103 protein-coding genes, 1 tRNA gene, 1 pseudogene and 1 riboswitch (1 of these 106 running past the window's edge) are annotated in these 115,343 nt (G+C 42.8%); of the genes and pseudogenes, 61 read left to right on the forward strand and 44 right to left on the reverse strand.

Annotated features, from left to right (window positions below):
- Nucleotides 1-37 precede the first annotated feature (37 nt).
- A pseudogene (locus tag Q7U33_RS04205) lies at nucleotides 38-1,936 on the reverse strand (adenosylcobalamin-dependent ribonucleoside-diphosphate reductase); the annotation flags it as partial.
- 375 nt (nucleotides 1,937-2,311) lie between these two features.
- Here Q7U33_RS04205 and waaA point away from each other — a divergent pair.
- Nucleotides 2,312-3,571 carry a lipid IV(A) 3-deoxy-D-manno-octulosonic acid transferase gene (waaA, locus tag Q7U33_RS04210; protein WP_304858342.1) on the forward strand — a complete coding sequence of 420 codons (1,260 nt, stop codon included), beginning with the start codon at nucleotides 2,312-2,314 and terminating at the stop codon, nucleotides 3,569-3,571.
- Nucleotides 3,572-3,622: 51 nt separating this feature from the next.
- Here the strand turns inward: waaA and Q7U33_RS04215 are convergent, their stop codons facing one another.
- The 11 genes from Q7U33_RS04215 to Q7U33_RS04265 form a co-directional block, all read right to left on the reverse strand.
- Nucleotides 3,623-4,183: an isochorismatase family protein gene (locus Q7U33_RS04215; RefSeq protein WP_304858343.1), complete on the reverse strand. Its 561-nt coding sequence runs from the start codon at nucleotides 4,181-4,183 to the stop codon at nucleotides 3,623-3,625.
- A 1-nt stretch (nucleotide 4,184) separates the two neighbouring features.
- A complete protein-coding gene (locus tag Q7U33_RS04220) occupies nucleotides 4,185-5,549 on the reverse strand; it encodes a TolC family outer membrane protein (protein ID WP_304858443.1) in 1,365 nt (454 codons plus the stop codon).
- 23 nt (nucleotides 5,550-5,572) lie between these two features.
- Nucleotides 5,573-6,283 carry a protein-L-isoaspartate O-methyltransferase gene (locus Q7U33_RS04225; RefSeq protein ID WP_304858344.1) on the reverse strand — a complete coding sequence of 237 codons (711 nt, stop codon included), beginning with the start codon at nucleotides 6,281-6,283 and terminating at the stop codon, nucleotides 5,573-5,575.
- A 57-nt stretch (nucleotides 6,284-6,340) separates the two neighbouring features.
- On the reverse strand, nucleotides 6,341-9,436 hold the full coding sequence (locus tag Q7U33_RS04230; protein ID WP_370651983.1) for an efflux RND transporter permease subunit: 3,096 nt from the start codon (nucleotides 9,434-9,436) through the stop codon (nucleotides 6,341-6,343).
- Nucleotides 9,437-9,597: 161 nt separating this feature from the next.
- Complete coding sequence (locus tag Q7U33_RS04235) at nucleotides 9,598-10,668, reverse strand: efflux RND transporter periplasmic adaptor subunit (protein ID WP_304858346.1); 1,071 nt, start codon at nucleotides 10,666-10,668, stop codon at nucleotides 9,598-9,600.
- 10 nt (nucleotides 10,669-10,678) lie between these two features.
- Nucleotides 10,679-11,395 carry a TetR/AcrR family transcriptional regulator gene (locus tag Q7U33_RS04240; RefSeq protein WP_304858347.1) on the reverse strand — a complete coding sequence of 239 codons (717 nt, stop codon included), beginning with the start codon at nucleotides 11,393-11,395 and terminating at the stop codon, nucleotides 10,679-10,681.
- A gap of 297 nt (nucleotides 11,396-11,692) precedes the next feature.
- A complete protein-coding gene (locus Q7U33_RS04245; protein WP_304858348.1) occupies nucleotides 11,693-14,566 on the reverse strand; it encodes an EAL domain-containing protein in 2,874 nt (957 codons plus the stop codon).
- Nucleotides 14,567-14,570: 4 nt separating this feature from the next.
- Complete coding sequence (locus Q7U33_RS04250) at nucleotides 14,571-15,128, reverse strand: YfiR family protein (protein ID WP_304858349.1); 558 nt, start codon at nucleotides 15,126-15,128, stop codon at nucleotides 14,571-14,573.
- Entirely contained in the window at nucleotides 15,125-17,080 is a 1,956-nt protein-coding gene (locus Q7U33_RS04255) for a TonB-dependent siderophore receptor (RefSeq protein WP_304858350.1), read from the reverse strand. The genes Q7U33_RS04250 and Q7U33_RS04255 overlap by 4 nt, the downstream gene beginning before the upstream one ends.
- 96 nt (nucleotides 17,081-17,176) lie before the next feature.
- Entirely contained in the window at nucleotides 17,177-18,565 is a 1,389-nt protein-coding gene (locus tag Q7U33_RS04260; protein ID WP_304858351.1) for a sigma-54 dependent transcriptional regulator, read from the reverse strand.
- Between the two features lie 15 nt (nucleotides 18,566-18,580).
- Nucleotides 18,581-20,311 (reverse strand): PAS domain-containing sensor histidine kinase, encoded by a 1,731-nt coding sequence (locus tag Q7U33_RS04265; protein WP_304858352.1) that lies wholly within the window; start codon nucleotides 20,309-20,311, stop codon nucleotides 18,581-18,583.
- Between the two features lie 173 nt (nucleotides 20,312-20,484).
- Here Q7U33_RS04265 and Q7U33_RS04270 point away from each other — a divergent pair, with 173 nt between their 5' ends.
- Together Q7U33_RS04270 and Q7U33_RS04275 are read left to right on the forward strand one after the other, a co-directional pair.
- Nucleotides 20,485-21,495: a hypothetical protein gene (locus Q7U33_RS04270; RefSeq protein WP_304858353.1), complete on the forward strand. Its 1,011-nt coding sequence runs from the start codon at nucleotides 20,485-20,487 to the stop codon at nucleotides 21,493-21,495.
- Nucleotides 21,495-21,980 (forward strand): hypothetical protein, encoded by a 486-nt coding sequence (locus tag Q7U33_RS04275; RefSeq protein ID WP_304858354.1) that lies wholly within the window; start codon nucleotides 21,495-21,497, stop codon nucleotides 21,978-21,980. The genes Q7U33_RS04270 and Q7U33_RS04275 overlap by 1 nt, the downstream gene beginning before the upstream one ends.
- Here the strand turns inward: Q7U33_RS04275 and Q7U33_RS04280 are convergent.
- Nucleotides 21,977-23,944 (reverse strand): LTA synthase family protein, encoded by a 1,968-nt coding sequence (locus Q7U33_RS04280; RefSeq protein ID WP_304858355.1) that lies wholly within the window; start codon nucleotides 23,942-23,944, stop codon nucleotides 21,977-21,979. The two genes, Q7U33_RS04275 and Q7U33_RS04280, sit on opposite strands and share 4 nt — an antisense overlap.
- 388 nt (nucleotides 23,945-24,332) lie before the next feature.
- On the opposite strand from Q7U33_RS04280, the gene Q7U33_RS04285 reads away from it, so the two are divergent.
- The 4 genes from Q7U33_RS04285 to Q7U33_RS04300 are packed head-to-tail and all read left to right on the forward strand — an operon-like array spanning nucleotide 24,333 to nucleotide 28,006.
- On the forward strand, nucleotides 24,333-24,977 hold the full coding sequence (locus Q7U33_RS04285) for a thermostable hemolysin (protein ID WP_304858356.1): 645 nt from the start codon (nucleotides 24,333-24,335) through the stop codon (nucleotides 24,975-24,977).
- A 1-nt stretch (nucleotide 24,978) separates the two neighbouring features.
- Nucleotides 24,979-26,520, forward strand: a complete 1,542-nt coding sequence (locus Q7U33_RS04290) for an AMP-binding protein (protein WP_304858357.1) — start codon at nucleotides 24,979-24,981, stop codon at nucleotides 26,518-26,520.
- Entirely contained in the window at nucleotides 26,517-27,194 is a 678-nt protein-coding gene (locus tag Q7U33_RS04295; protein WP_304858358.1) for a TenA family transcriptional regulator, read from the forward strand. The genes Q7U33_RS04290 and Q7U33_RS04295 overlap by 4 nt, the downstream gene beginning before the upstream one ends.
- An 11-nt stretch (nucleotides 27,195-27,205) precedes the next feature.
- Complete coding sequence (locus Q7U33_RS04300; protein ID WP_304858359.1) at nucleotides 27,206-28,006, forward strand: SDR family oxidoreductase; 801 nt, start codon at nucleotides 27,206-27,208, stop codon at nucleotides 28,004-28,006.
- Between the two features lie 32 nt (nucleotides 28,007-28,038).
- On the opposite strand, the gene Q7U33_RS04305 is transcribed toward Q7U33_RS04300, so the two are convergent.
- Complete coding sequence (locus Q7U33_RS04305; RefSeq protein ID WP_304858360.1) at nucleotides 28,039-28,185, reverse strand: hypothetical protein; 147 nt, start codon at nucleotides 28,183-28,185, stop codon at nucleotides 28,039-28,041.
- Nucleotides 28,186-28,495: 310 nt separating this feature from the next.
- A riboswitch (TPP riboswitch) is annotated at nucleotides 28,496-28,595 on the forward strand.
- Nucleotides 28,596-28,660: 65 nt separating this feature from the next.
- Here Q7U33_RS04305 and thiC point away from each other — a divergent pair.
- Both thiC and Q7U33_RS04315 read left to right on the forward strand, forming a co-directional pair.
- The gene (gene thiC, locus Q7U33_RS04310; protein WP_304858361.1) at nucleotides 28,661-30,544 is read left to right on the forward strand and encodes a phosphomethylpyrimidine synthase ThiC; all 1,884 of its coding nucleotides are present in this window, start codon (nucleotides 28,661-28,663) and stop codon (nucleotides 30,542-30,544) included.
- Between the two features lie 81 nt (nucleotides 30,545-30,625).
- A complete protein-coding gene (locus Q7U33_RS04315; protein WP_304858362.1) occupies nucleotides 30,626-31,858 on the forward strand; it encodes a DNA cytosine methyltransferase in 1,233 nt (410 codons plus the stop codon).
- Here the strand turns inward: Q7U33_RS04315 and Q7U33_RS04320 are convergent.
- From Q7U33_RS04320 to Q7U33_RS04335, 4 genes are all read right to left on the reverse strand, one after another.
- Nucleotides 31,850-33,703: an ATP-binding protein gene (locus Q7U33_RS04320; protein WP_304858363.1), complete on the reverse strand. Its 1,854-nt coding sequence runs from the start codon at nucleotides 33,701-33,703 to the stop codon at nucleotides 31,850-31,852. The two genes, Q7U33_RS04315 and Q7U33_RS04320, sit on opposite strands and share 9 nt — an antisense overlap.
- Before the next feature lie 286 nt (nucleotides 33,704-33,989).
- The gene (locus Q7U33_RS04325) at nucleotides 33,990-34,376 is read right to left on the reverse strand and encodes a type II toxin-antitoxin system VapC family toxin (RefSeq protein WP_304858364.1); all 387 of its coding nucleotides are present in this window, start codon (nucleotides 34,374-34,376) and stop codon (nucleotides 33,990-33,992) included.
- Between the two features lies 1 nt (nucleotide 34,377).
- On the reverse strand, nucleotides 34,378-34,623 hold the full coding sequence (locus Q7U33_RS04330; RefSeq protein WP_304858365.1) for a type II toxin-antitoxin system Phd/YefM family antitoxin: 246 nt from the start codon (nucleotides 34,621-34,623) through the stop codon (nucleotides 34,378-34,380).
- A 137-nt stretch (nucleotides 34,624-34,760) separates the two neighbouring features.
- A complete protein-coding gene (locus Q7U33_RS04335; protein ID WP_304858366.1) occupies nucleotides 34,761-34,895 on the reverse strand; it encodes a hypothetical protein in 135 nt (44 codons plus the stop codon).
- A 334-nt stretch (nucleotides 34,896-35,229) separates the two neighbouring features.
- On the opposite strand from Q7U33_RS04335, the gene Q7U33_RS04340 reads away from it, so the two are divergent.
- From Q7U33_RS04340 to Q7U33_RS04375, 8 genes are all read left to right on the forward strand, one after another.
- Nucleotides 35,230-36,474: a pseudouridine synthase gene (locus Q7U33_RS04340; protein ID WP_304858367.1), complete on the forward strand. Its 1,245-nt coding sequence runs from the start codon at nucleotides 35,230-35,232 to the stop codon at nucleotides 36,472-36,474.
- A gap of 61 nt (nucleotides 36,475-36,535) precedes the next feature.
- Complete coding sequence (locus Q7U33_RS04345) at nucleotides 36,536-36,925, forward strand: YidB family protein (RefSeq protein ID WP_304858368.1); 390 nt, start codon at nucleotides 36,536-36,538, stop codon at nucleotides 36,923-36,925.
- 180 nt (nucleotides 36,926-37,105) lie between these two features.
- Entirely contained in the window at nucleotides 37,106-37,933 is an 828-nt protein-coding gene (locus Q7U33_RS04350; RefSeq protein WP_304858369.1) for an undecaprenyl-diphosphate phosphatase, read from the forward strand.
- 78 nt (nucleotides 37,934-38,011) lie between these two features.
- Nucleotides 38,012-40,723, forward strand: a complete 2,712-nt coding sequence (locus Q7U33_RS04355; protein ID WP_304858370.1) for an AsmA family protein — start codon at nucleotides 38,012-38,014, stop codon at nucleotides 40,721-40,723.
- Nucleotides 40,724-40,779: 56 nt separating this feature from the next.
- Nucleotides 40,780-41,838, forward strand: coding sequence for an A/G-specific adenine glycosylase (mutY, locus tag Q7U33_RS04360; RefSeq protein ID WP_304858371.1), 1,059 nt, complete (start codon nucleotides 40,780-40,782; stop codon nucleotides 41,836-41,838).
- Nucleotides 41,839-41,972: 134 nt separating this feature from the next.
- Nucleotides 41,973-42,299 (forward strand): YqjD family protein, encoded by a 327-nt coding sequence (locus Q7U33_RS04365; protein ID WP_304858372.1) that lies wholly within the window; start codon nucleotides 41,973-41,975, stop codon nucleotides 42,297-42,299.
- Between the two features lie 5 nt (nucleotides 42,300-42,304).
- On the forward strand, nucleotides 42,305-42,688 hold the full coding sequence (locus Q7U33_RS04370; protein WP_304858373.1) for a phage holin family protein: 384 nt from the start codon (nucleotides 42,305-42,307) through the stop codon (nucleotides 42,686-42,688).
- Nucleotides 42,689-42,697: 9 nt separating this feature from the next.
- Nucleotides 42,698-42,988 (forward strand): YqjK-like family protein, encoded by a 291-nt coding sequence (locus Q7U33_RS04375; RefSeq protein ID WP_304858374.1) that lies wholly within the window; start codon nucleotides 42,698-42,700, stop codon nucleotides 42,986-42,988.
- Between the two features lie 107 nt (nucleotides 42,989-43,095).
- On the opposite strand, the gene fae (Q7U33_RS04380) is transcribed toward Q7U33_RS04375, so the two are convergent.
- Entirely contained in the window at nucleotides 43,096-43,647 is a 552-nt protein-coding gene (fae, locus tag Q7U33_RS04380) for a formaldehyde-activating enzyme (RefSeq protein WP_304858375.1), read from the reverse strand.
- Between the two features lie 212 nt (nucleotides 43,648-43,859).
- Here fae (Q7U33_RS04380) and Q7U33_RS04385 point away from each other — a divergent pair, with 212 nt between their 5' ends.
- A complete protein-coding gene (locus Q7U33_RS04385; protein WP_304858376.1) occupies nucleotides 43,860-45,044 on the forward strand; it encodes an HPP family protein in 1,185 nt (394 codons plus the stop codon).
- Between the two features lies 1 nt (nucleotide 45,045).
- Here the strand turns inward: Q7U33_RS04385 and Q7U33_RS04390 are convergent, their stop codons facing one another.
- Nucleotides 45,046-46,233, reverse strand: a complete 1,188-nt coding sequence (locus Q7U33_RS04390) for a diguanylate cyclase (protein ID WP_304858377.1) — start codon at nucleotides 46,231-46,233, stop codon at nucleotides 45,046-45,048.
- A gap of 284 nt (nucleotides 46,234-46,517) precedes the next feature.
- Between Q7U33_RS04390 and pqqA the strand changes: the two genes are divergently transcribed.
- Entirely contained in the window at nucleotides 46,518-46,589 is a 72-nt protein-coding gene (gene pqqA / locus Q7U33_RS04395; protein WP_012777389.1) for a pyrroloquinoline quinone precursor peptide PqqA, read from the forward strand.
- Between the two features lie 125 nt (nucleotides 46,590-46,714).
- Here pqqA and Q7U33_RS04400 read toward each other — a convergent pair whose 3' ends face one another.
- The gene (locus tag Q7U33_RS04400) at nucleotides 46,715-47,194 is read right to left on the reverse strand and encodes a GNAT family N-acetyltransferase (RefSeq protein WP_304858378.1); all 480 of its coding nucleotides are present in this window, start codon (nucleotides 47,192-47,194) and stop codon (nucleotides 46,715-46,717) included.
- Nucleotides 47,195-47,233: 39 nt separating this feature from the next.
- Here Q7U33_RS04400 and Q7U33_RS04405 point away from each other — a divergent pair, with 39 nt between their 5' ends.
- Entirely contained in the window at nucleotides 47,234-47,608 is a 375-nt protein-coding gene (locus Q7U33_RS04405) for a DoxX family protein (RefSeq protein WP_304858379.1), read from the forward strand.
- A 68-nt stretch (nucleotides 47,609-47,676) separates the two neighbouring features.
- On the opposite strand, the gene Q7U33_RS04410 is transcribed toward Q7U33_RS04405, so the two are convergent.
- Nucleotides 47,677-48,615 (reverse strand): quinoprotein relay system zinc metallohydrolase 2, encoded by a 939-nt coding sequence (locus Q7U33_RS04410; RefSeq protein ID WP_304858380.1) that lies wholly within the window; start codon nucleotides 48,613-48,615, stop codon nucleotides 47,677-47,679.
- A gap of 129 nt (nucleotides 48,616-48,744) precedes the next feature.
- Between Q7U33_RS04410 and Q7U33_RS04415 the strand changes: the two genes are divergently transcribed.
- Nucleotides 48,745-49,344: a cytochrome b gene (locus Q7U33_RS04415; RefSeq protein WP_304858381.1), complete on the forward strand. Its 600-nt coding sequence runs from the start codon at nucleotides 48,745-48,747 to the stop codon at nucleotides 49,342-49,344.
- A gap of 61 nt (nucleotides 49,345-49,405) precedes the next feature.
- On the opposite strand, the gene Q7U33_RS04420 is transcribed toward Q7U33_RS04415, so the two are convergent.
- Together Q7U33_RS04420 and htpX are read right to left on the reverse strand one after the other, a co-directional pair.
- The gene (locus Q7U33_RS04420; RefSeq protein ID WP_304858382.1) at nucleotides 49,406-50,365 is read right to left on the reverse strand and encodes a TerC family protein; all 960 of its coding nucleotides are present in this window, start codon (nucleotides 50,363-50,365) and stop codon (nucleotides 49,406-49,408) included.
- A 146-nt stretch (nucleotides 50,366-50,511) separates the two neighbouring features.
- The gene (htpX, locus tag Q7U33_RS04425) at nucleotides 50,512-51,384 is read right to left on the reverse strand and encodes a protease HtpX (protein WP_304858383.1); all 873 of its coding nucleotides are present in this window, start codon (nucleotides 51,382-51,384) and stop codon (nucleotides 50,512-50,514) included.
- A 137-nt stretch (nucleotides 51,385-51,521) separates the two neighbouring features.
- On the opposite strand from htpX, the gene nhaR reads away from it, so the two are divergent.
- Together nhaR and Q7U33_RS04435 are read left to right on the forward strand one after the other, a co-directional pair.
- Nucleotides 51,522-52,409: a transcriptional activator NhaR gene (gene nhaR / locus Q7U33_RS04430; protein ID WP_304858384.1), complete on the forward strand. Its 888-nt coding sequence runs from the start codon at nucleotides 51,522-51,524 to the stop codon at nucleotides 52,407-52,409.
- Between the two features lie 77 nt (nucleotides 52,410-52,486).
- The gene (locus Q7U33_RS04435) at nucleotides 52,487-53,215 is read left to right on the forward strand and encodes a hypothetical protein (protein ID WP_304858385.1); all 729 of its coding nucleotides are present in this window, start codon (nucleotides 52,487-52,489) and stop codon (nucleotides 53,213-53,215) included.
- A gap of 246 nt (nucleotides 53,216-53,461) precedes the next feature.
- On the opposite strand, the gene Q7U33_RS04440 is transcribed toward Q7U33_RS04435, so the two are convergent.
- Both Q7U33_RS04440 and Q7U33_RS04445 read right to left on the reverse strand, forming a co-directional pair.
- Nucleotides 53,462-53,893 carry a UPF0158 family protein gene (locus Q7U33_RS04440; protein WP_304858386.1) on the reverse strand — a complete coding sequence of 144 codons (432 nt, stop codon included), beginning with the start codon at nucleotides 53,891-53,893 and terminating at the stop codon, nucleotides 53,462-53,464.
- A 31-nt stretch (nucleotides 53,894-53,924) separates the two neighbouring features.
- The gene (locus Q7U33_RS04445) at nucleotides 53,925-54,332 is read right to left on the reverse strand and encodes a helix-turn-helix domain-containing protein (protein WP_304858387.1); all 408 of its coding nucleotides are present in this window, start codon (nucleotides 54,330-54,332) and stop codon (nucleotides 53,925-53,927) included.
- Nucleotides 54,333-54,422: 90 nt separating this feature from the next.
- Between Q7U33_RS04445 and Q7U33_RS04450 the strand changes: the two genes are divergently transcribed.
- Complete coding sequence (locus Q7U33_RS04450; protein ID WP_304858388.1) at nucleotides 54,423-55,271, forward strand: SDR family oxidoreductase; 849 nt, start codon at nucleotides 54,423-54,425, stop codon at nucleotides 55,269-55,271.
- A 93-nt stretch (nucleotides 55,272-55,364) separates the two neighbouring features.
- On the opposite strand, the gene Q7U33_RS04455 is transcribed toward Q7U33_RS04450, so the two are convergent.
- From Q7U33_RS04455 to dnaA, 10 genes are all read right to left on the reverse strand, one after another.
- The gene (locus Q7U33_RS04455; RefSeq protein WP_304858389.1) at nucleotides 55,365-58,568 is read right to left on the reverse strand and encodes a type I restriction endonuclease subunit R; all 3,204 of its coding nucleotides are present in this window, start codon (nucleotides 58,566-58,568) and stop codon (nucleotides 55,365-55,367) included.
- Nucleotides 58,569-58,665: 97 nt separating this feature from the next.
- A complete protein-coding gene (locus Q7U33_RS04460) occupies nucleotides 58,666-59,070 on the reverse strand; it encodes a type II toxin-antitoxin system HicB family antitoxin (protein ID WP_304858390.1) in 405 nt (134 codons plus the stop codon).
- A 66-nt stretch (nucleotides 59,071-59,136) separates the two neighbouring features.
- A complete protein-coding gene (locus tag Q7U33_RS04465) occupies nucleotides 59,137-59,322 on the reverse strand; it encodes a type II toxin-antitoxin system HicA family toxin (RefSeq protein WP_304858391.1) in 186 nt (61 codons plus the stop codon).
- 74 nt (nucleotides 59,323-59,396) lie between these two features.
- Nucleotides 59,397-59,570 (reverse strand): hypothetical protein, encoded by a 174-nt coding sequence (locus tag Q7U33_RS04470; protein ID WP_304858392.1) that lies wholly within the window; start codon nucleotides 59,568-59,570, stop codon nucleotides 59,397-59,399.
- A 3-nt stretch (nucleotides 59,571-59,573) separates the two neighbouring features.
- Entirely contained in the window at nucleotides 59,574-60,116 is a 543-nt protein-coding gene (locus Q7U33_RS04475) for a transposase (RefSeq protein WP_304858393.1), read from the reverse strand.
- Nucleotides 60,117-60,475: 359 nt separating this feature from the next.
- Nucleotides 60,476-61,612 (reverse strand): restriction endonuclease subunit S, encoded by a 1,137-nt coding sequence (locus tag Q7U33_RS04480; protein WP_304858394.1) that lies wholly within the window; start codon nucleotides 61,610-61,612, stop codon nucleotides 60,476-60,478.
- Entirely contained in the window at nucleotides 61,609-63,150 is a 1,542-nt protein-coding gene (locus Q7U33_RS04485; RefSeq protein ID WP_304858395.1) for a class I SAM-dependent DNA methyltransferase, read from the reverse strand. The genes Q7U33_RS04480 and Q7U33_RS04485 overlap by 4 nt, the downstream gene beginning before the upstream one ends.
- Nucleotides 63,151-63,271: 121 nt before the next feature.
- On the reverse strand, nucleotides 63,272-65,689 hold the full coding sequence (gene gyrB, locus Q7U33_RS04490) for a DNA topoisomerase (ATP-hydrolyzing) subunit B (protein WP_304858396.1): 2,418 nt from the start codon (nucleotides 65,687-65,689) through the stop codon (nucleotides 63,272-63,274).
- Between the two features lie 90 nt (nucleotides 65,690-65,779).
- The gene (dnaN, locus tag Q7U33_RS04495) at nucleotides 65,780-66,880 is read right to left on the reverse strand and encodes a DNA polymerase III subunit beta (protein WP_304858397.1); all 1,101 of its coding nucleotides are present in this window, start codon (nucleotides 66,878-66,880) and stop codon (nucleotides 65,780-65,782) included.
- A gap of 248 nt (nucleotides 66,881-67,128) precedes the next feature.
- Nucleotides 67,129-68,538 (reverse strand): chromosomal replication initiator protein DnaA, encoded by a 1,410-nt coding sequence (gene dnaA / locus Q7U33_RS04500; RefSeq protein WP_304858398.1) that lies wholly within the window; start codon nucleotides 68,536-68,538, stop codon nucleotides 67,129-67,131.
- Between the two features lie 319 nt (nucleotides 68,539-68,857).
- Between dnaA and rpmH the strand changes: the two genes are divergently transcribed.
- The 5 genes from rpmH (at nucleotide 68,858) to mnmE (ending at nucleotide 72,770) form a co-directional block, all read left to right on the forward strand.
- Nucleotides 68,858-68,992, forward strand: coding sequence for a 50S ribosomal protein L34 (gene rpmH / locus Q7U33_RS04505; protein WP_015833284.1), 135 nt, complete (start codon nucleotides 68,858-68,860; stop codon nucleotides 68,990-68,992).
- Nucleotides 68,993-69,060: 68 nt separating this feature from the next.
- Nucleotides 69,061-69,450 carry a ribonuclease P protein component gene (gene rnpA, locus Q7U33_RS04510; RefSeq protein WP_304858399.1) on the forward strand — a complete coding sequence of 130 codons (390 nt, stop codon included), beginning with the start codon at nucleotides 69,061-69,063 and terminating at the stop codon, nucleotides 69,448-69,450.
- Nucleotides 69,451-69,520: 70 nt separating this feature from the next.
- A complete protein-coding gene (gene yidD, locus Q7U33_RS04515) occupies nucleotides 69,521-69,730 on the forward strand; it encodes a membrane protein insertion efficiency factor YidD (RefSeq protein WP_304858400.1) in 210 nt (69 codons plus the stop codon).
- Nucleotides 69,731-69,781: 51 nt separating this feature from the next.
- Nucleotides 69,782-71,434 (forward strand): membrane protein insertase YidC, encoded by a 1,653-nt coding sequence (gene yidC, locus Q7U33_RS04520; RefSeq protein ID WP_304858401.1) that lies wholly within the window; start codon nucleotides 69,782-69,784, stop codon nucleotides 71,432-71,434.
- Nucleotides 71,376-72,770, forward strand: a complete 1,395-nt coding sequence (gene mnmE / locus Q7U33_RS04525; protein WP_304858402.1) for a tRNA uridine-5-carboxymethylaminomethyl(34) synthesis GTPase MnmE — start codon at nucleotides 71,376-71,378, stop codon at nucleotides 72,768-72,770. Before yidC ends, mnmE begins: the two co-directional genes overlap by 59 nt.
- Before the next feature lie 198 nt (nucleotides 72,771-72,968).
- Here the strand turns inward: mnmE and Q7U33_RS04530 are convergent, their stop codons facing one another.
- Both Q7U33_RS04530 and Q7U33_RS04535 read right to left on the reverse strand, forming a co-directional pair.
- Nucleotides 72,969-73,304, reverse strand: a complete 336-nt coding sequence (locus Q7U33_RS04530) for a YegP family protein (protein WP_304858403.1) — start codon at nucleotides 73,302-73,304, stop codon at nucleotides 72,969-72,971.
- A 396-nt stretch (nucleotides 73,305-73,700) separates the two neighbouring features.
- Nucleotides 73,701-74,150, reverse strand: a complete 450-nt coding sequence (locus Q7U33_RS04535) for a DUF1924 domain-containing protein (protein ID WP_304858404.1) — start codon at nucleotides 74,148-74,150, stop codon at nucleotides 73,701-73,703.
- A gap of 280 nt (nucleotides 74,151-74,430) precedes the next feature.
- On the opposite strand from Q7U33_RS04535, the gene mnmG reads away from it, so the two are divergent.
- From mnmG to fae (Q7U33_RS04620), 17 genes are all read left to right on the forward strand, one after another.
- Entirely contained in the window at nucleotides 74,431-76,350 is a 1,920-nt protein-coding gene (gene mnmG / locus Q7U33_RS04540; RefSeq protein WP_304858405.1) for a tRNA uridine-5-carboxymethylaminomethyl(34) synthesis enzyme MnmG, read from the forward strand.
- Nucleotides 76,347-77,033 (forward strand): 16S rRNA (guanine(527)-N(7))-methyltransferase RsmG, encoded by a 687-nt coding sequence (rsmG, locus tag Q7U33_RS04545; protein WP_304858406.1) that lies wholly within the window; start codon nucleotides 76,347-76,349, stop codon nucleotides 77,031-77,033. The genes mnmG and rsmG overlap by 4 nt, the downstream gene beginning before the upstream one ends.
- A 67-nt stretch (nucleotides 77,034-77,100) precedes the next feature.
- Nucleotides 77,101-77,865, forward strand: coding sequence for a ParA family protein (locus Q7U33_RS04550; protein ID WP_304858407.1), 765 nt, complete (start codon nucleotides 77,101-77,103; stop codon nucleotides 77,863-77,865).
- 47 nt (nucleotides 77,866-77,912) lie between these two features.
- The gene (locus Q7U33_RS04555) at nucleotides 77,913-78,776 is read left to right on the forward strand and encodes a ParB/RepB/Spo0J family partition protein (RefSeq protein WP_304858408.1); all 864 of its coding nucleotides are present in this window, start codon (nucleotides 77,913-77,915) and stop codon (nucleotides 78,774-78,776) included.
- A 196-nt stretch (nucleotides 78,777-78,972) separates the two neighbouring features.
- Nucleotides 78,973-79,311 (forward strand): ATP synthase subunit I, encoded by a 339-nt coding sequence (locus Q7U33_RS04560; RefSeq protein WP_304858409.1) that lies wholly within the window; start codon nucleotides 78,973-78,975, stop codon nucleotides 79,309-79,311.
- Between the two features lie 34 nt (nucleotides 79,312-79,345).
- Nucleotides 79,346-80,179, forward strand: coding sequence for a F0F1 ATP synthase subunit A (gene atpB, locus Q7U33_RS04565; RefSeq protein WP_304858410.1), 834 nt, complete (start codon nucleotides 79,346-79,348; stop codon nucleotides 80,177-80,179).
- A 77-nt stretch (nucleotides 80,180-80,256) separates the two neighbouring features.
- Nucleotides 80,257-80,523 (forward strand): F0F1 ATP synthase subunit C, encoded by a 267-nt coding sequence (atpE, locus tag Q7U33_RS04570; protein WP_015833271.1) that lies wholly within the window; start codon nucleotides 80,257-80,259, stop codon nucleotides 80,521-80,523.
- 79 nt (nucleotides 80,524-80,602) lie between these two features.
- Nucleotides 80,603-81,073 (forward strand): F0F1 ATP synthase subunit B, encoded by a 471-nt coding sequence (locus Q7U33_RS04575; protein ID WP_019896779.1) that lies wholly within the window; start codon nucleotides 80,603-80,605, stop codon nucleotides 81,071-81,073.
- 23 nt (nucleotides 81,074-81,096) lie between these two features.
- On the forward strand, nucleotides 81,097-81,633 hold the full coding sequence (locus Q7U33_RS04580) for a F0F1 ATP synthase subunit delta (RefSeq protein ID WP_304858411.1): 537 nt from the start codon (nucleotides 81,097-81,099) through the stop codon (nucleotides 81,631-81,633).
- A 49-nt stretch (nucleotides 81,634-81,682) separates the two neighbouring features.
- Nucleotides 81,683-83,224, forward strand: a complete 1,542-nt coding sequence (gene atpA / locus Q7U33_RS04585; RefSeq protein WP_304858412.1) for a F0F1 ATP synthase subunit alpha — start codon at nucleotides 81,683-81,685, stop codon at nucleotides 83,222-83,224.
- Nucleotides 83,225-83,260: 36 nt separating this feature from the next.
- Complete coding sequence (gene atpG / locus Q7U33_RS04590; protein ID WP_304858413.1) at nucleotides 83,261-84,199, forward strand: F0F1 ATP synthase subunit gamma; 939 nt, start codon at nucleotides 83,261-83,263, stop codon at nucleotides 84,197-84,199.
- 158 nt (nucleotides 84,200-84,357) lie between these two features.
- Nucleotides 84,358-85,785, forward strand: coding sequence for a F0F1 ATP synthase subunit beta (atpD, locus tag Q7U33_RS04595; RefSeq protein ID WP_304858414.1), 1,428 nt, complete (start codon nucleotides 84,358-84,360; stop codon nucleotides 85,783-85,785).
- Nucleotides 85,786-85,840: 55 nt separating this feature from the next.
- Nucleotides 85,841-86,266, forward strand: coding sequence for a F0F1 ATP synthase subunit epsilon (locus tag Q7U33_RS04600; protein ID WP_304858415.1), 426 nt, complete (start codon nucleotides 85,841-85,843; stop codon nucleotides 86,264-86,266).
- Between the two features lie 88 nt (nucleotides 86,267-86,354).
- On the forward strand, nucleotides 86,355-87,725 hold the full coding sequence (gene glmU, locus Q7U33_RS04605) for a bifunctional UDP-N-acetylglucosamine diphosphorylase/glucosamine-1-phosphate N-acetyltransferase GlmU (RefSeq protein ID WP_304858416.1): 1,371 nt from the start codon (nucleotides 86,355-86,357) through the stop codon (nucleotides 87,723-87,725).
- 98 nt (nucleotides 87,726-87,823) lie between these two features.
- Nucleotides 87,824-89,665: a glutamine--fructose-6-phosphate transaminase (isomerizing) gene (gene glmS, locus Q7U33_RS04610; protein WP_304858417.1), complete on the forward strand. Its 1,842-nt coding sequence runs from the start codon at nucleotides 87,824-87,826 to the stop codon at nucleotides 89,663-89,665.
- 56 nt (nucleotides 89,666-89,721) lie between these two features.
- Complete coding sequence (locus tag Q7U33_RS04615) at nucleotides 89,722-89,952, forward strand: hypothetical protein (RefSeq protein WP_304858418.1); 231 nt, start codon at nucleotides 89,722-89,724, stop codon at nucleotides 89,950-89,952.
- A gap of 502 nt (nucleotides 89,953-90,454) precedes the next feature.
- The gene (gene fae / locus Q7U33_RS04620) at nucleotides 90,455-91,003 is read left to right on the forward strand and encodes a formaldehyde-activating enzyme (protein ID WP_304858419.1); all 549 of its coding nucleotides are present in this window, start codon (nucleotides 90,455-90,457) and stop codon (nucleotides 91,001-91,003) included.
- Between the two features lie 114 nt (nucleotides 91,004-91,117).
- Here fae (Q7U33_RS04620) and Q7U33_RS04625 read toward each other — a convergent pair whose 3' ends face one another.
- On the reverse strand, nucleotides 91,118-91,663 hold the full coding sequence (locus tag Q7U33_RS04625) for a YaeQ family protein (RefSeq protein WP_304858420.1): 546 nt from the start codon (nucleotides 91,661-91,663) through the stop codon (nucleotides 91,118-91,120).
- A 170-nt stretch (nucleotides 91,664-91,833) separates the two neighbouring features.
- Here Q7U33_RS04625 and ettA point away from each other — a divergent pair, with 170 nt between their 5' ends.
- On the forward strand, nucleotides 91,834-93,498 hold the full coding sequence (gene ettA, locus Q7U33_RS04630) for an energy-dependent translational throttle protein EttA (protein ID WP_304858421.1): 1,665 nt from the start codon (nucleotides 91,834-91,836) through the stop codon (nucleotides 93,496-93,498).
- 289 nt (nucleotides 93,499-93,787) lie between these two features.
- On the opposite strand, the gene Q7U33_RS04635 is transcribed toward ettA, so the two are convergent.
- From Q7U33_RS04635 to argS, 4 genes are all read right to left on the reverse strand, one after another.
- Nucleotides 93,788-94,585 (reverse strand): SDR family oxidoreductase, encoded by a 798-nt coding sequence (locus tag Q7U33_RS04635; RefSeq protein ID WP_304858422.1) that lies wholly within the window; start codon nucleotides 94,583-94,585, stop codon nucleotides 93,788-93,790.
- A 165-nt stretch (nucleotides 94,586-94,750) separates the two neighbouring features.
- Nucleotides 94,751-95,398, reverse strand: coding sequence for a thiol:disulfide interchange protein DsbA/DsbL (locus Q7U33_RS04640; RefSeq protein ID WP_304858423.1), 648 nt, complete (start codon nucleotides 95,396-95,398; stop codon nucleotides 94,751-94,753).
- Nucleotides 95,399-95,624: 226 nt separating this feature from the next.
- Nucleotides 95,625-96,248 (reverse strand): SPOR domain-containing protein, encoded by a 624-nt coding sequence (locus Q7U33_RS04645; protein ID WP_304858424.1) that lies wholly within the window; start codon nucleotides 96,246-96,248, stop codon nucleotides 95,625-95,627.
- A 9-nt stretch (nucleotides 96,249-96,257) separates the two neighbouring features.
- Complete coding sequence (gene argS, locus Q7U33_RS04650; protein ID WP_304858425.1) at nucleotides 96,258-97,916, reverse strand: arginine--tRNA ligase; 1,659 nt, start codon at nucleotides 97,914-97,916, stop codon at nucleotides 96,258-96,260.
- A 259-nt stretch (nucleotides 97,917-98,175) separates the two neighbouring features.
- On the opposite strand from argS, the gene Q7U33_RS04655 reads away from it, so the two are divergent.
- The 10 genes from Q7U33_RS04655 to Q7U33_RS04700 all read left to right on the forward strand — a co-directional run bounded on the left by Q7U33_RS04655 (nucleotide 98,176) and on the right by Q7U33_RS04700 (nucleotide 112,131).
- Nucleotides 98,176-100,482, forward strand: a complete 2,307-nt coding sequence (locus tag Q7U33_RS04655) for a primosomal protein N' (protein WP_304858426.1) — start codon at nucleotides 98,176-98,178, stop codon at nucleotides 100,480-100,482.
- A gap of 61 nt (nucleotides 100,483-100,543) precedes the next feature.
- A tRNA-Gly gene (locus Q7U33_RS04660) sits at nucleotides 100,544-100,617 on the forward strand.
- Nucleotides 100,618-100,641: 24 nt separating this feature from the next.
- Nucleotides 100,642-101,502: a bifunctional hydroxymethylpyrimidine kinase/phosphomethylpyrimidine kinase gene (thiD, locus tag Q7U33_RS04665; RefSeq protein ID WP_304858427.1), complete on the forward strand. Its 861-nt coding sequence runs from the start codon at nucleotides 100,642-100,644 to the stop codon at nucleotides 101,500-101,502.
- A 13-nt stretch (nucleotides 101,503-101,515) separates the two neighbouring features.
- Nucleotides 101,516-102,136: a thiamine phosphate synthase gene (gene thiE / locus Q7U33_RS04670; protein WP_304858428.1), complete on the forward strand. Its 621-nt coding sequence runs from the start codon at nucleotides 101,516-101,518 to the stop codon at nucleotides 102,134-102,136.
- Nucleotides 102,133-103,422 carry a glutamate-1-semialdehyde 2,1-aminomutase gene (gene hemL, locus Q7U33_RS04675; protein ID WP_304858429.1) on the forward strand — a complete coding sequence of 430 codons (1,290 nt, stop codon included), beginning with the start codon at nucleotides 102,133-102,135 and terminating at the stop codon, nucleotides 103,420-103,422. The genes thiE and hemL overlap by 4 nt, the downstream gene beginning before the upstream one ends.
- Before the next feature lie 148 nt (nucleotides 103,423-103,570).
- Nucleotides 103,571-108,262: a glutamate synthase-related protein gene (locus Q7U33_RS04680; protein WP_304858430.1), complete on the forward strand. Its 4,692-nt coding sequence runs from the start codon at nucleotides 103,571-103,573 to the stop codon at nucleotides 108,260-108,262.
- Nucleotides 108,263-108,318: 56 nt separating this feature from the next.
- Nucleotides 108,319-109,746 carry a glutamate synthase subunit beta gene (locus tag Q7U33_RS04685; protein ID WP_304858431.1) on the forward strand — a complete coding sequence of 476 codons (1,428 nt, stop codon included), beginning with the start codon at nucleotides 108,319-108,321 and terminating at the stop codon, nucleotides 109,744-109,746.
- Nucleotides 109,747-109,827: 81 nt separating this feature from the next.
- Nucleotides 109,828-110,892: a uroporphyrinogen decarboxylase gene (gene hemE, locus Q7U33_RS04690; protein ID WP_304858432.1), complete on the forward strand. Its 1,065-nt coding sequence runs from the start codon at nucleotides 109,828-109,830 to the stop codon at nucleotides 110,890-110,892.
- Between the two features lie 53 nt (nucleotides 110,893-110,945).
- On the forward strand, nucleotides 110,946-111,356 hold the full coding sequence (locus Q7U33_RS04695; protein ID WP_304858433.1) for a PH domain-containing protein: 411 nt from the start codon (nucleotides 110,946-110,948) through the stop codon (nucleotides 111,354-111,356).
- 19 nt (nucleotides 111,357-111,375) lie between these two features.
- Entirely contained in the window at nucleotides 111,376-112,131 is a 756-nt protein-coding gene (locus tag Q7U33_RS04700) for a DUF6602 domain-containing protein (RefSeq protein WP_304858434.1), read from the forward strand.
- A 141-nt stretch (nucleotides 112,132-112,272) separates the two neighbouring features.
- Here the strand turns inward: Q7U33_RS04700 and Q7U33_RS04705 are convergent, their stop codons facing one another.
- Nucleotides 112,273-113,013, reverse strand: coding sequence for a dienelactone hydrolase family protein (locus Q7U33_RS04705; protein ID WP_304858435.1), 741 nt, complete (start codon nucleotides 113,011-113,013; stop codon nucleotides 112,273-112,275).
- 323 nt (nucleotides 113,014-113,336) lie between these two features.
- Between Q7U33_RS04705 and thiS the strand changes: the two genes are divergently transcribed.
- The 4 genes from thiS to Q7U33_RS04725 form a co-directional block, all read left to right on the forward strand.
- Nucleotides 113,337-113,540 (forward strand): sulfur carrier protein ThiS, encoded by a 204-nt coding sequence (gene thiS, locus Q7U33_RS04710; protein WP_304858436.1) that lies wholly within the window; start codon nucleotides 113,337-113,339, stop codon nucleotides 113,538-113,540.
- A gap of 41 nt (nucleotides 113,541-113,581) precedes the next feature.
- Nucleotides 113,582-114,388, forward strand: a complete 807-nt coding sequence (locus Q7U33_RS04715) for a thiazole synthase (protein WP_370651982.1) — start codon at nucleotides 113,582-113,584, stop codon at nucleotides 114,386-114,388.
- 181 nt (nucleotides 114,389-114,569) lie between these two features.
- Nucleotides 114,570-114,953, forward strand: coding sequence for a Co2+/Mg2+ efflux protein ApaG (gene apaG, locus Q7U33_RS04720; protein WP_304858438.1), 384 nt, complete (start codon nucleotides 114,570-114,572; stop codon nucleotides 114,951-114,953).
- A gap of 75 nt (nucleotides 114,954-115,028) precedes the next feature.
- A protein-coding gene (locus tag Q7U33_RS04725; RefSeq protein WP_304858439.1) for a murein transglycosylase A crosses the window boundary here: on the forward strand, nucleotides 115,029-115,343 show its 5' end (the start). The gene runs 966 nt beyond the window's last position; the window shows 315 of its 1,281 coding nt (coding positions 1-315); the start codon lies at nucleotides 115,029-115,031; the stop codon falls past the right edge of the window.

Raw genomic sequence — 115,343 nt, forward strand, 5'->3', positions numbered from 1 at the left:
CATAAAGGTAGATGTATTTTAAATCCTCAAAGTCCTAATCTGTAGGCACGTTAATGGTTTTTGAAATTGAGCTATCAATCCAGTTTTGTGATGCCGCTTGAATATCCACGTGCGCTTTTGACATGATGATAGAAGAATCTAGGAAGTATTCTGGCAATTGTTCTTCTGGTTTGTCGCTAAATGGCATTGCATTTGGGTTAATCAACTCGCGGTAAGCTAATAACTCATAAGAGAACACATGGACTTTATCTTTTGATTTTTTACCTTCACGAATCACGTTACGTGCATAGTGGTGCGCGAATGATGGCTCGATACCGTTACTTGCGTTATTAGCCAATGACAGTGAGATCGTGCCTGTTGGTGCGATAGAGCTATGGTGCGTAAAGCGTACGCCTTTAGTGGCGATTTGGTTACGCAAGCCTTCTGGGAACTGTTGCATGTAGCGGCTGTATTTACCCAGCAATACTTTACCTGCGATTTTTTGGCCAACTTTAATGCCGTCCGCTGCCATTTCTGGGCGTTTTGCTAGCATATCTGCGGTGACTTCAAATTTCTCGTCCATGATCGGTGCTGGGCCTTTTTCTTCAGCCAACTGCACACCTACGCTCCAGCCTTCTTCAGCCATCACACGCGTTACTTCTTCTGTGAACTTGATAGACTCATCTTCACCGTATTTCATCTTCATCATAGTGAGGCTAGAACCTAAACCTAGGTAACCCATACCGTGACGGCGTTTGCGCATGATTTCATCGCGTTGTTGTTGTAATGGCAAGCCATTGATTTCCACCACGTTATCTAGCATACGGGTGAAAATAGCGACTACTTCGCGGTATTCTTTCCAATCAAAGTAGGCTTCATCGGTAAATGGTTTTTTCACAAAACGTGTGAGGTTGACTGAACCTAGCAAGCATGCGCCGTAAGGTGGCAATGGTTGCTCGCCACATGGGTTAGTTGCGCGGATGTTTTCACAGAACCAGTTGTTGTTCATTTCGTTAACGCGGTCGATCAAAATAAAACCTGGCTCAGCAAAGTCATAAGTGGAGGACATAATCACATCCCACAAGCGACGTGCTTTGATGGTTTTGTAAACGCGGCATGCTACCTTGCCGGCATCTACACCTTCAGTTTTAGTGAGGTATTTACCTTTCACTGGCCACTCGCGCCATACCACTTGGCTATCGTCGTTAGTGTTTAAAGCATCAACAATCGCTTCTTTTTCTGTCACAGGGAAGGCTAATTTCCACTCAGCGTCGGCTTTTACTGCCTCCATGAACTCTTTAGTGATGAGGCATGACAAGTTGAATTGGCGTAAACGGCCATTTTCACGTTTTGCTTTGATGAAGTCTGTTACATCTGGATGTGAAATATCAAACGTTGCCATTTGCGCACCGCGACGACCACCCGCAGAAGACACGGTGAAACACATTTTGTCGTAGATATCCATGAAAGATAATGGGCCACTAGTGTAAGCGCCAGCACCCGCCACAAATGCACCTTTTGGACGTAGTGTAGAGAACTCGTAACCAATACCGCAACCTGCTTTTAGGGTTAAGCCAGCCTCGTGTACTTTGCCTAAAATATCATCCATGCTGTCTGATATTACGCCAGAAACCGTACAGTTAATCGTAGAAGTCGCTGGTTTGTGCTCTAAAGCACCCGCGTTAGAAGTAATACGGCCTGCTGGGATTGCGCCACGGCGCAATGCCCATAAGAAGCGCTCATGCCATTCAGCACGTTTTTCTTCTGTGGTTTCTACATCCGCTAAAGCACGTGCCACGCGTAGATATGAAGCATCCATGTCTTGATCGACATTGTCGCCCTGCTTAGACTTCAAACGATATTTTTTATCCCAAATATCTAGTGAAACAGGTTGAATAGGAATTTCTCTTTCAACCTCTGTTTTTGAATTCTTAGCAGTATCTACAGCTTTTAGCATCATTTAACCCTCTTATTGGTAGACTTAAATCAACGATAAAACAATGAGATAAGTCTGTATTATTTAACGATAACGCAGTTAAAGATGGTAAGCGCACACTAACTTTTTAATACTGCCAGAACTATGCACCAACCACTATATATTGTGTTTTTTTGATAATTTAATCATTCTGTAGTGGTAGGTCAAGCTGTTTTTGCATAAATATTTTCATCAAAAAGTGCAAATTTCTCTTGCCAAATTTCAACACCGCACCAGTGCTGGCTTAGGGCAAATCAACAAATAAAATACTTGGCGACTCACCTTAAAAAAATTTATGAAATAAACTATGCGAAAATACAACAACTCTACATTGCCCAGACTAAACTGGTATATCACATGACGCGCAATCTTTACACATGCCTGCTTTATCTAATGTTGCCACTCACGCCGCTTAAGCTGCTTTGGCGCGGTAGAAAGCAAGCTGAATACTTAGCACACTGGCGCGAGCGCTATGGTTTTTACAATACACTCGTGCAAAAACCTGTGATTTGGCTGCATTGTGTTTCCGTAGGCGAAACACGGGCCGCAGAGCCTTTAGTCAGCGCGTTATTAAACCAATATCCAAATCATCAACTCTTACTGACACACACCACCCCAACTGGCCGCGCAACTAGCGAGCAATTGTTTGGGGACAAAGTGAGCAGAGTTTATTTACCTTACGACGTACCATTTGCCGTTGCCCGCTTTTTAAAACACTTTAAACCAACTATCGGCGTATTAATGGAAACCGAGCTTTGGTTTAACTTAATTGCAGCCTGTAAGCAACGCAATATTCCATTAGTGCTTGCCAACGCACGGCTCTCAGAAAAATCCGCCTTAGGCTATCACAAGCTGGGCAAAGTACTCACAGAAGGCTTACAAAGCTTAAGGAACATCGGCGCACAAACAGATGCCGATGCTAGCCGCCTGAAGCGTTTGGGCGCGACAGAGATCAGCATTACAGGCAATATCAAGTTTGATGTTGCTCCGCATGAACAGGCGCGCGATTTAGGTGAAAAGCTACGCAAACAACTAGGAGCAGCACGCCCTGTGTTTTTAGCCGCTAGCACGCGTGATGGTGAAGAGGCGTTGATCATTGAAGCAGTCAGCAAGGCGAATATCCCGAACTTACTCACCATGATTGTACCTAGGCACCCACAACGCTTTGATGAAGTAGCAGCGCTATTAACAAAAGCTAATCACCCATTTATACGCCGCACCAACCTTAGCCATGAAGCGGCTAACTTAAATAACGTTAATTATTTACTTGGTGACTCAATGGGGGAAATGTTCACCTACTACGCAAGCTGCGATGCGGCCTTTATCGGGGGTAGCTTACTGCCGTTCGGTGGGCAAAACCTGATTGAAGCATGTAGTATGGGAAAACCAGTCTTAGTAGGGCCACATACCTTTAACTTTGAAGAAGCTGCGCAAATGGCCGTGATTGCAGGAGCTGCCTGCCGCGTGCAAAATGTAGAGGACTTAAGCGCGAAATTACAGCAGCTATTTGCTAACGATGAACAAAGGCAAGCCATGAGTGATGCAAGCCTTCAATTTAGTGAACGTAATCGTGGTGCTACGGAAAGAACTTTAAACCTGCTTAAACCGTATATTTAAGGTAAATATAAACGCCAAGATATTCGTCACTTAAGACCCGCGTAATCAGTATTAGCGAATCAGCTTACTAATGGCCTTGAATGCATCGCCTGAAGCCACGCCTAGCCACTCAAACACTAAAGACTCTGTATTGGTAATCACACAACCTGCGTTACGCATTCTTTCAATGGCATTGGCCTTGTTTGCTGGATTGCGTGAAATGATGGCGTCTTCTACCACAAACACCTGTTTACCCTTGCTCAGTAAATCCAGCGCAGTTTGTAAAATACAAATGTGCGCCTCCATGCCAGCCAGTACCACTTGCGAATGATCGCGCGTTAATTGCCGATTAAACTTCGGTTCTGCTACACAAGAAAAAGCAATCTTTTCGACAGGTTGCATGTGCTGAACTAACGCAGACAGCTCAGGCACGGTATGACCTAAACCTTTTGGATATTGCTCAGTAAAAATACAAGCCACATTTAATAGATTGGACGCCTGTAACAAGATGCCGCAATTTTTAATCACCGCTTGCATATCACTCACAGGCATTGCGACCGTAAGCTTAGTCTGCACATCCACAATAGCCAGCTGGCTTAATGTAACGCTCGCTTTTTGAGTGGTATATTGCACGTTAGCGCCCCCCCACGATCACCAGCTGTTGATTAATATCTGCCAAATCAGGCTCTGCTACAACACCAGAAGTCGCTTTAAGGCGGATGATGTTCACTAAATAACTATAGCGCGCCTGTAATAAGTCACGCTTAGCACTAAATAGCTGTTGCTGTGCATTAAGTACGTCCACACTGGTACGCACACCAACTTCATAACCTAACTTGGTAGAATCTACTTGGCTTTGGCTAGAAATCAGCGCTTGCTCATAAGCCTTTACCTGCGCAATGCTGGAGCTTAAATTGAGATAAGCACGTTGCGTTTCTAGCTCAGCACTACGACGTGCGATTTGTATGTCATCTTGCGCTTTTTGTTGATTAAGCACCGCTTGACGCACGCGCGAATTAACAGCACCCCCTAGATACAACGGGATTTCTAACTGAAAACCTATCGCTGCAGTTTTCAACTCACTGCCGATGCCATTGGTCGGATTACCATTTGCATAGTTATTGGTATAACTTGCAACAGCATCTAATGTAGGCAAGTGCCCTGCCCTTAAGCGCTCTACTTCTTGAGTTGAAATGGCAAGCGCATCCTGCTGAATCTGAATATTCAAGTTATTTTGTGTAGCCACCTCTAGCCATCTATCCAACCCTTGCCCTAGACTATTGGTCGCCATGTCTGTTCTAACCGTTGCAAGTTTTTCTGGCATTTTCCCTGTGATTGCTTGCACTGCATGCTTAGCAATTTGGTACTGATTAACTGCGGCTATTTCCTGCGCAAATACTAGATCAAAACGCGCCTGTGCCTCATTCACGTCTGTAATCGTCGCTGTACCAACCTCAAAATTAGCATTAGCCTGCTCTAACTGGCTTAGAATGGCGGCTTTCTGCGCAATGATTAATTCTATTTGGTCTTGCGCCAAAAGCACATCAAAATAAGCCTGCGTCACTCGTAACATCAGCTCTTGCTTACTTAAATTCAATTGTTTATCGGCTCTGCTTACCTGCACTTTGCTTTGGTCGATTTGTACTAGGCTATCTTTACGATAAATCGGCTGACGTGCCTGCACACCATAATTATAACTCTCAAAATTTGAGCGTCCTTCAGGGACGAAAGGGTTGTTACCAGATAAGATTTCTAATCTAGTTTGCGTGGCAGTTGCACCCGCAGTTAAATTAAGCGTAGGGCGATACAGCGCTTTAGCCTGCTCTATTGCCTCTTGTGCGGCCTGATTAGCACTTAATGCAGATGCCAGCGTAGGGTCATTTGCTAGTGCCTGCTGATAGACCTCAATCAATGAGTACGGTTTATCATCAGCATTGGCATAAGAGGCAAATGCTGACAACAACGTCAGTTTGATTAAGAATTGAGCGGTTTTGAGCATATCAAGGCTAATCAACACATGCCTTAAAAAGCAAACTTCGTTGCTTGTGGTGCGTTTTCTAACACTGGCAAGCAGGTTTCAAATATCGTTTCATGACGGTATGAGCCCTCACTTACACGCTGTGTCACGGTGGCTTCCATCATTGGAGCATCACCCACCACCGCAAATAAACGGCCACCTACATTTAACATTTTTTCAGCCGCCACTGGGCGTAACGGCAATGAACCAGTAAACACAATCACATCGTAAGGTGCAGCGGCAGAAAAGCCATTAACCGCATCACCTACATAAAGCGTCACATTGTGAATACCTTGCGCTTGTAAGCGGTATTGCGCGTTGTTAGAGAGCTCTGGGTAAATTTCAACAGCATGTACATGCTGCGCTAAAGTTGCTAATAGTGCAGTCAAATAGCCACTACCTGTGCCTACTAGCAACACTTTATCTGTCTTTTTAATATGTAAAGCTTGAAGAATGCGTCCTTCCAGCTTTGGCGACAGCATGGTTTGGTCTTCACCAATGGGTAACTCAACATCCGCAAAAGCCAAGCCCACCTGAGATTCTGCCACAAAATTTTCGCGCGGTACCGCGTCTAACACAGCTAACACGACTGGGTCTAACACTTCCCAAGTGCGAATCTGCTGTTCAATCATGTTAAATCTGGCTTCACCTACATTAAACTGGGTATTAAACTGAGCAGGTGCATGCTGTTCTACGGTTTTTGCTGTTTGTGTCATGTTTGATTACTCGATGATGTTTTATTTAATGATAATTATAACGCAAGTGCTTATTGGCTAAGGTACTTTTACTCTAAACCAAGCTGCATACAAGGCAGGTAAAAATAATACCGTCAACAAAGTGGCAACCGCCAACCCTCCCATAATCGCTACCGCCATTGGGCCAAAAAACACACTGCGCGACAATGGAATCATCGCTAATATGGCAGCAGCCGCTGTGAGTACAATCGGGCGAAAACGACGGATTGTAGATTCAACAATTGCCTGCCACTCAGGTAGCCCGCTCGCTTTATCTTGGTCTATCTGGTCTACCAAAATTACAGAATTACGCATAATCATGCCTGATAGTGCGATTGTGCCTAACATTGCCACAAAACCAAAAGGCTTATCAAACACAAGCAAGGCCAAAGTGACACCAATCAAACCTAATGGCGCAGTTAATAACACCAAAATAACACGGGAGAAGCTTTGCAACTGAATCATCAATATCGTTAACACTGCAACCAGAAACAAAGGCACACCTGCCGCAACTGATGCACCGCCTTTGGCAGACTCTTCAACCGCACCGCCTGTTTCTAAACTTACCCCTAATGGCAGGTTGGCTTTAATCTCTTTCAATTGACTTTCAATCTGCTCGGACACCACTGGCGCCTGTAAGTTGCCTTGAAGATTTGCCCTGACTGTAATAGATGGCTCGCGATTGCGGCGCCAGATGACGCCTTCTTCAAAATCTGAGGTAATGGTGGTTAATTGCGACAGAGGAACACTGGTGCCGTTTTGTGTATTAATCATTAAATCTTGCAAACTTGATAATCGGCTACGTTCAATTTCTGTTCCTCTGGCGACTAAATCAATACGTTCATTACCTTCTCTAAATTCTGTAATGTAGAGTGATTGCATGGCGCCATTAATCATATTAGCCACATCGACTGAGCTTATACCTAATAGACGCGCTTTGGCTTGGTCCACCTCCACATGCACCACTTTGCTTGGCTCTTCCCATCCAAGTTGCACATTAATTAGATTAGCATTGGATCGCATAATATCGGCCACTTGATGCGATATTTCACGTATCTGCGGAATGTCCGTACCCGACACCCTAAACTGCACAGGAAAGCCTACTGGGGGGCCATTTTCTAAGCGCAACACAGAGGAGCGCAAAGCAGGAAAGTCTTGCTCAAATAATTTGATTAAATCCTTACGTAAGCTTTCACGCGCCTGCAAACTCTTACTTAATATAACAAACTGCCCAAAGCCACGGTGCGGCAACTGAATATCTAATGGTAAATAAAAGCGCGGGCCACCTGTGCCAATGTAAGCAACAAAATTATCAATCCCATTATTTTTAATGTTCCATTGCTGTAGCCAATGTTCTAATTTTTTGGCCTGCGCATCGGTTGCCGCATAAGAGGCTCCTTCTGTCATGCGTAAATCAACGATTAACTCTAACCGTGTTGAATCAGGAAAGAACTGCTGCTGTACTTTTGTAAACCCTACAATTGACAGCACAAACAAAGCTAAGGTGATTGCAATCACAATTTTACGATACCGCACGCAAGCTGTGACCACTACCCGAAAAGCACGGTAAAACACTGTGTTATAAATGTCATGATGATGCGCCTCTAGCGTAGCGGCATGACGTTGAGACTTATCTGAGTCACCAGATGATCTACGCCTTAACTTGTTAAGCCACCATTGCTTAAATGTTGAGGGTACTGCTTGTTTTGAGTAATCAGGCAACAAGTGATAGCCCAAATAGGGCACAAATATCACCGCCGCGAACCATGAAATAATCAAAGAAATGGCTGACACCTGAAATATTGAGCGGGTATATTCTCCAGTGGAAGAAACTGCTGTTGCAATGGGCAGAAAACCTGCCACTGTTACCAAAGTGCCTGTGAGCATTGGCATTGCGGTTGAAGTAAAAGCAAATGAGGCTGCTTTGGTTTTATCCCAGCCCTGCTCCATTTTTGATGCCATCATTTCTACGGCAATAATCGCATCATCCACCAACAAACCTAAAGCCAGAATCAAGGCACCTAACGATATTTTATGTAAGCCAATATCAAACATATGCATCAATAAAAACGTACTTGCCAGGACCACTGGGATAGTAATTGCCACGACAATCCCACTACGCAACCCTAAAGATAGCAAGCTCACCCCTAGGACGATCACCAACGCCTCAACCAGTGACATGACAAAATCACTCACAGAATTTTCCACAATAGCTGGCTGTGAGGTAACCGTATTCAAGGCTAGACCAACTAATAACTGTTGTTTTACTCGCGCCACCGTTGCATCTAGTGACTTACCTAATGCAATGATATCGCCACCGTCTTTCATACTGACACCCAATAACAGGGCTTCTTTGCCTTCAAAACGTATTCGGCTCTTGGGCGGGTCTTCAAATCCACGGTAAACTCGGGCGACATCGGCCAAACGAAAATCTTGTTGATTTGCGCGTAGCCGAATATTACGTAAATCTTCTAATTTATCGTAACGACCAGACACAGCAATGCGAATACGTTCATCAGTTGAATCATAACTGCCACTTTTTACAACCGCATTTTGCGTTTGCAATAGGTTAACAAGCGTATTGACATTAATCCCGATACTCGCCAACTTAGCATTCGATATTTCAATAAAAATACGTTGTTTTTGCTCCCCAAAGAACTCAACTTTGGCAACATCTTTTACCTTGAGCAATTCAGTACGTATCAACTCAGCTTGTTCTTTAAGTGCTGCCGCATTAAAACCGTCACCAGTCAGTGCATACATGGTGCCGTAGACATCACTAAACTCATCATTAAATGTTAAGCTCTCTATGCCTTGCGGTAGCGTATGCCGAATATCACCTACTTTCTTTCGGACTTGGTACCAAACTTCGGGAATATCTTTTGAATACGTATCGTCTTTAGCAACAACAAAAACCACAGCCTCTCCAGGGCGTGAATAACTGCTGGTGTAATCAAGATGCTGGATTTCTTGTAATTTCTTTTCAAGTTTATCCGTGACTTGCTGCTCTACTTCTTGCGCACTGGCACCAGGCCAAGTGACACTTACTAGCATCACCTTAAACGTAAATGGTGGATCCTCTGATTGCCCTAATTTTGAATACGCAAGAAACCCAGAGATAGTAAGTACTAACATCAAATACAAAACCAGCGTCTGATGCGTTAACGCCCAGTTTGATAAATTCAGTTTATTATTTAATTTACCAGACACAGGCAATGCTTTTTCATCAACTGAAAATGCCCCCTGCTTTGGCGCATCTTTATCTAACTCACTGCTTAACTCATCTTTAAACTCACTCATGGCGTAGCCTTAAACCTTGGCAATACCAGTTGACCATTTACCAAGGTATGCACACCTGCTATTGCAATACGCTCACCCACCTGTAGGCCGCTGCTAATCAATACCCCATGCTCAGAAAATTCACCAGCCTCTACTTCGCGTGTTTGTGCTTTATTATTTTCATCAATCACCCAGACCACTTCTTTGCCATTGATTTGCGTTAATGCACTTGATGGAATCAACCACTGAGAGGTTTTAGCAACATTAGGATGCTCAAACTTAACGCCTGCCGTCATGCCTAATTTAACTTTTTCATCCGCGTCATTAATGCTTACTCTAATATTAAAAGCACGCGTTGCTGAATCTGCCGCTGGCGAAATTTCACGCACAAGCCCTGTATAGACCTGCTTAGGATTTGCCCACATTTTGACCGTCACAGGCATATTAATTTGAACTAAACCCGTGCGCGATTCTGGTATTGCAAGCAACACCTCCATTTCTTTTAAACTCGCAATACTAACGATTACTTCACCCGACTGCACCAATTGGCCTGGTTCTGCTTGTATCATCGTGACCACACCATCTCGATCAGCTGTAAGCTGTGTATACCGTGTTTGGTTTCCAGAAATATCGGCCTGTGCTTTTACTTGCGCTAACCTTGCACTCGCAGTTTTTAACTGTGACTCGCGCAAATCCAAGGCTGAAGCAGAAATAAACTTTTTATCAAATAATTGGCGCTGCCTTTCAAGCTCTGCCAAAGCCAATGCATAATTAGCTTCCTCAGCGCGCACATCTGCCATTGCCGAGGCCATGCTTAAATTGGCATCAGCACTATCTAACTTAACTAGCACCTGCCCTTTTTTCACTGGCGTACCAAGCTCTACAATACGGTTAGTTATTTTTCCATTAATTCTAAACCCCTGCTTAGACTCATATCTAGGGCGCACCTCACCCACTAAAATCATCACGCCAGCTTGACCTTCATCACCAACCTTCATTACCAATGTAGGTCGCGGTGGCTGTACTGGCGGAGGTGGCTGATCACAAGCAGAAAGCAATATGGCAATTAATAATAAAAAGATTTTCATTGGAATGTACTCACGATTCAACTCTATTAATCGCTGTTGTTAATTGATGGCTGTTATCCAATGCAATATCATCCGCAGCAACAACATCTTTAGTAACGACAAGCTCACGCAACAAACCTTGTAACATCGTGTTTTGCATCATTTCCAGCCTAGCTTGCACAGCTGACCATTCAATCCAAGTTTCCCGACCCAAGGATATTTCAAGTGAGCACACACCATGAACACCTGCCCACAGGGTTTGTACTATTAACTCAGGATTGCTGAGCTCGTGCCTAAACAAACCTGCGTCAAAAACATCTTGCACAATACTTTTAAGTTGCGCATACGCATCCTGCTCAGTATTGCCGCGCTGAATCTGTGTTGTTTCTAAATTGCATGGCACGCGCGGCGTCATAAACATCAAACGATAATGGTTGGGATGTTGCAATGCAAACATGGCATAAGCATGACCAAATGCACGGATACGCCCGATCAGATCAGGTAACTGCATCACGTCACGCATGCTCGCTGCCAGCTTTAAAAAATCCTGATCACACACCGCTTGCAAAAGCGCTTCTTTATCAGAAAAGTGGTGGTATAGCGTGGTGGCTGAATAGTTAATATTTCTAGCAATTTCACGCATAGAAACTGCCTCTATGCCACGCTCCACAAATAATGTGCGCGCGGCATCTAGTATCTTTGTGCGTAGTGCATCACGCGCTTCTGCTGATTTTATTTTGGGTGGCATTTTAATTTGATAGCATTAGTTAACGGTGTTAATTTAACACCGTTAACTAATGCTGTAAAGTGAATTATCCATCACCATATCTAGCGATTGGCTTACTTGAAGTTTAAATAGGAGGTACAGCATAAAACTCAGAATCGAACCCCTAGCTAATGCCGTATTGACTCAGCTTATACCATCAAGAACGTTCACTAATTTCAAGCACTATTGCTGCCTTACTTTTATTTCCATGCTTGAATGCAGATCTTTTGCGGTTTCTAATGTCAATTAGAAATCAAGCGCTTATTGGCTAAAGCACTTTTACTCTATAGCAAGCGGCGCAAAACGCGTCATCACAGATGCTCCCAGTAGCGCCTCAAACTCAGCAATCGGAACTGGCTGGCTAAATAAGTAACCTTGGTATGTTGTGCAACCACAGCTTTGTAACAATTGAAGTTGCTGTTCGGTTTCAACGCCTTCGGCAATCACATTGAGATTTAGCGTTTGGGCCATGGCGATAATCGTGCGCACAATGGCTTGGTCACTAATATCGTCAGCAATATCACGCACAAAGGACTGATCAATTTTAAGCTGATAAAGTGGTAATTTTTTTAAATATTGCAACGAAGAGTAACCAGTACCAAAGTCATCCAGTGAGAAGCGTACGCCGATTTCTTTGAGGACAATCATGGTGGCAATAGTAAGATCGACGTGTTCTAGCAGCATGCTTTCAGTGAGCTCGAGCTTAAGGCGTGCGGGGTTAGTACTATGTTGCTGTAAGGCGGTTTTTACTTGTGTAATAAAGTCTGGCTGGCGAAATTGTTTTGCGCTGACGTTCACAGATAAGGTCAGGTGCTCTGTAGATGGGTTACGTTGCCATAAGCCAAGCTGGGCACAGGCGCTGTTGAGCACCCATTCTCCGATGGGGAGTATGAGCCCTGTTTCTTCGGCGACTGGAATAAAGTGAAACGGTGAGACGATGCCTCGCTCTGGGTGACACCAGCGAATCAAGACCTCTGCACCTAATGCATGGCCGCTGTGATTAACTTGTATTTGATAGTAGAGCTGAAACTGTTCACGCTCGAGCGCTTTTCGTAGCTCGCTTTCCAGATTGGCGCGACTGTTGATGGTTTCTTGCATTTGTGGGTCAAAGAAACGTAGGGTGTTGCGGCCTGCTTTTTTAGCTTGATACATGGCAATATCGGCTTGCTTTAATAGCTCATCGATACCAGACTGATGGTTGTTGAATAAAGTTGCGCCGATGCTAGACGTACTATGATGTTCATGCTTGTCGAGCAGATATAGTTGCGATATTGCTACAAGGATTTTTTCACCGATGGCCTCAGTTTGCGCTGCAGCCTCTAATGCCACCTCACTTAAGTCTTCCAACATCACTACAAATTCATCACCGCCTAAACGCGCAACAGTGTCGCCTTCACGCACGACGGCAGTTAGACGCTCCGCCACTTGCTGCAGCAACAAATCACCAATTGCGTGCCCCTCTGTGTCATTGAGGGTTTTAAAATGGTCAAGGTCAATAAACAGCAGCGCGCCTTCTTTCCCACTGCGCGCGCTAAAGGTGAGTGCCTGCGTCAATCTATCCAGCAATAGCCGTCGATTAGGCAAGCCTGTAAGCAAGTCATAATAAGCGAGATGTTTAATTTCCTCTTCTGCCGCTTTGCTCATGGTAATGTCGGCGAGTGTGCTCACATAATTGATAATCATACCCGCTTGATTTTTAACGGCACTGATTGAAACATGTACTGGATAAACCTCACCATTCTTGCGCCTACTTTGAATCTCACCTTGCCAGAAGCCTTCCTTCTTGGCACGGTCCCAAATGGCTGCATAAAAACTTTCATCCGTGTTACCTGCTCTAAACATACTGGCGTGCTGGCCAACAACCTCATTTGCGGTGTATTCAGTCATCTTTGTAAAAGATTGATTGACTCTTAAAATCAAGTGATTAGCATCCATCACCATCATACTTTCTTGCGCTTCCATAGCGGTCGCAGCAATTTTATGTTCTGTTTCAGATTTTTTACGTTCAGTAATGTCAATAAAAGTAGCAATAGCGCCAATGACGATACCGTCGGTAACAATAGGCTGCGCCCAGTATTCCACTGATATTGCGTGGCCATTTTTATGCCAAAAGACCTCGTCAGCATTATGCACTTTCTGATTGTACTGATAGGCCGCATACATTTGACATTCAGTCTCTGGATAAGGGCTACTGTCCGCATGCGAGTGGTGAATGAGCTGATGAATATGCCGGCCAACGACCTCATCCTCGCGTTCAAACCCAAGAATACGTAAGAATGACTTATTTACAAAGGTGCATACCCCTTGCGAATCAATGCCATAAGCCCCTTCCGCCATTGAATTTAGCAATAACTGCATTTCTTCCATTGCGCTTTTAATGCGCTGCGTTCTACTGGCTACTTCATGTTCTAAACGGTTGTTCTGCGCTGAAAGCTCTTGCTCGCGCTTTTCAACTTCATTCAGCATGAGATTAAACTGGTCGGTTAAGTCGCCTAGCTCGTCATCAGCCAACCGCTCAACGCGTTGTGAATACTGGCGCGTTTTAGCAATGTTTGCCGCACTACTGATTAAGCACTCAATCGGCTGCATAATATTTTTAAGCATGCCACGTATTAGTAGCAAACTAAAAAGTAAAGCTAACGCCATGGCAGCAATAGCGGTGGCGATAGAGGCAATCAGCTCTATCCAAACGGTAACCATATCTGATGTGATTCTGACCTTGCCCAATATTTTTTGATCCAAGGTAACCACATGCTCAATCGTTACCAAAGAATACTCCCCTAGCGTTGACGCCAGTAGGTTTCTAACCCCACGAGTTACTGGGTTGCGATTATATTCAATATGGTCTTGTCCAAACGTTCTGCTTGCCAGCACCACACCTTGAGAGGTCGTAATTTCTGCGTAAACAATATCAGCGTTGGGAGCAAGCGCATTCAGCGTTTCGTCTAATACTTTTTTATCACTAAACATTAAGGCGGTTTGGCTATTTAATGCCGTAATTTCTGCAAGTACTTTTAATTCTGCGGCTGCTTCGATACGTTCGGCAGCAATTTTATAAACCGCACTAATCATAAATGCAACAATGAGCGCCACCGTTACTGCCGCCATGGCTAAGTACCTTATTTCCCCTCGGATGGTTTTTTGCTGTGCCATAACGTTATTGCAACACCTTGCGTGCAACCCGCAGTAATTTTGAACTCATGGATAACTGCGCATTACTTATCTGCGTATAGTTGACATCAAAAACCAGCCTTTTATTCTCTAAAAATACGCCTATCATGGCGCCAGCATTAAACAAATCGAGGTTGTCTGTCACCGTCAACACTGGAGTTTTCTCTAATTTCTTGAGCATCGCGGTAGGATTATCAAGTGTTGAAACATCGATGAAAAGTATTTGGCAATCTTGCACGTTATTCATGTTGGCTAAATACGACAATGTAATTCGTATATTACTGCTTGAATTTCTGGTTAACTGTTGCAACGCGCCACCAAAGCTATCATCCCCTAATACGCAAATTTTGACTGATTTATAAGCCTCTAACTTTTTGTTACTTTCGTAATCCAACCCAGCAGGCCAGCTAGTTAATAGAGCAAAGTTATACAAATATGCCGCCTTCATTTGGTACTCAGGCACTGGCTCTGCATATGCCGATGGCGATAAAAGCAAAAACATTACCATCAGTGCACTACTTAAAAATAAGCGAGAATGTTTCATTTGAAATCGTATATCATTCTTAGCCAATAACTGCGACCATTTTGAGTAATAACCACCTGCTTGTCATTGCTACTAGGCGCAACATGGTCATAATCACGATCAAATAAATTACGAATGCCGAGCGACACACCAAGGTTAGGCAGCAGCTTGTCGTTAGAGATTGTCAGATTAGCCAAACTGTAACCGCTAGCGCTTGTATTACGCTCAGTTTTACGGTCACTGTAGGCCTGCATTTCAAAAGCAGCACGCCAAGCGCGATGCAAAAATGGTACCGAAATGTTCATTTTACCAATCCGGCGCGGCGAGTTTACCTGCCAATCCCCATTGCCATCCTCCGCATTCTGAGTGGCAGCACTGGTGCGTAGACGCACATTATTATCCCAATGTTTTTCAAATTCCAGCTCGACGCCATCAGTACCGCCGCCGCGGATGTTATTGAATTGATTGTTAACGCTACGAATATAATCATGGGTTTGGTAGTGATAAACAGAGCCCAGCAACCGTGTATCTTTATCGAAGCGATGTTCTATCACTAATTCAGTAGCATCTATTTGCTCAGGCTTGAGCCCTGGATTCGATTGCAAAGTACCATCGGTGTAATACTTCTCAAAAGGGTTTGCCCGCCTAAATGCCGTACTCCAAGATAGCTTTAAGGTCGTAGTATCCAATGGCTTGTAAATCAAAGCCACGCGTGGGCTTAATTTTTCTGTGGAATTGTTAGACTTATCTTCACTCGTATCAAAACGCGCGCCTAGGTTAGCCATCCAACGTGAGTTAATGGTGATTTCATCCTGTGCGTACACACTGAATGTTTTTTCATACGTATCTAAAAAGCTTACTGGGGTTGATATTTGTTGCTTAAAATCATTTCTAAACTCAGCACCCAATAAAATACGCTGATTTTGAAACCAAGTGCCTACAAACTGAGCATTGACTCCCCACCACTGCCCGACCGACTTCTCGTTCCAAGGCGTACCATAAGTAGCAAGACCACGATATTCATAGTCACCATAATAAGTACGCAAGGACATTTGCAGGGCGTTTGTTAACTGCCTTTCATGCCTCACGCTCGCTTGTAGTGATGTGTCTTCATAATGATATGGTGCATTAAAATCTGCACCATAAGGCGCTGTCGGAATATCTTTTTTACGCGTTGAATAAGCCACTTCAGCAAACCAGCTATCCAATTCTAGTTTGCCAAAAAAACGTCGGCTTTGCTGCTCATCTAAGTTACGCGAGGTTCCGCCACTAAATGCACCGTGTGCAGGAAAATAAATATTTTGCCCGTCACTATTAAAACCCGAAGCTGATAGCAGCACTTCAGCGCCATTATCCAACCGCTTACCATAATTAATTTTCGCATCCCGACCGCCATAGCTCGACACCTCGCCCACAACTTGCAAACCGTTGATGTCATGCCCTTGCTTGGTGATGATATTAATAATGCCGAAAAACGCATTGTTTCCATAGCTTGTTGAGCCTGGTCCTGAAACGTACTCCACCCGCTCAATCAACATTGGGTCAATAATGCCGGTATAGGCTAATCCTGCACTGTTATAGATATTATTGTTAACCTGATTACCATCTAATAACAGCATAATGCGCCCGGTAAAGTCTCCGGGACGGCCTAAGCCACGACCACCTAAAAATGAATAAGCATGGTCATTGGTAATATAAAGCCCGCGCATGCTCTCTAATATTTCAGCGAGCGTGCGGTAGCCGTAAGCTTTAATGTCTTCTGCCGTTACAATACTGACTGCAGAAGGTGCAGCACTCATTTGACTGGCAATTTTAGAGGCGCTTAGCACATCCATGGTGACTAATTGCTCTATTGGAATTTGCGTGAGGTCAGCCTGATTAAGGGTATCAGAACTTTCAGCTAACGATGGAAACGATTGAGCAGTGCCCACCAGCACTAACAGACCACAATAGAAAGAACTGTTAAATCGCAATTTCAATACCCTTAAACTGGATTTTCATGGTTACGCCCCAATTATTACACAATAATGACTTACTCAAGATATGCAAATACTTACCATTCAATCAAGTCAACTCATTTGATATTGACTCAGCTTATACCATAAGGAACGTTCACTAATTTCAAGCACTTTTGCTGCCTTACTTTTATTGCCATGCGTAAATGCTAATGCTTTAATAATTAACTGCCGCTCTAACGCCTCCACCGAACTAGGTAAAGAGAGTGGGTTCGCTGTAGCCTCATCATCAGAAGGCTTAGTAGGAGTTGGTACGTGAGTGAGCGAATTGCTTGCCATTAACTCAACCGAGTGGCTTAACATTTCTGCGGGTAAATGCTCTGGCTGAATTATTTGATTACCACTGATAATGGCGGCGCGTTCTAGTACATTCTCTAGTTCGCGTACATTGCCTGGCCAATCATACTGCATGAGTATCTGAATCGCCTGATCGGATATCGCCACGCGACGTTTGGCTAAGAAATATTCAGCCAGCGCTTCAATGTCAGATTTACGTGCTTTCAGTGCGGGTAAATCAATACGAAACACGTTCAAGCGGTAGTATAAGTCCTCGCGCAATTTGCCTTCTTTAATCGCCGCTGTCGGGTTACGATTGGTCGCCGCGATTACCCGAATATCCACAGAAATTGGACGATTACCGCCCAAGCGCTCAATCACGTTTTCTTGTAAAGCCCGTAGCAACTTAGCCTGTAGCTGCATCGGCATTTCAGTGACTTCATCCAAAAACAAAGTACCGCCATCTGCCAGCTCAAACTTACCAATACGTTCTTTAACCGCGCCAGTAAATGCGCCCTTTTCATGCCCAAATAACTCAGATTCCAGCATTTCATGGGGTATCGCGGCGCAATTCACCGCGACAAACAATGCATGGTTACGCGGGGAGGCTGCATGAATCGCACGCGCAACCACTTCCTTACCTGTACCAGTTTCACCCGCTAGCAATACGGTTGCCTTTTCTGGCGCGACTTGTCGAATAGAGGCTGCTAATTGTTGCATCACTGGGCTATTGCCAATCAGGCCTGTATTAGCTGATTTTTCCTCACGTAGGAATTTGTTTTCAACCACCAATCGAGAAAAAGACAGGGCACGCTTAATAGCGAGCTCCAGCTCTTCTAAATCAAACGGACGCAATATGTAATCTGATGCGCCATTTTTCATTGCTTCAATCGCTGATTTAATCTCACCCTGTGCAGTGACAATAATCACGGGGAGCTCAGCATCTGTTTTACGGATTTCTTTTAACAGTTGCAGGCCATCCATACGTGGCATGTGTAAATCGGTCACCACACAATCTACTTTTTGCCCATTTATGACTTCTAAAGCCTCTCGGCCATCTCTCGCTGTTAATGCTTGATAGCCTGCTTGACGCAGGCTAATCTCCAGCAAACGCAGCATGCTAGGCTCGTCATCTACCGCTAATATATATTTAATACTGTCTGACATACATCTCGCTTTTTATTATTCGGCATCGCCAAGTAGCTGCCGCTTTGGTAATTGCACTCTAAAATCTGCGCCAGTGAACTCTGCATTAGTGTTGGCAAGTGTGCTTTTCTCTACTGTAAGCGATCCAAAGTGAGCAGTCACTATCTGTTTAGATACTGCCAAACCTAGACCAATACCGCCTGGGCGCTGAGTAAAGAAAGGGTCAAATATTTGTTCTTTTTGCGCTTCTGTTACGCCAGCACCATCATCGGCAACACTAATAATGACATAATCTTCTGCTTCTAGAACAGATACAAGGACCTTACCGCCTGTTGGCAACACCTGAATCGCGTTCAATAACAAATTGAGTAACACCTGCGTGATTTGCTCTGCGTCACACTCCACCATCATTTGACTCGCGACTGCATTCACCGCATGGTTTTGAACCACCATTGCTAGATTAACATCCTTTTTATTGGCCTGCATACGCAGCATGGCCACCGCATGTTCAACCAAGGGCACCAAATCATGCAAGGCGAACTCTGGCTGGCGCGGTCGTGCGGAATCGACCAACGTAGAAACCAGTTTATTTAACCGTTCTGTTTCCATGTTAATAAAAGCCACCACTTCTTGGCCTTCAACACTCAAGCCTTTTTCACGCGATAAAACCTGTGCAGATGAGCGCAAAATACCTAAAGGCGTTCTAATCTCATGGCTCATAGCGGCGGCCATCTCCCCTGCCACCGCAAGCTTGGCTGCACGGGTCAAGTTCTCTTTAGATAGCGTTAAATCATCCATCATTTTGCCAAATGCATTCGACAACGCTCGCACCTCGGTAGGCCCTTCTACAGTGGGCAATGCGCCTTGCGACGAGCGCATAAATCGATTGGCATAATCAGTCAGCCTTGCTAATGGCTTGGTAATGCGGCCTGACAACGGTGCAGCAAACGCAGCGGCAAGTAGCCCAGTGATCGTCAGCAATAATATAAACATATAACCCATGCGGTGTACTGGCGCCATCACAACCGAGCGATATTGTGCAATTGAAACAACCCAATTAAAAATCGGCGGCTCTGCTGAAGGCTGAATCACAGAATCCACTGAGATATCATGCGCGGCAATTATCTTTTTCCAATGCTGGGTCTCTGCCAACATACGCGCCTGTGGGTCTTGCTCATCTACATTAATCAAAGCGGCTGCACTACCCTGATTTTCTGTACTATCCAGAATCTTAGTAATGGCGCGCCAATCAAAAATCACCCATAAGGAACCTACTTTTTGCTGATTCACATCTAAAATATCGCTAGCAATAGGTAGCTGATGTTCGGCAAGTTGGTACAAACGTACCGTGCGATTTGCAAATGGAATCTGTAACCATTGCGACAAAGCCTTGGCGGGTTTTCCTATGTCTGCTGGCTGGCTAGAAGCAACCACGACATTTTGATTATTCACAACATAAATGGATTGATAAACACCGCGATAGCTCACTTTGAGCTCGTTAAGAAATTTAGATAAGCGCTTGTCAAAGTCACCTATCACCACTTCGTCCATCACCTCTAAACGGCTCCAGGAAACGATATTTTGCAGACGCTCGAACATCATATTGTCCACCTGATGTGACGCAGCATTAGCGCGCGTCTGCATATCGCGCACGATCTCTTCTCTCAATACAGTACGTGCCTCATAAAATGTCAGCAGCGTCATCATCAGCATTGGCAATAGTGAGATGAGTAAGAAGCCAATTAATAGCAACTTTTTAACCGACATTAACTTTACAGAGGACTGATTCAACGTACTGTGCCTGTCGTTACAACCATGTAATTCATCAAAGACTCTTTCATTTGTTTGACCTAGCTCAGCGTATTGCAGGCGTTATCGAATATAATCCGCGTATGCAATTAATTTCAAAAATTATCGCAGATTTTAAGCTTGGAGCATCCATGCATCTTATCAATAAATTCTGTATTGGCAGTGTAGCCCTGCTACTGTTGCTGTGCAAGGCTGCGCATGCAGATGACACGCCACGTCCTGAAAAAGGGTTCATGGACGGCTTCAGATTAGGCGGATATGCCAGCGCAGGTATTGCTATCCCACGTGGTTCAGAAACCACCGCTGCCATTAATGAAATCAGCATGATTCTGACGTGGGAAAACGAAAGCCGCTTTAAGTTTTTTAGTGAACTAGAATTAGAAAATCCGATTTCTTGGGATGATGATAATAAATTCAATACCAAACAAAGCTACATCGATTTAGAGCGTTTTTACCTAGATTACAACTTATCAGACAAAATCAACCTGCGTGGTGGTCGCTTTTTAACCCCCACAGGTCGTTGGAACCAGCTGCACGCCTCACCTTTGGTATGGACCAGCTCACGCCCTGTTGCCACAAGCAGGTTGTTTCCTACCGCAACTAACGGCGTCATGGCGTTTGGCGCTGTGCCACTTGAGAATAGCGCAATTGAGTATTCCATATTCATAGAAACGCTTAAAGATATAGATGAAGATGATGATGAACTGAAATTCAGAAACACTAAAGGTGCGCGCATATCCTTTGGTCAACAAGCCAATATTGGCGTGAATTTATTGTCATTTGACGAAAGAGCCATATCCAACACTCGTTATCATCTGCTGGGCTTAGACTTTATTACCCATCATCGTGGCATTGAGTTCTTAGGGGAAGCCTTTCAACGCTGGGACTCACACAACAACACCAGTGGTTATGGCGCATATCTGCAAACAGCCATTCCTTTACCAATTGGCACAAACTGGTTTGGGATTGCGCGCATTGAAACCTTTCATCGTCCAGATGAAGGACATCATCAACGCTGGCTAATTGGCACAACTTGGCGCGTGAAGCCCACACAATTATTGAAGCTAGAGTTCACTGGTGGCAGTGCAGACCAACCAGAATCACCTCGCGGCTTCTTGGCCTCATTTGCGGTGCTATTCTAATGCGCGTATTTGTCACATTATGGCTAATGTTAAGTTGTTTGTGCTTACACACAGCGGTTTTTGCTGCTGAGAAGCCAATCATTGCAGTGATTGTAGCGAATGACAACCCCAATAAAAGTATTTCACTCGGCGAGTTGAAGCTAATCTATTGGCGCAAAAAGACTTACTGGGAGAATGGTCAACGTATCCATCCCATTAACTTACCCTCTGATAACCCACTAAGATTGCAGTTCTCAAGCAGTATATTAGGCAGTGCCCCAAGCGCGCAAAATGACTACTGGAATGGCTTGTACTTTCATGGCATATCACCACCGTACGTGCTATATTCAGACGAAGCAGCGATTCGTTACGTACAAGAAACTGCGGGTAGCATTGCTTATGCAGATGCCTGCAAATTAGATAATCGTGTTAGACCCTTGCTATGGCTGCTACCTAATGGCGAAACAACAGCGAACTCTTCCATCATTAACTGTAATGAGCACTAATCAAAATACTCTTTCAGCTCGCCATGCTTATAAGCACGTGCGGTAGTTTGGTAATATGCAATCGCTTCATTAAGCAAGCGCTTATCAATAGATGTGGGCTCGGCTTCCAAGCTCACGGCGTCAATATCATAAGCTTCTACCGTCTGTTTAGGCGACAGCACGATTAGTTTGTTGTTTTTGTAATACCCAAGCGCTTGATAATTGCTCACAAATGCCCGCTCAGGTAGTTGCTCACGCGCTGCCTTAAACATAGACTGCCCATAAAAATGCTGCGCACCAGACGTGCCCAATACATCAAGCAAGGTAGGAACAATATCAATTTGGCTCACCATCCTTTGGTAATGCCCTGCTGGCAATAAATCTGGTGCATAAAAAAACAAGGGGATATGATACTTAGCGATTGGCAACTTAGTTTTGCCAGCTACCGACGCGCAATGATCAGCCACAATCACGAATAAAGTATCTTTAAACCAAGGTTTAGTTTTGGCTTTTTCCATAAACTGTCCAATGGCATAGTCTGTATATTTCACAGCGCCTCGGCGACTACCCTGGGGTAAATCTATTTTATTTTCTGGATAGGTGTACGGACGATGGTTGCTGGTTGTCATGATGTGAGCAAAAAATGGCTTTTGCGTTTTAACATTTTCATCAAGAATATTGAGTGAGTTATTAAACAAACTCTCATCATCAACGCCCCATACATTTTCACTTTGTATCGTTGCCTTATCAAAATCGGTACGATCTATTACCTTATAATCATTACCTTTAAAGTACTTGTTCATACTATCAAACACACCATAGCCGCCATAGATAAAAAACGTGGAGTACCCTTTTACTTCAAGCAACTCTCCAATGGTTGCAAGGTGATCTGTGTCTGGACGATGCACAATAGCCTGCCCAGGAATCGGAGGTATCGCAATGGATAACGCATCCAAACCTCGTACGGTTCTGGTACCTGTTGCAAAAACCTTATCGAACACCAAGCTCTCGCCAGCCAATTGGTTTAAATAAGGTGTTAAATTTTGCTCATTACCATAGGTGCCTAAGTAATCAGCAGACAAGCTTTCTACAGAAATTAGCACTACGTTTTTAGGTTGCCGCTTAAACGAACCTAAGTCTGGGGCTAATTGCTTTGCGCTTTTTAAATACTGTGTGTGTTTTGATACGTCATCGTTTTCTGCGGCAACAATCGCGCTTGTCGTTTTACGATCGACGCCAATTGACTTTAAAACTGATAAGGCCTGTATTTGCGGCATAGTTTTATAAAATTTATCGTAATCCAACTCATTTCGCCTAGCCGCAGCTGAAAAACTAAAAACACCATTTCCAGATAATTCATTGGCATAAGCATTCATTGAAAACTCCATCTGATCTACGTTCGCAAACTGAAAGCTCAACAAAGGCAAGGCTATCATAACAATACCCAGACCTAGCTTCTGCTTGCCTGAGCGTTGCACAGTTTCAAAACGTATCACCCTACTCAAAGTAAATACAATCAAAAAGGCAATCAGCGCGATTCCCACTAATATTAGTAGTACAGGGTAAGACTCGCGGATATTTCCAATCACCTCATTGGTGTAAATCAAATAATCCACCGCAATAAAATTGAATCTTGTAGTAAATTCTTGCCAAAAAATATACTCGGACACCGCGCCAAATATCAGGGAAAAAGTAAGGAAACCTGCCACTCCCCAACGCATATGATTCACCCAACTTTTATGACGCAATGCATTAGGTATCACCAATGAAATCAATAGCCACGGTACCATCAGATATGCCAAAGCAGATAGATCAAACCAAAATCCATTGATAAAAATTCCTGCTAGCTCTTTTATTGAAAACTGCGAGAATCCAATTTGAACACTCAACACAACACGCAATAACAGCCAAATACTTAATGCAATACCAACGACAAGCAATGTAAAAGGAACGGTATAGCGTTTTTGAAAAAATAATTTATGCATGTTGGTATTGATTTAAGGCGCACAGGCCTGCTTTTTGTAAGTGGAAGCCATACTAGGCAATCTCTATGCCATCACAATAAGCGCCTGTTCTGATAGGTCTTTTTATAACAGCGCTAAATCAACTAATGCAATATTTGTATGAAATTGGTTTGCCAAAACTAAAGTTACCTACATTTTTTGCATAACTTGTTTGAAATTACTCACAAATAAACACCTTCACTGTACGTTAAACCCCAACAAAACCATGTATAAAAATATATAAGCTATTGATTTTAATTTGGAATATACGATATATATTAACAGTGATGCTTAAAACATACTTCACCAAAGAAATTTAGGCACACTCTTTGCGTAACTCTAGGCATATTTAATTAAGGTGACATATAAAATGCTTAGCCTAAGTTTTAATGCAAGCCCACTATTCTTTAATGCAGAAGCTGCCTATCAAACGCGCCCGTTTGCAGCGGCCAAACGGCACCGTGCGAGCAATATTAAAATAACCTGCGCTGACATAGGCGCACCTGACCGCAGAGAAATTGAACAATTTATCCATGACGTATTTGCACATACCTATGGTGCAGACGTACAGCAGTTCATGCCGCAATTAATTAGCCTACGCGATGAGAATGATGAATTAGTCGCAGCATTTGGTATGCGCAAAGCACATATGGAGCCATTATTTTTAGAGCGGTATTTAGATGCACCGATTGAAACAGTGATGTCTAATCGCTTTAACCGCGTCATTATGCGCCATCAAATTACTGAAATCGGTAATTTAGCGGTATCAAACCCTCGCAATGCTGGTGTTTTAATCGCCAATATCATTCAACACAGCTTAGACATTAATATTGAATGGTGTGTCGCTACCGCCCATCACAGCCTACAAAATGGATTAGTGAAGGGCGGACGTGATGTATATGCTTTACAAGGTGCAGATAAATCACGCTTAAGCGCGTCAGAGCAGGCCACATGGGGAAGCTACTACGACAACTCACCACAAGTGGTTGCGGTTAAAGGCGTAGCGGAACGATAAGATGACGCAACAACACATCATTACTCAAGCAATCGCAGCACATGCTAGCGCTAATGGTTCAAGCATAAGCGCCGAAAAGGTTGCACTGCGGGGCTCGGATTGCAGCCTCACGTATGCCGAACTGCAAACTGCGATTCAACTTCAGTGTCAGGCATGGCATAAGCTTAAACAAGAAGCGCAACCAACCATTGCCCTAGCCGTAGAAAACCATCCAGCTTGGGTGGTGTTAGATTTAGCTGCACTAGAAAGTAACATACCGCTTATTCCGCTACCATTCTTTTTTTCAAGCGCGCAATGGCTACACGCTATGCAAGACGCTGGTGCTAATATCGTGGTCACTGACCAGCCAGCGTTATTTGAACCACTGCTATCCGATAAAATAGTGCGCAAAACGCAATGGATGATCGCGGGCAAAACACTCACCCAATTTGAGTTACAGCCTTCACCAAAAGTCACATTACCTTTAGGCACGGCTAAAATCACTTACACCTCTGGCACTACAGGCAACCCTAAAGGCGTATGCTTAAGCCCAGACAATATGATGAATGTGGCAGCCTCCATCGCCGATGCAACGAGAGTCACGCAAGACGACATACATTTAAATGTGTTACCACTAGCAACCCTATTAGAAAATGTCGCGGGTGTTTATGCACCATTGCTCGCTGGTGCGACATGCGTACTATTGCCTAGTAGCGAAATTGGCTTAAGCGGTGCATCTGGTCTGAATATTCAAAAACTATTAGCAGCTCTTAAACATTCAGAAGCAACAACCGCCATTTTCACCCCTGAGCTTCTTAATGCACTGGTATGTCAGCTTGAGTTAAGCAAAGCTGAAGCTGACGCAACACCACCAAGTTCATTACGCTTTTTAGCAGTAGGGGGCGCATCAGTATCGCCTAACTTACTCAAGCGCGCACAAGCATTATCAATACCAGTATACGAAGGCTACGGCCTTTCAGAGTGTGCCTCTGTGGTTGCATTAAACACCCCAGCTTTTAATAAAATTGGCAGCGTTGGTAAAGTGTTACCTCACCTAACAATCGAACTCAGCAACGAACATGAAGTGATTGTCATCGGCAATGCTTATCTAGGTTATGTCGGGCAAACTGCCGTGCAATCTAACCGCATTCATACAGGTGATATTGGGCATATTGACGAAGAAGGCTACCTCAACATCACTGGCCGTAAAAAGAATATTTTTATCACCTCTTTTGGCCGCAATGTTTCGCCAGAATGGGTAGAGCGTGAACTCACCATTTCTCCTTACATTGCACAAGCAGCATTATTCGGTGAAGCTAAACCATGGAACACCGCGATTATCGTCGCCAGAAAAGGTAGCTCATCTACAGAAATAGAAGCCGCCATTCAGCACATCAATCAAAGCCTACCAGACTACGCCAGAGTCACACAGTGGATATGTGCAGATGCACCATTTACGCTAGCCAATCAACAACTCACCGCTAACGGCAGAAACCGTAGAGACATGATCTGGCAACATTACGAACAAAAAATTAACGCACTTTATGAAAGGCAATACGCATGACTGTTTATCAAACACTACTTCAAGCCACTGAGAAAGAACGTGCTGAACTCCTAAGCTTACCGTTGATTACCAAAGGTGCAGCTGGTGAGATCTCTCACGACACCTATCTGGGATTTCTAACTCAGGCTTATCATCACGTAAAACACACCACGCCACTACTGATGACCTGTGGTGGGCGTCTACCAGCTCACTATGAATGGCTACGTACTGCCGTTGGTGAATATATTGAAGAAGAAATGGGCCATCAAGAATGGATACTTAACGATATTGAAGTATGTGGCGGTGACAAAGAAGCTGTTCGCAATAGCACCACACCAACAACCAGCGCCAGCCTTGCTACCGAAGTGATGGTCGCTTATGCCTATGACATGATTAACCGTGTCAACCCTATCGGCTTTTTTGGCATGGTACTCGTGTTAGAAGGCACAAGCACAGCCGTTGCCACGCAAGCGGGTGAAACCCTGATGCAATCACTCAATTTACCTAAAAAAGCATTTAGCTACCTACTTTCACACGGCTCTTTGGATATTAGCCATGTATCATTTTACGAAAGCTTAGTGAACCAAGTCACCAATCCAGAAGACCAAGCAACCCTCATTCACAGTGCTAAAATATTTTATAGATTATATGGTGATATATTCCGTACAATAGAGGCCGAATACATGCAAAATTGAATAGGGTTCCTATGCAACTAAAAAACAAATGCATTCTGCTCACAGGCGCTACGGGTGGCATTGGTAAACACTTAGCATTAATGCTTGCACGCAAAGGTGCAAACCTAATATTAGTTGGCCGTGATAGCAATAAGCTTGAAACTTTGGCACATCAAATTCAAAACCAAGGTGGCAACGCAAAAACCATCGTGGCTGACTTCGAAATAGCTGGCACCGTACAACAAGTGGTACAACAAGCGACTATAGCCTTTGATGGTGTTGATATTTTAATCAACAATGCGGCGATTCTTGATTTCATCCTATTCGACAATCAAAGCCCTGAACGTATTGCACAAATGGTACAAACCAACGTCACAGCGCCTATTCAGCTTGCCAATGCGATGTTGCCTCACTTCCGATCTAATCATCAGGGTCAACTTGTCATGATAGGCTCTATTCTGGGCTCGCTAGGCTTTCCACATTACGCAACTTACTGCGCTACAAAATTTGCAATCCACGGCTTTTCACAGGCACTACGTCGTGAGCTGGTTGATACCAACATTAGTGTCACCTACATTGCACCACGGAGCATTAATACACCCATGAACGACGCAGCAACGCTCGCAATGCTTGCTAAAACTGGGGGAAATGTTGACGAGCCTGAGAAAGTAGCGGCGATTATTGTTAAAGCAATAGAAAATCAAAAACAGGAAGTTTTTATTGGGCAGCCAGAGTCATTTTTTGCTTGGCTCAATGGCTTTATGCCAAGCTTTGTGAATTTAGGGCTAAAAAAACAAGCACGACTAGCTAAAGAGTTTGCTGCAAAGAAATAACAAACTGATAGCGAACAACCTACTTCACCAGATTAAGCATAAAGCACGACTGGAAAGACTGTCACAGCCAAAACAAGAATCACCCACTCCATGCCCCAGCGCTCTAAATGTCCCGTGAAGTGGAAAAAAAGCGTTGTAATTGCAACAAGGTAATAACTGATATAGATCGTTAATGCCATAATCTCACCAATACTTAATGTTAAATTTGAGTTAATACCACTCAATGTGTGACCAGTGTAACAATAAATGGATCTCAACACTGCTTTTTACACAATATCAGAACCACAAAATGGTGCACTGAAACTGCTTACTTAATCGCATCAATTCACAGCCTATCACCAAATTACACCTATTACTATAAAATGACTTTATTACGGTTCGAACCTTCTAGTAATGACGACTATCTCAGCTTTACTTTAATTAACAATTTACTACCGTTAATAACTTGACTTAAACACTTGGTTTTATAGTCAATTTAGCGTATATTTCGCTAATTGCTAGGGGTCTGTATTTTACCAAAATACAGTGAGATATACCCTTCGAACCTGATGCGGGTCATGCCGCCGTAGGAAAGCATCGGTTTGCTTTCCTACAAATAAATTAAGTAAGGGTATGCAGTTTTCCTGCTCCTTACGTTTTTGCTAGGAGCCACACTTGAACGCCACCGATAAAAATCTTACCAAGTTTCTTAACGAAACCGCCTCTGTTGACGAGAGCGCAACCACCCCATTTGCTAAATCACGTAAAGTGTATGTTGAAGGCTCACGCCCAGATATCCGCGTACCGTTTCGCGAAATTTCATTAAGTGATACCCCTTCTGCTTTTGGTGCAGAAAAAAACCCACCAGTTGTTGTCTATGACACATCAGGCCCATACACAGACCCAACCATCAGCATTGATATCCGTAACGGCCTACCTGCATTACGTACTGGCTGGATTATGGAACGTGGTGATGTAGAACAGTTAGATGGCCCTACTTCAGAGTTTGGTCACCAACGCCTAGTTGACCCAGAGCTTTCAGAAATGCGCTTTAACTTGCACCGCAAACCATTGCGCGCAAAAGAAGGCATGAATGTGAGCCAAATGCACTACGCACGTAAAGGCATTATCACCCCAGAAATGGAGTTCATTGCCATCCGTGAAAATCAACGCCGTGAAAACATGAGCGAGCTGTTGCAAACACAGCACGCAGGCCAAGATTTCGGTGCAAATATCCCTAAAATGATTACACCAGAGTTCGTCCGCGAAGAAGTAGCGCGTGGCCGTGCAATCATCCCAATGAACATCAACCACCCAGAAATCGAGCCGATGATTATTGGCCGTAACTTCTTGGTAAAAATCAACGCTAACATTGGCAACTCAGCACTAGGCTCTTCTATCAGTGAAGAAGTTGAAAAAATGGTTTGGAGCACACGTTGTGGTGGCGATACCGTCATGGATTTATCAACAGGTAAAAACATTCATGAAACACGTGAGTGGATTATCCGTAACTCACCAGTGCCTATCGGTACTGTGCCTATCTACCAAGCGTTAGAAAAAGTTAACGGCAAAGCTGAAGACTTAACTTGGGAAATCTTCCGCGACACCTTAATCGAGCAAGCCGAGCAAGGTGTGGATTACTTCACTATCCATGCGGGTGTACGTTTGGCCTACATCCCAATGACAGCACAACGTATGACAGGTATCGTGACACGCGGCGGTTCTATCATGGCGAAATGGTGTTTAGCGCATCATAAAGAGTCTTTCTTATACGAACACTTTGAAGACATCTGCCAAATCATGAAACAGTACGACGTTTCATTCAGCTTAGGTGATGGCCTACGTCCAGGCTCAATCTATGATGCCAACGATGAAGCACAATTTGCAGAGTTGAAAACTTTGGGTGAATTAACCCAAATCGCTTGGAAGCACGACGTGCAATGTATGATCGAAGGCCCAGGCCACGTACCAATGCACCTGATTAAAGAAAACATGGAACTGCAATTAGAGCATTGCGGTGAAGCCCCATTCTATACATTAGGCCCATTAACCACAGACATCGCACCGGGTTATGACCACATCACCTCAGGTATCGGTGCCGCCATGATTGGTTGGTATGGCTGTGCAATGCTGTGCTACGTAACGCCTAAAGAACACTTAGGCTTGCCAGACAAAGAAGACGTACGTGTTGGCATCATCACCTATAAAATCGCAGCACACGCGGCAGACTTAGCAAAAGGCCACCCTGGCGCACAAATCCGTGACAATGCATTATCAAAAGCACGCTTCGAATTCCGTTGGGAAGACCAGTTTAATCTAGGCCTAGACCCAGAAAAAGCTAAAGAATTCCACGATGAAACATTGCCACAAGAAGGCGCAAAACAAGCCCACTTCTGCTCAATGTGCGGCCCACACTTCTGCTCAATGAAAATCTCACAAGACGTACGTGATTACGCAGCTGAGCAAGGTGTTTCTGAACAAGAAGCACTCACCAAAGGCATGCAGGAAAAAGCCATTGAGTTTGTGAAAAAAGGTTCAGAGGTCTACCAAAAAGTCTAAATACTTTTTGGCTGGGTTTATTAGAATATTTAAGTAACAAAAAAGCAGGTTTAAAAACCTGCTTTTTTATATGTAGTCGTTATGAAAAAAATTAACTTCATTGATCTATTTGCTGGTGCTGGCGGTATGTCAGAGGGCTTCGTACGTGCTGGCTTTAATCCTATCGCACATGTCGAAATGAATGCAAATGCATGTAAAACACTCGTCACACGCTCGGCTTTTCATTATCTTAAAGAAACCAATCAGTTAGATAAATATAAAGATTATTTAACTGGAAAGTGTACGCATGAAGAGCTATTAACAAATTTGCCTCCAACAGTAAAAGAATCAGTACATAACTACGAAATATCAGATGACAATATTTCTGAAATTTTTAAGAAAATAGACAAAAATCTAAATAAAGATATTAAGGTTGATTTGATTATTGGGGGGCCACCTTGCCAAGCATACTCACTTCTTGGAAGACATAAAATTGATGTAGAGAACGACCCAAGAAACGTACTTTACAAACAATATGGAAAGTTTCTAAAAAAATACAAACCTAAAGCTTTTGTTTTTGAAAATGTACTTGGTTTGCTTACTGCAAATAAAGGTCAATATTTTGAAGACATAAAAACTCACTTTTCCAATTTGGGCTACAACATAGATTTTCGAGTGTTAGATGCATCCAACTACGGTGTTCTACAAAACCGTAAGAGGGTAATTATTGTAGGCTGGAAAGCTATTAATGGCGTAAATCATGAATTCCCAATGCCCGATGTTTTGGCTACATCCACTACGATTAATGCCATTTTTGCAGATCTACCTAGTTTAAAACCAGGTGATATTATAAATGTTGTAAATCAGGAGGAGGTTGTTAGTGATAATCTTAAAAAACATAGCCTAGATTCAAGCATTGGGATTACAACCCAACACATTACCCGACCACACAATAAACGTGATTTGGCAATTTACAAATTAGCTATTGAAACGTGGAATACTCAAAAAGTAAGAATTAAATATACAGATATTCCCAAAATACACCGCACACATAACAATACAGAGTCATTTTTAGATAGGTTCAAGGTAGTAGATGGTACAAGCATCTCTCACACGCTAGTTGCACATATAGCAAAAGATGGTCATCATTACATTCATCCAGACGTTAATCAATGTAGATCAATATCTGTAAGAGAGGCCGCCCGTATACAATCATTTCCAGATGATTATTTTTTTGAGGGCCCACGAACAGCAGCGTTTACACAAATAGGTAATGCCGTACCGCCATTACTGGCCTACGCAATAGCAAAAAAATTAAAAGAGAAGCTAATTTGAATTAAACGATTTATGTGTTTGAATAAATTCACTATGAAATTTCTTAGATTGCTCTAGGAGCTCCCTATACGTTTTAACAAATACTTCACCTGTTCTCATGTAGGTTTTCTCTTTTGACTGAAAAACCCCTTCGGTTGACTTACTGCCTCCAACTACATAACATACGACATTAGAAAAGCCACTTTCAGTTGCGTATTTATCTTTTAGAAATACGCCATACTCATATGCTTGTTCAATAGCTTTCTTGTCTATTTTATAGTTACTGCGCTTAATCTCAATAACATATAAAATTCCACCCATAGTATTACTACACAAAAAGTCTATCCGTTTATCATCTTCTTTCAAATCTTCTTCAGGGTATGTTTCTTTAAGTAATTTTGAATATGTAACCTCATCCTTAAACTCTAAAACTCTTGGATCAAGTAACCAAGAGAATTTTTTAAGGAAGTCATGTAAAGTTGGCACTTCTTTTGTCGTATCGTCTTCTAGTAACTTTTCAAAAGTATTTATAACTTCTACGCGCATAGTAGCAAGGGCGCTCAGCTCTTTTGTTTCTGTTATTTTCCAATTATTTAATAAATTAATAATCCTTGGGATTTCTTGTGATGGTACTGTGTTTGCTAATTCAGATGCATAATCTTTGAAAGACTGATGTGAAAACTGATTAATAACCCCTTGAACCATTTGTGTTGAATTCTTTATGTCTATTGAGGGGTCTTCCAATATTGGATCAACAATTTGTTCGGCTAATTTCCTTTCATATGGAACTAAACCCTTTTTCCATTCCAGAACATCAATTCCACTATGTTTTTTTATATCCTCAGATGCATCTCTATTTCTATTTTTTTTCCACTCAACTCCTATTTTCTTTATAACATCTTGCAAGTAACTTTTGAGGGCTGTCGCTTCATCATGCTCCCAAATGAGTGAGTGCCTATCAGTACTAATCACATCCTCTTCGAATTCATCTATAAAGTCGATTTCAAGGTAACCCGTCATATAAGTATGAACAAAATCGTTATCACGAATCCCATAAAACTCAGCCTCATTAACTATTTTTCCTCTCGAGGTTAAGTAAATCCCACGCATTGAAGTGTCTTTCAATGGAGTTTCTGGAGTAATGATTGTGCCTTTTATTCTATTCCAATAGGGGTAAGTAGTACCAAACATGTCATTAGGAAATTCCCAATCATATTGCATTTTAAGTTCCGAAAATTTCATTTCGTTAGTTAGCTGAGTTAAGTTTTTATTATTCAAACTAACATTTACTTTTAGCTCATCAAATACCGTGAACTTTTTTGACAAACTTTTTACGATTAGATCTAAATCAAAAGAGCCTTTTCTTTTAACTTTCTTTAGAGTTAACTCAGTACCATTAGGTAAAGCAGTTGACTCATTTTTCTTTATTATTGGCGGATTATATTCACCCTTTAATCTTTCAATTTCAATTAGATTCATCTCAAATTCATTTATATAACCATCCTTAATAGTTTTAATTAAGATTTCCGAACAAACGCCAAATACAGATAATTTACCCAAACCTTTTTTCCCAATTACAAGACGTTTTTTTATTGGGGTAAATCTCGACTCTACCTCAACACGTCTATTCCTACCTACCATTAGGTATTTATCGTTAATTTCATCGAAACTCATCCCATGGCCGTTGTCCTTAATATAAATTTCTTTGCCACTCAGATTATCTACCAAGTTAATTTCCATTACGTCTGCATCTGCATCATATGCGTTTGAAATTAGCTCAGAGAGGACACTTGGTAATTGGGAATATAAAGATACACCTAAGTGTTTAATAGTTAGTGGGTCATATCTTAATGTTAGTTTGTCCATGATTTTTCTCATTATTTTTACAAGGTTACACTTAACTAATATATTAAAACAAAAAGAGCCAAAGCTCCTTTTTGTTTTATACACCGCTCTCTCACTAAAACTCAAACAAAATATGGCTAACTGATTTCAGACAGCGTAGGGCGTACTCGCTTGCAGTACGCCGTATGTAATGTTCCTTGTCGCCTCTAGGCGTCCATGTATGGGCAGGCTCTGCCCACGCAGTCTTAAATATTTCGTGGGCAACAAGTTGTCCACCCTACAAACTCAATGAAAAAGCCAGTAAATACTATACTTTAACTACCGCCACAGGATACTCCGCCACCACACTATCCGCTGTCATTAGTGTAATCCCTTCCACCGCCGTTTGCGCAACTAGCATACGGTCAAACGGGTCTTTGTGAATGTTAGGTAAAGTATCTACCCCGATTGCATGGGCACTGTTAATAGCGATTTCCAAATATCCGTTGTCTAGTAAATTACGCCTTAATACGGCTATATCTACTTTAAAATCTTCTCGGCCTAGTTTGTTTTTAATAGAGATTTCCCACAGGCTGGCGGCACTAAAATAAAGCTGGTTTTCGGGGTCTTCAATTAAAGATTTTGCTTTGTTTGAAAGCTGTTCTGGCTCGCCAGCTGCCAAGAGTATGATGTGCGTATCTAGTAATAATTTCATGCTAATTATTCCACCCCAAAAGCTTGGCAATTTCTGCTTTACCCATTTCATCAAAATCTTTGGGGGTACTGATCTGCCCTTGCATAAAACCTAATCTTTTTTTACTACTAGGTTCTGGCGCATCTATTTTCGTCACTTTTACCATCGGCTTACCTGCCTTGGCGATAATAAAAGATTCGCCATGCACAGCCTGATCAATCAGCTTAGATAACTGTGTTTTTGCTTCATGAATATTCACGGTTTGCATCACAAACTCCATTAAACTAAGTTAAGTTAGTTTAGTTTAAATTGCAACGTCAGCCAAGTCAACAATTCAGCGGCCTCTTGGGCGAATATTGAGCAACATGCTTGAAACAAAATCCTGTTACGCTAAATTTTTACTTTTCACCCTGAGTTCATGGCCGAATAATCGGCATAAGCCTCCGCACCCACACCACCAGACAAGGTGTGGTTATCTGATACTTCATTCATTAATGCACCAGCCAAGTAGGGTGGGTTCTTGAACCCACGCGTAGCCAATCTTGCAATATTACAACACGTGGGGTTTTAACCCCACCCAAACTGCTCAATGAAAATTTCACAAGACGTACGTGATTACGCGGCAGAACAAGGCGTTTCAGAACAAGAAGCGCTGACCAAAGGTATGCAGGAAAAGCCATTGAGTTTGTGAAAAAAGGCTCAGAAGTTTATCAGAAGGTTTAATTAAACTGATCTTCTCAAGCTTTTATTCTTGATTTGATATCAACAAAACAGACAGCTAATCGCTGGCTGTTTTGTTTTAAATTCAATCAATTGTATTCACGCCTTGCCAATAAAAAAGGCGTAAAATAGCAACATTCAAGGAAAAAAACTTTTGACTACTTTAAAACTCTCAAAAAAATCTGGTGACGCCCCAAGCAATGTGGCAAGTAAAGCACCTGTACGCCGCTCAAACACGCCTACGCGTGATCGCACAACTGCGCCAGTGAAACCACAACGCCCTAGCGAACCAGAAATGAGCGCACCAGCTCGCGCTAGAACTGAGCCTAAAGACCAAGCTAGGCCGCCGCGTCAGGATGCACCACGCCAACGTAACCATCGTCATGATGGTGCTTTGCATACGTCTACACCAAGAGAACAAACGCCAGATAGCCGTGCGCCATCACCGCGCCCAATTGACCCAGATGCACGCAGACCAGATGCTCACAGATTAGACAGCATGCAAACCACTCGCGATAGAGCAGACCGTGAAGGTGCTTATCGTAACCCACCACGCCGTGGTGGCAAGGTGCGCGATGGTTTTGTGGCTAGCGAGTTTGATAAAAACCGTACTAATAAAGAAGCGTTTGCAGCCAAAGCAAACTCTAGCCAACCCGATTTACCTCGATTATCTAAAGTGATGGCGGAGCGTGGGCTTTGCTCTCGTCGTGAAGCGGATGAGTGGATTGTGAACGGCTGGGTCAAGGTCAACGATGAAATCGTCGATACCTTAGGCTCACGCATTTCACCAGATGCTGAAATTGTGATTAGCAGCTATGCACAAGAATATCAGGCTGAAAATGTCACCATTATTTTGCATAAGCCTGTGGGTTATGTAAGTGGGCAAGCTGAAGATGGATATCAGCCAGCCATCGTATTAGTCCATCCAGACAACCAGTGGGAAGATGATCCAGAACTGCATCACCATCATCCTAAGCAGTTTCACCGCGGCATGTTACATGGCTTAGCGCCAGCAGGCCGCTTAGATATTGATTCAACAGGTATGTTAGTGCTCACTCAAGATGGCCGCATTGCGCGCCATTTGATTGGTGAAGATTCTACCGTTGAAAAAGAGTACCTAGTGCGTGTGACTGGTGAACTAAGTGATGCTGACTTAAAACGCTTAAATTTCGGCTTAAGTTTAGATGGCGTGAAATTAAAACCTGCTAAAGTAAGCTGGCAAAATGAAGACCAGTTACGCTTTGTATTACGCGAAGGTAAAAAACGCCAAATTCGCCGCATGTGTGAAATGGTGGGGCTACATGTTGTAGGCTTAAAACGTATCCGTATCGGCAGTGTTAATTTAGGGAAATTACCAGTAGGTGAGTGGCGCTATTTACGCAATGATGAACGTTTTTAAATGACGTTTGATTTGTCCGTTAATTAATTAGCCATTGATTAAATAAAGAAAGGGTTTTGGTTTGGGATTATTTGATAGTTTAGCTGGTGCAGTGTTAGGCAATATGGGTGGCGATAAAGGCGCTATGTTGCAAATTGCCATGGATTTATTTAAACAGCATGGTGGCCTAGAAGGCATACTAACCAAGTTTAATGAAGCTGGCTTTAGTGAACAAACTGCCTCTTGGGTAAGCCAAGGCGATAACTTGCCAATCTCTGCCGAACAAATCATCCAAGTGCTGGGTCGCGATAGCATTGCAAGTATCGCTGAAAAACTCACCCTATCACCAACCGATATCAGTAAGAAAATTGCCGAATATCTACCGCAAGCCATCGACAAAATGACACCGAATGGAAAAGTAGATGGCAACTCAGGCAATCTGCTTGCGGCTGTCATGGGCATGCTTAAATAACCATCTAAAACTTTGAAAGCTGGATTTAATAGAAAAGGTCTATACCCTTTCTGTGTTAATCACACAGATATTTTGCATCAATGCTGTTACCATCAAGATGCAAGCTAAATACACTACATTAATATTGACTTACTAGCTTTACCGTCACTTTAAAACCTCTTTCTCTATTGAAATCAACATATGGATATCTTGTTATTACTTAAGGCCGCCTTACTTGGTATTGTTGAAGGCGCTACCGAATTTTTACCCATCTCCAGCACAGGCCATTTAATACTGGCTGGCGACCTGCTCAACTTTATGAACCATGAAAAACGCAACGTATTTGATATTGCGATTCAACTAGGTGCCATATTGGCCGTGGTGTGGGAATACCGTGCGCGCTTTGTGAGTACATTTGCTGGGATTGGGCGCGACCCAATTGCCAACCGCTTAATCGTTAACTTATCCATTGCTTTCTTGCCACTTGCTATCTTGGGTTTAACGTTCGGTGACCTCATCAAAGCTTATCTATTCAAACCCGTGCCAGTCGCGATGGCATTTATTATTGGCGCGTTTATTATTTTCTGGGCAGAGAAACGTAAGCATACCGTCACCATAGAAACCGTTGATGACATTCGCCCTATCGATGCTTTAAAACTCGGCCTTGCACAAGCCGTTGCGCTGATTCCTGGTATGTCGCGTTCTGGCTCAACCATTATTGGTGGCTTATTTTTTGGGTTATCTCGTAAAGCGGCTGCGGAATTTTCATTTTTCCTCGCGGTACCTACGCTAGGCATCGCCTCTATTTACTCGATGTACAAAGACAGCGCCCTCATTAGCATGGATGACATGGGCGCATGGGCAATGGGGTTTATATTTTCTTTTATTAGTGCCATGATTGCGGTTAGAGCGCTTATTCGCTATGTTAGCCACCATGATTTCACGATTTTTGCATGGTACCGCCTTGCGTTTGGCGTAATTGTACTAGTGACGGCCTATACAGGCTTAGTGAACTGGACTGTGCATTAAAGTAAAAATAACAATATGAACGAACTATACTGATGATGCCAAAAAACTAATCATCAATATGACTTAGAAGGTGACATTATGAAAAAATTATTGAAATACAGTCTGTTTGGCATTGCTGGCTTGGTTGCCTTGCTGGTTTTGGTCGTTCCTATCATCTATGCCACGTTCAACCCGAATGATTACAAGCCGCTTATCATTAAGCTAGTGCAAGAGAAAAAACAGCGCACGCTTAATATTGAAGGTGACATTAAGCTCGCTTTCTGGCCAAAAATTGGGGCAGACTTAGGCAAAGTTTCCATTTCAGAGCACAAGTCTGACCAAACCTTTGCCTCTATTCAAGGCGCTAAAGTGGCGCTTGCCCTGCTACCTTTGCTCAAAAAAGAGCTAGTAGTCGATACTATCTACATTGATGGTGCTCAAGCAAACATCATTAAATATAAAGACGGCACCACAAACTTTGATGACCTTTTAAGCAAAGATGAAGAAGAGTCTGAACAAATTAAGTTTGATGTTGATGGTGTAAAAGTCACAAACTCAGCCGTCACCTATTCCGATGAAGGCACTGGTGCTAAATATGCACTATCTAAATTTAATTTAAACGCAGGTCACGTTGCATTAGCCCAGCCATTTGATTTAGCCACCGACTTTAGCGCTACAGCAAACCAACCTGCAGTCGCGGTAGATGTAAAACTAAAAGGTAACTTTTTGGCAGACCCTGAAGCTAAACATTTTGCGGCAAAAGACTTAGATGCCTCAGTTAAAGGTGATTTGTTAGGTGGTAAAAACATAGACATTACCATGAGTGGTGACGTAGATGCCAAACCTGAAACACGCGAATTCTTAATTGATAGCCTAAAACTGGCGTTAACTGGCCAATTTGACGGTGCTAAAGTTGCGGTAGATTTAAACGCACCCGCACTGATTGCGCAAAAAGATGAAGTCACCAGCAAAAAAATCACCGTCAGCTTAAGTCAAGAAAAAGCGAGCGACTCATTTAAAGCAAGTTTGGTATTAGCTGATATTAAAGGCTCGCCTAAAGCCTTACAAAGCAGTGGTATTAGTGGTGAAATTACTGGCACACAAGGCAAACGTAGCATTAACGGTAAGTTTTCATCTCCTTTCCAAGGTAATCTTGAAAGTTTGATTTTTGACTTACCTAAACTTGCTGGCAATATAGACATTAAAGACCCTGCTATTCCTAATGGTAGCGCTAAAGTCAATTTCGACTTAAGTTTACATACCGACGCTAAACAAGAACAAGTAAATAGCAAGTTCTTGATGAACGTTGATAACACCAAACTTAATGGTGATGTGGCTGTCACCAGCTTTAAAAAACCGAATATTAAATTCAATTTAAATGCTGATACTTTAGATTTAAACAAGCTACTAGGTACTAGTAAAGCCGAGAAAACTGATCCCAAAAAAGCTGAATCTGCAAACCAAAAGCCTGCCGATTTATCTGCATTAGCGAATCTACTATTAGATGGAAAAATCAATATCGGCAATATTATTTACGATAAATATCGCTTATCAGGCCTAAATGTCAACATTAAAGCCGATGGTCAAAAATTGGCGTTATCAGGCCTAAATGTTAAGTTTGATGATAGCCAAATTAAGGGTGGCTTAGGGATTAGCCAGTTTAATAAACCGCTTTATACATTTGATCTTGATATCGACCAACTTAACCTTGATAAATACATTATTGCAAGTGACAAGCCAGCTGAAACTAAAACCAGTACCAAGGCCAACAAGGGGGATGACCCAATTGATTTAAGCGCGCTTAAAGCTTTGAATGCAAACGGCTCAATACGTATCGGCAACTTAAGATACGGTAAAACGAAAGCCTCAAACGTACGTGTTGATCTAAAAGCCGAAAACGGTATTGCGACAATTGCACCTCTATCTGCAAATTTGTATCAAGGCAGTATGAACGGCTCACTTAGCGTTGACGCGCGTAACACACCAAGCATTGCGTTTAAGCAAGACATGAAAGGCATTGCGATTGGCCCTTTGTTGGTTGATGCCATTAACAACGACATGTTAGATGGCAGAGGCTCGCTCAATGTGGATGTGAGCGCTTCTGGCAATACCGTTGGCGCAATGAAAAAAGCGCTCAATGGTAAATCCTCACTGCAACTTGCCGATGGTGCAATCAAAGGCATTGATATCGCAGGCACCATTCGCAATGCAAAATCTAAGCTCAATATCCTCAAAGGCCAAAGCACTATTGGCGCTGATCAAACACAAAAAACTGACTTCAGTGAATTAACAGCCTCATTCGATATTAAAAATGGCGTCGCGCACAATGAAGACCTCGCCATGAAAGCCCCTATTTTAAGGTTAGCAAAAGGCGATAGTCGTGGTGATGTGGATATCGCTAATGAAACCATTAATTATTTAGCCAAACCAACCATTGTTAAATCAATCCAAGGGCAAGGCGGCGCTGACTTAGATGCACTCGCTGGCGTTGCTATCCCAATTAAAGTAACAGGTACTTTCTCAGCGCCTAAATATGGTGTTGACTTTGCCTCGCTTGGCACTGCGATTGCTAAATCTAACCCACTCGATAAAGTAGGTGGCGATAAAGCTGGTGCTGCTAAAGGCTTAATAGGTGACGGTGACAAAGTAGATGCCCTAAAAGGCTTATTAGGTAAAAGCAAGCCAACAGAAACTGCACCAAGCACTGCTAACGCTACTACAGATAGCACAACTACCGAACAACCAAAATCTGCTGAAGAAATTGCAAAAGAAAAAGCTGAGAAAAAACTTAAAAAACTCCTTAACTTTTAAGTAGTTTAAGTGAATCAACTCGAGCCATTACCCATTACTCACACTCCATACTGTTTATGACTGACTTTGCCAACCGCCTCATTGCTTGGCAAAAGGTGCATGGGCGCCATGACCTGCCCTGGCAAAACACCACAGACCCTTATGCAATTTGGGTGTCAGAAATCATGCTTCAGCAAACTCAAGTCTCTGCTGTGATTGGTTACTACGCTAAATTTATGGCGCGGTTTCCAACGATTGCCGCGTTGGCGAATGCCACCCAAGACGAAGTATTACAACATTGGAGTGGTCTTGGCTATTACTCAAGAGCGCGTAACCTGCACAATGCCGCACAAACCATCGTAGACGAGCATAGTGGCATGTTCCCACAAGACTTCGACACCATACAAACACTCTCTGGCATTGGGCGCTCTACAGCCGCCGCAATCGCCTCCTTTGCTTTTCATCAAGTGCAAACGATACTGGATGGCAATGTTAAACGCGTACTGACTAGGCACTTTGCAATTGCAGGCTGGCCTAGCACCCCAAAAATTGAAAAAGCACTATGGCAACTAGCTGAGAAGCTATTGCCGCAGTCCGACATGGTTGCCTATACTCAAGGACTGATGGACTTAGGCGCAACTATCTGCACTAGAAGCAAGCCTAAATGTACTACATGCCCATTAAATGAAAGTTGTTTGGCGCGCCAACAAAACCTCACAACTATCTTGCCTACACCCAAGCCCAAAAAGAGCATTCCAGAAAAAAACACAACCATGCTCATTTTGCGACAGGGCAATGAAATCATGCTCATCAAACGCCCATCTAGCGGCATTTGGGGTGGCTTATGGAGTTTCCCAGAGTACGACGAAAACACGCTAACAAGCAATGATTATGCAACGATTGCCCTCAATCAGTTTGGCATCTCAGCCACGGCAGACAGCGCACTACCAACGTTTAGTCATGCATTTACCCACTTCAAGCTACATATCAAACCACAACCCTTAACTATTACAAAACAAACGCTACAAGCAAGAGAAGCAGGCTTTATCTGGCTAAATATCGAAGATGCGATAGGCGCAGCAATCCCTACGCCTATACGAAATATTCTCTTATACCTACACAAGCACCCATCTTAATTTGATAAGGCCTTGCTCTATGCCTTGCTAAGGCGTAGGATTAAATCATATCGATGCTTAAATATTAGATTGAATCTAACGTTAAAACTACGGTCATACCACGTCATCTAACAACAATCATAGGAGAAATAAACATGGCTAACAATAATTTACCTTCACAAGTAGATGTTTCCAAAGAACAATTGATTGCTGACTTTAAAGTAGTCATTGCCGATGCAGAAGCTTTATTAAAAGCGACGGCAAGCCAAGGTGGTGAGGCCATGGCTAGCTTACGCGCTAAAACTGAAGAATCTTTAGCTGTTGCAAAAGAAAAGCTGGCCGATGCCCAAGAAGCATTAGTGGCAAAAACAAAAGCGGCTGCGCGTGCAACAGATGACTATGTACACGACAAACCTTGGCACGCTGTTGGCATTGCGGCTGGTGTAGGGTTGGTGATTGGCTTACTTATCGGTCGTCGTTAATCACAATGAGTGACAGTAATTACAATGATGGTCTGTTAGGCTCACTTAAAAGGCTCACCAACACATTTATTGCGATTGTACACACGCGTCTTGAACTCCTCAGTACAGATTTAGAAGAAGGACGCGAGCGTTTAATCACTTTACTCGCAATGACTTTTGTTGCCCTATTCTGCCTGTGCTTTGGCATGGTGTTGCTAGCCATTTTAATTGTGGTCTTGTTTTGGGATACGCATCGCTTGCTTGTTTTAAGCCTGCTGACTGGTTTATTTATTTTCACTGGCGGCATCATTGGTACGCTAGCGATTCGCGCACTTAAAACAATGCCTAGAATGTTTGAAGCCAGCTTAGCTGAACTGGTTAAAGATCATCAAGAAACCAGTAAAGATTAGGAGCGATTTGTGAGCCCTAAACGCACAACCATCGCAGAGCGCCGCGAGAAACTAATTCTTAAAGCGGCTTCGCAACGCGCTTTATTAGCACAAGATATCGCTCCCTTGGGCACACCTTTAACCATTGCTTATCGTGGGTTTCAACTTGTTCGCTACGTCAAGCAACACCCTATTTTAATGCTAGGGGTCACCAGCGCTATCAGTGTTATTCGCCCCAGGCGCATGCTCCAATGGATAAAAACTGGTTTTTCTGCCCTTAATCTGGCACGTAGTGTGAGTAATCTCTTCATTAAGAAATAAAAAAAGCGGCTGATGGCCGCTTTTTTTATTAAATCACATTAAATCACCTAGGTTAGATGCTAAACCGATGACGCTTCAGCATCTAGCTTAAGCACCCATCCGCTATCTTACTTTTGATCCCAAGAATCTTCCCACATACAGTGTTTGATTTTGTGACGGTTAGCAATCAACTCATCAATGCTAGGCTCATCATTTAATGCACGTTTAATCGCCAATTTAGTCGCATCATAGTTGTTTTTGTACATATCGGCTTTGTCTAATGTACCTGCTTTTTCTAGCTCGATACAACCTGGATCAATCCATACCAAACTAATGATGCAAAGATCATTCGCTTGCTCTTTTGGAATGATGCCTTCGATAACACAATCTAAAATCGCATCAGCAGTTGCAGCTTGCACTACACCGCCAAACAAGGCTACATCAGTGCTGCCTTTTAATGTCACTTTTGGCACTGTCATACATACTGGGCGTACCATTTGGTTGATGTCACGCACGGCAAACATCGCTGTATGGCCTTTGCTTTGTGCCATCAAGTTTGCAAATGCTTGACCGACTGGTCCATCAACAGCGCCGATTAAGATTTCTGGCATTGCAGCTGTTACGTCTTTACCTTCGGTATAAACCGTTGCCTCGCCTGCTTTGAAAATGATTTTTGACATGAGAAATCCTTGAGAAATTAAAACAATGAAAAATTTGAATAAAATTTAGTAACGCTATTCTATAAAGTAGGATTTTATAGAATAGCCCTACTTTAAGCAATTTACATCCTAATAAAGCCATGCTGGGTATGCACCAGTGAATCGCTCCATATGAGTGCGCCAAATTGGTGCATAGTGTAATATGACTAAATACATCACTAGGTTTATTAAGCTTGGACAAACTCAAACAGTGGCTACATGGCTTTGCGCCTGAACGCATTACCGTTAATCATACAGAACGCTTGCGGGCGGGCATTGGCGCTTTTCTCGGCATATTATGCACAGGGCTGACCACTTATTACATCGCTGGTGATACTAGCGCACTTCCGTTCTTAATTGCGCCGATGGGTGCTTCTGCCGTCTTATTATTCGCTGTTCCGTCCAGCCCTTTAGCACAACCCTGGTCTATTATTGGCGGCAACACCATAGCAGCTTTTATTGGTGTCACTTGTGCGATGTGGATTGCTCACCCAGCCACCGCTGCTGCATTAGCCGTGAGCTTATCAATTGTGGCGATGTTTGCCTTAAGGTGTTTACACCCGCCTAGCGGTGCTATCGCACTCACGGCAGTGCTAGGTGGCGCCACTATCCATGCTCAGGGCTATTGGTTTGTACTGGCGCCAGTGGGCATTAACTCTTTACTGTTACTACTGGTCGCTATTCTTTTTAACAATGCAACACGCCGCCCTTATCCACATCTAAGCACAAAAGCTTCTCAGCAATCAGCCAACAATATCCCCGCTGAAATGCGCTTTGGCTTTAATACAGAAGATTTAAATGCCGTATTAAAAGAATATAATCAAGTGCTTGATGTCAGTCGAGATGACTTGCAAAGTTTGTTACAACAAACCGAAATGCATGCTTATCGCCGCCGCTTTGGTGAAATTATTTGTGCTGACATTATGTCTAAAGAGGTTGTCACCGTAGTGTTTGGTACGCTGTTAGAGGATGCCTGGCTACTCATGCGACAGCATCAAATCAAAGCACTGCCAGTCATTGACCGTGCTAGGCGTGTAATAGGCATTATCACACAAGCCAACTTTATGCAGCATGCCAATTTAGAGGTATACGAAGGTTTTGAAACCAAGCTCAAAAGCTTTATTCGCAGAACCCATACACTTTCTTCACATAAGCCTGAAGTTGTTGGGCAAATCATGACCTCTCCAGCAACCACCGCTTCATCAAACATGCATATTATTGAGCTGATTCCACTGATGACACAAGCTAATGTACATCACCATATCCCAGTGGTTGATGATGATCGTCGCTTAGTGGGCATGGTGACACAATCTGATTTAGTGTCCGCGCTTTATCACGGCCGCATTGCTAACTTGCGTACCTTAGGATTATCTTCCTAGATTACTTAGTTTCACTGACAGCCATACTTGAGTAAGTCACCACTTGGTTACGCCCACGCTGCTTAGCACGATATAAGGCTTGATCTGCTGCTTTTACAAGGTCTAAAAATTCAAATCCGATATCACTCGAGTCTGCAACACCGATGCTCACCGTCACATTTATACGTTCTTTACCCAACATTAACGTAAATTCTGCAAAGGCCAAACGCAAGCGCTCTGCCAACTCAAATGCTTCTTTTTCTGTCGTCGCGGTAAGCAACATGCAGAACTCCTCACCACCGTAGCGAGCAAAATAATCATCTGGTCGAATCGATTTTTGGGCAATTTCAGCCAAAGCGCACAAAACTTTATCGCCAGCAGGATGACCATAACGATCATTAATCGATTTAAAGAAATCGATATCAATCATCATAATCGCCAATGACTCACCTCTGCGCATACAGCGCGCTCTCAGCCGCAATGCATCTTCTTCTATCCTGCGTCGATTCAACGCACCAGTCAGCGCATCCCGCGATGCCATCTGGTATACATCAGCAATTAGCCGATGGTTTAGCATCAATAACAAACCAAATGATATGCAAAATTGTAATAAACAACCAATGACAAATGGCATGGAATTAATGGCAGTATTCACATGCAGTCCAATCACCTGATCCGGCGAGCGCATAATAATGACGCCTCGCGCGAGCATCAGCATCGCCATCATCGCAAATGATAATCCCGTAAACCAGTATGAGACTCTCAATGAAGCTTCTGTTTTTACCAAAAGCACACGAGCACAAAGCGCATATATCAAGAAAAATAAAAAAGAATTGATGACAGCACGTAGATGAAAATCTGGATGAACAACGTTAAACCAAATACTCTGACAAAATATGATGCCTATGAATAATGCAACTAACTGCCAGTGTGTTGGCTGCTCTTTAAATGCCCGAATCCCCATTAACTGCAGACTGACACCCGTTGCAATGAATGTCACCCCCAACACCACAGCCCAGTCATGTCCAGGGGTAGTACGGCCAAAAAAATAGGCTAGACTAAAGCCAAAGCCGATACATAAGTTTGCTACTGCCCACTGCCTAACACCGCGGATACGGCCCACTCGCAAACCTGCTAGTTGAAATAAGCAGAAAAACATAAAAGCCAACATAGCAAACATCACCATGATGGTACGTACATCTAAACCCATGCAAAGCTCCTAAAGACTCATAGCATTATCCCTTAATTACTGATATTTAAGAAATTTTTGGCATGACTAGTGATCAATATGATGTGACTTTCACCAATCAATCAAAATTTTGTAAGATTGTGATTAAGCCAGCCTAAAAAAATTTATCACCCTTTACTGATTACGTAAAATCATGAGCTCTCATTCATTAAAGTACATACGCTTAAATTGAAACCCTTGAGTATGATGTTAATCATACAAGTACGACATCAATCTTGATGTAAACAAAACTAAGGAGAAATATTATGTGGACAACACCAGCAGCTACAGAAATGCGTTTTGGCTTTGAAGTTACAATGTACGTAATGAACAAGTAATTCGCGTTAATTTTTAGTCATCTATGACTGAATAAAAAGCCTACTCATTGCTGAGTAGGCTTTTTCACTTTTAAATTCACATTCAATAGCGCCTTTTCACGAAGGCGCTAATTACTCACCAACAATCAGGCATCTATACGTTGCATATCCCGATGTAAAATACCTGCATCAACATATGCCTCACTACATACCTTAAACCCGAACCTCTCATAAAATGCGATTGCATGCACTTGTGCAGACAACGTAATAACACGTATCCCCAACTGCTGATAATAAGCAATCGCTGACTTTAGCAATGCTGTACCTACACCTAAGCCACGCCAAGGCTGCATGACTGCCATACGGCCAACACTGCCATCCCCCAATAGCCTTGCACAGCCTATCGCCTCGCCTGTTGCGCTCAGTGCCAGTAAATGTTGAGCCGTTTCATCTAAACCGTCCCACTCTAATGCTAGAGGCACGTTCTGTTCAGCAATAAACACCGCTTCACGCACAGTCATTAATTGTTGTGCATGCGTTTGCCATGTAACTTTCTGTATATTGAACTGTATATTGAAACTATCTTGCAATGTTAACCCCTTGCGAGCGTTGGCAGTAACAGGCATTATGCAACCTTGGTCTTTAATTAATGATTAAGGTTTTATATGCAAAAATACTTAGCAACTTTAGCTCGAATTTTATTAGCGCAACTCTTTTTAGTACAAGTTATAGTGCTTATTATTGGTTTTACAAGCAATCCTGATGGCTACCAGCAATATCAGGCAAGCTTGGGCAGCATGGGTTTACCTGGCATTTTTGCCCCACTGATTATTTTAGTAAACACAATTGGTGGCTTAGCTTTGTTGCTAGGTTACAAAACCAAAGCTTTTGCATTGGTGATGGCGGTTTATATTGTCGGCTTAACGCTATTGCTTAAATTACCTTTGTTGCAATACTTAGCAATTGCTGGTGGCCTTTTATTGCTACACGCAAACCCAAATACTGCTTGTAGCTTAGATAACCTTAAGAATAAAGCTTAAAACTAAACTTCTTTTAAATTGAGGTTTTAAAATTGCACAGTAAAAAAGCGGCTTAATTGCCGCTTTTTTTATTCCCACTCCAGCACAGGGTAAATTGTATTCACATTGCGACGATTAGCAATTTCAAACAACTTCCAGTGATTCCGCTCACTTTCAGCCGCTGTATCCATGGCTTTTTCCATACTCACATTGTTTTTAATGCTGGCACGTACATCATTTAATAATACCGTCAAATATCGCTCTGCATTACTTAGTGCAGCCAGCCATTCTTTAGTGACTGGGCCATGCCCTGGCACCACCTGTTTTGCTGGGCTGTCTTTTAATTTGATGATTTCCGCAATTAAGCCTTTAATATCACCCTCTATCACTGGCGTACGCTCGATAAACAATAAATCACCCGCAAACAAAGTGCCTGTTTTACGATCAATCAAGGTAATATCGGTATTGGTATGCGCAATTGGATGCGCTTTTAATAACAAGACTCTATCGCCTAAATCAAGCTCCATCGTGGTTTTAACAACCAATGTCGGCTTAACTAAATCACTGCCTATCGCATCATCATGCAGAAAACGCTCATTAAGCTTAGTATATTGCTCACTTCTTACGTCCATTGCATTGCCTAATTTCTCATGGCCTACAAACTCTGGCTTTGGTTCAGTTGGATTTTTGGGTAAGAATGCAGCATTACCGTAAATGTGGTCAGGGTGCACATGCGTATTAATCACATACAAAACAGGTAAAGGTGTGACTTTACGGATAGCCGCTTGTAATTGCTGACCAACTTTCAGGCTACCCCCTGTATCAATCACCGCAACGCCCTTACTACCAACAATAAAGCTAATATTACAGATATCGCCCTGATAGCCAGTATCAATGTCTAAATGCTCACCATGATGCACATAAATACCTTCTGCCACCGATTCCACTGCAAAATCATGATGCTGAACCTGTGCATGTGAACAGCTAATGATTGAAAATAGACTCATGGTTATCATTAAAATTCTCATGAATGATTCCTTGCGTTAAGGTTAGCGATTAAAATGACTATTTTTTATGCAATCATTTGGTTTTATACAATCATTAACTGTGACCATAGTCACAGTTAAATGTTAATTTAGTGCTACTAGGATATTACTATGAATCAAGCTTCTACACGTTATACAAAACCCGCTGTTATTCTTCACTGGCTTATTGCACTTGTTATTTTCGCGATGTTTGCACTAGGTTGGTACATGAGTGAAATTCCAAAGGATGCAGCCAAACAATCTGCTTTTGATCTGTTTGACTTGGGCATTTATACATGGGAGCTTGCTAAAGAGGCTAGCCCAAGAACCTTTTACTTTAACTTACATAAATCCATTGGCGTTACATTACTAGCCCTTATCGCTATTCGCGTATTGTGGCGCATCACGCACCGCCCACCTGCCATGCTCAGCTCATATAAACCTTGGGAGAAAAAACTAGCCACAGCTATGCATCACTCTTTGTATTTATTAATGGTAGCTATGCCAGTTACTGGCTTGATCATGGCCGTTAACAGCAAATACGGTGTGATGTGGTTTGGTATCGACTTTATTGAGGGCTTAGATAACAGCACGTTGCGCGATTTATTCAAAGAAGCGCATGAAATTATCGGCGCACTACTATTGATCGCGGTCATCGTTCATATTGTTGGTGCTTTAAAACACAAGTTTATTGATAAAGATGGCACCATGAAACGTATGTCATTTAAATAACAAATTATCTATACTGAGTAACTCCCATGAAAAAGCCCGCTACTAGCGGGCTTTTTTATCATTATTTTGCTTTTCTTGTCGCTAATAAACTTAATAGCATACTTGTTCCAAGCACAGAAACCACCACCCCTAATGACACCGCCACTGGGATTTTAAACCACTCCACGATTAACATTTTTGTACCGACAAATATCAACACTATCGCCAAGCCAAATTTAAGCAAATGAAAGCGCTCTGCCATATCAGCCAATAAGAAATAAAGTGCACGTAAGCCCAATATAGCAAAAATATTGGAAGTAAAGACGATAAACGGATCATTGGTAATCGCAAATATCGCAGGGATACTATCCATCGCAAAAATAACATCTGAAAACTCAATCAGCACCAACACTAAAAACATCGGCGTAAACCAACGCACACCATTCTCAGTAATCCAAAACTTATCCGCATGGAACTGATCAGTGATACGAATATGTTTGCGTAACCATTTAAGCAAAGGGTTAGTAGCCAAGTTAGGCTCATGGTCCGCAAATACAAACATCTTGATGCCTGTGATCAGTAAAAATGCGCCAAATATATATAACACCCAATGGAACTGCGCTATCAGCCACGCACCAACTAAAATCATTAACGCACGTAAGATAATGGCACCCAATACCCCATACACCAATATACGTTTTTGATACTCCAACGGCACTGCAAAATAACTAAAGATCATCACAAACACAAAGATGTTATCCATCGCTAGTGTTTTTTCTAGCAAGTAGCCCGTGAGATACTCCATCGCTCTCGCATCGGCAATCGCCCTGCCACTTGTATGGTCAAGCCATGCCCATAAAGCGGCGCCAAACAACATCGCCAAGGTAAACCACACCAATGACCAAATAAGCGCCTCGCGCGCGCCTACCTTATGTGCCCCTTTGCGCCCTAGCGCAAACATATCAATGGCAAGCATGGCGACAACAAATATGCCGAAACCTCCCCACATCCACCAAGTGCCTATCGATTGTAATTCGTTCATGCATGCCTCATCTGATTAATATTGACTCATTGACTGCTTCGTAGCGCCACGCTATCGGCCCACATAAATAAGGCCGAGAAATATGATTGATATCTCTCAGCCTCTTATTTTTTAAGTGCTAACTTATTAAAAGTAGCCGTTCTTGTTTATTGTGATTCACGCAATGCAGCAATACGCTCATCTAAGCCTGGGTGGGTTGCAAATAGTTTTGATAGCCCACCTTTACCTGATATACCAAAGGCCGCCATTTGTTCAGGCAATGCTGATGGCTCATGTTGTGCTTGCAAACGTTGCAATGCAGCAATCATCTTGTTTTTACTTGTTAACTTGGCCGCGCCAGCATCTGCCCTAAACTCACGCTGACGTGAAAACCACATCACAATGATAGAGGCCAAAATACCTAATACAAATTGCGCAATCATCATGGTGATAAAAAATGCAGGGCCTGTACCGCGCTCCGTTTTAAACACCACTTTATCCACCACATACCCAATCACGCGTGATAAAAACATCACAAAGGTATTCACAACACCTTGAATCAAGGTCAACGTAACCATATCCCCATTAGCGATGTGTGATATCTCATGCGCCAGCACTGCCTCAACCTCGTCTTTAGTCATGGCGTTTAATAAACCGCTAGATACTGCCACTAATGAGCTGTTCTTTGTCATACCAGTTGCAAAAGCATTGACTTCTGGCGTGTTAAAAATGGCCACTTCTGGCATTTTAATGCCTACAGCTTCAGCTTGTTGGCGCACAGTTTTAACCAACCATATTTCAGTTGCTGTGCGTGGCTCTTCAATCACCACTGCGCCAGACATCCGTTTTGCGGTCCATTTAGAAATCGCCAATGAGATAAACGCACCACCAAAACCCATAATGGCAGAAAACGCTAAGAGGTTGCCCAAATCTAAGCCATTGGCATTTAAGTATGGCTCTACACCTAAAATACGCATGGTGATAGAAAGCACAAACACTATGGCTAAGTTGGTTGCTAGAAAATATAAAACACGTTTCATATGGTCTCCTTCGGTTTAATCCGCTACCTGTTAAAATCAGGTTAATGACAATGTTGCTACTTTAGTATGTTTTTATATTCAATAAAAGCAGAATATTTCTGATTGATTGTTCGGTTTTTACGAGCTATTCTGCCTATATGATTAATTACAAACAATTCCATTACTTTTGGGCAGTGGCTAAAGCTGGCAGCATCGTACGCGCCAGCAAACAGTTACATTTAACCCCACAAACCATCAGTGGGCAAATTGCTATTCTTGAAGCCTCTCTTGGTGTTTCATTATTCAGAAAAGTGGGTCGCGGCATTGAGCTGACTGAAACAGGAGAGTTAGCGCTCACTTATGCTGACGACATTTTCCAAACTGGCAATGCGCTAGAAGAAACACTGCGCGCAGGCTCTAAAGAACGTTCTCGCCTGTTTAGAGTAGGTATTTCAGATGCAGTTCCTAAATCCATTGCCTATCGCTTGTTAGCACCAGCAATGTCACTAGTTGAACCCATCAAAATTATTTGTCGCGAAGGTAAGTTAGAATCTTTACTGGGTGAGTTAGCGATTCATCGCTTAGATTTAGTGCTGTCTGATAGACCCATGCCAAGCGAAATTGATATCAAAGGTCGGAGCCACGAGCTTTTGGAATGTGGCTTAAGTTTTTTTGCTACGCCATCTCTTGCACTATCAGATGAAGTTCCGTTTCCGCACTCATTAAGCAACTCACCCTTATTGGTACCCGGTGAAGATAGCGCTGTCCGTAAGCGTTTGATGCTATGGCTCAATAGATTACGTATTCAACCACAAATTGTAGGTGAGTTTGATGATAGCGCCCTCATGCGCGCCTTTGGGCAAGCTGGTGTTGGTATTTTTTGTGCGCCGTCTATTATTACCGACGAAGTCATGGCACAACATCATGTCATTAAAGTGGGTGAAACCAATGAAGTGCTTGAACGCTATTACGCAATCTCCGTTGAGCGTCGTGCAAACCATCCAGCAGTCCTCGCCATTAGTCACGCATCACTATCCAAGACTTAGCTCGCAGAACTTTATCAGGGGGCATCACTCATAATCAAATGTATATATTAGGTTAAGGGCTTGATATGAGAAATTTTATGCTTTTTCCACTCGTTTTCAGCATGCTAAACATGCTGTTTGCTAGCCATGCCTATGCCTGTTTAGATCATCAATCGGTGATGCAAATAAAAACTAATGAAGAAGCACACCTGCTATCACGCAACGTAGCGACTATGACAGACGCGCTATATGACCAATTGCTCACTATTCAAGTCAAACAAATGGATGGCACTTGTAAAGTAAGCATTACCTACACCTTACCCGAGCTAGATATTGCAGAGGCTAATCAACTATTGAATGCCAACCCTGCAAAACGCATTATGTTAGCTGGTCAAGGTTATGAACTACCGTCACAAACAATGCTCACTGCCGTTGCAAGTGTTGAGCCGACTACTTTATCAATTCTGCATGAAGATATATTACAAAGTGCCCCATTAGGTAAAAATCGCGCCTCTGTAGAGTTACTATATGCAAGCTTGGCACAAACGCGCGCAGTGATTAAACCTGATAACCTATCTACTGAGGCATGGCCAGTGGCCTTAGTGAACGTAGAGCTAAGCGCATGTAATAGTCAATATACCAGCCAATCAAACCCTGATGCATGCGCCTGTAGAGTCCATGCGCTTAGCCAAAAAATTAGCCCTCGCCAGTTAAAATACATCCAATATCTCGCTAACGACCCTTACTCATCAGCAACAGGTGCGCTTTCAACGTATCAAGGCATATCCGAACAAGTAAATTTTGAATGTAAATTAAACAAACGCTAAATGAATGCTATTAATTAAATGAATACTATTAGAAACCTTTGCACGAAGCTATTTTAACCATAAGAACTCACAATTCCGTCATCCTCGCGAAAGCGGGGATCCAGTTAAGTATTTGATTAAAATGGATTCCCACTTTCTCTGGAATGACGATATTTAGATATTATTATACAAAATTAGCTATTTTCTGCTTCGTGCAAAGGTCTCTATTAAGATAGTATCTGCACCGTATTGCATGATTTAAGATTTTTATAGTTCTTTATCAACCAGCTTGATGTCATTTTCCTCACACCAAGCAATCAACGCATCATCTGAAGCTTGTGCTTCAAATGCGTACCATTGTTCTAGTAAACCTTGGTACTGCAACATATCCTTAAAGCGCCTGTAGGCACCCCGCTTGCGGAACAAGCTCGCTACAAAGTTATATTCATCTGGCAACACTTGGTCGATAAAACTTAAAGCAAGCCTCTGACCAAGTTCTAACTCATTTTTATGGGGCACTTCTATATAATTGAAAGACGATTCAAGGTCATCTGGCACCTCTTCTTCTAGGTCTAATGTATTTGATGTCCAGTAAATGACACCTGTTTCCTTACATATATACGCATTATTCTCGTCACGCGAGCCTGCGCTTACAAACTCAAAAGCATTTCTTAACTCATTAAAATCTAAGTTCAGCAAGATTCAAACACCCCTTTGCTTAATTAACATTTCATTCATCACGATGAGCAATACCACTGGCTTGCTGCGCATCTAAAATTCTAGGTAAATTAATTTCTATCCAATCTACCAGCAACTCAACTTGTTTGGCCAGCTCCCCACCCAATGGCGTTAAAGAGTACTCCACATGCGGAGGCACCACAGGATAAGACACGCGCATCACAAAGCCATCAGCCTCTAATGTCTGCAATGTTTGCGCCAACATTTTTTCACTCACACCGCTTAACTTTCTACGCAAATCACTAAAGCGATGCGTCCCTAGTAACAGCGCCACCAACACTAGCCCACCCCAACGATTAGTAACGTGTTTAAGGATTTCACGTGATGGACATTGATCTGAAAACACCTCGCCGCGCATCAACTGCTCTGACAACTTATTTGCTTGATTAATAATATTCATACTTACCTTTTTGTGTGTACTTACCAATAGTTAGTATATAGATTATGATGCTTTCCACCAATTCATTTTTTCATACCAGAAAGGTTTTACATGATCGTTATTACAGGTGCAACAGGTCAATTAGGCCGTTTAGTAATTGCCTCACTATTAAAAAAAATCCCTGCTTCAAATATCGTAGCAGCTGTACGCAACCTAGATAAAGCAAAAGATCTAGCCGACTTGGGCGTGCAAGTACGTTATGCTGATTACAGCCAACCAGCGTCATGGGATGCCGCGTTAGCAGGTGCCAGCAAAGTATTACTCATTTCATCCAGTGAGGTCGGCCAACGCTTTGCGCAACATCGTACCGCGATTGATGCCGCAAAAAAAGCCAATGTTAAGTTATTAGCCTATACCAGTCTATTACATGCAGATACCTCACCACTAGGCTTAGCAGTAGAACATGTGGCTACCGAGCAATACCTGGCAAATGCAAATCTACCCTTTGCATTACTGCGCCATGGCTGGTACACAGAAAACTACACAGCATCATTAGGCGCAAGCATAGCCCACGGTGCTATATATGGGTGTGCCGACGACGGAAAAATCGCCTCTGCCAGCCGTGCAGACTACGCTGAAGCAGATGCCACCGTACTTACTACAGAAAATCAGGCAGGGAAAGTATATGAACTAGCTGGAGATAGCGCTTACACGCTCACAGAATTAGCGACAGAGGTATCCCAACAAACTGGTAAAACCATCAACTACATCAACCTACCAGAACAAGAGTATCAAGCGGTTTTAGTCAACGTGGGCTTACCAGAAGCATTTGCGCAACTGATTGCAGATTCAGACACAGGCGCATCCAAAGGCGCACTCTATGACAACAGCCAACAACTTAGCCAACTAATTGGCAGAGCAACTACGCCATTGAAAGAAAGTGTCGCGGCGGCAATCTAAGGCGATTCTGAGGCGAGTAATTAACCTTACTGTATAACAAAAACGGCAACTAGTTGGTTGCCGTTTTTATCTGAGCTTGTACAATCAAACTGATTATTTCTGCAGATCTGTTGCAATTAATTCTGCCTGTCTAAGCACAGTTTCAGTTGCGAGTATTTCCATATCAGGTGGATAGCCGAATTGGCGGAGTGTACGTTTCACGATCACTTTTAGTCTCGCTCTCACGCTTTCTTTAATGGTCCAATCAATCGTTGCGTTTTCTCGAACACGCTGTAAAAGTACAACAGCAAGTTCGCGCAACTTGTCTTGCTGCATGAGTTCCTTTGCGCTGTTGTTATTCGCAACAGCGGTGTAAAAGGCAAACTCTAATGGGCTAAGCTTCATGCGCTCAGCTTCGCTGTCACCATGCACAATTTCTTTACTGACTTTAATCAGCTCATCCATCAACTCGGCGGCTGTGATGATTTTATTTTGATAGCGCTTGATAGAATTTTGCAACATTTCCATGAGGCTACGGCTTTGAATCAAGTTGGTTTTTTCGCGTACTTTGATTTCTTCATTGAGCAGTTTTTTCAGCACTTCTAGCGCGATATTTTTATGCTCATGGTTTTTCAGTTCCATCAAAAACTCATCACTTAAAATTGAGATGTCAGGTTTCTTGATGCCTGCTGCATCAAACACATCAATCACTTGTTCGCTCACCAAGGCTTGGTCAATCACTTGGCGTATCGTGGTTTCAATAGATTCGTCTGTGCGCCCTTCACCTGTGCTATCAAACTTAGCCAGTCGTGCTTTCACCGCTTGAAAGAACGCCACTTCATCTTTCACATCCATGGCTTCATCATGCGGAATGGCAATTGCAAATGCTTGAGAGAGTGCAGTTACCTCATTCACGTAACGTTTTTTTCCATCATCTAACCCTAATACATGCTCTTCAGCCGCAAGGATAAGTGACAGCTTTTTAGAGGTGTCTGCATTGAAGTAAAGCTTGTAATCAAAGTTATGATAAAGCTGTTGCACCACCTCTAACTTCTCGCGCATGAGCTCAAGCGCCTGTTCTTGTGCAATGGCAGGGTCACCTTTACCACCTGCATCCGAGTAAAAAGACAAAGCTTGCTTGAGGTCGGCAGCAATCCCTAAGTAATCGACCACCAAGCCCGCAGGTTTATCACCATACACACGGTTTACCCGTGCAATGGCTTGCATTAGGTTATGGCCTTTCATTGGCTTGTCGATATACAGCGTGTGCATGCTAGGCGCATCAAAACCTGTCAGCCACATATCGCGCACAATCACTAACTTTAACTCGTCTTGCGGGTCTTTCATGCGCTCTGCCAAGTTGCGGCGCTGTTGCTTGGTGGTATGGTGCTTGGCAAGTTGTGGGCCATCGCTCGACGAAGCGGTCATCACAACTTTGATTGCCCCTTTATTCAGGTCATCAGAATGCCACTCAGGCTTCAGCGCAATAATTGCCTCATACAGCTCTGCCGCGATACGGCGCGACATACTCACTATCATGCCCTTACCCGCAAATACCTCTTGGCGTTGTTCAAAGTGCGTCACAATATCTTTAGCGATGTTTTGGATGCGTTGCTTGCTACCAATTAGCGCCTCAATCTGCGTCCAACGTGCTTTAGCTTTTTGTGTGTCGGTCAGCTCATCCTCTTGCAACTCTTCATCAAGTTCAGCCACCAGCTTGCGGCCTTCTTCTGAAAGTTGCACCTTGGCTAAACGACTTTCGTAAAAAATGCGCACTGTCGCGCCATCCTCCACCGCTTGCGCAATGTCGTAAATATCCACATAATTACCAAACACCGCTGGCGTGTTCACGTCCGTGCTTTCAATCGGTGTGCCAGTAAAGCCAAGATAGGTAGCAAAGGGCAAAGCATCGCGCATATATTTGGCAAAGCCATACACAATCTTTTGCCCAATCACTTCGCCCGCATCGTTTTTCTCTTCTACGGTCTTAGCTTTAAAGCCATATTGCGTGCGGTGGGCTTCATCGGCAATCACAACAATATTTCTGCGCTCCGATAAAGTCTCGTAAACATTGCCTTCTTCAGGCTGAAATTTTTGAATGGTGGTAAATATCACGCCACCTGAGGCCACTTTGAGTAGCTCTTTGAGCTGTTGTCTGTCTTCTACTTGTTTCGGCTCTTGGCGTAATAGTTGGCTAGAGGCAGCGAAGGTATCAAACAATTGGTCGTCCAAGTCGTTACGGTCAGTAATCACCACAATGGTGGGGTTATTAAGCGCCAACACAATCTTGCCTGTATAAAACACCATGCTCAATGACTTGCCACTGCCTTGCGTATGCCACACCACACCCGCTTTGCGGTCACCTTTGGGTTGGCTACGCACATCGCCCAAGCCATAGCTGGCTGGAGTTTGTGCCACACCAGTAGCTTCTGCGGATGCTCTAAGCGTTGATATAACTGCCGCATTCACTGCGTAATACTGGTGATATGCCGCTAGCTTTTTAACCGTGCTGATGCTAATTTGCTTGGTGACAGGGTCTTCTTTTGAGGATTTCTCAAACACAATAAAGTGGCGAATTAAATCCAGTAGCGTGGCTTTATTCAGCATGCCGTTAATCAGCGTTTCAAGCTGGCTCACAAGATGCGAGGCTTCAGCCTTACCGTCCGCACTTTTCCAAGCCATAAAGCGGCTCAAGCCTGCGGAAATACTCCCTGCTTTTGCCTCTAAACCGTCTGACACAATCACAAAACCATTGTAGGTAAACAAGCTGGGAATCGTCGCTTTATAGGTACTAATTTGCTGATAGGCACTTTGAAGTGTCGCGTTTTCATCGGCGGCGTTTTTAAGCTCAATCACCACCAATGGCAAGCCATTCACAAACAGGATAATGTCTGGGCGTTTGTTTTGGTTGTTTTCAATAATGGTGAACTGGTTAGCCACCACAAATTCGTTATTGTCAGGGTTATCAAAATCCACCAACCAAACCAAATCACCACGAGTGCTTCCGTCTTTTTGATAACTGACATTCACGCCCTCAGTCAGCAATCGGTGAAATGTCTCATTATTGGCTAACAACTCAGGGGAGCTAATGCGTTGAATGGTTTTAATCGCCTCGTCTAGGGCAGCAGTTGGTAATGTTGGATTAATGCGGGTAACTGCATTGCGCAATCGGCTGACTAGCAATACCTCAGAAAAGCCTGCGCGTTCAGGGTTGGTACTATCTGGCGCAATTTCAGGCGCATACACATAATCAAACCCAAGCGATTGCAGGCGCTCAATGGCTAGGGTTTCAATTTCTGATTCGGTTAGTTTGCCCACTTATAGTTTTAATTCTTTTTAACAAAACAACATCATACAACACATGAGTAGATAAAGAAAAAGCCCCTTTGGGGCTACCTTGGGGGCTTAGATAAGTTTATTGCTCGTGCGCCAGCGCAGAGAGTGCAACCCTCGCAATAAAACCACTTCTGGTTTCATGCTTACTCGCTACATATTGGTCAATGCGATGCAACACAAATTTTGGCAAGCTAATATTCACGCGCTCAGGTTTGCTGTCTAGCTCAGTTAAATCAACGTCAACAAAGCCCCAAGCTGCATCTTTAAATGCCTCTTGTGATTTTAAATCCTCAATAGCCGAGGCATGAAAATCCACAGGCTCGCCTAACTCTAATAATGTTTCAATATGGCCTACTACTGCTTCTTTTGCGTTTGAGATAGCTTCCTCAACAGTATCACCGTATGAGAAGCAACCAGGGACATCAGGTACGGTTACTCCGTATGATGTCCCTTCGTCTTGATGAATTGCTATTGGATATAACATAATTTGTTTGTCTGTTTGTCTGTTTGTCTGTTTAGTCTGTCGTTTAGTTTTTTTTGCCGCACTTATTTACTTCTTAAGTCCTGCTTGTTTCAAAATGCTGCTAACGGTTCCAACTGGAAGGTCTTTTTTGGGGTGCGGCACCGTCACAAGACCTTTTTTTGTCGGATGTTTCAAATGATGGTGACTACCTTTGGTTCTAACCACATCCCAACCATCATCCTGCAGCATTTGTAAGATTACTCTAGAGTCCACTATGGATTCCTTTCTCAAATGCTTGCATGTGTATTTATACACACACACACCTCGCGTGTCAACATTCGTGTGTATTATTGTGTATTTTTATCACCCAACTTAGCCGCATCAGTTAATTGGCTTAAATAATCCTTTTCAGCCTCAGCCTCTTTTTTCACACGGCGCTTCTGTGCAAACTTATCGTACTCCAAAGTCGCTTTAGTTGCTGTAGGTTGGGCTGATTTTAGAAGCCCAACAATTAACCACATCAATCAACGCTCACCGCCAGCCTCAATATTCACCATGCTATCGCCCCAATCTGCTGTCAAAACCCCTCGCTCAACATATTTGTGAAACGTTGAAAACGGCCAATCAATCGCACGGCGCACATAGCCATGTTTCACAGGGTTGTAATGAATATAATCCACATGCCGCTCAAAATCACTTTCATCGCGGATGCAATGCTCCCAATAACGGCGTTGCCAAATACCACGTTCACGTTTTGCTAGGCGGCTGGCGCGTATCGTTTCAGTTTTAGCCAAACGGCGCGAAAACCCCGCTTTAATCAAACTCCACCGCATGGGGAAATCCACATCATCGTGCGGCAAACGCCAAATAGCATGCAAATGTTCAGGCAACACCACCATCGCCTCAATCACAAAAGGGTGTGCCTGCTTCACCTGTTGCATCACCTCGCGCAAAATATCAATATGGCGCGTGAGCAAATCGGCTTTTCTATCCGCCAAATTCACCGTAAAAAAATAAGTGCCACCCGCCACATCAGCTCGTCGATAACGCAAAACATCACCTCCCAATTTCCCTCATTTTGTAGGTTGGGCTGACCTTTGGAAGCCCAACATACAACCATCAACACATCACCCATTAACCTGCATTTGTAGGTTGGGCTGATTTTAGAAGCCCAACGGTTAACGTATGCGTCATTGTGCGTTGGGCTGATTTTGAGAAGCCCAACGGTTAACGTATGTCACATTGTGTGTTGGGCTTTTCAGCCCAACCTACGAGCTGATTTTGGAAGCCCAATGGTTAACGTATGTGACATTGGGTGTTGGGCTTTTCAGCCCAACCTACGAGCTCTCAATTGTCATTATCAATATGAAGACAAATAACACTCCTAGCGAGAGTACGTAGAGATCAACTTTTCTTCTTGTATCAGTCATAAAGCTACTCTTACCTCACCGCTCATTAGCTTGGGGAGCAAATTATCGCGGAGTTTTTCTAGGGTTTTAACGGCAAATCTATTTGATGACAATTTATCGAAAATTGGCTCAATGTTAATTAATACTTTATCTTGTACAAATTTTGGTGGTAATGAAACTGGTATAGATTTAATTGCTTCTGTAGTTAAATTTACTTGAACACCACTATTGGCCTTACTTTGTAACAAACTTATGGCTTCTTCTGTGTTCAACTGCAAATACAGTAAATAAATACTTTTCAGTTTTTCAGTGGTTTCTAAATAAATTCTAGCTACACGTTGGTTTAAAACATACTTTTCTGATACGTCAATCAATGCTGGGTGACCTAATATGCCCATATTGTCTTTCATGTCTGTCATGGCCATTACGATGTCATTTTTATTAAGCGTCCATCTTTTAAGTTTTTCAGTTCTTGGCACGAAGTCCGCTTTTGGGTTAAATCTTAAACCACCACCTGGCTGAATATGCCCCATTTTAAAAACTTCTAAGAAACCTTCTTGGTACTCTTCATAATCGCCACTACTAAAAGCATAACCATTTTGAACCGTAGCAACTTCGCCAAGTGTTGCTTCCTCCCAATCCTCCTGCGCTTCTTCTACAAACCACTGCCTAAACAGCGTTTCGGCCATGCGTTCTAGGGTGGTGTTTTGGCGGTGGAGCAGGTCGATTTTGTCATCCAAACTGCTGAGGACTGAGGCGATGGCTTTTTGTTCATCAGGACACTCTACAATTTCAACATCTAAAGAGTTCAGTAGTGTCTGAGTAACGAGAGGGTGACTTGAACCACCAGCATGCTGATTCAAGTCCATGTCTTTTAAAAAGTAGTAGAAAAACTTTGTGTTATTTCGCCCTTTTGGTTTTGCAGATAGTGCGTTATCAGAAACCCAAATTGGCTGATTTTCGTAATATGTGGCACCACAATATGCGCCTACTCTACCAATAACAATCGTCTCTCCATCATAGTTATTATCTGCGCAATAGCCGAGTATTCCGTTTCCACCATAAATTGGTATATTGCCTTCAGATGCTGGGCGAGCTTTACCATTTCCAAAGCTAACAACATCGCCAAGCTTATAAGGCTTTAATTCACTCACAGCTTCACCCTCGCCAAATTCTCTGCAATCGTTTGATTGAGTTTTTCTTCCTCCACCAACTGCGCTTCAAATTCTGCTTTTAGGGCGTTAAAGCGCTCGGCAAAGTTAAAGTCATCTTCATCATCGGGCAGGCCAACATAACGGCCTGGGGTGAGTACGTAATCGAGTTCTTTTACACGCTCTAGGCTAACAGATGCGCAAAAGCCTGCGATGTCTTGGTAGTTGCCGTTTGGGTTGCGCCAGTTGTGGTAGGTGTCGGTGATTTGTTTAATATCATCATGGCTCAGCTCTTTGGTACGGCGATTGATGAGGTGACCTAGGTTGCGGGCATCAATAAACAAAATCTCGTTACTGCGGTTTCTAAATTTGCCATTTGTTCTATTGCGGCTCATAAACCACAAAGCGGCGGGGATTTGCGTGTTTAAAAACAGTTTAGCTGGCAGGTTGACGATGCAATCAATCACGTTGCCTTGCTCAATCAGTGCTTTGCGGATGTCACCTTCGCCACTGGTTTTGCTGGTGAGTGCGCCTTTGGCCAGCACCACGCCTGCTTGGCCTGTGGGGGAAAGGTGGTAGATAAAGTGTTGCAGCCATGCAAAGTTGGCATTGCCAGCAGGCGGTACGCCATATTGCCAGCGGCCATCGGTGCGCAGTAGTTCGCCTGACCAATCACTTACGTTAAATGGTGGGTTGGCAATGATGTAATCAGCTTTAACATCTTTATGCGCATCATTTAAAAAGCTGCCTTCGTTGTTCCATTTCACCTGTGAGGCTTCAATACCACGTATGGCAAGGTTCATTTTAGCCAAACGCCATGTGGTTTGGTTGCTCTCTTGCCCGTAGATGGAAATATCATTGACCTTGCCTTGGTGGTCTGCCACAAACTTTTCAGATTGCACAAACATACCGCCAGAGCCACAGCACGGGTCAAACACACGGCCTTGATATGGCTCAAGCATCTCGACCAATAACTCCACCACCGAGCGAGGCGTGTAGAACTGCCCACCTTGCTTGCCTTCAGCCAGCGCAAACTCACCTAAGAAGTATTCAAACACATGACCAAGCACATCAGCACTGCGCGATTTAGCATCACCCAAGGCAATGTTGCCGACTAGATCAATCAACTGACCAAGGCTGGCAGGGTCTAAGTTGTCACGCGCAAATACTTTGGGTAACACGCCTTTAAGTGAGCTATTTTCAGCTTCAATGGCATCCATTGCGGCATCCACCATTTTGCCAATTTCTGGTTGCTTAGCTTGAGATTGTAAGTATGACCAACGTGCATCTTGTGGCACAAAGAATACGTTTTCTGCCGCGTATTCGTCTTTATCTTCAGGGTCTGCACCTGCGTACTCACCCTCCCCTGCTTGCAGTTTAGCAAAGTGCTGCTCAAATGAATCAGAAATGTATTTAAGGAAGATTAAGCCTAAAACAATGTGCTTATATTCCGCCGCATCTATGTTTTTGCGGAGTTTATCGGCGGCTTTCCACAGTTGTTTTTCTAGTGGTTCTGATTTTTGTTCTTTTTGTTGGGCCATTTTTAGCTTTTTTATCAAATATTAATTCAATTGTAGTTTAATTTATTTTCAATTAAATAAAAAAAGCCCAATAAGGGCTTTTTTATTTTTAACTAAAATATCTTAGGTTTTTGGGAGATCTCTAAATATCTAAGTTATTAGCACCCAAAGCATTATTTTCAATAAATGCGCGTCTAGGTTCTACATTATCGCCCATCAATGTTGTAAAAATCTCATCTGCTGCAATGGCATCATCAATTTGCACTTTTAATAAACGGCGCACTTTAGGGTCCATAGTGGTTTCCCATAACTGCTCTGGGTTCATTTCACCAAGACCTTTATAGCGCTGAATATTCAGTGTATTTTTAGCTTCGCCTTGTAGCCAATCTAAGGCTTGTTTGAAGGTTGAAACAGTTTGTTCTTTTTCGTTGCGCTTAACAATTGCACCTACGCCCACTAAGCCATTGAGCATATTGGATGTTTTCAATAGCTGTCTGTAATCACCACTGCTTAAGAACTCAGCATTAATCACGCAACATTGCAGGTTGCCATGTACGTATTTATTAACCTCTAAGCGGTAAGCATTAGTTTCAGCATCAAATGCCACAATTACTTCACTGCCTACTGCACCTAAGATTGGACGTAACTTCTCAGCAATTGCATTAGCGCTAGCTTCTGTGCTTAGATTAATCTCACCTGCATCTTGAATCGCACGTAGTACGCTTTCATCATACAGTGAAGAAATACGGCGAATCACCGCTTCAGTTAACACCACTTGTTTTGCGATTTCAGTTAACGCTTCATCTTTTAAGATACCAGCGTTAGTTTTTGTGTCTAGCTCTGCATTTTTTAGCGCTGATTGCAGTAGGTAGATATCTAATTCTTGCTCATCTTTAAGGTAACGCTCATCCCTACCCTGTTTTACTTTGTACAGTGGTGGTTGCGCAATGTAGATATGCCCACGCTCTACTAATTCTGTCATTTGGCGATAGAAAAATGTGAGCAACAAGGTACGGATATGCGCACCATCAACGTCCGCATCGGTCATGATGATGATACGGTGATAGCGTAGCTTCTCTGCATTAAAATCAGCTTTACCAATGCTGGTGCCTAAGGCAGTAATCAGGGTTGCAATCTCTTGTGAACCTAGTAATTTATCAAAACGTGCTTTTTCTACGTTTAAAATTTTACCTTTTAACGGCAAAATCGCTTGGTTTTTACGATCACGCCCTTGTTTGGCAGAACCGCCCGCAGAGTCACCCTCGACTAGGTATATTTCACACAACGCAGGGTCTTTTTCTTGGCAGTCAGCTAACTTACCAGGCAAGCCCATGGTGTCCATCACCCCTTTACGGCGGGTAATTTCACGCGCTTTACGTGCTGCTTCCCTTGCACGTGCCGCTTCTACCACTTTTCCACAGATAATTTTGGCATCTGCTGGGTTTTCTTGTAAAAACTCAGCCAATTTTGCTGATACCACTTCAGATACCACTGGTTGCACTTCACTTGAAACCAATTTATCTTTAGTTTGAGATGAGAATTTAGGATCAGGTACTTTCACTGATAACACACACGTAATCCCCTCACGCATATCGTCGCCAGTCGTCTCTACTTTAGCTTTTTTAGCCATTTCACTTTGTTCAATATACTGGTTTAAGGTACGCGTCATTGCTGTACGTAGGCCAGTTAAGTGAGTGCCGCCATCACGCTGTGGAATATTATTGGTAAAACATTGAACGGTTTCACTGTAAGAGTCATTCCATTGCATGGCTACTTCAATGGTCATGCCATCTTTTTCACCAGAAGCATAAAAAGTTTTTGGATGTAGCACCGTTTTACTACGGTTCATATACTCCACAAAACCTTTAATACCGCCAGAGTAAGCAAAGTTTTCACTTTTACCAGTACGTTGATCTACTAACTCAATTTTTACACCGTTATTTAAAAATGAAAGCTCGCGAATACGCTTAGCTAATATTTCAAAATGATATTCAATCAAAATAAAGGTTTCTACTGAGGCTAAAAAGTGCACCTCCGTACCTTTTTTATCAGTGACGCCTGTCTCAGCCAAAGGCGCTACTGCTTCACCACGACGAAACTCCATTTGATGCACTTTACCGTTACGGTAAATTTTTAATTTAAGCCAATCAGACAGTGCATTAACCACTGAAACACCTACACCATGCAAACCACCAGATACTTTGTATGAGTTTTGGTCAAACTTACCACCCGCGTGCAATTCGGTCATGACAATTTCAGCGGCAGAGCGTTTTACGGCTTTAATATCATCGTATTTAATATCCGTTGGAATACCACGGCCATTATCTGCAACGCTGATCGAGTTATCATGATGAATAATCACTTTAATATCATCGCAGTGGCCTGCTAATGCTTCATCAATAGCATTATCCAGCACTTCAAACACCATATGGTGCAAGCCAGAGCCATCAGACGTGTCACCAATATACATCCCTGGGCGCTTACGTACTGCATCTAAACCTTCCAATATTTTAATACTGGATGAATCATAATCTGGCGATATTGCTTTGTTTTCACTCATACTTGTTTTCTTTACTTTAAAGTTATCTTTAAATTTAATATTTTTGTTGAAGTAAAAATATTAAAGCTTTTGTTTCACGTGAAACAAGATTTAAATGCGCATTGGCATCACTACGTATTTATAATCGGGATTATTAGGTAAGGTAATTAAGCAGCTGCTATTTGCGTCTGCAAATGAAAAAGTGACTTGTTCGCTATTAGTGTTATTTAAAACATCAATTAAATAAGTCACATTAAAGCCAATATCTAGCGCATCACTGCCATAAGCGATTTCTAATTCTTCTTCTGCTTCTTCTTGATCGCTGTTTGTACTAATTAACTTAAGATTATTATTACTTAACACCATGCGAATACCGCGGTATTTTTCATTTGATAAAATCGAAGCGCGTTGCATTGCTAACAATACACCTAAACGCTCAGTCGTGAACGTATTTTGATGCCCAGTAGGAATCACGCGGTTGTAATCAGGGAATTTACCATCTATCACTTTAGATATCAGCTTGATATTGCCAAAGCTAAAGTTAACTTGATTGTTAGCAATTTCTACACTGACATCTTCTTCACTCTCATCTAATAACTTAATTAACTCGATAACCGTCTTACGTGGCAAGATAACATCTTGTTTTTCATAGGTTTCTTTTAATTCTGTTGATGTAAAACTTAATCGATGTCCATCAGTTCCCACGATATTTAAACGATTTTCTACAACTTCTACTAATAAACCATTCAAGTAATAACGGATATCTTGTTGAGCCATTGCAAACTCAACTTGTTTTAACAATTCTTTTAATTGTCTTTGTGGAATCGTCACCACAGTGCCTTGTGAATGCGTTTTTGTCATGACAGGGTAATCAGCCGCAGGCAAGGTTTGTAAATTAAAACGGCTTTTACCCGCTTTAACAGTAATACGGCTATCGTTAGTGGCCATATTAATATCTGAATTGTCAGGTAATGATCTACATATATCTAATAACTTTTTAGCAGAGATAGTGGTTGAGAAATCATTACTACTAGCACTATCTACAGATAATGAAATTTGCATTTCTAAATCAGTGGCTGTTAGATGAATTTTATTTTGTTTAGCTTCGAGTAATAAGTTAGACAAAATAGGTAGCGTATGTCTTTTTTCTACAATGCTTGTCACTGAAGTTAACGGTTTTAATAACGTTTCACGGTTGATTTGTATATTCATCTTTATAACCTAAATAATATATATATAAATAATAACAATAATAATGGTGCATTTTTTTGTGCATAACTAGTTTTTATTGAATATTTTCAATAGTTTGCAACTCTTTTTTTTATCTTGGTAAAAACATAATCTACTGTGGGTCAATTGTTGATTAAATTTTTCAAATTCCTTAATCACAACCTTATGCTTATTTTATCCACAGTTTATCCTTAAGCTCATTATTAACAAATAAGCTGATATTTACCTATTTAATCTCTAATTACTTGTATTAAAAACCCAATGTCTCTAGCGATTGTTGCATCATTTTGTCTTAATAAATCAATCTCATCACACGCATGCATCACGGTAGTGTGGTGTCTGCCACCAAAAGCCTCACCAATTTCAGGAAAGCTGTGATTAGTTAACTCTCGCGATAAAGCCATTGCAATTTGTCTAGGACGTGCAAAATTACGTGTTCTTTTTTTGCTATACATCTCTGCAACTTTAATTTTATAGTAATCAGCCACGGTCTTTTGAATATTCTCCATGGTGACCTGACGACCACGTACCGCAATTAAATCGCGTAATGCGTCTTTAGCGAGGTGAACATCAATCGCATGGCCTGTGAACTTAGCCATCGCAATAATGCGGTTTAAAGCACCTTCAAGCTCTCGTACGCTGGATCTAATTTGTTTAGCAATAAAAAATGCAACATCTTCAGGCAAGTTAAGGTTTACGGCTTCTGCTTTTTTAAGCAAAATTGCTACGCGCATTTCTAACTCTGGCGGTTCTACCGCAACTGTTAAACCCCAGCTAAAGCGTGTTCTTAAGCGTTCATCTACGTCTGCAATTTCTTTAGGGTAAGTATCACAGGTAATTACAATTTGTTTTTTTGCTTCAATTAGAGAGTTAAATGCATAAAAGAACTCTTCTTGCGTGCGTGTCTTTTTAGCAAAAAACTGAATATCATCAATCAGTAATAAGTCTAAGGAATGATATTGGCGTTTAAACTCATCAAACGCTTTATGTTCATACGCTTTAACTACATCAGATACATAACGCTCAGCGTGTAAGTAACGAATTTTTGCATCTGGTTTATGTATTCTTAACTCGTTACCAATCGCTTGAAGTAAATGCGTTTTACCTAGCCCTACGCCACCGTAAATAAATAAAGGGTTATAAGCGCTACCAGGATTTTCAGCCACTTGAATAGCAGCAGCACGTGCTAATTGGTTAGCGCGACCTGTGACGTAATTACTGAAGTTAAAACTAGGATTTAAATTAGAGGTATCGATATTTTTACTAGTGCTAACTGTGGTTTTTTTAGTTTTCGCTAATATTTCACTTAAATTATGTTTAACACTATCGAGTTTTGTTTCGTTTTCTATCGATTTATTTTCTTGAGTGACTTTTTTAACAGGCTCAGCTTGCGTTGTTTTGCTTGCAGACTCACCTAACAGCAATTCTATTTGCATATCAGGCTTATGTTCTTGAGCAAATTGTTCAATTTTTTTCAGAAAGCGATCTTTAACCCATTGCATGACGAAACGATTAGGCGCAAAGACGCGCACAGCATCACCGCTGATTTCAGTGTGCAGTGGTTTAATCCAAGTATTGAATTGTTGTGCTGAAAGTTCTTTCTCAAATTTAGAAAGACAAGCAGGCCAAAAATTTTCCATCTGTATTGATATACCTAAGCTTGTACAGTTATTTTTAACTAATGTATTGAAATAACAACGATTGTAAGTTATTGTTTTTATTTTATTTTTATTAACAATAGCGTACAATGTAGCGCTAAGTTAATCACTGCATTTTAGCTGGTTTAGCGTAACTTATCCACAGGCATTTTCAAAAAAGTAACAATAAAAAATTTATAAAATAAAAGTGATAAGAATTAAAAAGTTAGCGCAATTAATAAAACTAAATAAGCATTGACAAAATATAGTGATATCGGGTCTAATAACGCCCTTTGTAGCATTTTGCTAGTTGGAGATTCACATGAAACGTACATATCAACCTTCTAAAACACGTCGCGCACGTACACATGGCTTTTTAGTTCGCATGAAAACTAAAGGTGGCCGCGCTGTTATTGCTGCTCGCCGCGCAAAAGGTCGTTCACGCTTAGGTCTATAAGTTAGTAACGCCACAGGCGTTACTTTCGCTGTATATTTAGTTTTAAATGTCAGTAGAAACTTAATATAGTGCGCACGCTTAGATTTACAAAAAAAGCTAAGCTTATTAAAACGGATGAATTTTCATCCGTTTTTAATTTCCGCAAACGTATTTTTGCACAATATTTAGCGGTACATTATCAACCTAACACCTTGGCGCATGCTCGTTTGGGTTTGGTGGTCGGTAAAAAGGTAGCTAAATCATCAGTACAAAGAAACTATATGCGGCGTGTGTTGCGTGAGTTTTTTAGGCTGAGACAACGCGCAATTAACCCCCTTGATTTGGTTGTGCGCGTGCAAAAAAAGTTTAATAAAAAAGATTTTTTATCAGTCGAGCAAGAGTTTGATGCTTTGATCAAGAAAATTAATCTACGCACCACATTAAATACACAACAAAACCTTACTGAGGTTCACCATTAAATGGTGTTCAGCATTTATAATGTACGGCAGCGGTTATTATTTAAGCCGCATTCTTTTTTGTGAATATGTAATGTCGCGCTTATTGATTTGGATGATTAAAGGATATCAATTAATTTTGAGTCCTTTTTTTGGCCAGCAATGTCGCTTCTACCCTACTTGTTCACATTATGCGGTGGAAGCGCTTCAAAAACATGGCGCACTTCGTGGTAGCTACTTAATGGTTCATCGCTTATGTCGTTGTCACCCATGGTGTGATGGCGGGCATGATCCAGTACCTTAATTCTCTTTTAAATGCATGACTAAATTTTATATAGATTGCTTATAAAACAATATGGATACAAGACGTTTAGTATTATTCGTGATTTTTTCGATGTCTATTTTGATGTTATGGGATGCTTGGCAAACTAAAAATGCGCCTGTGACATCAAGCCCAGTTGCTACTGTGGATACTGTACCTAGTGCTACTGATCTAGGTGGTGCAGTTGCTAATAATGTAGATACCCCTGTTGATACAGGTTACGCGTTAAAATCAGGTCAGAATATTGTTGTGACCACTGATTTGTTTAAGGCAAATATTAATACAATAGGCGGCGATTTACGTAAATTAGAATTACGTAACCACCGTGCAGATGATAACCAAGGTAATTACTTATTATTAGATGACGCTGCTAAACCTATGCTTTATGTTGCGCAGACTGGCTTAATTGGTCAAGATCTACCGACACACAATTCAGTGTTCACTAGTGATGCAACAGCTTATCAAATACAAGATGGACAAGATAAGCTTGAAGTGCGCTTAAGTGCTGTGAGCAATGGGGTGACTGTATATAAAGTCTATACATTCCACCGTAATCGTTATGAAATTGATGTTAATTATGAAATTAAGAATGACACTAGCGTAGCGATTACGCCTGTTGTTTACTATCAAATTGTCCATGATAGCGAATCTAATCAAGGCTCTGCCCTAATGCCTACCTTTACAGGTGGTACATATTACACAGAGGCAAGTAAGTTCAAGAAGTTAGCATTTAGTGACATGGTTAAAGAGCCATTAAATATCACTTCAAATGATGGTTGGGTTGGTATTTTGCAACACTATTTTGTTAGTGCTTGGATTCCTAAAGATGGTTTAGCACGCAAGTTTTATACTGAGAAACTGAGTGACAATATTTTTAGAATTGGTACCAAAAGTACATTAGAAACGATTGCACCAGGCGCAACTTTAACTGTGCCAGCTCGTTTATATTCTGGTCCACAAACTAAAGAAGATTTAATCGCAGCCGCACCAGGCCTAGAGTACAGCGTGGATTATGGTTGGTTAACTGTTATTGCATCGCCTTTGTTCTGGTTGTTAGCAAAAATTCACTCTTTGGTACAAAACTGGGGTGTAGCAATTATCTTGCTTACGATTTTGATCAAAGCAGCATTCTTTAAACTTTCAGCTTCTGGTTACCGTAGCATGGCGCAAATGCGTGAACTTGCACCACGTTTACAATCAATGAAAGAAAAGTTTGGCGATGATCGTCAAAAAATGCAGATGGCGATGATGGATCTCTATAAAAAAGAGAAAATCAATCCTATGGGTGGTTGCTTCCCAATTTTAATTCAAGTGCCTGTATTTATTGCACTTTATTGGGTGTTGTTAGGTTCAGTAGAGTTACGCCACGCGCCATTTTTTGGTTGGATTCAAGACTTATCAGCGATTGACCCATTCTACATTTTGCCGATACTCATGGGCGCTACCATGATTATTCAGACTAAGCTTAATCCTAAGCCAACTGATCCGATGCAAGCTAAAATCATGACTTGGATGCCAGTTGTCTTTAGTATTTTCTTCTTCTTCTTCCCTGCTGGCTTGGTGTTGTATTGGTTAGTCAATAATGTGCTTTCTATCGCACAGCAGTGGTATGTTAATAAAATGATCCATGCAGAAACTGTTGCCAAAAAACAAGGCCACGCAAAAAAATCAGGTGAACATCACTAACTCAACAGACACGATAGCCGCCATCGCCACCGCAAGTGGTGCAGGCGGTATTGGTGTTGTCAGGGTTTCTGGCCCTTTATCTCATGCCATTGCAATAAGTGTACTTGGGCATTGTCCTAAGCCACGTCATGCTGCTTATCTAGACTTTAAACAAGCTGACGGCGATCTCATTGATCGCGGCATCGCTATTTTTTACCCGAACCCACATTCTTATACAGGTGAAGATGTATTAGAGTTGCAAGCACATGGGGGCACTGCACTCATGCAAATCTTGCTAGCTAGATGCATCGCCCTTGGCGCACGTCAGGCGGATCCAGGTGAGTTTACTCGACGCGCTTATCTCAATGACAAAATGGATTTAGCGCAAGCTGAGGCCGTAGCTGATGTGATTAATGCAGCTACGATTGAAGCAGCTAAGAGTGCAGTACGTTCATTGTCTGGCGAGTTTTCGCAGCGCATCAATACCCTACTCTCAAAGTTAATTGATTTACGCATGTACGTAGAGGCTTGTTTAGACTTTCCTGAAGAGGAAATTGACTTTATCACGCAAGGTCGAGTAGCTGATAAGCTGGCTGCGATTATTAATGAGCTGACAGCAGTTTTTGCAAAAGCAAAACAAGGCAGTTTATTGCGCGAAGGTATTAATGTCGTTTTAGTTGGTCAGCCAAATGTTGGTAAATCCAGTTTAATGAATCAGTTAGCTGGTGAAGAAGTTGCGATTGTGACTTCAATCGCAGGTACCACTCGAGATACCATTAAGAATGTGATACAAATAAACGGCGTACCTTTGCATGTGATAGACACGGCAGGCTTACGTGAAACTGACGACGAAGTTGAAAAATTTGGTATTGCACGAACTTGGCGAGCCACAGAAACCGCCAATATCGCATTATTGTTAGTGGATGCAGCCCATGGCATTACTGATACGGAAAAATCGATTTTAGCGCGGTTACCACAAGAAATCCCTAAAATTTGGGTGCATAATAAAATTGATGTGACGCAAGAACCTGCATTAATTGAAGAAAAGGACAAGGTAACGCATATTTATCTTTCTGCAAAAACTGGTGCTGGTTTAGAGTTGCTTAAAACGCATTTATTAAAATTAGCTGGTTATCAGAATAATGCTGAGGGTGTTTTTATGGCGCGCGCCAGACATTTATCTGCATTGTCACAGGTAAGTAGTCATTTGGATTTAGCGGCAAGTCAAATTAACTCGGCTGAGTTAGTTGCTGAAGAGTTGCGTTTGGCGCAAGAGGCTTTGAGCACAATTACTGGGGAGTTCACCCCTGATGATTTATTGGGTGAGATTTTCTCTAAGTTTTGTATTGGTAAGTAAGCTGTAGTGATGGTTTAGCTAAAGTTGTTTAGCGCAGCTTACTCTAATTAATGCACTTTTAATTGGATTTTCACATTTAAAACATGAGTTCGAAGCGGGTTTTTGATCCACGCTACTATAGTATTGGAACAAGTCCTTGCTGATGGTTTGTTGGCTTAGTTTGGTACGTAGCGTCAATTGACGCTACGTACCATAAATTTAAGCTGTTAAGTCTACTACAGTTGCTTCTGGTCCATTTTTCTTCACAGACTCAATGCCGTTATCGCGTGCTGCCGCACTTTCATACATTTGACTTTGACCAATAATTTGGTGGTTGCCCGCTTTAAGCACAAAGTAAGGCTTGTCGGTTTTGGACACTAAACGCTCATAACGTGCTTCATCTGCCGCATTTTTTTGAATAGAAGTAATCCCATTAAGTGCACTTGCTTTTGTCTCGTACATTTCAGACTGCATAATAATTTGGCCGTTGCCAGCTAATAAATTAAAGTGAAACTGACCACTTTTTGCTGCTTTTAATTCAAATTTCCCAGCCATAAGATTCCCCTTACGATTCGTTGTTGGTCTAATTTATGTACCTATGTTTATTACCAGATAAACTATAGACTTGCATATGTGGATAAGTCAATACCCAAGTATTAGTTGTGTTTACTGCTAAATAATTTTAAAAGTATTGTTTCACGTGGAACATATTGTTTATATATTGGAGGTGCATTAAGTTGGCATCTTATTAGCATGGAATATTGAAGCTAATAGAGAGTTGAATGTAAATTAACCTGTCTCAGTGATAGTTGTTGATGTATGTTGGGGGTTGTAAGTTACTGCTGATTTTTAATGAGTGCTAGCAGCAACTATGGTGATGAGTGTATGTGCGATGGGTATAAAAAAAGCAGAGCCTCGTATGAAGCTCTGCTTTAGTTAAGCGATAGCTAATTATTTTTTAGCTGAAGGTGTTCTTTCGGTTAATAGGTAAATAATATAGTTTGCTTTTTCTGCAGCAGTACAATCTGTACCGATAATTTCATTGCAATGTTCTGTGAATTTCTCTTCGACTTTATCTAAATCTTTAAAGCGTTTGTTGTTAACTGCTGGTGAAAGCGGCTCAATTGATTTACCTGTTAAAGCGTGTTTGCCTGGGTTAGCAGGGTTTGTTGTATGGCAAGAGGCGCAAGCCATTTCCTTGCCATTTGGCATTTTAATTTTACGATTAAAAAACATCTTACCTTCAGTCACAGAAGATACAAACTCTGGATTAACTGTTTGTGCGATGCTGATATATTTTTTTGTTAACGCTTCTGCGTTGGTAACGTTTGCTTGTGCAGCATGGGCTGTCAGTGTAGCAAAACCTAGTAACGTAGCCAAAATAAGATGGGTGTGTTTCACGTGCGACTCCTTAGTAATAAAACCAATAAAACCAAAATTTTCTAAAAAAGTATATTGATTGTGATTGTTATAATATGACTTAATTCTAAACTAATTATAGCTTGCTTGATATCGATTAAAGTAAATTTTATGCCTATATTGTTAAGAAAATATGGCTAAGTTGTAAATATCCAATTGTTTCACGTGAAACAGCGATTATAAGTGGTGTTATGCATGACCTAGACTTGAGTTTAAGTTAAACTTCTACCTCTTGAGTAATAATGTTTTTTGTGATTAAACTATGAATTTTCCTGATCTTTTTGATGTGATTGTAGTCGGTGGTGGGCATGCTGGTACAGAGGCTGCACTTGCGAGTGCAAGAATGGGACAGAAAACCTTATTGCTTACGCATAATATAGAAACATTGGGTCAGATGTCCTGCAATCCGAGTATTGGCGGTATCGGCAAAGGGCATTTAGTTAAAGAGATAGATGCACTGGGTGGGGCGATGGCTGCCGCTACTGATGAAGGCGGTATTCAATTTCGCATACTAAACTCCAGTAAAGGTCCTGCTGTACGCGCAACGCGTGCGCAAGCAGACCGCGTATTATATAAAGCTGCGATACGACACCGACTTGAAAATCAGGAAAATCTTTGGTTGTTTCAGCAAGCAGTAGATGACATCATCTTAGAGGGTGATCGCGCTGCTGGTGTAGTGACGCAAATTGGCTTGCGTTTTGCCGCAAAGTCTGTGGTGTTGACGGCAGGAACATTTTTGGGAGGTTTGGTGCATGTGGGGCTGCAGAACTATCAAGCAGGTCGCGCTGGTGACCCTCCTTCTATCTCGCTTGCTGCCCGCCTGCGTGAAATAGGCTTGCCAGCTGGTAGGTTAAAAACAGGTACGCCACCACGAATTGATGGACGCACCATCGATTATTCTGTCATGACAATACAGCCTGGTGATGATCCCGTGCCAGTGTTTTCATTTTTAGGCAATGCATTGCAGCATCCAGCACAAATGCCCTGCTGGATTACACACACCAATGAGCGTACTCACGACATTATTCGTAGTGGGTTAGATCGTTCACCGATGTACACAGGTGTGATTGAAGGTGTGGGGCCGCGGTATTGTCCGAGTGTGGAAGATAAGATTCACCGCTTCGCAGATAAAGAATCGCATCAAATATTTCTAGAGCCAGAAGGTTTGGCAACCAACGAAATTTACCCAAATGGTATTTCAACCAGTTTGCCTTTTGATATTCAGCTTGCTTTGGTGCGCTCTGTTAGGGGGTTGGAGAATGCCCATATTCTGCGCCCAGGCTATGCAATTGAGTATGATTATTACGACCCGCGTGGATTGAAGTCAAGTTTAGAGACTAAGGCTGTTAAGGGCTTGTTCTTTGCGGGGCAGATTAACGGCACAACAGGTTACGAAGAAGCAGCTGCGCAAGGTTTACTTGCAGGTGCAAATGCCGCCTTGTATGCACAAGATAAAGAGGCGTGGTGCCCTGCGCGTGATGAGGCTTACTTGGGTGTGTTGGTGGATGATTTAATCACGCGTGGCGTGAGTGAGCCCTACCGTATGTTTACCAGTCGTGCAGAGTATCGTTTGCAGTTGCGTGAAGATAATGCGGATATGCGTTTAACCGAAATTGGCCGCAAGCTTGGCTTGGTCAATGATGTGCGCTGGGAAGCCTTTAGTCGTAAAAAAGAAGCAGTTGAACGTGAGCAAGAGCGTTTGAAAAAGACATTTGTGCAACCAGCTAACTTAAGTGCAGAAATGATGCAGGCCGTGTTTGGTAAGTCGCTTGAACATGAATACAGTTTATTTGAATTGCTGCGGCGCCCAGAAGTAAGTTATGAGGCTGTGCTTTCTTTAGATGGCTTAGGGTTGGGTGAGGTTGAGCCTGCGGTTCGCGAGCAGGTGGAAATTGCTGCCAAGTATCAGGGATATATTGATCGTCAGATAGAGGAAGTGGCGCGTAGCCGAGGTCAAGAAAATACTCTATTGCCAGCCGACTTAGATTATCGAGAAATTCATGGTTTACCGATAGAGGCGCAACAGAAACTAAATGCACAAAAGCCAGAAACAATTGGCCAAGCTGGTCGTATATCAGGCATTACACCGGCAGCGATCTCTCTCTTGCTGGTTTACTTAAAACGTAAGTCACGTGCAAAGGTTTTAAGTAACACCAATACAGATATGGGAAATGTAGCATGAGCATAACAGGCAACATGCCAAGAAATTTAAAACAAGAAGATCGCGCTCAGTTACAGGCAAAGCTCGAACTGGGTTTGCAGGAGATGGGCTTAGAAATACTTCCAGAACAAAAACAAAAGCTACTAGATTATGTTGCCTTGATCTATAAATGGAATCAAGTGCACAATCTTACCGCAGTACGTGAGCCTATTGAAATGGTAACGCTACACATATTGGATAGCTTGTCAGTACTATCGCATATTGAATGTAAGCACTTACTTGATGTGGGGGCTGGTGCTGGTTTGCCAAGTATTCCTTTGGCTATTTGTTTGCCGCAAATGCAAGTGACTGCTATTGACGCCGTGCAAAAGAAAGTAAGTTTTATGCGACAAGTGAAAGCGGAGCTCGGCCTGTCAAACTTCTCAGTGATTCATGGGCGTATTGAAGATCAGGCTGTGCCGAGTAAAGAGATGGCGCAGAAGTTTGATGTCATTATCTCGCGCGCGTTTTCGGAAATTGCCCTCTTCATTAAGTTAACAAAACATTTGCTAGCTGAAGGTGGTGTATGGTTGGCGATGAAGGGCGTTATCCCTGAGCATGAGTTTAAAAAGAGTGTAATTAAACCTACTGAAATCCGTGTATTAAAAGTGGCTGGCTTAGATGCAGAACGTCATTTAGTGGTACTAAAGCAAGATAATGGCTAATTAACTGAGTAGTTTGAGTGCTAAGCAATGCACGTGCGTAACTATTGGAAATGCAAAGAAAAATAATATGAAAATATTGGCAATCACAAATCAAAAAGGTGGTGTAGGTAAAACTACGACTTGCGTCAATTTGGCGGCAAGTCTGGCTAGCTTAGGTAAGCGTGTATTGTTGATAGATTTGGATCCGCAAGGAAATGCCAGTACTGGAAGTGGTATTGATAAAGCGCATCTTAAGTTAAGTATTTACCATGTGCTGATAGGTGAAAAATCGTTAAAAGAAGTAGTAGTAAAAAGTGAAAAAGGTGGTTTTGATATTGCGCCATCTAACCGAGAGTTGGCAGGTGCAGAGGTTGAGCTGGTGAATGAGTTGGCACGTGAGAATCGCTTAAAGGCAGCCATTGCAAAATTAGGTGATGCATATGACATGGTGTTGCTGGATTGCCCCCCTGCCCTCAATTTGGTGACGGTTAATGCGTTAACCGCTGCAAATGCAGTAATGATTCCCATGCAATGCGAATACTACGCTTTAGAAGGTTTATCCGACTTGGTAAATACTATTAAAAAAGTACGCGCACACTTAAATCCAACATTGGAAATAGAGGGTTTGTTGCGGACATTGTTTGATAATCGAAATATGCTGGCTCAACAGGTTTCAGCCCAATTAATTAGTCATTTTGGAGATAAAGTCTATAAGACCGTAATTCCACGTAACATTCGTTTGGCTGAGGCGCCAAGCTATGGTGTGCCAGTGTTGAGTTACGATAAAAGCTCTAAAGGCGCAGTAGCCTATCTTGAGTTGGCGCAAGAAATTACCAATAAAGATAAAAACTGAAACAGGTTTCAGGGTTTATTTAAAAATATACGTAAAGAGAAGCAAATATGGTTAAGTTAAAAGGATTAGGGCGCGGTCTGGATGCCCTGCTCGCTGGTGACATGGGTAGTGTTGGTGAGGCTGATTCACTGATGATGCTAAAAGTAGAACAGTTACGTCCTGGCAAGTATCAACCAAGAAGTTATATGGATGAAGCTGCGTTAAAAACGTTAGCCGATTCAATTAAAGCACAAGGCATTATGCAGCCAATTCTTGTTCGTCAATTGGCGGATGAGCAGTATGAAATTATCGCAGGTGAGCGCCGCTGGCGTGCAAGTCAGCTTGCTGGTTTAGCTGAAGTGCCAGTACTTGTACGTGAGATTGCTGATGAGTCAGCGTTAGCGATGGCTTTGATTGAAAACATTCAGCGCGAAAATCTTAATCCACTTGAAGAGGCGCAAGGTATCAAGCGACTAATTGATGAGTTTTCGATGACGCATGAAAAAGCCGCCGAAGCTGTTGGGCGCTCCCGTGTGGCAGTATCAAACTTATTGCGCTTACTTACCTTGACCGATGCGGTTCAGGAGATGTTGATGTATGGTAAGTTGGATATGGGGCACGCGCGAGCGCTGGTTGGATTGGAAGGCGCGCAACAAGTCATGTTGGCTGAGCAGATTGTTTATAACAAATTATCTGTACGCGAAGCAGAATCACTAGTGAAAAAATTTGGCGAGCAGGTTGTTAAACCTGCAGCAAAATCCATGCAAGCGCCACAACATGATCAAGACGTAGTGCGACTGCAAGAAACCTTGAGTAATAAGCTAGGTGCAAGTGTAAGTATTAAAGCGAATACTAACGGAGCTGGCGTATTGAAAATTAACTATGCAAGTTTAGATCAGCTGGACGACATTATTGGCAGAATTACACGCTAAGTGTTTCATTTACTTACAACTTAGCTATTGACTAAAAATCGCTATTAATTCAAAATCGCGGTCTTTGCTACTTAATGGTATTTTAAGTGGTAAATAAATACATGAAGCCAAGCACAATCAGGGCTTTAATAAAGCTTTTAAATTAATTGGATTTAAGTCATTGTCAGCATTAAATACAACAGATGTTTTTAGTAAAATGCTTAAGATCCAAGTAGTTGCAACGCTTGTAGTTGCTGTGGTCATGTTTTTGTTTTTAGGTGTGCACGGAATGGTGTCAGCCACGCTAGGTGGTGCGAGTGTGGTGGTTGGTGCTTATGTAGCATCATTGGTAGCCAAGCGCGGTGCAAACAAAACGGATGCTTCAGCAATATTAGTGAATCTGCTTAAAGCAGAAGCAGTGAAGATTTTGATGATCATTGTAATTTTGGTGATCGTATTCAGTTTTTATAAACAATTAGTGCCATTTGCATTAATTGCTGGTTTGGCGGCTGCGGCATTGTTTTCTGGTGCAGCCCTCAGTAAGTTAAACGTGTAATTTAAACAAACGTCAGTTAGAAAAATATTAGATTATGGCTACAGAACACGCAGATAACGCACAACACGCACTCACTCCTTCGGCTTATATCGAGCATCATTTAAGTTTCAATGCGCAGCCACTTAATGAAAGCGCTGGTTTTTGGACGCTACATGTAGACACTTTTGTGATGTCAGTAGCGCTGGGTTTGATTGTGATGGGTTTGATTTGGTTGGTAGCGCGTAAGGCGACTGCTGGAGTACCAACAAAAACACAAGCGTTTGTCGAATTGGTGTTTGGCTTTATTGATGACCAAGTTAAAAATATTTTCCACGGTAATCGTCATAGCTTTATCGCACCAACAGCATTAACTGTATTTTTATGGGTGTTCGCAATGAACTCCATGGACTTCCTGCCAGTGGATTGGGTTGCTGGTATCGTTTCATTCTTCGGCGGTGAGCATGCAAAATGGCGTGCTGTACCAACATCTGATATCAACACTACCTTTGCATTAGCATTAACAGTTTGGATCCTAATGATTTTCTTTGCAATCAAGGTTAAAGGCTTTGGTGGTTGGATTCATGAGCTATTTTGTGCGCCATTCGGTACTAAAATCTGGGTGTGGCCTGCTAACTTTATGTTCAATTTGATTGAATACGTGTCAAAACCACTTTCACACTCATTACGTTTGTTCGGCAATATGTACGCTGGTGAAGTTATCTTCTTGTTGCTAGGCATGTGGGCTGCAACAGGCTTAACAGGCACTATCGCAGGTGCAATTTTAGGTGCTGGTTGGTCTATCTTCCACATTTTGATTGTTGCATTACAAGCGTTTATTTTCATGATGTTAACGGTTGTGTATTTAGCCATGGCACATGAAGGCCACTAATTAGGTTTTGTTTGGTATTTAGGTAGTTCTTATTTTTTGTAGTTGGTTGTAAGTTTAATTTTAGAGAGGGTAATAACATGGATGCATTAGCATTGATTCAAGCCTACACAGGCGTTGGTATTGGTTTAATTATTGGTTTGGGCGCTGCTGGTGCTTGTATCGGTATTGGTATTATGTGTGCAAGTTTCTTGGAAGGCGCAGCTCGCCAACCAGAAATGATCCCAGCTTTGCAAGGTAAAGTGTTCTTGTTACTAGGTTTGATTGACGCTTCATTCATTATCGGTGTTGGTCTTGCAATGATGTTTGCATTTGCTAACCCATTATTAAGCGTAGTTGCTCAGTAATTAGCAAAACTAAGCTAACTAGTCATTGAACTTTAGTTTAATGACTAGTGCTTTATATGATTAACAAAATGGATCAAAAATGAACATTAACTTTACACTTATCGCACAAGCTATCGCATTTGCTGTGTTGATTTGGTTCACAGTGAAATTCGTTTGGCCGCCGCTATTAAAAGCGATTGAAACGCGCCAAAAAGAAATTGCTGATGGTTTGGCAGCAGCGCAAGAAGGCCGTAGTGCTTTAGAAGTTGCCGCTAAAAAGTCAGAAGTGACATTGGCTGAAGCAAAACAAAAAGCGAGCGAGATTATTGCGCAAGCTGAAAAACGCGGCACACAAATCGTTGAAGAAGCTAAAGGCAATGCTAAGGTTGAAGGTGACCGTATTCTAGCTGGTGCTAAATCTGAGATTGATCAAGAAGTAAACCGTGCAAAAGAAGGTTTACGTGCGCAAGTGTCAGCATTGGCAATTGCCGGCGCTGAAAAGATTTTGCGTAAAGAAATTGACGCAAAAGCACATAGCGAAATGTTGTCTAAACTAGCTGCAGAACTTTAAGGCTAAGGGATAAAGGAAATCACATGGCTGAAATATCAACCATCGCAAGACCTTATGCAGTAGCGGCTTATAAATTAGGTCGTGAGCAAAAGGCACTTGGCAAATGGTCTGAGATGTTGGGTTTTGCCGCTGCCGTTGCAAATGACGGGCAAATTAAAGCCTATATTCAAGACCCTAAAGTTGTGAGCAGTGATTTGCAAACAACTTTCTTGAAGGTGTGTGGCGATCAACTTAATGAAAACGGACAAAATCTTGTCAAAGTTTTGGTTGAGTATGGTCGTTTATCTATTTTGCCAGAAATTTCAAGCGCATTTGAAGCGTTAAAAGCACAAGATGAAGGTACGTTAGATGCTGAGATTATTGCAGCAGCTAAACCTAGTGCGGCAGAGGTTAAAGACCTAGTAAAACGCTTAGAAGCAAAATTTGGTAAAAAGATTGAGGCTAGTGTTTCTGTTGACCCAGAACTCATTGGTGGCATCAAAATTATTGTTGGCGATACCGTGATCGACGCATCCGTCAAAGGTCAGTTACAAAATTTAGCCTATACGCTTACGGCATAAGACGCAGGCAATAGCCTAACTTTAGGCAAAGAAACTATTAGGAGTTTACATGCAGTTATCTACATCAGAAATCAGTGAACTGATTAAAAGCAGATTAGAAAATTTTTCTACCAGTGCTGAAGCGCGTACTCAAGGTACTGTTATTTCAGTAACTGACGGTATCGTACGTATTCACGGCCTATCAAATGTAATGGCTGGCGAGATGATCGAGTTCCCTGGCAATACATTTGGCTTGGCACTTAACCTAGAGCGTGACTCTGTTGGTGCTGTGGTATTGGGTGATTACGAACACATTACTGAAGGCGACACATGTAAATGTACTGGTCGCATTTTAGAAGTGCCAGTCGGTCCAGAGTTGATTGGTCGTGTTGTTAATGCGCTTGGTCAGCCAATTGATGGCAAGGGTCCAGTTAATGCGAAAATGACTGACAAGATTGAAAAAGTTGCGCCAGGCGTGATTGCGCGTAAGTCAGTGTCACAACCAGTGCAAACAGGTTTAAAATCAGTTGACTCTATGGTGCCAGTGGGCCGTGGTCAGCGTGAGTTGATTATTGGCGACCGTCAAACTGGTAAAACAGCGGTAGCGGTTGATGCAATCATCAACCAAAAGGGTCAAAACATGACCTGTATCTACGTAGCGATTGGCCAAAAAGCTTCTACAGTTGCTAACGTGGTACGTAAGTTAGAAGAAAATGGCGCGATGGCTTATACCATTGTGGTTGCTGCGACTGCATCTGACTCAGCAGCATTGCAATTCTTGGCTCCGTACGCTGGTTGTACGATGGGCGAATACTTCCGTGACCGCGGTGAAGATGCATTGATCGTTTATGATGACTTGACTAAACAAGCGATTGCTTACCGTCAAATCTCATTGCTATTACGTCGTCCACCAGGCCGTGAAGCTTACCCAGGTGATGTGTTCTACATCCACTCACGTTTGTTAGAGCGCGCAGCTCGTGTAAACGAAGAGTATGTAGAGAAATTCACTAACGGTGCTGTTAAAGGCAAAACTGGTTCATTGACTGCATTGCCAGTGATTGAAACAGCAGCTGGTGACGTTTCAGCATTCGTTCCAACGAACGTGATTTCAATTACCGATGGTCAGATTTTCTTGGAAACTGACTTGTTCAACGCTGGTATCCGTCCTGCGATCAACGCTGGTATTTCAGTATCTCGCGTAGGTGGTGCTGCTCAAACTAAAGTCATCAAAAAACTAGGTGGCGGTGTACGTCTAGCTTTAGCGCAATACCGTGAGTTGGCTGCGTTTGCACAGTTCGCTTCTGATTTGGATGAAGCAACACGTAAACAATTAGATCGCGGTCGTATGTTTACTGAGTTGATGAAGCAAGCGCAATATGCTCCTTTAAGTGTTTCAAACATGGCAATTACCTTGTTTGCTGCTAACAAAGGTTACTTTGATGATGTAGCAACAAACAAAGTATTAGCATTTGAAGGCAAATTGCACGGTTTTATCGCTTCTAAATACAAAGCACTGGCTGATGCGATTGAAACAAGCAAAGACTTAAGCAGCGATAACGAAAAAGCACTTGATGCAGCAATTCAAGACTTCAAAGCGACAACTGCTTACTAATTTTAACTATTAGGACAATGCTTTTTAGGAAAACATATGGCTGGTAGTAAAGAAATTAGAACCAAGATCAAGAGTGTAGAAAATACACGCAAGATCACTAAAGCGATGGAAATGGTCGCCGCTTCTAAAATGCGTAAAGCGCAAGATAGAATGCGTGCGTCACGTCCGTATGCTGAGAAAATTCGTAATGTTGCAGCTCACCTTTCGCTAGCACATTCTGAATATAAGCACCCTTTCCTAGTAAAGCGTGAGAATGTTAAGAATGTTGGCATTATTGTTGTGAGTTCAGACAAAGGTTTATGCGGTGGCTTAAATACCAACGTATTGCGTTTAACTGTTAACCAAATGAAAACTTGGGAATCAGAAGGCAAGAAATTGTCTGTTAGCGCGATTGGTAATAAAGGCTACGGCTTTATGAACCGCGTTGGTGCAAATGTTAAGTCACACATTATCGGTTTAGGTGATGTGCCACATTTGGATACCCTCATCGGTACGATTAAAGTGATGCTTGATGCTTATACAGCTGGTGAAATTGATCAGTTGCATATCTGCTACACACGCTTTATCAACACAATGAAGCAAGAGCCAGTGATTGAGCAATTGCTTCCTTTGACAGCTGAGCGTTTGGGTACACATCCAACTGAAGAGAAGTCTGAGGCATTGAGTGCTAGTGCTGTGGTTAAGAGTGCGCTTCAAATTGGTGCTGCTAAAGGTCATTGGGATTACATCTATGAGCCAGAAGCTAAGCCAGTAATTGACCAGTTAATGGTACGTTACATTGAGTCACTAGTGTATAACGCAGTGTCTGAGAACATGGCGTCAGAGCAATCATCACGTATGGTGGCGATGAAATCAGCATCTGATAACGCGAAAAACGTGATTGGTGAATTGAAACTGGTTTATAACAAAGCACGTCAAGCAGCAATTACCAAAGAGATCTCTGAAATCGTTGGTGGTGCGGCCGCAGTTGCTTAGTGATTGGTTGATACTAACCGCGTAAGGGCGTTAGGTAGAAACCAAAATCGCGAAGTGCTGTAACGGTAGCTTAGCATTAAAAGTTCACCCTTCGACAAGCTCAGGGCGAACGGAAATTTTTATAAAATCTGACTAACAAAGTTTAGTAAGGAAAAAAGATGAGTACAGCAAATATTGGTAAAGTAGTGCAATGTATTGGCGCGGTGGTTGACGTTGAGTTCCCACGTGATCAAATGCCAAAAGTATTTGAAGCGTTAATTATTGATGACGCATCAAGCCAAGCGGAAGCTGGTTTGACATTGGAAGTGCAACAACAATTAGGTGACGGCATTGTGCGTACTATTGCCATGGGCTCATCTGATGGTCTTGCACGTGGTACTGCGTTTAAATCAACTGGTGCACAAATTCAAGTGCCAGTAGGTACAGGTACTTTAGGTCGTATTATGGACGTGTTGGGTCGCCCAATCGATGAGGCTGGTCCTATCGAGTGCGACGAGCGCCGTTCTATTCACCAAAAAGCACCTACTTTTGAAGAGTTATCTCCATCAGTTGACTTGTTAGAAACAGGTATCAAGGTGATTGACTTAGTTTGTCCATTCGCTAAGGGTGGTAAAGTGGGTCTGTTCGGTGGTGCTGGTGTAGGTAAAACCGTTAACATGTTGGAACTCATCAACAACATCGCTAAACAACACTCAGGTTTATCAGTGTTTGCAGGCGTGGGTGAGCGTACTCGTGAAGGTAACGACTTCTACCATGAAATGGCAGAAGCTGGCGTTATTAAACTAGACGACATGAAAGAATCAAAAGTAGCGATGGTATTCGGTCAAATGAACGAACCACCAGGCAACCGTTTACGTGTAGCTTTGTCAGGTTTGACAATGGCTGAGAAATTCCGTGATGAAGGCCGTGACGTGTTGTTCTTCGTTGATAACATCTACCGTTACACATTGGCTGGTACTGAAGTATCTGCATTGTTAGGCCGTATGCCTTCTGCGGTAGGTTACCAACCTACCCTAGCTGATGAAATGGGCCGTTTACAAGAGCGTATTACTTCAACTAAAACAGGTTCTATTACTTCTATCCAAGCGGTTTACGTGCCTGCGGATGACTTGACTGACCCATCACCAGCAACAACATTCCACCATTTGGACTCAACAGTTGTGTTGTCACGTGACATTGCTTCTTTAGGTATCTACCCTGCGGTAGACCCATTGGATTCTACATCACGTCAATTAGACCCGTTAGTGGTTGGTGAAGAGCACTACAACGTTGCACGTTCTGTACAACAAACATTACAACGTTACAAAGAGTTGCGTGACATTATCGCGATTTTGGGTATGGACGAGTTATCACCAGAAGATAAATTGGCTGTTGGCCGTGCACGTAAAATCCAACGCTTCTTATCACAACCTTTCCACGTTGCTGAAGTGTTTACAGGCGCGCCAGGTAAATACGTACCATTAAAAGAAACAATCAAAGGCTTTAAAGCGATTGTTGCTGGTGAATACGATCACTTACCAGAGCAAGCTTTCTACATGGTGGGCGGTATTGAAGAGGCAGTTGAGAAAGCCAAGACTCTTAACTAAAGTTACTTAACTAAGCTTTGCTTAGTTAAGTAGTTAAACGCTTTAAGGAAAAATAATGGCAAATACTGTTCATATTGATGTAGTTAGTGCAGAGGCAAGTATATTCTCAGGTGAAGCTGAGTTTGTTGTTGCACCTGCAAGTGCTGGTGAAGTGGGTATTTACCCTAACCATGCACCAATGATTTCTACCATCAAACCTGGTGCTTTGCGTATTAAGCAAACGAATGAAGCTGAAGAAACGTTAATCTTTATCTCAGGTGGCTTGTTAGAAGTGCAACCTGGCGTGGTAACTGTATTGGCTGATACAGCAGTACGTGGTCACGACCTAGATGAAGCAAAAGCGATTGCTGCAAAAGAGGCTGCTGAAGAAGCGCTCAGAAACAGAACCTCAGATATTGACTATGCAACAGCACAGGCAGAATTGTCTGAGGCGGTAGCACAGATTCAAACAATCGAACGCTTACGCAAGAAAACGCATTAATTGCGGTGAAGATGGTGTAAAAGCAAAAAGGCAACTTAGGTTGCCTTTTTTGTTATACTTTGCGAACAGATCTATACATATTGAATACATGAAAAAATTAAATATCGTGATATTAGCAGCGGGTAAAGGCACCCGTATGCATTCTGAGTTACCAAAAGTTTTACATGTGGTTGGCTCAAAGCCAATATTGGCTCATGTGATTAGCTGCGCGAAGGCATTGCAGCCGAATAAGATTATCGTGGTCTATGGTTTTGGTGGTGAGCGTGTAAAAGAAGCGTTTAGTGGTGAAGAAATTACTTGGGTGAACCAAGCGGAACAGAATGGCACTGGCCACGCAGTACAACAAGCATTGCCACATTTAGATGCTGATGCAGATACGCTAATATTATTAGGTGATGTACCGTTGGTTGATGTAAGTGCATGCCAAAAGCTGATTGCACAGGCTGATAACAAACTTGCAATACTCTCGTTTAATAAAGATGATCCAACTGGTTATGGGCGTATCCTACGCGGTGCAAACGGTCAGGTGCATGCCATTGTAGAGCATAAGGATGCGACAGAAGCACAACGTGCTATTGTTGAGGTGAATACAGGCATTATGGCAATGTCGAATGCACATCTTAAAAGCTGGTTATCAAGAATCACCAACAATAATGCACAGGGCGAGTATTATTTAACCGATATTGTGGCTTTAGCGGTAGCGGATAACATTAGCGTGGTGGCAGAAATTACGGACGATGAGTGGTCTGTGACAGGTATTAATGCTAAAACAGATTTGGCACAAATTGAACGTGTGTATCAAACCAGAATTGCACAAGCTTTATTGCAACAAGGCGTTACCTTAAAAGACCCAGCACGTATTGATGTGCGCGGAGATTTACGTTGCGGGCGTGATGTAGAAATAGACGTAAACTGTATTTTTGAAGGTAATGTTACGTTAGGTGATCGCGTTAAAATCGCAGCAAATTGTGTGATTAAAAATGCAGTAATTGCTGCAGGTACACAAATAGCGGCATTTACGCATATTGATGATGTAGCTATTGGAGAAAATAGCCGTATTGGCCCATTTGCACGCTTGCGCCCAGGTACAGCATTAGCATCAGAGACGCATGTGGGCAATTTTGTTGAGCTTAAAAATGCTCAGGTGGATGTAGGCAGTAAAATCAATCATTTAAGTTATGTGGGCGATAGTACAGTTGGTAAGCACGTAAACATAGGCGCAGGTACCATTACCTGTAATTATGATGGGGCAAATAAATTTAGAACGGTGATAGAAGATGGGGCATTCATTGGCTCTGATTCACAATTAGTAGCGCCTATCACCATAGGCAAAAACGCAACAATTGCAGCAGGTTCAACCATTACCAGAGATGCACCTGCAGATGCCCTCACCTTTTGTCGCGCCAAAGAACAAAAAACAATTGCTGGTTGGAAACGTCCACAAAAGACTAATAAATAACAGATTAATTAATTTGTAGGAGTCCAGTTTATTGGGCTAATTTAACAAATATCCGTGCAATTAATTGCGCGCCTACAAAAATATGAGAAAGAAATGATATGTGTGGCATTGTAGGGGCAGTAGCAAATAGAAATGTTGTTTCAACTTTAATTGAGGGCTTAAGCCGCTTAGAGTATAGAGGTTATGATTCAGCGGGTATTGCCGTATTAAACGACACAGGCATTGCGCGTGTACGTGCCGTTGGCCGCGTTTCTGCCATGACAGAAAAAGTGAACGAGACAAAACTAAGTGGTTTGGTCGGGATTGGTCACACACGTTGGGCTACGCATGGCGGTGTGACTGAAAGTAATGCGCACCCACATATGTCGCCAAGCCAATTGAGCGGTGAGGTGGCGGTTGTGCATAACGGCATTATTGAAAATCATGATGAACAACGTGCACACTTAAAAACATTGGGTTATGTGTTTGAATCTCAGACAGATACTGAGGTGATTGCGCATTTAATTCATCATTACCACCAAACACTACCTCTGTTAGCAGCGACACAAAAAGCAGTAAGCGAGCTTACAGGCGCATTTGCGATTAGTGTAATCTCCAAAAAAGAACCAGAGCATATGGTGACAGCCCGCTTAGGTTGCCCCTTATTGATTGGTTTAGGTGAAGGTGAAAATTTTATTGCATCTGACGTTTCTGCAGTGTTGTCTGTCACACGTAAAGTAATTTATTTAGAAGACGGTGATGTTGCAGATATTCGTCGTGAAGGCGTCACCATTTTTGCACGTGACGGCGCTCAAGTCACCCGTAAAATTCATATGAGTGATGTGTCACTCGCCAGCTTAGAGTTGGGCCCATATTCGCACTTCATGCAAAAAGAGATTCATGAGCAACCGCGCGCGTTAACCGATACGATAGAGGCGCTGATTGATGACAATCACTTCTCACCTGCCCTATTTGGCAAAGGTGCAGCAGGCGTGTTTGAGCAAGTAGACAGCATTTTAATATTGGCTGCTGGTACCAGTTACTACGCAGCGCTTACTGCGAAATACTGGCTAGAAAGTATTGCCAAGTTACCAACCAATGTAGAAATTGCCAGTGAATACCGTTATCGCCAATCTGTGCCAAATCCACGCCAATTAATCGTAACGATTTCACAGTCTGGTGAAACACTAGATACGATGGAAGCGTTAAAACATGCAAAGGCATTAGGTCAGCATCTCACCCTAGCGATTTGTAACGTGCAAGAGAGCGCAATCCCACGTGCTTCAGAGTTGGTGTTCTACACGCGCGCAGGGGCAGAAATTGGCGTGGCTTCTACCAAGGCATTCACTACACAATTAGTAGCCTTATTTACGCTAGCCGCAACGCTGGCAAAACAGCGTGGCTTATTAGATAAAGAGACTGAACAATCGCATTTAAACGCATTGCGCCAATTAGCAGGTAGCGTACAGCATGCTTTAAACCTAGAGCCGCAAATTCGAGAGTGGGCAAAATCATTTGCTAATAAACAACATGCATTATTCTTAGGGCGAGGTATTCATTACCCTATCGCTTTAGAAGGCGCATTGAAGCTTAAAGAGATTTCATACATCCATGCCGAGGCTTACCCTGCGGGCGAGCTTAAACACGGCCCCTTGGCGCTGGTAGATAGCGATATGCCTGTAGTAGTGATTGCACCCAATGACGCTTTGTTGGAAAAAGTGAAATCAAATATGCAGGAAGTTAAAGCGCGTGGCGGTGAGTTGTTTGTGTTTGCGGATGCAGATAGTCACTTTACCGAGTCTGAGGGTGTGCATGTGATACGTACACCGCGCCATGTGGGTGTGCTCTCCCCTATTTTGCATACGATACCAGTGCAGATGTTGGCGTATCATGCGGCGTTGTTGAAGGGGACGGATGTGGATAAGCCTAGGAATTTGGCTAAGAGTGTGACTGTAGAGTAATTGTGCACAATCAGAACAACATAAGATTCACATTTGGATTCGATACAGCAAAAGATGTGTTTGAGAAACTAAAACGTGATGTCGCAATATTAGAAGCAGATTATAGAAATAAAGATGCAATTTTTAATTTTGTTATTACGGCCTATCATTTGTATGACGATTGGTTAAAAAAAGATCCATCAATTTCTCAGTTACAAAGAGACAAATACAATAGTACTAAAAATGAACTAAAAGATTTAATTGGAGCACTTTACGCAGTTGCTAACTCTAGTAAGCATAGTGTTTGAAAAGAGTATAAAGTTAACAATGTAGATTTTAATGTAGTAGGCACAAGTTACGGTGAAGTGACAGACTGGCTCTCGTTTTATCTTGCAAAGTTTCCAACAATCAATACAAAAGAAGCTCAATATGATTTATGGCAATTAGATAAGGTGTATGTTGAGTATCTGGAATGGGTCTTTAATGATCAAATAATCAGTTCAGCTTTACCTCATAGCTTAGAGGTTAGGCTGAATCTTTTCAAAAAATAACTGCTTTTATTTACTAATAATAGATTCTTTAAGTCTTACGAGCGTGATATCTACAGTACCATCTCAAAGCCCACCATGATTTGTCCGCCTTAATTGGTGTAGCTAACATTCATGCCTCTGTTGGCAATATTGGTGAGTTCATCTGCTTCGTGTAAGTTAATCACTTTGAAAGTGTCATTACAAAGTCAGTAGCAATGCGTCAATTGAAAAATCACTTAAAATGACTCTTCAAAAAACCAGAAAATCTAAAGGAAAGTATATGAGTGATGAGATTGTAATGCGCATCGGTGAGGCATTAGTTGCAGGTGGTCCTGTAGGCACAGCAGCGGAGCCTGAGGTGGCTATTGGTGAAATGAAGGGGCCAATGGGTGTTGCATTTGCCAACTTGTTAGGCGACCAAGTAAAAGGTCACACGCGTGTGTTGGCGATTATGAATACAGATGTTATGGTGCGCCCTGCCACGATTATGGTGAGTAAAGTGACGGTAAAAGACCCGCGGTACACTAATATTTTAATGGGTACAGTACAAGCGGCCGTTGCTAATGGTGTGTTAGATGCTGTGCGTTGTGGCGATATTCCTAAAGAAAAAGCTAACGATTTAGGGATTATTGTCTCGGTATGGTTAAACCCGATTGTGGTGGAACAGGACGATTTAGATCATCAGGTTTTGTTTGATATTCACCGCAAAGCGACTGCTAATGCGATTAAAAAAGCCATGAATAACGAGCCTAGTATTGATTGGCTGTTAGATAACCAAGAGAAAATCGTGCATAAATATTTTCAAATGGGTTTAGATGGAAAACTTTAACTAGAAGTCAAAACCAAACAAGATTGTGATTCCGATGTAAATCGGAATCCAGCGTCTTTTGTTTTAAACGTCACTAGATTTCGTGTTGAGCACGAAATGACAGAGGCTCGTTAATTAGTAAGCACTAGGTTCTTTAAGCTTCACAGGCGTGATATCTACAGTACCACCATCAAAGCCCACCATGATTTGTCCGTCTTGAATGGTGCAACTAATATTCATGCTTCTGTTGGCAATGTTAGTGAGTTCATCGGTTTCTGGTAAATTAATCACGGTTAAGTTGTTACATTTTAAAAGTGCTTTGCTATTGGCTGTCCACCACATATCGGCGATCCTACCGCCGTATAACACCACTACCACTAGCTTACTGCGACCACAGGCTTTGCGTATGTCTTTTTCCGTTGGTAAGCCTACATCCATCCATAACTCAATGGCGTCGGTTAAGTCTTTTTGCCAGAGGTCGGGCTCTTCATCATCGCTTAGGCCTTTGCCAAAGGTTAATGTCTCGTTGGCATACATAGCAAACGCAATCAGACGCACCATCAAGCGCTCATCCGTTTCTGAAGGATGTTTTGCGAGCGTTAGATGATGTTGCGCGTAGTAATTGCGATCCATATCTGCAATTTGCAGCTCGATTTTATAAATGGTGGACTTAAGCGCCATGGCGCGACTCCTTAAAGAGTTCTATGGTTTTTAGTGAATCAAGGTTAACGATGCATTATACCGTTATCCATCGCTTCTACCTGTATTGCTTAAGCTTGTGTTGCGAGTTGCTTAACAAGGTAGCACTACTTTCTGTTAAGCTTTCATCTTTAAATTTGCAAGATAACATCATGGCTCAATATGTAATGTCGATGCTCCGCGTGAGCAAGATTGTTCCCCCTAAAAAACAAATTATTAAAGATATTTCTTTGTCTTTTTTCCCTGGTGCAAAAATTGGTTTGCTGGGTTTAAACGGCTCAGGTAAATCAACTGTGTTGCGTATTATGGCGGGCGCTGATAAAGAGTTTGAGGGTGAGGTGCAATGGCAGCCTAATATTTCAATTGGCTATTTACCTCAAGAACCACAATTAGACGCTGATAAAACCGTACGTGAAGAAGTGGAAAGCGGCATGGGTGCGGTGATGGAGGCCAAGAAAAAGCTAGAAGAAGTGTACGCGGCGTATGCAGAGCCTGATGCAGACTTTGATAAGCTGGCTGAAGATCAAGCACGCTATGAAAATATCATTGCGGCAAGCGGCTCTGACGTTGAGCATCAATTAGAAATCGCAGCTGATGCGCTGCGTTTACCTGCTTGGGATGCCAAGATTGGCCCATTATCAGGCGGTGAGAAGCGCCGTGTGGCGTTGTGTAAATTACTATTATCTAAGCCAGATATGTTGCTATTAGATGAGCCAACCAACCATCTGGATGCAGAGTCTGTAGAGTGGTTAGAACAGTTCTTAGTGCGCTTCCCAGGTACGGTGGTGGCAGTAACCCATGATCGATATTTCCTTGATAATGCAGCGGAATGGATTTTAGAGCTAGACCGTGGACATGGTATTCCATGGAAAGGCAATTACTCTAGCTGGTTAGATCAAAAGCAAGCACGTTTAGCCTTAGAAGAATCGCAAGAGTCATCACGCCGTAAAGCGCTGAATACCGAGCTAGAGTGGGTGCGTCAGAACCCAAAAGCACGTCAAGCCAAGAGCAAGGCGCGTATCGCACGTTATGAAGAATTAGCTAGTGCCGAATACCAAAAACGCAATGAAACACAGGAGATCTTTATCCCTGCTGGTGAGCGTTTGGGCGATCAAGTAATTGAGTTTAACGGCGTGAGCAAGGCATTTAAAGACCGTTTACTGATTGATAACTTAAGTTTTAGCATCCCTGCTGGCGCGATTGTGGGCATTATCGGCCCGAACGGCGCGGGTAAATCTACCCTGTTCAAGATGATTACAGGCATGGAACAGCCAGATAGCGGTGAAGTGAACATCGGCCAAACCGTTAAACTAGCTTATGTTGACCAAAGCCGTGATGTGTTGAGCAATGATAAAACCGTGTTTGATGAGATTTCAGGCGGTTCAGACATATTAACGGTGGGTCGTTATGAAACACCCTCTCGTGCTTACATTGGCCGCTTTAACTTTAAAGGCGGTGATCAGCAAAAAATCGTTGGTCAACTGTCAGGTGGTGAACGTGGACGTTTGCACTTAGCGAAAACTCTGATTTCTGGCGGTAACGTATTGCTGCTAGATGAACCGTCAAACGACTTAGATGTAGAAACATTACGTGCGCTGGAAGATGCTTTGCTAGAGTTTGCAGGCAGTGTGTTAGTGATCTCCCATGATCGCTGGTTCTTAGACCGTATCGCAACGCATATCTTGGCGGCAGAGGGCGAGTCGCAATGGACGTTCTTTAACGGTAATTATCAGGAATATGAGGCTGATAAGCGTAAACGTCTAGGTGAGGAAGGCGCTAAACCGAAACGTATCAGATATAAACCAATTACGAGATAGTAGATAGATTTAGCTTAAGCATCAATCGGTATGGTGCACCAGTTGCGGTAAGCCTTGTAGGGTGGGTCACTTGTGACCCACGCGTTGCAAAAGTATATCTTGTCACTACCGCGTGGGGTTTTTAACCCCACCCTACAAAAATCACTAGTATTGTGCGCCTCCATCCTGATGGGATTGAATTTTAAATAGAAGCATGGAGCCAGATTTTTTATTGTCGTACTTAACACGGCATCCTGCATATTGCAATATTTGATTCGGCGTAATGCTATTGCAGGACGGCCCTGTTTAATTATTGAACATGAATGCGTGGTTTATGGGGCGCATTTTTTGCCAGAAAATCCCACAAAACAGGCGGAATTAGTCGCATTAATTTTGCTACCCACCCCATTTGCCACGGGATGACCACAAAACGTTTTTTGCGCTCAATGGCGTTCACAAATTTGTATGCTGCAACATCCGCATCCATTAAAAACGGCATTTTATACGTGTTAATGTCGGTCATCGGGGTGCGAATATACCCAGGGGCAATGGTGGTCACAGCGATATTGTGATGTAGCATTTCCACGCGCAGGCTTTCTAAATAAGCAATGGCTGCTGCTTTTGATGCGCTGTAAGCGCCTGCACCTGGCAAGCCACGTATGCCTGCAACACTGGCGATGCCAACTAGTTGGGCTGTGTCGCCACGTTTGGCTGCTAATCGCATGGCGTTGATAAATGGTTGAAACGTATTGACTAGCCCAGTCACGTTAATATCCATGACTGCCTGAAATGCGTTTGTGTCTTCTGCATTTTCAGTGAGTGTGCCACTACTGACACCTGCACTGCCAATGACGATATTAGGTGTGCCAAATTTTTGTATGAAGTCATTTGCTGCTGTCGCCAATGCAACGCTATCGCGTACGTCCAATGGATAAATGGCGCATTTGATGTTGTAGCAAGTCTCTAAGGTTTGCTGTAATAATTGTAAGTACTCACTTCGTCTGGCTGCTAAACCAATCAAGACGCCTTCGTTCTGATAGCGTTTTGCATATTCGTAAGCTAACGCTTCACCTATGCCACTAGATGCGCCTGTGATAAAAACTTTCATGACTATCTTTCGTTGGTTCGTGTATGACTGAAAATGCTCATTATTAAAATATAAAAGCCCGTTTTACCTGATGGTAGAAACGGGCTTTTAAAATCAGCATGTACTGATAGTATCATCAGTTAAAGAGCTTTTGGTAAAGTGCTTTAAACCAGTGCGTGGACGCTGTTACTTTTTTGCCGGGCTGGCTGCCTTGGCTTTGTCAGCACGGATGTTAGTAATGATGTAGTCAGCTGTTTTTAATGCTAAATCATTGTTACCTGCCATTGTGCTTGATGTAATGAATTGGCCATTGATAACTAAGCTAGGTACGCCTGTTACGCCTGATGAGCGGAAGATATTTGCTGCGCGATTTAGGCTGGTGTTAGTGGCAAATGAACCAAAAGCTTCTTCAACTTTTTTCTTATCAAGGCCACTTTGTTGTGTCACCCAGTCAATCGCTGCTTTTTCATCAGTTGGTTTAAGTGTTTTTTTAGTGTGGATAGCTTCAAACAATGGAGCATGTAATTTTTCTAAAACACCGAGTGTTTCCATTGCATAGTAAGCTTTTGCCATAGGTGCCCATGCTTGGTGTGGCAAGCCTGGTACACGTTTAAATACGACGTCAGCTGGTAGTTTTTTTACCCATGCGTTGAGTGGCGCCTCCATGCTGTGGCAGTGTCCACAGCCATACCAAAATAGCTCGATTACTTCAATTTTGTTGGGCGTGTCAGTATTGATGGTTTGGGCAGTACGATCGAAATCTTTGCCCATTTGTGGCTCCGCCATCACGCTAAATGAGGCTAGTAATATTAGAGCAGTTAATAATTTTTTCATTGATATTGTCCTTGTTAACGATTCTTTAAATTGGTGATTAAGCATTCAGCTATTCTATTTAACGTTTATTCAGAAGCAAGTTCTCTAAATATATTACTTGAAACGTGTCATCTTGAATTTGGCTGACAATTATTTTTAGTGACTATTTTTGTTGTTGATTTTTGAGTCAATTGGCATTGAGTTTGGTTTGTATCAGACTAACCCAACCTATAGATCAGCCAAAAGCCTACAGGGTTTCATTATTAACTGTAATTAAATCAGATTTAAAGCCATTAATAGCTAAATCTGCTTTTGTTTTGTTAATGAGCTCCAGATTTTTCAGTGGGCCAACACGAACACGATGCCAAACGCCCTTGTTAGGGATGGTAGCGGTTTGCACTAGTGCCTCAAAGCCTTGTAAGGCTAGTGTGGCCTTCATGTTGTCAGCTTCCTCTTCTTTTTGGAAAGCGCCAACTTGAAGAAAGTAGGTATTTGGCACTGATGGTTCAGCACTTTGCTCTTTAATTTTAACTTCTTCGGTACTTACCTGGCGCTCGCTTCCAGGCAAAATCGTATAAAAATCAAAACGTGTTTTATCTTCAGTTGTTTCAGAAGCTTCAGCTTTTGCTTTTTGTGCCGCTTCATTGTCTTTGGCGGCTTTTTCTTTTGCACTTTCTGCAATCTTTTCAGAGAGCGGTTTATTTGGAGAAGCTAACTCTGCAAATGGGCTTTCTTCACGATTAATCATCATGACCACGGTTAAAGAGGCTGCCACGCCTAACAAGAACCCTACTAATAACCCTGTGATAAATGGATTGCCTTGGCTTTGTTTTGCCGTGCGCTCTGGTCTTGGTTTGTAATCTCTACTCATGATGTTTCCTTACATTCTCTCTTTGGCGGCAACACCAAGTAAATCCAGCCCATTTTTAAGGACTTGCTGGGTAGCGCTAATTAGGCTTAAGCGAGCGAGTTTCAATGACTCGTCTTCAATCAAGAATTTATACTCGTTGTAGTAGCTGTGTAAGTCGCTCGCTAATTCTTTTAAGTAATTAGCCACCATGTGCGGTGCTAGCTCAGTTGCCGCATTGTCGACCACTTCTGGGTACTCACTTAAGCGTTGCATCAGGGCAGTTTCATGCGCGGTGACTAGTGGGTTTAAATTGGCGTTTGCCAAGCTGCTGATATCACCACCCCACTGGCTTAGTACGCTGCAAATACGCGCATGTGCATATTGAATGTAATACACTGGGTTGTCGTTGCTTTGGCTACGCGCTAAATCAATATCAAATACCAATTGTGAATCGGCGCGGCGTGCGGCTAGGAAGTAGCGCGTTGCATCGCAGCCTACCTCTTCAATTAAATCACGCAAGGTGACATAGCTACCCGCACGTTTTGAGAGTTTAACCTCTTCGCCACCACGCATCACGGTGACCATTTGATGTAGTACGTAATCAGGCCAACCTTTTGGGATGCCGATATCTAAAGCTTGTAAGCCTGCGCGTACGCGGGTGATGGTGCTGTGGTGGTCTGCACCCTGCTCGTTAATCACGCGTACAAAGCCACGGTTCCACTTGTCGGTGTGGTAAGCCACATCAGGCACAAAGTAAGTGTAGCCACCATCGGTTTTACGCATGACGCGGTCTTTGTCGTCACCAAAGTCTGTGGTTTTAAGCCAAAGCGCGTCGTTGTCTTCATAGGTGTGGCCGCTCTTAATCAGGGCTTGTACCGTTTGCTCAACTTTGCCTGTTGTATACAGGGCGCTTTCTAATGAAAATACGTCAAACTTAATTTGAAACGCTTTTAAGTCTAAATCTTGCTCATGGCGCAAATACGCTACGCTAAATGCACGAATTGAATTTAAATCATTGATATCGCCACTTGCGGTCACTTCAATATCATCGGCCACCACGGTATGCTTGGCTAGGAAAGCCGCAGCAATATCATTGATATATTCGCCACGGTAGCCATTTTCAGGAAAGCTCTCATGCTCAGTTGAGATGCCTTTGCATCGCGCTAATACAGAGATGGTGAGGTTATCAATCTGCGCGCCAGCATCGTTATAGTAGAACTCACGTGTCACATCCCAGCCGTTTGCATCGAGTAAACGCGCTAAGCAATCACCTACCGCTGCGCCACGGCCATGGCCTACATGTAACGGCCCTGTTGGGTTAGCAGAGACAAACTCTACTTGTACTTTTTGATGGTTGCCGTTGTTGTTGCGACCATATTGCGCACCCGCGTTAAGAATGTCTTTAATGACCACTTGCTTAGATTGTGGGCTTAAAAAGAAATTAATAAAGCCTGCACCTGCAATTTCAGTTTTAGCGATATATTCACTAACAGGCAATGCCTCAATGATTTGGGTGGCGATAGCACGCGGGTTTTGTTTTAGTGGTTTTGCCAAAACAAGCGCTAGATTGGTAGCAAAATCGCCATGCTCGGCTGATTTTGGGCGCTCTAATATAATCGTCAGATCAGTAATCTCTGGCGCAATAATCTTTGCGGCAGTGGTCAGTAATTGGGTAAGATGTGTTTTCACAATAATTGCATAAAAGCTAAAAACGGTATTTTAACCCATATTAGTGATTAGAACGTTAGTCATCATGTTCCAATTGATACATCCGCGTAATGGTTTAAGATATTCACCCTATAAGCGAAAAAAGCGATTATAAATATTGTGTTAAATACGCAAATAGTTGTTAAAAGCAGCATAATAGATAACAAATTGCGCTTACTTTCTTTAACTTAAGACTCTTTTAGAGCTTATCAACTTTTAACGCCAACCATTGTTACTGCCATTGTCTAAACCCATCTTAAAAATTGCACTTGATGTGCCACTCGCACGCTTATTTGATTACTTAAGTGCGGATCAGCATGTACAGATTGGCCAGCGTGTATTGGTACCGTTTGGGCGCCGTAATCAAATTGGCATCGTGATGGGCAAAGCAGACACTAGTGAGTTTGCCGTAGAAAAACTTAAACCCATTACGCAGGCATTTGTTGAAGAGGCACCACTTGATGCTGAAATGTTAAGTTTGATCAAGTTTAGTGCGGACTATTATCACTATCCATTTGGACAGGCGTTGCTGGCAGCGTTACCCGCACGTTTACGTCAAGTAGCGCCAGCGGTATCGCGTAAACAATATTTATATCAAATCACTGATTTAGGTCGGCAAGTCGATATTGAGTCTATGCCCAAAAGGCAGCGTGTATTACGACAGGTGCTGGCGGCATTACAAGTAAACAACGCACAAACTGAAACAGAACTTGATGAATTGTCTGCCAGTGCGCGCAAGGCGGCAAAAGAGCTGGTGGCTTTAGCTTATGCGACCAGTGAGCAAGTGCTGGCAATAAAGCGTGTGCCTGCAATATTAAATACGCCACAACCCGCACTGAATGAAGAGCAAGCGCAGGCTGTAGCAAGCATTACACAAGATATTAAAATGTTTAAGGCTTGGTTGTTGCATGGCATCACGGGCAGTGGGAAAACCGAAGTTTATATTCGATTGATGCAGCATATTTTGCAAGAGGCGCAAGATAAACTAGAAGCAAAAAATAATACGCATGGCTCGATTGCAACAAAGCATGAACCAACTAGCGCTCAGATACTGGTGCTGGTGCCTGAAATCAACTTGACGCCACAGCTTGAAGCCAGATTTAGAGCTCGATTGCCTCAATATAGCTTGGTGAGCTTACATAGCAGTCTAAGCGAAAGTGAGCGCTTACATAATTGGCAGTTAGCACAAACTGGTGCTGCACAAATTATTATAGGTACGCGGCTTTCAATTTTTACGCCTATGCCTAATTTAAAGCTAATTATTATTGATGAGGAGCATGATAGCTCCTATAAGCAGCAAGATAGTATGCGCTACCATGCGCGTGATGTTGCTTTGGTGCGGGCAAAACGGCTGAATATTCCAGTTGTGTTGGGCTCTGCAACGCCAGCATTAGAAAGCTGGTACAACGCAATGGGCAACAGTGTGCAGACTTCAAATGCGGCGCCTAGCAATAGTCAGCCTAATAAATACGGCTTGCTCACATTAAAACAGCGTGCGGTCACTGCGGCACAGCTGCCTAAAATTGATTGTATTGATACCACTAAGGTAAATTTGCAACATGGCCTAACACCACAGCTCATCACTGCATTGCGTTTACGGCTAGAGCGTAAAGAGCAATCGTTATTGTTTATTAATCGCCGTGGCTATTCGCCTGTATTGTTGTGCTCTGCCTGCCATTGGATAGCGCCATGCACACGTTGCAGTAGTCGCTTGGTCGTGCATTTAGGGCAAAGAAAGCTACGTTGCCATCATTGCGGGCATGAGCAGCGAATTCCGAACCAGTGCCCAAGCTGCGGTGATGCAGATTTGCATCCGACTGGCCATGGTACGCAGCGCTTAGAGCAAACCTTGGCGCAGTTGTTACCTAATGCGCGTATCGCAAGGGTGGATCGTGACAGTATTAGCCGTAAGCATGCTTTGGTCGAGATTTTAGATAAAGTACACAATCAGGAAATAGATATTTTAGTGGGTACGCAGATGCTGGCTAAAGGACATGACTTTCCTAACTTAACGTTAGTGGGCGTGATTGATACTGATAGCGCGCTACATAGCCCAGACTTTAGGGCGAGTGAGCGTTTGTTTGCACAGCTAATGCAAGTGGCTGGACGTGCTGGTCGTGCTGATAAAGTGGGGCAAGTGATTATTCAGACTGCATTTCCAGATCATGCACTATTTAATGCATTACGCACGCAAGATTATGCAAGTTATGCCAATGACTTGTTGCAAGAGCGTGCACAAGTGCAGTTTCCACCCTATGTGTTTACTGCTTTACTGCGTGCGGAAGCGCATGATTTTACATTGGTGCAGAAGTTTCTACAGTTTGCGTTTGTGCAGGCCAGACAACTTAGCACGCATGTTGTTACTTATGACCCTGTACGGCCGCAGATGGAGCGCCTAAAAGGGATGGAGCGCGCTTATATTTTAATGCATTCCACCCAGCGACCCGCACTGCAAAAACTGCTAACCCAACTGGTTACAGAACTAAGGCAAAATAAACTGAGCGCTAAAGTTAGATGGGCTATTGACGTAAACCCTTTAGAGTTTTAGTGCTAATACACGTATATGTAAGCTACAGGGTAGCCAAAATGCAGTAAAATAATACCTCAATGCGGGTGTAGTTCAATGGTAGAACGCTAGCTTCCCAAGCTCGATACGCGGGTTCGATTCCCGTCACCCGCTCCAACTTTAGTGATTAGCGATAATATTATGGCAAACCAAGCACCCCCGTCAGTTTTAACATTCGCAGGTACAGACCCAAGTAGTGGTGCTGGGCTACAGGCAGATATACTTACGTTCGCCAGTATCGGCTGTCATCCACTGTCAGTGGTGACTGCAATTACTGCGCAAGATACCGTCGGTGTTGATGGTGTATTAGCTATGGATCCTGATTGGGTCAATGATCAAGCGCGTGCGATTTTAGAAGACGTACAAGTCTCTGCATTTAAGTTGGGGCTGTTGGGCTCAGTTGAAAATATCGCGGTGATTGCTGAAATCATGGCAGATTATCCCGATATCCCTTTGCTGATTGACCCAATCTTAACCTCTGGCCGTGGTGATGATTTAAGTAATGATGAAATGATGGAGGCAATGGTTGAGTTGCTGTTTCCACAAGCCACATTAATTACGCCTAACAGTTTAGAGGCACGTAAGTTTGCGTTTGCAGACGAAGCTGAAGAAGTCGGATTAACCTCTTTGGATGAGAGTGCCGCACGATTGTTGGCAATGGGTAGTGAGTATGTGTTGATTACGGGTACACATGAACGCACCACCGAAGTCACTAACACACTGTATGGTGAAGATAAGTTGATTAAGGCCTATAAATGGGAGCGTTTGGCTGGCAGTTATCATGGTTCAGGTTGTACGCTTACCAGTGCAATTGCCGCCTGTATGGCGCATGGCCTCAGCATTGAAGAAGCCGTGCTAGAAGCGCAAGAATATACATGGCAAACCCTTAAAAATGGATTCAGACCTGGCATGGGTCAGTACATTCCAGACCGCATGTTCTGGGCACGAGATGAAGAAGACCCTGTCATCAATAGCGGTGATGGCAGTGTGAAAACACACTAGACCTGAGCTTAGTATGTCGGTGATTAAAGGGTTGTACGCAATTACGCCAGATGAGCAAGACACGGATGTCTTGCTTGCAAAGGTGGAGGCTGCCTTGCAGGGTGGTATTGGTGTTTTGCAATACCGCAACAAGTTAGCTAATCACAAGCTTCAAACGCAACAGGCGCGTGCCTTGTTGCCGCTGTGTCGTCAATATCAAGTGCCTTTTATCATCAATGACTCAATCAAACTTTGCCTCACTTTAGATGCTGATGGCGTACATTTGGGCGCAGATGATGGCAATTTAACCGAAGCTAGAGCCAGATTGGGCAGCAATAAGATTTTGGGTGCCTCTTGTTATAATCGTTTCGATTTAGCCGTTTCTGCACAGCAGCTAGGTGCAGATTACGTAGCGTTTGGCGCCTGCTTTGCTTCAAGCACTAAGCCCAATGCGCCAGTGGCGGGTTTACATTTATTCACCCAAGCAAAAGCAGAACTTAATGTTCCCACCGTAGCGATTGGCGGCATCACATTAAAAAACGCACCGCTAGCGATTGCCGCTGGCGCAAACTCAGTGGCGATCATCAATGCAATTTTTAATGCAGATGACGTAAAATTAACCTCTCAACAATTTTCAAAGTTATTTCAATCATGACCTCAGCCAATCAAACTCTATTTGAAAAATCACAGCAACTTATTCCAGGTGGCGTTAATTCGCCAGTGCGCGCTTTTCGCAGTGTGGGCGGTACGCCAATCTTCTTTAAGAAAGGCTTAGGCGCCAAGTTGTGGGATGTTGATGGCAAAGAGTACATTGATTACATTAACTCTTGGGGGCCAATGATTGTTGGCCATGCGCATCCTGACGTGATTAGTGCAGTGCAAGCTGTTGCTGCAAACAGCCTGTCATTTGGTGCACCTACGGGGCTGGAGCTAGAGATGGCTACATTAATTAATAAACTGGTGCCGAGCATGGAGCAAGTGCGCTTGGTAAGCAGCGGTACAGAAGCCACCATGAGTGCGATTCGCGTGGCACGTGGCTTTACTGGTCGTAATAAGCTGGTGAAGTTTGAAGGTTGCTACCACGGACACTCAGATGCCTTATTGGTAAAAGCAGGCTCTGGTTTGCTTACATTTGGCGAGCCTAGCTCAGCTGGTGTGCCAGCAGAAGTGGCCGCTCACACATTGACGCTTGAATACAATAATACGCAGCAATTAAAAGAGTTGTTCGCAAAAGCGGGCGATGAAATCGCCTGCGTCATTATTGAGCCTGTTGTTGGCAATATGAATCTCGTGGTACCTCACATGGAGTTCTTGCAAGCCTTGCGTGAGCTTTGCACACAACATGGCGCAGTGTTGATTTTTGATGAGGTGATGACAGGCTTCCGCGTACATTTAGGGGGTGCGCAGGCCTTGTATGGTATTAAGCCAGATATGACAACGCTGGGTAAAGTAATTGGTGGCGGCTTGCCAGTAGGTGCATTTGGTGGACGCAAGGATATTATGCAGTGCTTGGCGCCACTAGGTGCGGTTTATCAGGCTGGTACATTGTCAGGTAACCCAGTTGCGGTGACGGCTGGCTTGGAAACATTGAAGCTAATCCAAGCGCCAGACTTTCATACAAAGTTAGCGGCAAAGACCAAAAAATTGGTTGATGTTTTGGTTTCTGCGGCAAAAGAAGCAGGCGTTGTATTTAGCGCACAAAGTGTAGGTGGTATGTTTGGCTTGTACTTCAGCGAGCAATGCCCTAGCAGCTTTGCAGAGGTGATGCAGACTAATAAAGAAAATTTCAATCTATTCTTCCATAGCATGTTGGGTGATGGTGTTTATTTAGGGCCGTCTGCTTTTGAAGCGGGCTTTGTTTCAGCCGCACATACGGATGAAGATATTGACTTTACGCTACAGGCAGCTAAAAAAGCATTTTTAGCAATTGCTAGTCGGTAGCATTTAACGCAAACTTTACTTTGCTTTATCGGCTTGCTTTCATGGCTTTTTCATAAAAAATAATTATCTTTCAGTTCTATCTTGTTGAACTCATAGACATTTAGCGGTAAACTTGAAGGTTCCGCTAAATGTTTTGTGATTAGATAATATGGCAACAGATTTAAGTAAGCAAATTGGTTCTGAAAACGCACTGGCTGCACACGATGATGTGGCTTCAGTTAATCCTGATTTGTATTCAGGACGACCAGCAAAGCAAGGTTTATACAGACCTTCTAACGAGCGCGATGCTTGTGGCGTTGGTTTTGTAGCGCATATTAAAGGCAAAAAAAGTCACGATATCGTGCAAAAAGGCTTGGAGCTTTTAACCAACCTAACGCACCGTGGCGCGACTGGCTATGACCCTAAGTTGGGTGATGGTGCTGGCTTGCTGATGCAAATGCCTGATGTTTTTATGCGCAAAGAAGCTGCTAAGCTCGGTATTGAATTGCCAGCGGCTGGTCAATATGCGGTAGGTAACGTATTTTTACCGCAAACTGCAAAAAATCGCGAAGCCTGTGAAGCTTTATTTACAACAATCGTTGCTGAAGAAAATCAAACCTTACTAGGCTGGCGTGATGTGCCTGTTGATAACAGCAATATTGCGCAGGCGGCACGTGACGTAGAGCCAACCATGCGCCAAGTGTTTATCTCAAGCAATGTAGCTGATCAAAACGTATTTGAGCGTAAATTATTTGTAATTCGCAAACGCATAGAGCATGCGGTGCGTGCACTTGAGTTGCAAGATAATGCGGCGTTCTACATGCCTTCATTGTCATCACGCACTATCGTTTATAAAGGCATGTTGTTAGCTAACGAAGTGGGTATTTATTACAAAGACCTTAACGACGAAAGCATCGTTTCAGCACTGGCTTTGGTGCACCAACGTTTCTCAACCAATACATTCCCAGCATGGGATTTAGCACATCCATTCCGTATGATTGCGCATAATGGTGAAATCAATACTGTACAGGGTAACGTGAACTGGATGGCTGCACGTCATGAGGCGATGCGTTCAACCGTAATCGGTGAAGATTTAGAAAAACTATGGCCATTAATCGCTGAAGGTCAATCAGACTCAGCATGTTTTGATAACTGTTTAGAGCTATTGGTTGCGGGTGGCTACAGCTTGCCACATGCCATGATGATGTTGATTCCAGAAGCTTGGTCAGGTAATCCATTAATGGATGAAGAGCGCCGCGCATTCTACGAATATCACGCTGCGTTGATGGAGCCATGGGATGGCCCAGCTGCTGTTGCCTTTACAGACGGCCGCATGGTGGGGGCTACGCTAGACCGTAACGGCTTGCGTCCAGCGCGCTACTTGGTTACTGATGATGACATCGTGATGATGGCTTCTGAAATGGGCGTGTTGACATTCCCACAAGAGAAAATCGTTAAGAAATGGCGCTTACAACCAGGCAAAATGTTGTTAATCGATATGGAGCAAGGCCGCATTATCGATGATGCTGAAGTGAAAAGTCAGCTTGCCACAGCAAAACCATATAAACAATGGATTGAAAAGTCACGCTACTTCTTAAGTGACATGCCAAAAATTGATGGCCACCTAGAATTAGCGGCTGACTTGCTAGATACACAGCAAGCATTTGGTTACACGCAAGAAGACATCAAGTTTATCTTGCAGCCAATGATACAAAATGGCGAAGAGGGTTCTGGCTCTATGGGTAACGACGCTGCATTGCCAGTGTTGTCAGCTAAGCCTAAAGTCTTATACAACTATTTCAAACAGTTGTTTGCACAAGTGACTAACCCGCCAATCGACCCGATTCGCGAAGAGTTGGTGATGTCGTTGATTACATTTATTGGCCCTAAACCAAACTTATTGGGTGTGGATGAAACAACGCCACCAATGCGTTTAGAAGCCAGCCAGCCTGTATTGATGTTGGACGAATTGGAGCAATTGAAAGCAATTGCGACATTAACGCAAAACCAATATAAATCATTGGTGCTAGATATTACCTATCCTGCTGTGCAGGGTAAGGATGGTATGGCTGCCGCAGTCGCTAGCATTACCAAAGCGGCATCAGATGCAGTTCAAAATGGTTTCAACATTCTGATTTTGTCTGATCGCAATGTAAGCGCAGATCGCGTAGCGATTCCCGCCCTATTAGCTTGTTCTGCAACGCACGAGCATTTGGTAAAAGCAGGCTTAAGAACCAGCACTGGTTTAGTGGTTGATACAGGTTCAGCACGTGAAGTGCATCACTTTGCGCTATTAGCAGGTTACGGTGCAGAGGCTGTCTGTCCATGGCTCACATTTGAGACCATTAAAGACATGGCATTAGATAGCTACACTGCCAATAAGAACTTTGTCAAAGCAATTAGCAAAGGTCTGTATAAAGTGATGTCTAAAATGGGCATCTCCACTTACCAATCTTACTGTGGCGCACAAATTTTTGAAGCGATTGGTTTAAATAGTGCATTTGTTGAGCAGTACTTTACTGGCACAGTGACCAATATTGAAGGTATCGGTTTAGATCAAGTGTCTGAAGAGGCAGTGCGTTTGCATACGGCAGCTTTTGGTACAGATCCAGTGCTGGCAAACCACCTAGAGGCAGGCGGGGAGTATGCTTTCCGCGTGCGTGGTGAAGAGCACACTTGGACGCCAGAGTCAGTAGCGAAACTGCAAAATGCAACACGTACTGGTAAATATGACACTTACAAAGAGTACGCTAAATTAATTAATGATCAATCACGTCGCCATATGACGCTACGTGGTTTGTTTGAAATTAAACCAGCAGGTGCAGCGATTCCTCTAGACAGTGTAGAGTCTGCTAAAGAAATCGTTAAACGTTTTGCTACTGGTGCGATGTCATTGGGTTCTATCTCAACTGAAGCACACGCAACCTTGGCCATCGCGATGAACCGTATTGGCGGTAAGTCTAATACTGGTGAAGGTGGTGAAGATGCAAAACGCTTTATTCCCGTTGCGAATGCTTCAACGATGGCTGACGTATTAGGCGCAAACCTGATTGAGTCAAACATTAACCTAAAAGCTGGCGACTCAATGCGCTCTAGCATTAAGCAAGTGGCATCTGGCCGCTTTGGTGTGACGGCTGAATACTTGGCGAATGCTGACCAAATCCAAATTAAAATGGCACAAGGTGCAAAACCTGGTGAAGGCGGTCAGTTACCTGGTCACAAAGTGTCTGAGTACATTGCTAAATTACGCTTCTCGGTACCTGGCGTAGGCTTGATTTCACCTCCTCCGCACCATGATATTTATTCAATTGAAGATTTAGCACAGCTAATTCATGATTTGAAAAATGCTAACCCTAAAGCATCAATTTCAGTGAAATTAGTGTCTGAAACTGGTGTAGGTACGGTTGCAGCTGGCGTGGCAAAAGCAAAATCTGACCATATCGTGATTGCAGGTCATGATGGTGGTACTGGTGCATCCCCAATTTCATCGATTAAACATGCGGGTGCGCCTTGGGAGTTAGGTCTATCTGAGACACAACAAACCTTGGTATTGAACCAATTGCGTGGCCGTGTGGTTGTGCAAGTTGACGGCCAAATGAAGACAGGCCGTGACGTAGTGATCGGTGCCTTATTAGGTGCAGATGAGTTTGGTTTTGCGACAGCGCCGTTAGTGGTAGAGGGCTGTATCATGATGCGTAAGTGTCATTTGAACACTTGCCCAGTGGGTGTTGCAACGCAAGATCCAGAATTGCGCAAGCGCTTTACAGGTCAACCTGAGCATGTGGTGAATTATTTCTTCTTTGTGGCTGAAGAAGTGCGTGAGTTAATGGCTTCTATGGGTATCGCTAAGTTTGATGACTTAATTGGTCGCCCAGATTTATTAGACATGCAAGCTGGTATCGACCACTGGAAAATTAGCGGCCTAGATTTCAGCAAAGTATTCCATCAACCAGATATGCCAGCTAGTGTTTCACGTAAAAACAATGACGTGCAAGATCACGGTTTGATTAATGCATTGGATAATCAACTGGTCGCACTTGCAAAACCAGCGTTAGAAAAAGGTGAAAAAGTAGTGTTGGATATACCAATCACTAATACTAACCGTACTGTAGGTACTATGCTGTCAAATCAGGTAGCGACGCGCTACGGTAATGCTGGTTTGCCGCACGACACGATTCGCGTGAACTTCACAGGTACGTCTGGCCAAAGCTTTGCGGCATTCCTTGCTAAGGGTATTACATTTGACTTAACAGGCGAAGGTAATGACTATGTAGGTAAAGGTTTGTGCGGCGGCCGAATCGTGATTAAGCCACCGAAAGCATTCCGTGGTATTTCACACGAGAACATTATTGTGGGTAACACCGTGATGTTCGGCGCAACAACGGGTGAAAGTTATTTCAGCGGCGTGGCAGGTGAGCGTTTCTGTGTGCGTAATTCAGGCGCTACTGCAGTGGTTGAAGGCGTTGGTAACCACGGTTGCGAATACATGACAGGCGGCACTGTGGTTGTGTTAGGCGTGACTGGCCAAAACTTTGCGGCTGGTATGAGTGGCGGCGTAGCTTATGTTTACGATGAAGATGGGTTATTTGCAAAACGTTGCAATATGGGCATGGTGTCTTTAGAGAAGGTTGAGCACGTTGACAATGTGGCGGCTGATGCGGTGCACCATTTGAATCAGCCTGATGAAGTGACATTGCTTGCTTTAATCAACAAGCACGTTGAATACACTGACAGTGAGCGCGCTAAAGCGCTACTTGCTGATTGGGATAATGCGCGCGCCAAGTTTGTTAAAGTGATGCCAAATGAATATAAACGCGCCTTAATCGAGCTTGCTGAAGATAAAGCGTTGGTAGCGGCTTAGAGTCGCTTTTAATATGAAACAAGTAAAGAGACTCTTTTGGGAAAAGGCTTTATAGTATGGGTAAAGTAACGGGATTTATGGAATTTGAACGCCTGTCCGAGGCAAATTTGCCTGTTCAGGATCGCGTTAAGAATTACAAAGAATTTGTGCTGCATTTAACAGATGACCAAGCTAAGCAGCAAGGCGCGCGCTGTATGGATTGTGGTATTCCGTTTTGTACAACGGGCTGTCCAATCAACAATATCATTCCTGACTGGAATGATTTGGTGTATCAACAAGACTGGCGTAGCGCGATTGATGTATTGCATTCAACCAATAACTTCCCAGAATTCACTGGTCGTATCTGCCCTGCTCCATGTGAAGCAGCATGTACGCTGAACATCAACGCGGATGCAGTTGGTATTAAATCAATTGAGCATGCAATCATTGATAAAGCTTGGGAAAATGACTGGGTTCAACCGCAAGTCAACCCAAACAAAACTGGCAAAAAAGTGGCTGTAGTTGGTTCTGGCCCTGCTGGTTTAGCCGCTGCGCAACAATTAGCGCGTGCTGGTCACAGCGTTGTAGTTTTAGAAAAAAATAGCCGTATCGGTGGTTTGTTGCGTTACGGTATTCCTGACTTCAAAATGGAAAAATCGCACATTGACCGCCGCATGGCGCAAATGGAAGTGGAAGGCGTTGAGTTCCGCGTCAATCAGCATGTGGGTGAAAATGTAAATGCTGATGACTTAGTGGCTGAATTTGATGCCGTGGTATTGGCAGCAGGGGCAGAGCAGCCTCGTGATTTGCCAGTGACTGGCCGTGAGTTAAATGGCGTACATTTTGCAATGGACTTTTTAACACCACAAAACAAAGTGGTCGCTGGCGATACCATCCCTGATCAAATTAAAGCCACAGGTAAGCATGTGATTGTAATTGGCGGCGGTGATACAGGTTCTGACTGTGTGGGTACATCAAACCGTCATGGTGCATTAAGCATTACGCAGTTTGAGTTGATGCCACAGCCACCTGAAAAAGAGAATAAAGAGCTAGTATGGCCTAACTGGCCACTTAAACTACGGACTTCGAGTTCGCATGAAGAAGGTGTAAGCCGTGATTGGTCAATTACTACCAAAGAGCTGATTGGTGAGAACGGTAAAGTGGTTGCACTAAAAGGCGCACGTGTGGAATGGATTGACGGCAAAATGTCTGAAATCGCTGGCTCTGAATTTACGATTCCAGCAGACTTGGTATTTTTAGCGATGGGCTTTGTTTCACCAATACAAAAATTGCTAGAAGCGTTTGGTGTAGAAAAAGACAATCGTGGTAATGCCAAAGCGACTACTGATGGCGATGCAAGTTACAAAACAAACAAAGATAAAGTATTTGCTGCTGGTGATGTACGCCGTGGTCAGTCTTTAGTGGTTTGGGCAATTCGTGAAGGCCGTCAGGCTGCGCGTGCAGTAGATGAATTTTTAATGGGCTCATCTGTATTGCCACGTTAAGTTAAATTTAAAGTATGACAATGTAAAAATAAAGGATGCAAAGTAAAACTGCTTTGTGTCCTTTTTTATTTAGGTAATCAAATGAATCAATTAAAAAACGACACATTCTTAAAAGCGCTGATGCGCCAACCAACGGATTACACACCTGTGTGGATGATGCGCCAGGCAGGACGTTATTTACCTGAATATCGTGAGAGCCGTAAAACCGCGGGCAGTTTTTTACAGCTTTGCAAAAATGCACAATTTGCGACAGATGTGACACTGCAACCTTTAGACCGCTATCCATTATTAGACGCGGCGATTCTGTTCTCAGACATTCTCACGGTGCCAGATGCAATGGGCTTAGGTTTGTACTTTGAAGAGGGCGAAGGTCCAAAGTTTGAGCGCACCTTGCAACAAGAAGCCGATATTCAAAAACTAGCCGCACCAGACATGGAAAAATTGCAATATGTGTTTGATGCTGTGAGTAGCATCCGCAAAGCATTAGATGGCCGTGTGCCTTTAATTGGCTTTTCAGGTAGCCCTTGGACGCTTGCCACTTACATGGTGGAAGGTAAAGGCGGTACAGACTTTTTGACCACTAAGAAAATGGCATATGCACGCCCTGACTTATTGCACCATATTTTAGAAACAACCGCGCAGACGGTGATTCAATATTTGAATGCGCAAATTATGGCAGGTGCGCAGGCTGTGATGATTTTTGACTCATGGGGCGGTGCGCTTTCACACAATGCATATACTGAGTTTTCACTCAACTACATGCAAAAAATTGTGAATGGCTTAATTAAAACCAATGATGGTCGTAAAGTGCCAAGTATCGTATTTACCAAAGGCGGTGGTTTATGGCTAGAAGCACAAGCTGAAATTGGTGCAGATGCATTAGGCTTGGATTGGGCTGTGGACATTGGTAGCGCACGTCAACGTGTGGGCGATAAAGTGGCATTACAAGGCAATTTAGACCCAGCGATTTTACTTTCAACACCAGAGGCTATTGAGAAAGAAGTCGCGAGTGTCTTAGCAAGCTACGGCAAAGGTCATGGCCACGTATTTAACTTAGGTCATGGCATTACGCAATGGACCCCGCCAGAAAATGCGGCAGCGATGTTAGATGCCGTGCGTAAGCATAGTCAGCAATATCATCTGTAACTAAATACAGACTTGGTCGAGCTTCTAAATCGACTTAATAAAAAGGAAGCAATATGACAAGCTATATCGATGGAGCACTAATTAAAGATGAACAGGTAATTTACATAGGCCATATTAGCCTATGGTCGTTGGCTCCGTTAATTGCGCTTGGATTTCTCACAGTAGGACTATTTGGTCTTGGTCTTATTTTTTGGATTGTTGCGTATATTAGATATAAAACGACAGAGCTTGCCTTTACCAATAAAAGAGTGATTGCGAAATTTGGTTTTATTAGCCGCAATACAATAGAGCTAAATATCAATAAAGTTGAGAGTATTCAAGTTCAGCAAGGTGTGCTCGGCCGTATTTTTAATTTTGGAACATTAATTATTTCTGGAGCAGGTAATCCACAGGCGCCTATTGTTGGTATTTCAGAGCCGATGGCATTCCGTCGCGCCTTTATGGAAGCCCAAGAAGATGCTTAATTTTAGTTAGGTATCTCCAATGACCACCAAGCACTTTGAGTTCATCTCGAGCAAGATCACCGCGGCAAAGCACAATGCCAAAAGCTTAAGCTCTGGCATTGGTCACCGCGGGATGGAAGGGGAGATTCGTGAACTCGCGATAAAAGAATGCGTAGAGCCATTCCTTACTCAAAGCTACTCATGTGGGAATGGGAAAGTAATCGACTCATACCAGTCAATATCGGACCAAATCGACCTGATCGTCTACCACAGTAAGGTGGCGCCACCAATTCTCATAAGCAGAGACCTTGGCCTCTTTCCAGTCGAGTGCGTAAGGTATGTTTTCGAAATAAAATCTACTCTTACCGCGACAGAAGTCAAGGACGCAAACAAGAAATTTCGGTCTGTCCGTGACTTAAGATCATTCCCAAGAACAAGTTCGGACGGAAAAAAGACGCATGGCGCGCTACCAACGACTGTGTTGCTCGCCTTTGAATCAGATATAACAGGGTCAGAAATTGAACGCTATGTGAAACACGCGGTAGATGAGACTCCTCCGTGTACTGTCTTATGCGTGCTGGGTAAGGGTTACTGGTTCTATGACGGGGCTTCGAAGAAGTGGTATGGTGAAGAGACCACGAACTTGGATGCCAAAAATATCGAGTTCTGCATGTTCATTGCTGGCTTCATGAATACCCTGGCCGCAGAAGAGACTTCAATACGGCCGTTTATCCCAGGGGTATATGTCAATGTCGATGATGCAATATTTAAGGTGGTTAGTGCGCCAGATGCTTAATCCTTCCTTCAAGCGGACCTTGGACTTGCTATAAAATGTAGACACATCAGTCTAACTTTTGAGTAAATTGGAAATAAAAAAACCTGATCACTTGATCAGGTTTTTTATGGCCCAGACTTACAATTAAACGAATGAATTGTATTACTGATGCAACGTACGGCTAAATAGATTTAACGCAAGTTGGTAGCCAATCATTGCTGTTTGCGCATCATAACGCTCACCTTCATCACGCATAAATGCATGCTGAGCATTGAACTCATGCCATGTGAATGTGATGTTTGTGTCACCTAGCTTTTTATATACATCTGCACGGCCAGCAGCAGGAATGTGTGGGTCTTGTTTGCCCCAGATCATCAATAGCTCGCCCGTAATGTCGCTGAGGCGCTCCATACTGTGTTGACCTGGTTTGTTCGGAATCACTTGAGAGTGCAGGTCAGTTGCGTAGAAGCATGCGGTGCCTTTAATTTCAGGTTGTAATGCCGCACGGAAAGCTAAATGCCCGCCAATACAGAAGCCCATTGCGCCAATGTTACCGTTATACCAAGCTTGTTGTTTTACAAAAGCAATCATGGCAGCGTTATCCGTATCGTAGCCTTCAACATCTTTTGCTGATTTATCTGCATTGCCTTTATCGCGGCCAGCATCGTCATAACCTAATACCGTGCCGATTGGGTTAAGCTCATGAAATACTTCAGGCACTAATACTGCATAGCCGTGGCTAGCAATGATTTTAGCGGCACGCTCAATCGGGCCAGTTTGCTGAAAAATCTCTGAATAAAATAAAACAGTAGGATATTTTCCATCGCCTGTTGGACGGTGAATATAGGTGCGCATGACACCAGTAGGTGTGTTAAGGTCAGCAATGTGGCTTTGAATGTTCATGATAGCTCTCTGAATAGACTTCCAAATAAAAAACTCTAGATATTGTACAACGACACACATGTTTTTTGTGGGATATGTGCGCTTTGTAAGCATGTAAATCAAGCATTTGGCGTTGTTAACTAGATTAGTTAAATATTAAATATACATCAATTAAGGTTTGCTAAGAGCACTACAATTTTCGTAAAATGTTGTTTTGAATCTATTTGTGTAAACAATCACGCTTGTTTACACAATATCAGGTGAATTGATATCTAATGACTTAGTCAGATGATCATAGTTTCCTGATTTAATCACATGGTATCTAGTCATATGGTGCAATTTCTATGCAACTTACAATAAATGGTAAAGCACGCAGTTTTGATCTTGTGCAAATGAATGTCGCGCAATTAGTAGAACAGCTGGCGCTAATCGGAAAACGTTTGGCGATTGAGCTTAATGGCGAAATCGTACCGCGTAGTCAATTTGAAGCCACTAAACTATCAGATGGCGACAAATTAGAGATTGTTGGCGCGGTAGGTGGCGGCTAGCCAGTACATTGAATAGACTCATGATTGTAAAATCGCGATTAATGAATGATAAGGATAATAAGTTGTCAGATTTATTGAAAATAGCAAATAAGGCCTATCAATCACGCTTGTTGGTTGGTACTGGTAAATATAAAGACTTTGCTGAGACGCGCGCAGCGATTGATGCGAGTGGTGCAGAAATTATTACGGTGGCGATTCGCCGTACCAATATAGGCCAAACCGCAGGTGAGCCTTCACTGCTGGACTTTTTGCCGCCAGAAGAGTTTACTTATTTACCAAATACAGCGGGTTGCTACTCTGCGGATGAAGCCGTGCGTACATTACGATTAGCACGCGAGTTATTAGATGGTCATCAATTAGTGAAGTTAGAAGTGTTGGGCGACCCAAACACTTTGTACCCGAATATGACTGAAACACTTGCCGCAGCGAAAACCTTAGTCAAAGATGGTTTTGATGTGATGGTGTATTGCTCTGATGACCCGATTATTGCTAAACAGTTAGAGGAAATCGGGTGTTGTGCTGTGATGCCATTAGCTTCATTAATAGGTTCAGGCATGGGCATATTAAATCCGTGGAATCTGCAAATCATCATTGAAAATGCAAAAATCCCCGTATTAGTGGATGCTGGTGTGGGTACTGCCTCTGATGCTGCGATTGCGATGGAGCTTGGTTGCCAAGGCGTATTGATGAACACGGCAATTGCTGCTGCTAAAAATCCAGTATTAATGGCAGGCGCAATGAAGAAGGCGGTTGAGGCAGGACGTGATGCGTATTTAGCTGGTCGTATGCCTAAAAAGCTCTATTCAGCCAGTCCTAGTTCACCAACAACAGGTTTGATTTCGAAGTAAGTGCCTTAGCGACTATTGCACATTATTTGGTGCAATAGCGCCTGTTTTTTGGTCGTATGAAACTACTTGGTCGTGTATTTTATTGCAACATACACGATAGATAGTAAGCCTTACCAATTTGCACTTACACCTAAGCATAGAAGTAGTTAGAGCATACAAGCAGTAAGGATTAAACACGATAATGAGTAGCGCCAAACACTATGAATGTACCGTAAAAGTTGAGGTTACTTTTATCGCCGAGCAATCCGATATTGAGCATAATCAATATGCATTTGCTTACCATGTGACCATCACTAATACTGGTAATGTGTCAGCGCAGTTGATTAGCCGCCATTGGGTAGTGACTGAAGCTAACGGCGAGAAAAAAGAGATTAGAGGGCTGGGCGTTGTTGGCGCGCAACCCTTGCTTAAGCCTTCCGAACATTATGAATATACGAGTGGCACTTTAATTAACACCCCTATGGGCGAAATGCATGGCACTTATCAAATGGTGGCGGAAGACGGCACACAGTTTGATGCGGTGATCGCACCATTTTCACTCGCAATGCCTAGAATACTGCATTAATCCTGAACGCTTAATTATTAAGTGTAATTCCATCCTTTTGTCAGCAAATACTCCATACAAGACTTGTTATTAAATATGAAAAAAACTGTGCACCATACTTTGCTTGTACTATTCACATTGCTGGTGATGGCATGTACAAACAAAGGCCTTAAGCCTGTCGCCATCCCTGCACCACCGCAAACAAAATGTGACTGTCTTACGGTGGATGCGCCAGTGCAAGTGCCAGCCAGTAGCAAACCTGCTGAGGTCACCGCTGAGCAGCAAAAGCAGCTGGCTAAGTTGGCTGATTATAGTTTGCTACAAACCGCAGACTGGAACGACATTGATGGGCTGCAAGTGGATAACTTGAGTTTGGCTTGGCCTGCATGGATGCAAAGTTGCTCAACATTA

It is taken from the genome of Methylotenera sp., from assembly GCF_030653755.1.
Classification (GTDB): Bacteria; Pseudomonadota; Gammaproteobacteria; order Burkholderiales; family Methylophilaceae; genus Methylotenera.

Coding starts and splice junctions, on each gene's coding strand:
- Q7U33_RS04275 (WP_304858354.1), top strand. CDS start 21,495: ATGCGCGTATTTGTCACATTATGGCTAATGTTAAGTTGTTTGTGCTTA.
- Q7U33_RS04575 (WP_019896779.1), top strand. CDS start 80,603: ATGAACATTAACTTTACACTTATCGCACAAGCTATCGCATTTGCTGTG.
- ettA (WP_304858421.1), top strand. CDS start 91,834: ATGGCTCAATATGTAATGTCGATGCTCCGCGTGAGCAAGATTGTTCCC.
- Q7U33_RS04485 (WP_304858395.1), bottom strand. CDS start 63,150: ATGGCCCAACAAAAAGAACAAAAATCAGAACCACTAGAAAAACAACTG.
- Q7U33_RS04705 (WP_304858435.1), bottom strand. CDS start 113,013: ATGAACATTCAAAGCCACATTGCTGACCTTAACACACCTACTGGTGTC.
- Q7U33_RS04330 (WP_304858365.1), bottom strand. CDS start 34,623: ATGCAAACCGTGAATATTCATGAAGCAAAAACACAGTTATCTAAGCTG.
- mutY (WP_304858371.1), top strand. CDS start 40,780: ATGACTGACTTTGCCAACCGCCTCATTGCTTGGCAAAAGGTGCATGGG.
- hemL (WP_304858429.1), top strand. CDS start 102,133: ATGACCTCAGCCAATCAAACTCTATTTGAAAAATCACAGCAACTTATT.
- Q7U33_RS04265 (WP_304858352.1), bottom strand. CDS start 20,311: ATGTCGGTTAAAAAGTTGCTATTAATTGGCTTCTTACTCATCTCACTA.
- Q7U33_RS04280 (WP_304858355.1), bottom strand. CDS start 23,944: ATGCATAAATTATTTTTTCAAAAACGCTATACCGTTCCTTTTACATTG.
- Q7U33_RS04645 (WP_304858424.1), bottom strand. CDS start 96,248: ATGAGTAGAGATTACAAACCAAGACCAGAGCGCACGGCAAAACAAAGC.
- Q7U33_RS04325 (WP_304858364.1), bottom strand. CDS start 34,376: ATGAAATTATTACTAGATACGCACATCATACTCTTGGCAGCTGGCGAG.
- Q7U33_RS04300 (WP_304858359.1), top strand. CDS start 27,206: ATGCAACTAAAAAACAAATGCATTCTGCTCACAGGCGCTACGGGTGGC.
- Q7U33_RS04530 (WP_304858403.1), bottom strand. CDS start 73,304: ATGGCTGGGAAATTTGAATTAAAAGCAGCAAAAAGTGGTCAGTTTCAC.
- Q7U33_RS04225 (WP_304858344.1), bottom strand. CDS start 6,283: ATGACACAAACAGCAAAAACCGTAGAACAGCATGCACCTGCTCAGTTT.
- Q7U33_RS04450 (WP_304858388.1), top strand. CDS start 54,423: ATGATCGTTATTACAGGTGCAACAGGTCAATTAGGCCGTTTAGTAATT.
- rsmG (WP_304858406.1), top strand. CDS start 76,347: ATGAGCATAACAGGCAACATGCCAAGAAATTTAAAACAAGAAGATCGC.
- glmS (WP_304858417.1), top strand. CDS start 87,824: ATGTGTGGCATTGTAGGGGCAGTAGCAAATAGAAATGTTGTTTCAACT.
- Q7U33_RS04700 (WP_304858434.1), top strand. CDS start 111,376: ATGACCACCAAGCACTTTGAGTTCATCTCGAGCAAGATCACCGCGGCA.
- Q7U33_RS04365 (WP_304858372.1), top strand. CDS start 41,973: ATGGCTAACAATAATTTACCTTCACAAGTAGATGTTTCCAAAGAACAA.
- Q7U33_RS04250 (WP_304858349.1), bottom strand. CDS start 15,128: ATGAAACATTCTCGCTTATTTTTAAGTAGTGCACTGATGGTAATGTTT.
- Q7U33_RS04270 (WP_304858353.1), top strand. CDS start 20,485: ATGCATCTTATCAATAAATTCTGTATTGGCAGTGTAGCCCTGCTACTG.
- thiD (WP_304858427.1), top strand. CDS start 100,642: ATGGCAAACCAAGCACCCCCGTCAGTTTTAACATTCGCAGGTACAGAC.
- hemE (WP_304858432.1), top strand. CDS start 109,828: ATGAATCAATTAAAAAACGACACATTCTTAAAAGCGCTGATGCGCCAA.
- glmU (WP_304858416.1), top strand. CDS start 86,355: ATGAAAAAATTAAATATCGTGATATTAGCAGCGGGTAAAGGCACCCGT.
- Q7U33_RS04695 (WP_304858433.1), top strand. CDS start 110,946: ATGACAAGCTATATCGATGGAGCACTAATTAAAGATGAACAGGTAATT.
- Q7U33_RS04400 (WP_304858378.1), bottom strand. CDS start 47,194: ATGCCTGTTACTGCCAACGCTCGCAAGGGGTTAACATTGCAAGATAGT.
- Q7U33_RS04640 (WP_304858423.1), bottom strand. CDS start 95,398: ATGAAAAAATTATTAACTGCTCTAATATTACTAGCCTCATTTAGCGTG.
- Q7U33_RS04240 (WP_304858347.1), bottom strand. CDS start 11,395: ATGCCACCCAAAATAAAATCAGCAGAAGCGCGTGATGCACTACGCACA.
- Q7U33_RS04445 (WP_304858387.1), bottom strand. CDS start 54,332: ATGAATATTATTAATCAAGCAAATAAGTTGTCAGAGCAGTTGATGCGC.
- Q7U33_RS04235 (WP_304858346.1), bottom strand. CDS start 10,668: ATGAAAATCTTTTTATTATTAATTGCCATATTGCTTTCTGCTTGTGAT.
- Q7U33_RS04230 (WP_370651983.1), bottom strand. CDS start 9,436: ATGTTAGTACTTACTATCTCTGGGTTTCTTGCGTATTCAAAATTAGGG.
- Q7U33_RS04315 (WP_304858362.1), top strand. CDS start 30,626: ATGAAAAAAATTAACTTCATTGATCTATTTGCTGGTGCTGGCGGTATG.
- atpA (WP_304858412.1), top strand. CDS start 81,683: ATGCAGTTATCTACATCAGAAATCAGTGAACTGATTAAAAGCAGATTA.
- Q7U33_RS04290 (WP_304858357.1), top strand. CDS start 24,979: ATGACGCAACAACACATCATTACTCAAGCAATCGCAGCACATGCTAGC.
- thiE (WP_304858428.1), top strand. CDS start 101,516: ATGTCGGTGATTAAAGGGTTGTACGCAATTACGCCAGATGAGCAAGAC.
- Q7U33_RS04295 (WP_304858358.1), top strand. CDS start 26,517: ATGACTGTTTATCAAACACTACTTCAAGCCACTGAGAAAGAACGTGCT.
- nhaR (WP_304858384.1), top strand. CDS start 51,522: ATGATTAATTACAAACAATTCCATTACTTTTGGGCAGTGGCTAAAGCT.
- yidD (WP_304858400.1), top strand. CDS start 69,521: ATGTCGCGCTTATTGATTTGGATGATTAAAGGATATCAATTAATTTTG.
- Q7U33_RS04260 (WP_304858351.1), bottom strand. CDS start 18,565: ATGTCAGACAGTATTAAATATATATTAGCGGTAGATGACGAGCCTAGC.
- Q7U33_RS04415 (WP_304858381.1), top strand. CDS start 48,745: ATGAATCAAGCTTCTACACGTTATACAAAACCCGCTGTTATTCTTCAC.
- Q7U33_RS04560 (WP_304858409.1), top strand. CDS start 78,973: ATGCTTAAGATCCAAGTAGTTGCAACGCTTGTAGTTGCTGTGGTCATG.
- Q7U33_RS04715 (WP_370651982.1), top strand. CDS start 113,582: ATGAATGATAAGGATAATAAGTTGTCAGATTTATTGAAAATAGCAAAT.
- Q7U33_RS04320 (WP_304858363.1), bottom strand. CDS start 33,703: ATGGACAAACTAACATTAAGATATGACCCACTAACTATTAAACACTTA.
- Q7U33_RS04355 (WP_304858370.1), top strand. CDS start 38,012: ATGAAAAAATTATTGAAATACAGTCTGTTTGGCATTGCTGGCTTGGTT.
- Q7U33_RS04685 (WP_304858431.1), top strand. CDS start 108,319: ATGGGTAAAGTAACGGGATTTATGGAATTTGAACGCCTGTCCGAGGCA.
- Q7U33_RS04435 (WP_304858385.1), top strand. CDS start 52,487: ATGCTTTTTCCACTCGTTTTCAGCATGCTAAACATGCTGTTTGCTAGC.
- atpD (WP_304858414.1), top strand. CDS start 84,358: ATGAGTACAGCAAATATTGGTAAAGTAGTGCAATGTATTGGCGCGGTG.
- Q7U33_RS04370 (WP_304858373.1), top strand. CDS start 42,305: ATGAGTGACAGTAATTACAATGATGGTCTGTTAGGCTCACTTAAAAGG.
- Q7U33_RS04285 (WP_304858356.1), top strand. CDS start 24,333: ATGCTTAGCCTAAGTTTTAATGCAAGCCCACTATTCTTTAATGCAGAA.
- htpX (WP_304858383.1), bottom strand. CDS start 51,384: ATGAAACGTGTTTTATATTTTCTAGCAACCAACTTAGCCATAGTGTTT.
- dnaN (WP_304858397.1), bottom strand. CDS start 66,880: ATGAATATACAAATCAACCGTGAAACGTTATTAAAACCGTTAACTTCA.
- atpG (WP_304858413.1), top strand. CDS start 83,261: ATGGCTGGTAGTAAAGAAATTAGAACCAAGATCAAGAGTGTAGAAAAT.
- mnmE (WP_304858402.1), top strand. CDS start 71,376: ATGCAGAAACTGTTGCCAAAAAACAAGGCCACGCAAAAAAATCAGGTG.
- Q7U33_RS04625 (WP_304858420.1), bottom strand. CDS start 91,663: ATGGCGCTTAAGTCCACCATTTATAAAATCGAGCTGCAAATTGCAGAT.
- Q7U33_RS04600 (WP_304858415.1), top strand. CDS start 85,841: ATGGCAAATACTGTTCATATTGATGTAGTTAGTGCAGAGGCAAGTATA.
- rpmH (WP_015833284.1), top strand. CDS start 68,858: ATGAAACGTACATATCAACCTTCTAAAACACGTCGCGCACGTACACAT.
- Q7U33_RS04220 (WP_304858443.1), bottom strand. CDS start 5,549: ATGCTCAAAACCGCTCAATTCTTAATCAAACTGACGTTGTTGTCAGCA.
- Q7U33_RS04390 (WP_304858377.1), bottom strand. CDS start 46,233: ATGGGTTTAGATGTACGTACCATCATGGTGATGTTTGCTATGTTGGCT.
- Q7U33_RS04245 (WP_304858348.1), bottom strand. CDS start 14,566: ATGGCACAGCAAAAAACCATCCGAGGGGAAATAAGGTACTTAGCCATG.
- Q7U33_RS04305 (WP_304858360.1), bottom strand. CDS start 28,185: ATGGCATTAACGATCTATATCAGTTATTACCTTGTTGCAATTACAACG.
- yidC (WP_304858401.1), top strand. CDS start 69,782: ATGGATACAAGACGTTTAGTATTATTCGTGATTTTTTCGATGTCTATT.
- gyrB (WP_304858396.1), bottom strand. CDS start 65,689: ATGAGTGAAAACAAAGCAATATCGCCAGATTATGATTCATCCAGTATT.
- Q7U33_RS04405 (WP_304858379.1), top strand. CDS start 47,234: ATGCAAAAATACTTAGCAACTTTAGCTCGAATTTTATTAGCGCAACTC.
- dnaA (WP_304858398.1), bottom strand. CDS start 68,538: ATGGAAAATTTTTGGCCTGCTTGTCTTTCTAAATTTGAGAAAGAACTT.
- Q7U33_RS04550 (WP_304858407.1), top strand. CDS start 77,101: ATGAAAATATTGGCAATCACAAATCAAAAAGGTGGTGTAGGTAAAACT.
- Q7U33_RS04580 (WP_304858411.1), top strand. CDS start 81,097: ATGGCTGAAATATCAACCATCGCAAGACCTTATGCAGTAGCGGCTTAT.
- atpB (WP_304858410.1), top strand. CDS start 79,346: ATGGCTACAGAACACGCAGATAACGCACAACACGCACTCACTCCTTCG.
- waaA (WP_304858342.1), top strand. CDS start 2,312: ATGACGCGCAATCTTTACACATGCCTGCTTTATCTAATGTTGCCACTC.
- fae (WP_304858419.1), top strand. CDS start 90,455: ATGAGTGATGAGATTGTAATGCGCATCGGTGAGGCATTAGTTGCAGGT.
- Q7U33_RS04350 (WP_304858369.1), top strand. CDS start 37,106: ATGGATATCTTGTTATTACTTAAGGCCGCCTTACTTGGTATTGTTGAA.
- Q7U33_RS04460 (WP_304858390.1), bottom strand. CDS start 59,070: ATGTTATATCCAATAGCAATTCATCAAGACGAAGGGACATCATACGGA.
- atpE (WP_015833271.1), top strand. CDS start 80,257: ATGGATGCATTAGCATTGATTCAAGCCTACACAGGCGTTGGTATTGGT.
- Q7U33_RS04555 (WP_304858408.1), top strand. CDS start 77,913: ATGGTTAAGTTAAAAGGATTAGGGCGCGGTCTGGATGCCCTGCTCGCT.
- thiS (WP_304858436.1), top strand. CDS start 113,337: ATGCAACTTACAATAAATGGTAAAGCACGCAGTTTTGATCTTGTGCAA.
- mnmG (WP_304858405.1), top strand. CDS start 74,431: ATGAATTTTCCTGATCTTTTTGATGTGATTGTAGTCGGTGGTGGGCAT.
- Q7U33_RS04410 (WP_304858380.1), bottom strand. CDS start 48,615: ATGAGAATTTTAATGATAACCATGAGTCTATTTTCAATCATTAGCTGT.
- apaG (WP_304858438.1), top strand. CDS start 114,570: ATGAGTAGCGCCAAACACTATGAATGTACCGTAAAAGTTGAGGTTACT.
- Q7U33_RS04680 (WP_304858430.1), top strand. CDS start 103,571: ATGGCAACAGATTTAAGTAAGCAAATTGGTTCTGAAAACGCACTGGCT.
- fae (WP_304858375.1), bottom strand. CDS start 43,647: ATGTCAAAAATCATTTTCAAAGCAGGCGAGGCAACGGTTTATACCGAA.
- Q7U33_RS04470 (WP_304858392.1), bottom strand. CDS start 59,570: ATGTGGTTAATTGTTGGGCTTCTAAAATCAGCCCAACCTACAGCAACT.
- Q7U33_RS04420 (WP_304858382.1), bottom strand. CDS start 50,365: ATGAACGAATTACAATCGATAGGCACTTGGTGGATGTGGGGAGGTTTC.
- Q7U33_RS04635 (WP_304858422.1), bottom strand. CDS start 94,585: ATGAAAGTTTTTATCACAGGCGCATCTAGTGGCATAGGTGAAGCGTTA.